The organism is Variovorax sp. OV700, assembly GCF_900099805.1.
In the GTDB taxonomy this organism is placed as follows: Bacteria; Pseudomonadota; Gammaproteobacteria; order Burkholderiales; family Burkholderiaceae_C; genus Variovorax.
In genome coordinates this window covers 1-112011 of sequence record NZ_FNDR01000017.1, presented here as the reverse complement: position 1 = coordinate 112011, position 112011 = coordinate 1, and the positions used below count along the sequence as shown (strand labels likewise).

The 112011-nt window shown below is 66.1% G+C and carries 108 protein-coding genes, 2 tRNA genes, 1 pseudogene and 1 riboswitch (1 of these 112 only partly in view); of the genes and pseudogenes, 36 read left to right on the top strand and 75 right to left on the bottom strand.

All coding sequences use genetic code 11. From position 1 onward, the window contains the following. Positions 1-302 carry the final stretch of an adenylate kinase gene (gene adk, locus BLR24_RS28135; RefSeq protein WP_093023631.1) on the top strand. The gene continues 355 nt to the left of window position 1, outside the view, so only the last 302 of its 657 coding nucleotides appear in the window; its start codon lies beyond the left edge, outside the window; it ends in the stop codon at positions 300-302. Positions 303-315: 13 nt separating this feature from the next. Here the strand turns inward: adk and BLR24_RS28130 are convergent, their stop codons facing one another. Beyond that, positions 316-1314: an asparaginase gene (locus BLR24_RS28130; RefSeq protein WP_093023614.1), complete on the bottom strand. Its 999-nt coding sequence runs from the start codon at positions 1312-1314 to the stop codon at positions 316-318. A 73-nt stretch (positions 1315-1387) separates the two neighbouring features. Here BLR24_RS28130 and lexA point away from each other — a divergent pair, with 73 nt between their 5' ends. From lexA to BLR24_RS28085, 9 genes and pseudogenes are all read left to right on the top strand, one after another. Beyond that, complete coding sequence (lexA, locus tag BLR24_RS28125; RefSeq protein ID WP_093023612.1) at positions 1388-2062, top strand: transcriptional repressor LexA; 675 nt, start codon at positions 1388-1390, stop codon at positions 2060-2062. A gap of 137 nt (positions 2063-2199) precedes the next feature. After that, entirely contained in the window at positions 2200-2571 is a 372-nt protein-coding gene (locus tag BLR24_RS28120; protein WP_093023610.1) for a hypothetical protein, read from the top strand. 92 nt (positions 2572-2663) lie between these two features. Further along, positions 2664-3671, top strand: a complete 1008-nt coding sequence (locus tag BLR24_RS28115; RefSeq protein ID WP_093023609.1) for a D-2-hydroxyacid dehydrogenase family protein — start codon at positions 2664-2666, stop codon at positions 3669-3671. 58 nt (positions 3672-3729) lie between these two features. Then, positions 3730-4885: pseudogene (locus BLR24_RS28110) on the top strand (MFS transporter); the annotation flags it as partial. Positions 4886-5016: 131 nt separating this feature from the next. Further along, the gene (locus BLR24_RS28105) at positions 5017-6537 is read left to right on the top strand and encodes a 3-hydroxyacyl-CoA dehydrogenase (protein ID WP_093023607.1); all 1521 of its coding nucleotides are present in this window, start codon (positions 5017-5019) and stop codon (positions 6535-6537) included. Positions 6538-6564: 27 nt separating this feature from the next. Then, on the top strand, positions 6565-7344 hold the full coding sequence (locus BLR24_RS28100) for an oxepin-CoA hydrolase, alternative type (RefSeq protein WP_093023605.1): 780 nt from the start codon (positions 6565-6567) through the stop codon (positions 7342-7344). A 59-nt stretch (positions 7345-7403) separates the two neighbouring features. After that, positions 7404-8123 (top strand): Crp/Fnr family transcriptional regulator, encoded by a 720-nt coding sequence (locus tag BLR24_RS28095; protein ID WP_093023604.1) that lies wholly within the window; start codon positions 7404-7406, stop codon positions 8121-8123. 1 nt (position 8124) lies between these two features. Then, positions 8125-9231: a phosphotransferase gene (locus tag BLR24_RS28090; protein WP_093023602.1), complete on the top strand. Its 1107-nt coding sequence runs from the start codon at positions 8125-8127 to the stop codon at positions 9229-9231. Positions 9232-9261: 30 nt separating this feature from the next. Further along, entirely contained in the window at positions 9262-10533 is a 1272-nt protein-coding gene (locus BLR24_RS28085) for an acyl-CoA dehydrogenase family protein (RefSeq protein WP_093023600.1), read from the top strand. Positions 10534-10614: 81 nt separating this feature from the next. On the opposite strand, the gene BLR24_RS28080 is transcribed toward BLR24_RS28085, so the two are convergent. The 5 genes from BLR24_RS28080 to BLR24_RS28060 all read right to left on the bottom strand — a co-directional run bounded on the left by BLR24_RS28080 (position 10615) and on the right by BLR24_RS28060 (position 16160). Then, positions 10615-11094, bottom strand: coding sequence for a GNAT family N-acetyltransferase (locus BLR24_RS28080; RefSeq protein WP_093023598.1), 480 nt, complete (start codon positions 11092-11094; stop codon positions 10615-10617). Beyond that, positions 11091-12434, bottom strand: coding sequence for a phosphoglucosamine mutase (gene glmM / locus BLR24_RS28075; protein WP_093023596.1), 1344 nt, complete (start codon positions 12432-12434; stop codon positions 11091-11093). The genes BLR24_RS28080 and glmM overlap by 4 nt, the downstream gene beginning before the upstream one ends. Beyond that, positions 12431-13333: a dihydropteroate synthase gene (gene folP, locus BLR24_RS28070; RefSeq protein WP_093023594.1), complete on the bottom strand. Its 903-nt coding sequence runs from the start codon at positions 13331-13333 to the stop codon at positions 12431-12433. The genes glmM and folP overlap by 4 nt, the downstream gene beginning before the upstream one ends. 63 nt (positions 13334-13396) lie before the next feature. Beyond that, on the bottom strand, positions 13397-15313 hold the full coding sequence (ftsH, locus tag BLR24_RS28065) for an ATP-dependent zinc metalloprotease FtsH (RefSeq protein WP_093023592.1): 1917 nt from the start codon (positions 15311-15313) through the stop codon (positions 13397-13399). Positions 15314-15491: 178 nt separating this feature from the next. Then, positions 15492-16160, bottom strand: coding sequence for an RlmE family RNA methyltransferase (locus BLR24_RS28060; RefSeq protein ID WP_093023589.1), 669 nt, complete (start codon positions 16158-16160; stop codon positions 15492-15494). Positions 16161-16249: 89 nt separating this feature from the next. Between BLR24_RS28060 and BLR24_RS28055 the strand changes: the two genes are divergently transcribed. After that, positions 16250-16729, top strand: coding sequence for a YhbY family RNA-binding protein (locus tag BLR24_RS28055; RefSeq protein WP_055796764.1), 480 nt, complete (start codon positions 16250-16252; stop codon positions 16727-16729). Between the two features lie 26 nt (positions 16730-16755). Beyond that, complete coding sequence (locus tag BLR24_RS28050) at positions 16756-17475, top strand: glycosyltransferase (protein ID WP_093023587.1); 720 nt, start codon at positions 16756-16758, stop codon at positions 17473-17475. Positions 17476-17522: 47 nt separating this feature from the next. Here BLR24_RS28050 and BLR24_RS28045 read toward each other — a convergent pair whose 3' ends face one another. From BLR24_RS28045 to rpsB, 22 genes are all read right to left on the bottom strand, one after another. Next, positions 17523-17948 (bottom strand): DUF4149 domain-containing protein, encoded by a 426-nt coding sequence (locus BLR24_RS28045; RefSeq protein WP_093023585.1) that lies wholly within the window; start codon positions 17946-17948, stop codon positions 17523-17525. Positions 17949-17958: 10 nt separating this feature from the next. Then, positions 17959-18435, bottom strand: coding sequence for a transcription elongation factor GreA (greA, locus tag BLR24_RS28040; RefSeq protein ID WP_093023583.1), 477 nt, complete (start codon positions 18433-18435; stop codon positions 17959-17961). 64 nt (positions 18436-18499) lie between these two features. Continuing rightward, complete coding sequence (locus tag BLR24_RS28035) at positions 18500-19369, bottom strand: Kdo hydroxylase KdoO (RefSeq protein ID WP_093023581.1); 870 nt, start codon at positions 19367-19369, stop codon at positions 18500-18502. A gap of 14 nt (positions 19370-19383) precedes the next feature. Next, positions 19384-22635 (bottom strand): carbamoyl-phosphate synthase large subunit, encoded by a 3252-nt coding sequence (gene carB, locus BLR24_RS28030; RefSeq protein WP_093023579.1) that lies wholly within the window; start codon positions 22633-22635, stop codon positions 19384-19386. 1 nt (position 22636) lies between these two features. Further along, positions 22637-23176 (bottom strand): ORF6N domain-containing protein, encoded by a 540-nt coding sequence (locus BLR24_RS28025; protein ID WP_254787633.1) that lies wholly within the window; start codon positions 23174-23176, stop codon positions 22637-22639. 10 nt (positions 23177-23186) lie between these two features. Next, positions 23187-24356 (bottom strand): glutamine-hydrolyzing carbamoyl-phosphate synthase small subunit, encoded by a 1170-nt coding sequence (gene carA / locus BLR24_RS28020; RefSeq protein ID WP_093023575.1) that lies wholly within the window; start codon positions 24354-24356, stop codon positions 23187-23189. 198 nt (positions 24357-24554) lie between these two features. Further along, positions 24555-25349, bottom strand: a complete 795-nt coding sequence (locus tag BLR24_RS28015) for a TrmH family RNA methyltransferase (RefSeq protein WP_093023573.1) — start codon at positions 25347-25349, stop codon at positions 24555-24557. A gap of 8 nt (positions 25350-25357) precedes the next feature. Further along, positions 25358-26077 (bottom strand): ribonuclease HII, encoded by a 720-nt coding sequence (rnhB, locus tag BLR24_RS28010; protein WP_093023629.1) that lies wholly within the window; start codon positions 26075-26077, stop codon positions 25358-25360. Next, positions 26049-27197 carry a lipid-A-disaccharide synthase gene (gene lpxB, locus BLR24_RS28005; protein WP_093023571.1) on the bottom strand — a complete coding sequence of 383 codons (1149 nt, stop codon included), beginning with the start codon at positions 27195-27197 and terminating at the stop codon, positions 26049-26051. Before lpxB ends, rnhB begins: the two co-directional genes overlap by 29 nt. A gap of 13 nt (positions 27198-27210) precedes the next feature. Next, positions 27211-27999, bottom strand: coding sequence for an acyl-ACP--UDP-N-acetylglucosamine O-acyltransferase (gene lpxA, locus BLR24_RS28000; RefSeq protein ID WP_093023569.1), 789 nt, complete (start codon positions 27997-27999; stop codon positions 27211-27213). 23 nt (positions 28000-28022) lie between these two features. Beyond that, positions 28023-28472, bottom strand: a complete 450-nt coding sequence (gene fabZ, locus BLR24_RS27995) for a 3-hydroxyacyl-ACP dehydratase FabZ (RefSeq protein ID WP_055797294.1) — start codon at positions 28470-28472, stop codon at positions 28023-28025. Between the two features lie 23 nt (positions 28473-28495). Continuing rightward, positions 28496-29473, bottom strand: a complete 978-nt coding sequence (lpxD, locus tag BLR24_RS27990; protein ID WP_093023567.1) for a UDP-3-O-(3-hydroxymyristoyl)glucosamine N-acyltransferase — start codon at positions 29471-29473, stop codon at positions 28496-28498. Between the two features lie 16 nt (positions 29474-29489). After that, positions 29490-30035, bottom strand: coding sequence for an OmpH/Skp family outer membrane protein (locus BLR24_RS27985; protein ID WP_093023565.1), 546 nt, complete (start codon positions 30033-30035; stop codon positions 29490-29492). Next, positions 30036-32471: an outer membrane protein assembly factor BamA gene (gene bamA, locus BLR24_RS27980; protein WP_093023563.1), complete on the bottom strand. Its 2436-nt coding sequence runs from the start codon at positions 32469-32471 to the stop codon at positions 30036-30038. A 38-nt stretch (positions 32472-32509) separates the two neighbouring features. After that, positions 32510-33880: an RIP metalloprotease RseP gene (gene rseP / locus BLR24_RS27975; protein ID WP_093023561.1), complete on the bottom strand. Its 1371-nt coding sequence runs from the start codon at positions 33878-33880 to the stop codon at positions 32510-32512. 24 nt (positions 33881-33904) lie between these two features. Beyond that, the gene (ispC, locus tag BLR24_RS27970) at positions 33905-35092 is read right to left on the bottom strand and encodes a 1-deoxy-D-xylulose-5-phosphate reductoisomerase (protein ID WP_093023559.1); all 1188 of its coding nucleotides are present in this window, start codon (positions 35090-35092) and stop codon (positions 33905-33907) included. Next, positions 35089-35934 carry a phosphatidate cytidylyltransferase gene (locus BLR24_RS27965; protein WP_093023557.1) on the bottom strand — a complete coding sequence of 282 codons (846 nt, stop codon included), beginning with the start codon at positions 35932-35934 and terminating at the stop codon, positions 35089-35091. The genes ispC and BLR24_RS27965 overlap by 4 nt, the downstream gene beginning before the upstream one ends. Positions 35935-35963: 29 nt before the next feature. Further along, positions 35964-36707: a polyprenyl diphosphate synthase gene (gene uppS, locus BLR24_RS27960; protein ID WP_093023555.1), complete on the bottom strand. Its 744-nt coding sequence runs from the start codon at positions 36705-36707 to the stop codon at positions 35964-35966. An 8-nt stretch (positions 36708-36715) separates the two neighbouring features. Continuing rightward, positions 36716-37285 (bottom strand): ribosome recycling factor, encoded by a 570-nt coding sequence (frr, locus tag BLR24_RS27955; protein WP_093023553.1) that lies wholly within the window; start codon positions 37283-37285, stop codon positions 36716-36718. Positions 37286-37298: 13 nt separating this feature from the next. Next, a complete protein-coding gene (gene pyrH / locus BLR24_RS27950) occupies positions 37299-38021 on the bottom strand; it encodes a UMP kinase (protein WP_093023551.1) in 723 nt (240 codons plus the stop codon). A gap of 102 nt (positions 38022-38123) precedes the next feature. Then, on the bottom strand, positions 38124-39047 hold the full coding sequence (gene tsf / locus BLR24_RS27945; RefSeq protein ID WP_093023549.1) for a translation elongation factor Ts: 924 nt from the start codon (positions 39045-39047) through the stop codon (positions 38124-38126). Between the two features lie 81 nt (positions 39048-39128). Then, positions 39129-39884: a 30S ribosomal protein S2 gene (gene rpsB / locus BLR24_RS27940; RefSeq protein ID WP_093023547.1), complete on the bottom strand. Its 756-nt coding sequence runs from the start codon at positions 39882-39884 to the stop codon at positions 39129-39131. A 221-nt stretch (positions 39885-40105) separates the two neighbouring features. On the opposite strand from rpsB, the gene BLR24_RS27935 reads away from it, so the two are divergent. The 3 genes from BLR24_RS27935 to BLR24_RS27925 all read left to right on the top strand — a co-directional run bounded on the left by BLR24_RS27935 (position 40106) and on the right by BLR24_RS27925 (position 44257). Beyond that, complete coding sequence (locus BLR24_RS27935) at positions 40106-41431, top strand: amidase (protein WP_093023545.1); 1326 nt, start codon at positions 40106-40108, stop codon at positions 41429-41431. A gap of 50 nt (positions 41432-41481) precedes the next feature. Then, a complete protein-coding gene (locus tag BLR24_RS27930) occupies positions 41482-42735 on the top strand; it encodes a D-amino acid dehydrogenase (RefSeq protein WP_093023543.1) in 1254 nt (417 codons plus the stop codon). A 70-nt stretch (positions 42736-42805) separates the two neighbouring features. Then, positions 42806-44257, top strand: a complete 1452-nt coding sequence (locus BLR24_RS27925; protein ID WP_093023541.1) for an NAD(P)H-hydrate dehydratase — start codon at positions 42806-42808, stop codon at positions 44255-44257. 9 nt (positions 44258-44266) lie between these two features. Here BLR24_RS27925 and BLR24_RS27920 read toward each other — a convergent pair whose 3' ends face one another. Together BLR24_RS27920 and rnr are read right to left on the bottom strand one after the other, a co-directional pair. Then, positions 44267-45031, bottom strand: a complete 765-nt coding sequence (locus BLR24_RS27920; RefSeq protein ID WP_093023539.1) for an SDR family oxidoreductase — start codon at positions 45029-45031, stop codon at positions 44267-44269. A gap of 55 nt (positions 45032-45086) precedes the next feature. Continuing rightward, the gene (gene rnr / locus BLR24_RS27915) at positions 45087-47366 is read right to left on the bottom strand and encodes a ribonuclease R (protein WP_254787635.1); all 2280 of its coding nucleotides are present in this window, start codon (positions 47364-47366) and stop codon (positions 45087-45089) included. Between the two features lie 80 nt (positions 47367-47446). Between rnr and BLR24_RS27910 the strand changes: the two genes are divergently transcribed. The 3 genes from BLR24_RS27910 (at position 47447) to BLR24_RS27895 (ending at position 48757) form a co-directional block, all read left to right on the top strand. Further along, positions 47447-47531: transfer RNA gene (locus BLR24_RS27910), tRNA-Leu, on the top strand. Between the two features lie 481 nt (positions 47532-48012). Continuing rightward, positions 48013-48405 (top strand): YkvA family protein, encoded by a 393-nt coding sequence (locus BLR24_RS27900; RefSeq protein WP_093023627.1) that lies wholly within the window; start codon positions 48013-48015, stop codon positions 48403-48405. Between the two features lie 73 nt (positions 48406-48478). Further along, positions 48479-48757: a hypothetical protein gene (locus BLR24_RS27895; protein ID WP_093023533.1), complete on the top strand. Its 279-nt coding sequence runs from the start codon at positions 48479-48481 to the stop codon at positions 48755-48757. A gap of 325 nt (positions 48758-49082) precedes the next feature. On the opposite strand, the gene rimO is transcribed toward BLR24_RS27895, so the two are convergent. The 6 genes from rimO to BLR24_RS27865 all read right to left on the bottom strand — a co-directional run bounded on the left by rimO (position 49083) and on the right by BLR24_RS27865 (position 55049). After that, positions 49083-50489, bottom strand: a complete 1407-nt coding sequence (gene rimO, locus BLR24_RS27890) for a 30S ribosomal protein S12 methylthiotransferase RimO (RefSeq protein WP_093023531.1) — start codon at positions 50487-50489, stop codon at positions 49083-49085. Between the two features lie 39 nt (positions 50490-50528). Beyond that, positions 50529-51089 carry a polyhydroxyalkanoate synthesis repressor PhaR gene (gene phaR, locus BLR24_RS27885; protein WP_093023529.1) on the bottom strand — a complete coding sequence of 187 codons (561 nt, stop codon included), beginning with the start codon at positions 51087-51089 and terminating at the stop codon, positions 50529-50531. 85 nt (positions 51090-51174) lie between these two features. Then, positions 51175-51543: a hypothetical protein gene (locus BLR24_RS27880; RefSeq protein ID WP_093023527.1), complete on the bottom strand. Its 369-nt coding sequence runs from the start codon at positions 51541-51543 to the stop codon at positions 51175-51177. A 170-nt stretch (positions 51544-51713) separates the two neighbouring features. After that, positions 51714-51790 (bottom strand) — tRNA-Val (locus BLR24_RS27875). A gap of 48 nt (positions 51791-51838) precedes the next feature. Beyond that, positions 51839-53983 (bottom strand): RelA/SpoT family protein, encoded by a 2145-nt coding sequence (locus BLR24_RS27870; protein ID WP_254787634.1) that lies wholly within the window; start codon positions 53981-53983, stop codon positions 51839-51841. A 106-nt stretch (positions 53984-54089) separates the two neighbouring features. Then, a complete protein-coding gene (locus tag BLR24_RS27865) occupies positions 54090-55049 on the bottom strand; it encodes an alpha/beta fold hydrolase (protein WP_093023523.1) in 960 nt (319 codons plus the stop codon). 67 nt (positions 55050-55116) lie between these two features. Here BLR24_RS27865 and BLR24_RS27860 point away from each other — a divergent pair, with 67 nt between their 5' ends. Next, a complete protein-coding gene (locus tag BLR24_RS27860) occupies positions 55117-55887 on the top strand; it encodes a 3-hydroxybutyrate dehydrogenase (protein WP_093023625.1) in 771 nt (256 codons plus the stop codon). 46 nt (positions 55888-55933) lie between these two features. Here BLR24_RS27860 and BLR24_RS27855 read toward each other — a convergent pair whose 3' ends face one another. Together BLR24_RS27855 and BLR24_RS27850 are read right to left on the bottom strand one after the other, a co-directional pair. Next, the gene (locus tag BLR24_RS27855; RefSeq protein WP_093023521.1) at positions 55934-56644 is read right to left on the bottom strand and encodes an SIMPL domain-containing protein; all 711 of its coding nucleotides are present in this window, start codon (positions 56642-56644) and stop codon (positions 55934-55936) included. A 57-nt stretch (positions 56645-56701) separates the two neighbouring features. Further along, a complete protein-coding gene (locus BLR24_RS27850) occupies positions 56702-57061 on the bottom strand; it encodes a hypothetical protein (protein WP_093023519.1) in 360 nt (119 codons plus the stop codon). A gap of 172 nt (positions 57062-57233) precedes the next feature. On the opposite strand from BLR24_RS27850, the gene ompR reads away from it, so the two are divergent. Together ompR and BLR24_RS27840 are read left to right on the top strand one after the other, a co-directional pair. Next, entirely contained in the window at positions 57234-57965 is a 732-nt protein-coding gene (gene ompR / locus BLR24_RS27845; RefSeq protein WP_012747691.1) for an osmolarity response regulator transcription factor OmpR, read from the top strand. A gap of 75 nt (positions 57966-58040) precedes the next feature. Beyond that, the gene (locus BLR24_RS27840; protein WP_055797280.1) at positions 58041-59450 is read left to right on the top strand and encodes a sensor histidine kinase; all 1410 of its coding nucleotides are present in this window, start codon (positions 58041-58043) and stop codon (positions 59448-59450) included. A gap of 1 nt (position 59451) precedes the next feature. Here the strand turns inward: BLR24_RS27840 and ispF are convergent, their stop codons facing one another. Then, positions 59452-59940: a 2-C-methyl-D-erythritol 2,4-cyclodiphosphate synthase gene (gene ispF / locus BLR24_RS27835; RefSeq protein WP_093023517.1), complete on the bottom strand. Its 489-nt coding sequence runs from the start codon at positions 59938-59940 to the stop codon at positions 59452-59454. A 61-nt stretch (positions 59941-60001) separates the two neighbouring features. Next, positions 60002-60715, bottom strand: a complete 714-nt coding sequence (ispD, locus tag BLR24_RS27830; RefSeq protein WP_093023515.1) for a 2-C-methyl-D-erythritol 4-phosphate cytidylyltransferase — start codon at positions 60713-60715, stop codon at positions 60002-60004. 114 nt (positions 60716-60829) lie between these two features. On the opposite strand from ispD, the gene mfd reads away from it, so the two are divergent. The 3 genes from mfd to BLR24_RS27815 are packed head-to-tail and all read left to right on the top strand — an operon-like array spanning position 60830 to position 66083. Then, entirely contained in the window at positions 60830-64312 is a 3483-nt protein-coding gene (mfd, locus tag BLR24_RS27825) for a transcription-repair coupling factor (RefSeq protein ID WP_093023513.1), read from the top strand. Next, positions 64309-65019, top strand: coding sequence for a phosphoserine phosphatase SerB (serB, locus tag BLR24_RS27820; protein ID WP_093023511.1), 711 nt, complete (start codon positions 64309-64311; stop codon positions 65017-65019). The genes mfd and serB overlap by 4 nt, the downstream gene beginning before the upstream one ends. Continuing rightward, positions 65016-66083 (top strand): Ldh family oxidoreductase, encoded by a 1068-nt coding sequence (locus BLR24_RS27815; protein WP_093023509.1) that lies wholly within the window; start codon positions 65016-65018, stop codon positions 66081-66083. Before serB ends, BLR24_RS27815 begins: the two co-directional genes overlap by 4 nt. A 10-nt stretch (positions 66084-66093) precedes the next feature. Here BLR24_RS27815 and BLR24_RS27810 read toward each other — a convergent pair whose 3' ends face one another. After that, a complete protein-coding gene (locus BLR24_RS27810) occupies positions 66094-66420 on the bottom strand; it encodes a DUF6172 family protein (RefSeq protein WP_093023507.1) in 327 nt (108 codons plus the stop codon). Positions 66421-66491: 71 nt separating this feature from the next. Here BLR24_RS27810 and BLR24_RS27805 point away from each other — a divergent pair, with 71 nt between their 5' ends. Continuing rightward, positions 66492-66719, top strand: a complete 228-nt coding sequence (locus BLR24_RS27805; protein WP_093023505.1) for a hypothetical protein — start codon at positions 66492-66494, stop codon at positions 66717-66719. Positions 66720-66726: 7 nt separating this feature from the next. Here the strand turns inward: BLR24_RS27805 and BLR24_RS27800 are convergent, their stop codons facing one another. Continuing rightward, positions 66727-67914: an aminotransferase-like domain-containing protein gene (locus tag BLR24_RS27800; RefSeq protein ID WP_093023503.1), complete on the bottom strand. Its 1188-nt coding sequence runs from the start codon at positions 67912-67914 to the stop codon at positions 66727-66729. Between the two features lie 141 nt (positions 67915-68055). Here BLR24_RS27800 and nth point away from each other — a divergent pair, with 141 nt between their 5' ends. After that, positions 68056-68703, top strand: a complete 648-nt coding sequence (nth, locus tag BLR24_RS27795) for an endonuclease III (RefSeq protein ID WP_055796645.1) — start codon at positions 68056-68058, stop codon at positions 68701-68703. A gap of 24 nt (positions 68704-68727) precedes the next feature. Here nth and BLR24_RS27790 read toward each other — a convergent pair whose 3' ends face one another. From BLR24_RS27790 to BLR24_RS27745, 10 genes are all read right to left on the bottom strand, one after another. Further along, a complete protein-coding gene (locus BLR24_RS27790) occupies positions 68728-69624 on the bottom strand; it encodes an SDR family NAD(P)-dependent oxidoreductase (RefSeq protein ID WP_093023501.1) in 897 nt (298 codons plus the stop codon). Between the two features lie 46 nt (positions 69625-69670). Beyond that, on the bottom strand, positions 69671-70480 hold the full coding sequence (locus BLR24_RS27785; RefSeq protein WP_254787630.1) for a helix-turn-helix domain-containing protein: 810 nt from the start codon (positions 70478-70480) through the stop codon (positions 69671-69673). A 114-nt stretch (positions 70481-70594) separates the two neighbouring features. Further along, positions 70595-71146, bottom strand: a complete 552-nt coding sequence (locus tag BLR24_RS27780; protein WP_093023498.1) for a histidine phosphatase family protein — start codon at positions 71144-71146, stop codon at positions 70595-70597. Next, on the bottom strand, positions 71143-71937 hold the full coding sequence (locus BLR24_RS27775; protein ID WP_093023496.1) for an adenosylcobinamide-GDP ribazoletransferase: 795 nt from the start codon (positions 71935-71937) through the stop codon (positions 71143-71145). Before BLR24_RS27775 ends, BLR24_RS27780 begins: the two co-directional genes overlap by 4 nt. A 5-nt stretch (positions 71938-71942) precedes the next feature. Beyond that, positions 71943-72992: a nicotinate-nucleotide--dimethylbenzimidazole phosphoribosyltransferase gene (cobT, locus tag BLR24_RS27770; RefSeq protein WP_093023494.1), complete on the bottom strand. Its 1050-nt coding sequence runs from the start codon at positions 72990-72992 to the stop codon at positions 71943-71945. Then, positions 72989-74428, bottom strand: a complete 1440-nt coding sequence (locus BLR24_RS27765) for a cobyric acid synthase (protein WP_093023492.1) — start codon at positions 74426-74428, stop codon at positions 72989-72991. The genes cobT and BLR24_RS27765 overlap by 4 nt, the downstream gene beginning before the upstream one ends. A 79-nt stretch (positions 74429-74507) precedes the next feature. Next, positions 74508-76001 (bottom strand): efflux transporter outer membrane subunit, encoded by a 1494-nt coding sequence (locus BLR24_RS27760; RefSeq protein ID WP_093023490.1) that lies wholly within the window; start codon positions 75999-76001, stop codon positions 74508-74510. 18 nt (positions 76002-76019) lie between these two features. After that, a complete protein-coding gene (locus tag BLR24_RS27755; RefSeq protein WP_093023488.1) occupies positions 76020-79295 on the bottom strand; it encodes an efflux RND transporter permease subunit in 3276 nt (1091 codons plus the stop codon). 40 nt (positions 79296-79335) lie between these two features. Next, a complete protein-coding gene (locus BLR24_RS27750) occupies positions 79336-80586 on the bottom strand; it encodes an efflux RND transporter periplasmic adaptor subunit (RefSeq protein ID WP_093023486.1) in 1251 nt (416 codons plus the stop codon). Between the two features lie 150 nt (positions 80587-80736). After that, the gene (locus BLR24_RS27745; RefSeq protein WP_093023484.1) at positions 80737-81618 is read right to left on the bottom strand and encodes an alpha/beta hydrolase; all 882 of its coding nucleotides are present in this window, start codon (positions 81616-81618) and stop codon (positions 80737-80739) included. Between the two features lie 184 nt (positions 81619-81802). Here BLR24_RS27745 and BLR24_RS27740 point away from each other — a divergent pair, with 184 nt between their 5' ends. Continuing rightward, positions 81803-82717 carry a LysR family transcriptional regulator gene (locus tag BLR24_RS27740; protein WP_093023482.1) on the top strand — a complete coding sequence of 305 codons (915 nt, stop codon included), beginning with the start codon at positions 81803-81805 and terminating at the stop codon, positions 82715-82717. A gap of 21 nt (positions 82718-82738) precedes the next feature. On the opposite strand, the gene BLR24_RS27735 is transcribed toward BLR24_RS27740, so the two are convergent. From BLR24_RS27735 to BLR24_RS27680, 12 genes are all read right to left on the bottom strand, one after another. Beyond that, positions 82739-83215, bottom strand: a complete 477-nt coding sequence (locus BLR24_RS27735) for an OsmC family protein (RefSeq protein ID WP_093023481.1) — start codon at positions 83213-83215, stop codon at positions 82739-82741. Between the two features lie 66 nt (positions 83216-83281). Further along, on the bottom strand, positions 83282-84010 hold the full coding sequence (locus BLR24_RS27730; RefSeq protein ID WP_093023480.1) for an LrgB family protein: 729 nt from the start codon (positions 84008-84010) through the stop codon (positions 83282-83284). Then, on the bottom strand, positions 84007-84360 hold the full coding sequence (locus BLR24_RS27725; protein WP_093023479.1) for a CidA/LrgA family protein: 354 nt from the start codon (positions 84358-84360) through the stop codon (positions 84007-84009). The genes BLR24_RS27730 and BLR24_RS27725 overlap by 4 nt, the downstream gene beginning before the upstream one ends. 26 nt (positions 84361-84386) lie before the next feature. Beyond that, the gene (locus tag BLR24_RS27720) at positions 84387-85421 is read right to left on the bottom strand and encodes an aminotransferase class I/II-fold pyridoxal phosphate-dependent enzyme (protein ID WP_093023477.1); all 1035 of its coding nucleotides are present in this window, start codon (positions 85419-85421) and stop codon (positions 84387-84389) included. After that, entirely contained in the window at positions 85418-86386 is a 969-nt protein-coding gene (gene cbiB / locus BLR24_RS27715; protein ID WP_254787628.1) for an adenosylcobinamide-phosphate synthase CbiB, read from the bottom strand. The genes BLR24_RS27720 and cbiB overlap by 4 nt, the downstream gene beginning before the upstream one ends. Before the next feature lie 62 nt (positions 86387-86448). Continuing rightward, positions 86449-87132, bottom strand: a complete 684-nt coding sequence (gene bluB / locus BLR24_RS27710; RefSeq protein WP_093023473.1) for a 5,6-dimethylbenzimidazole synthase — start codon at positions 87130-87132, stop codon at positions 86449-86451. Between the two features lie 5 nt (positions 87133-87137). Continuing rightward, positions 87138-87707: a cob(I)yrinic acid a,c-diamide adenosyltransferase gene (gene cobO / locus BLR24_RS27705; protein ID WP_093023471.1), complete on the bottom strand. Its 570-nt coding sequence runs from the start codon at positions 87705-87707 to the stop codon at positions 87138-87140. Between the two features lie 29 nt (positions 87708-87736). Next, on the bottom strand, positions 87737-88519 hold the full coding sequence (locus tag BLR24_RS27700) for an ABC transporter ATP-binding protein (protein WP_093023469.1): 783 nt from the start codon (positions 88517-88519) through the stop codon (positions 87737-87739). Continuing rightward, complete coding sequence (locus tag BLR24_RS27695) at positions 88516-89526, bottom strand: FecCD family ABC transporter permease (RefSeq protein WP_093023467.1); 1011 nt, start codon at positions 89524-89526, stop codon at positions 88516-88518. The genes BLR24_RS27700 and BLR24_RS27695 overlap by 4 nt, the downstream gene beginning before the upstream one ends. 14 nt (positions 89527-89540) lie before the next feature. Then, on the bottom strand, positions 89541-90410 hold the full coding sequence (locus BLR24_RS27690; protein WP_093023465.1) for an ABC transporter substrate-binding protein: 870 nt from the start codon (positions 90408-90410) through the stop codon (positions 89541-89543). After that, positions 90407-90988: a bifunctional adenosylcobinamide kinase/adenosylcobinamide-phosphate guanylyltransferase gene (locus tag BLR24_RS27685; RefSeq protein WP_093023463.1), complete on the bottom strand. Its 582-nt coding sequence runs from the start codon at positions 90986-90988 to the stop codon at positions 90407-90409. Before BLR24_RS27685 ends, BLR24_RS27690 begins: the two co-directional genes overlap by 4 nt. Before the next feature lie 39 nt (positions 90989-91027). Further along, complete coding sequence (locus tag BLR24_RS27680) at positions 91028-92977, bottom strand: TonB-dependent receptor domain-containing protein (RefSeq protein ID WP_093023461.1); 1950 nt, start codon at positions 92975-92977, stop codon at positions 91028-91030. A gap of 92 nt (positions 92978-93069) precedes the next feature. Further along, positions 93070-93315: riboswitch (cobalamin riboswitch) on the bottom strand. A 69-nt stretch (positions 93316-93384) separates the two neighbouring features. Here BLR24_RS27680 and BLR24_RS27675 point away from each other — a divergent pair. From BLR24_RS27675 to BLR24_RS27660, 4 genes are all read left to right on the top strand, one after another. Further along, the gene (locus BLR24_RS27675; RefSeq protein ID WP_093023459.1) at positions 93385-93609 is read left to right on the top strand and encodes a DUF904 domain-containing protein; all 225 of its coding nucleotides are present in this window, start codon (positions 93385-93387) and stop codon (positions 93607-93609) included. Next, entirely contained in the window at positions 93606-93953 is a 348-nt protein-coding gene (locus tag BLR24_RS27670) for a cell division protein ZapA (protein WP_093023457.1), read from the top strand. Before BLR24_RS27675 ends, BLR24_RS27670 begins: the two co-directional genes overlap by 4 nt. 238 nt (positions 93954-94191) lie before the next feature. Next, complete coding sequence (locus tag BLR24_RS27665; RefSeq protein WP_175543371.1) at positions 94192-95055, top strand: sulfite exporter TauE/SafE family protein; 864 nt, start codon at positions 94192-94194, stop codon at positions 95053-95055. 76 nt (positions 95056-95131) lie between these two features. Further along, positions 95132-95557 (top strand): universal stress protein, encoded by a 426-nt coding sequence (locus tag BLR24_RS27660; RefSeq protein ID WP_093023455.1) that lies wholly within the window; start codon positions 95132-95134, stop codon positions 95555-95557. 29 nt (positions 95558-95586) lie between these two features. Here the strand turns inward: BLR24_RS27660 and BLR24_RS27655 are convergent, their stop codons facing one another. Then, positions 95587-96549, bottom strand: a complete 963-nt coding sequence (locus BLR24_RS27655; RefSeq protein ID WP_093023454.1) for an AraC-like ligand-binding domain-containing protein — start codon at positions 96547-96549, stop codon at positions 95587-95589. Between the two features lie 172 nt (positions 96550-96721). Here BLR24_RS27655 and BLR24_RS27650 point away from each other — a divergent pair, with 172 nt between their 5' ends. From BLR24_RS27650 to BLR24_RS27640, 3 genes are all read left to right on the top strand, one after another. Then, complete coding sequence (locus tag BLR24_RS27650) at positions 96722-97771, top strand: carbon-nitrogen hydrolase family protein (protein ID WP_093023453.1); 1050 nt, start codon at positions 96722-96724, stop codon at positions 97769-97771. A 17-nt stretch (positions 97772-97788) separates the two neighbouring features. Beyond that, the gene (locus BLR24_RS27645; protein WP_093023451.1) at positions 97789-98850 is read left to right on the top strand and encodes a phenylacetaldoxime dehydratase family protein; all 1062 of its coding nucleotides are present in this window, start codon (positions 97789-97791) and stop codon (positions 98848-98850) included. Positions 98851-98916: 66 nt separating this feature from the next. Further along, positions 98917-100371, top strand: a complete 1455-nt coding sequence (locus BLR24_RS27640) for a serine hydrolase (protein ID WP_093023449.1) — start codon at positions 98917-98919, stop codon at positions 100369-100371. Here BLR24_RS27640 and BLR24_RS27635 read toward each other — a convergent pair. The 7 genes from BLR24_RS27635 to BLR24_RS27605 all read right to left on the bottom strand — a co-directional run bounded on the left by BLR24_RS27635 (position 100368) and on the right by BLR24_RS27605 (position 107889). Next, entirely contained in the window at positions 100368-101903 is a 1536-nt protein-coding gene (locus tag BLR24_RS27635; protein ID WP_093023447.1) for a malonate--CoA ligase, read from the bottom strand. The two genes, BLR24_RS27640 and BLR24_RS27635, sit on opposite strands and share 4 nt — an antisense overlap. A gap of 11 nt (positions 101904-101914) precedes the next feature. Continuing rightward, positions 101915-102694, bottom strand: coding sequence for an enoyl-CoA hydratase/isomerase family protein (locus BLR24_RS27630; protein WP_093023445.1), 780 nt, complete (start codon positions 102692-102694; stop codon positions 101915-101917). Continuing rightward, positions 102694-103686, bottom strand: a complete 993-nt coding sequence (locus tag BLR24_RS27625; RefSeq protein WP_093023443.1) for a Bug family tripartite tricarboxylate transporter substrate binding protein — start codon at positions 103684-103686, stop codon at positions 102694-102696. Before BLR24_RS27625 ends, BLR24_RS27630 begins: the two co-directional genes overlap by 1 nt. Positions 103687-103761: 75 nt before the next feature. Next, complete coding sequence (locus tag BLR24_RS27620) at positions 103762-105234, bottom strand: malonyl-CoA decarboxylase (protein WP_093023441.1); 1473 nt, start codon at positions 105232-105234, stop codon at positions 103762-103764. A 49-nt stretch (positions 105235-105283) separates the two neighbouring features. Then, positions 105284-105952, bottom strand: coding sequence for a GntR family transcriptional regulator (locus tag BLR24_RS27615; RefSeq protein WP_093023439.1), 669 nt, complete (start codon positions 105950-105952; stop codon positions 105284-105286). 122 nt (positions 105953-106074) lie between these two features. After that, the gene (lgt, locus tag BLR24_RS27610; RefSeq protein WP_093023437.1) at positions 106075-106896 is read right to left on the bottom strand and encodes a prolipoprotein diacylglyceryl transferase; all 822 of its coding nucleotides are present in this window, start codon (positions 106894-106896) and stop codon (positions 106075-106077) included. Between the two features lie 54 nt (positions 106897-106950). Further along, positions 106951-107889: a LysR family transcriptional regulator gene (locus BLR24_RS27605; protein ID WP_093023435.1), complete on the bottom strand. Its 939-nt coding sequence runs from the start codon at positions 107887-107889 to the stop codon at positions 106951-106953. 102 nt (positions 107890-107991) lie between these two features. On the opposite strand from BLR24_RS27605, the gene ilvD reads away from it, so the two are divergent. Continuing rightward, a complete protein-coding gene (gene ilvD / locus BLR24_RS27600) occupies positions 107992-109686 on the top strand; it encodes a dihydroxy-acid dehydratase (protein ID WP_093023433.1) in 1695 nt (564 codons plus the stop codon). Positions 109687-109692: 6 nt separating this feature from the next. On the opposite strand, the gene BLR24_RS27595 is transcribed toward ilvD, so the two are convergent. Then, complete coding sequence (locus BLR24_RS27595; RefSeq protein ID WP_093023431.1) at positions 109693-110514, bottom strand: DUF3592 domain-containing protein; 822 nt, start codon at positions 110512-110514, stop codon at positions 109693-109695. A 43-nt stretch (positions 110515-110557) separates the two neighbouring features. Further along, on the bottom strand, positions 110558-110812 hold the full coding sequence (locus tag BLR24_RS27590) for a TIGR04438 family Trp-rich protein (protein WP_093023429.1): 255 nt from the start codon (positions 110810-110812) through the stop codon (positions 110558-110560). 107 nt (positions 110813-110919) lie between these two features. Between BLR24_RS27590 and BLR24_RS27585 the strand changes: the two genes are divergently transcribed. Continuing rightward, positions 110920-111231, top strand: a complete 312-nt coding sequence (locus BLR24_RS27585) for a c-type cytochrome (RefSeq protein ID WP_093023427.1) — start codon at positions 110920-110922, stop codon at positions 111229-111231. 33 nt (positions 111232-111264) lie between these two features. Here BLR24_RS27585 and BLR24_RS27580 read toward each other — a convergent pair whose 3' ends face one another. Further along, complete coding sequence (locus BLR24_RS27580; protein ID WP_093023425.1) at positions 111265-111765, bottom strand: Signal transduction histidine kinase; 501 nt, start codon at positions 111763-111765, stop codon at positions 111265-111267. Positions 111766-112011 lie beyond the last annotated feature (246 nt).

Here is a 112011-nt window from a genome sequence, read left to right as displayed (position 1 = left end):
GCATGAGCGGCCGGCGCTCGCATCCGGCTTCGGGCCGCATCTACCACGTCAAGTTCAATCCGCCGAAGGTGGAGGGCAAGGACGACGTCACCGGCGAAGACCTGATCCAGCGCAAGGACGACGAGGAAGAAACCGTGCGCAAGCGGCTGGAGGTCTACAGCCAGCAGACGCGTCCGCTGGTCGAGTACTACTCGGCCTGGGCCAAGGCCGATCCGGCCACCGCCCCGAAGTACCGCGCCATCAAGGGCGTGGGCACCGTCGAAGAGATCACCCAACGCGCCCTGGCTGCCCTGAGCAGCTGAACGCGCGCCGCCGTCAGGCGGCCCCTGTCGTCTCGATCAGTTCCAGCATCAACGCGATGCGTGCCTTGACGGGCGTCAGGGCACCGGCGTCGCGCAAGCGCTCATCAGCCTTCGGCAGGATGCGTCCGCTCGCGCAGCGCGTGGCACGCAGCACAGCCACTCCCGCATCCTGGGCGCGCAGCGCAGCAGCCTCCAGCACGTGGTGCACCGTTCCGTTGCCGGTCGCAGCCAGAACCAGTCCGCGAATCGGCTCGGCCACGCCCGCTGCGCGCTCCTGCAGCAGCAGATCGACAATGGCGCCGCTCGCGCCGGCATGGCTGGTGACGATCTCGACCCTGGGCCAGCGCATTGCCGCGCCTGCCTTCGTTGCGGGAATCTTCGAAGCCGCACTCACCGGCAATCGGGGCCAGTCGCGAAGAAGCCGAACCGCCCCCTCTTCCACGTAACCAATCGGGCCCGCATCGCCCGATGAAAACGCATCCGGGCGATAGGTGTGCACCTTCTGCACGTCCAGCGAACCGTGGACCATGCCCGCGCAGACCACCGTCACGCCCTGCGCTCCCGGCGTGGCCGCAACGGCGATGGCGTCGCGCACATTCTGCGGGCCGTCGGGCGAAAGAGAGCTCGCGGGACGCATGGCACAGGTCAGCACCACGGGCTTGCCAAGCGCAAGCACCGCCTGGAGAAAGTAGGCCGTCTCTTCGATGGTGTCAGTGCCATGCGTGATCACCACGCCCGCCACGTCGGCCTCGGACAGCCAGAACGCGCAGCGCTGCGCAAGTTGCAGCCAGACATCGAAGCCCATGTCCTTGCTGTCGAGCTGCGCCACCTGTTCGGCCTCGAGCACCACGCCCTCCGGCGCATCGATACCGTCGCCAAGCAGGTCCGCCACCGCCACCTGCCCTGCGGTGTAGCCGATGTTGTCGCCGCCGCTGGCGGCGCGGCCCGCGATGGTGCCGCCGGTACCCAACACCACGACGCGCCGCAGGCCGGACGAAAAGGAATTGACCATGCTTGCCAACTTTTAAAAACTGGTTAAAAATACAGGTACTGGATATTCAGCCAGTGCCGCAAGGAACCCACATATGCAGTTCGCCGTGAAGCTTACCGCCCGCCAGCAGCAAATCCTGGATTTGATCCAGAGCGCCATCGCCCGTACCGGCGCTCCGCCCACGCGGGCCGAAATTGCCAATGAGTTGGGTTTCAAATCGGCCAATGCCGCCGAGGAGCACCTGCAGGCGCTGGCCCGCAAGGGCGTGATCGAACTCGTCAGCGGCACTTCGCGCGGCATTCGCCTCAAGGGCGACGCGCTGCGTTCGCTCAACGAGTCGCGCAACAACCAGTTTTCCCTTTCGCTGCCCGGCATGGCGCAGCTTGCGCTGCCGCTCATCGGCCGCGTCGCGGCGGGCTCGCCCATCCTGGCGCAAGAGCACGTCGACCAGACCTACTACGTCGAGAACACGCTGTTCCAGCGCCAGCCCGATTACCTGCTCAAGGTGCGCGGCATGTCCATGCGCGACGCCGGCATCATGGATGGCGACCTGCTCGCGGTGCAAGCCACCAAGGAAGCACGCAACGGCCAGATCGTGGTGGCCCGCCTCGGCGACGAAGTCACGGTCAAGCGCCTCAAACGCAACAAGCAGGTCATCGAGCTGCACGCAGAGAACCCCGACTACCCCACCATCGTGGTCCAGCCCGGCGAACCCTTCGAGATCGAAGGCCTGGCGGTCGGCCTCATCCGCAACACCATGCTGATGTAGGCCCTGCGGCCTGCTCAAAGCAGCACCCATCCGGCCGCAACAGGTGGCGGGCGTATGGCGCAATGTCGCCATCACCCTGTTGCGTCCCTTCAAAGAAATCCTGCCTGTGTTCAACCTCAGACTTTTTTGGAGTTCACATGGGAATCGCCCTCCTCACCATCGTTGATTTGTGGATGCCGCTGCAATCGCTGGCAAGCCGCCTGCTGCCAGCGCGCCGGCCTCCTCACCGCGACAGCGGTAGTGCGTCCGCAGGGTTGCGCTACGTTGCGGTGCGCCCGGCCTGCACGGCTCGGGCTCATGCCTCGGCACCACCCAAGGCCGCGCCGGCACCGAGCCGTCCCCTTCGCGTCATTCGCGTGGTCGACGGACCCCAGGGCCAAAAACGCAGCACCAACCGCATGGTGATCTCTGGTCGCATGGCCGACGTCTGCGCCGAACTCGACCGGCTCGCCGCGCTCGAAGCCATGGAAGCGCTCAGCACCGCCGCGCGCCCCACGCACCTGCACTGAATCCGTGCAGACCCCGGTGACCATGGCCCGGGGCGGGTATCCAAACGTTCACGCGAGCGTCACGTCAATGCTGCGAGGCACAATGGCACGCCATGAACATTGTGATCCTCGACGATTACCAGGACGCCGTGCGCAAATTGCGCTGCGCCGCCAAGCTGGACGCGTACGCGGCCAAGGTCTATACCAACACGGTCAAGGGCATCGGCCAGCTTTCAGTTCGACTGAAGGATGCCGATGTGATCGTGCTGATCCGCGAGCGCACCCACATCTCGCGCCAGCTGATCGAAAAGCTGCCCAAGCTCAAGCTCATTTCGCAGACGGGGCGCGTGGGCGGCCACATCGACGTCACGGCCTGCACCGAGCGGGGCGTGGCCGTGGCCGAGGGCACCGGCTCTCCCCAGGCGCCGGCCGAGCTGACCTGGGCACTCATCATGGCGGCCATGCGCCGCCTGCCCCAGTACATCAGCAACCTCAAGCACGGGGCGTGGCAGCAATCGGGGCTCAAGTCGGCCTCGATGCCGCCCAACTTCGGGCTGGGCTCGGTGCTAAAGGGCAAGACGCTCTGCATCTGGGGCTATGGTCGCATCGGGCAGCTGGTGGCGCGCTATGGGCAGGCCTTCGGCATGCAAGTGGTCATCTGGGGCCGCGAGGCAAGCTGTGCCAAGGCCCGCTCCGACGGCTTCCAGGTGGCGCAAAACCGCCACGAGTTCTTTGCTGCCGCCGACGTGCTGTCGGTGCACCTGCGGCTCAACGAGGAAACCAGCGGCATCGTCAAGCTCGAAGACCTTTCGCGCATGAAGCCGACGGCGCTCTTCGTCAACACCTCGCGCGCCGAACTGGTCGAGGCCGATGCGCTGCTGGCCGCGCTCAACCGCGGCCGTCCGGGGCTGGCTGCCGTCGATGTGTTCGAGAGCGAGCCGCCGCTGCAGGGCCACGCGCTGCTGCGCCTGGAAAACTGCATCTGCACGCCGCACATCGGCTATGTGGAGCAGGACAGCTACGAAAGCTATTTCGGCCAGGCTTTCGACAACGTCGTGAGCTTCATCAAGGGCAACCCCACCAACATCGTGAATCCCGGCGCGCTGCAGGTCCGCCGGTGATCCCGAGCCGCCGGGCCGCCGCAAGGCGAATACCGCGGCCGAAGGCGAAGGTCCTTCAGTGAGCCGGCCGGCGCCCCGGGGCGCGCTCTGGGCGCTGCTGGCCGGCAATTTCGTGATCGGCACGGGCGTGATGGTGGTGCCCGGCACGCTCAATGAAATCAGCACGTCGCTTGCCGTCACCGTCGCCGCCGCGGGCCAGTTGATCACGGCCGCCGCGGTCGTGATGTGCCTTGGCGCTCCGCTGCTGGCGGCTGTGGTCGCGGGCTGGGACCGCCGCCATTTGCTCGCCCTCTCCCTCCTCTGGTATGCCGCTGGGCATGTCATTGCGGCTTTGATGACGAGTTTTGGCGCCCTTCTGCCGGTGCGCATGCTCACGGTTGTCGCGCCGGCCATCTTCACGCCCCAGGCCGCGGCCTGTGCCGGCATGCTGGTGCCGCCGGAGCAGCGCGGGCGTGCCGTGACTTTCGTGTTTCTCGGCTGGTCGATGGCTTCCGTGCTGGGCCTGCCGCTCGGCGCGCTGATTGGTGGCCATCTGGGCTGGCGCATGGCTTTCACAGTCGTCGCGCTGCTCAGTATCGTGGGCGCGGCGTCGATCTGGCTGACGCTGCCGCGAGGCATCCGGCCCGCGGTGCTGACGGCGGCGGCCTGGTCGCGCGTGCTCCGCAGCCCGGTGCTGATGGGCATCGTCTCGGTCACCGCCCTGCAGCGGTGCCGGCCAGTTCGTCCTGTTCAGCTATTTCGGGCCCTTGCTGAAGTGGAATTTTGGCGCGGACCCCACCACGCTGAGCCTGATGTGGGCCCTGTTCGGCGCATTCGGTCTGGTGGGCAACATGCTCGTGAACCGGTTCATCGACCGTGCGGGCGCGGGCCGCATGGTGCTGCTGACAAGCTCGCTGATCGCGCTCAGCCTCTTTCTCTGGCCCTGGGCCGGCACACTCCCGTGGCTGGCGGCCGTACTCGTGCCCTGGGGCCTGGGCTGCTTCGCGACCAATTCGGCGCAGCAGGCACGGCTGGTGGGCCTGGCCCCGGCTCTTGCGCCGGGCTCGGTCGCGCTGAACAGCTCGGGCATCTGCATTGGCCAGGCGGTCGGTGCCGGACTGGGCGGATGGCTGCTTGCCAACGATGCGGTGGCTTGGATGAACTGGGTCGGTTTCGCCTTGCTGCTGCTCGCCATCGGCCTGAGCGTGACCATCGAGCGCAGCCGCCGCGCGGCGCGAAGCGCGGACCCGCGTAAAACCGGGCACGCGGCCGCGGCCCATGGCTGCAAAATCGAAGGCTGCGCAAATTCCGGGGTCCGGCGCCTGCAAGCGGGCTCGGCTCCATCAACCAGCGAAAATCTTTTTCAATGACAGTGAACTACACCCGGATCGGCGTCGTCGGCGCCGGCGCCATGGGCCGAGGCATCGCCCAGATCGCCGCCCAGGCAGGCAGCGAAGTGCTGCTGCTCGACAGCTTCGCAGGCGCCGCCGAGCGGGGGCGCGAAGCTCTCGCGGCCCAATGGAACAAGCTGCACGAGAAGGGCAAGATCGACGCCGCGGCGCGCGATGCACAGATCGCCCGTGTCAAGGCGGTCGATTCGGTTGCAGCCCTGGCCCAGTGCGACCTCGTCATCGAAGCGGTGGTCGAAGACCTCGAGGTCAAGCGCTCGCTGTTCCGCGAACTCGAATCGGTGGTCGCGCTCACGGCCACGCTCGCCACCAACACTTCGTCGCTGTCGGTCACGGCCATTGCGGCCGGGCTCAGGCAGCCGGAGCGCGTGGCGGGCTTTCACTTCTTCAACCCCGTGCCGCTGATGAAGGTGGTCGAGGTGGTGGCCGGCTTCAAGACCTCCACCGAAGTGTGCAAACGGTTGGCCGGCTATGCGGTGCAGATGGGCCATAGCGCCGTCCAGGCGCAGGACACGCCGGGCTTCATCGTCAACCACGCCGGACGCGGCTACGGCACCGAAGCACTGCGCATCGTGGGAGAAGGCGTGGCCGACTTCGCCACCGTCGACCGCATCCTCAAGGAACAGGCCGGCTTTCGCCTGGGCCCGTTCGAGCTGCTGGACCTGACGGCGCTCGACGTGTCGCACCCGGTGATGGAGTCGATCTATCACCAGTACTACGAGGAGCCGCGCTTCCGCCCCAGCGTGATCACGGCCCAGCGCCTTGCGGCGGGCGTGCTGGGCCGCAAGACCAACGAAGGCTTCTACAGCTACAACGACGGCGTGATGCAGCAGATCCCCGAAGCCGCACCGCCCACGCTCTCCGTGCTGCCCTCCGTCTGGGTCTCTCCGCGCGCCGCGCGGAGGGCCGACTTGCTGCGGCTGGTCAATGCACTGGGTGCGCAGATCGACAGCGGTGCCACGGCCGCGCCCGCGTCGCTCATCCTGGTGGCGCCGCTGGGCTTCGACGTGACCACGGTGGCCGCGGTCGAGCGCCTGGACGCGACGCGCACTGTCGGCATCGACATGCTGATCGACGATGCCGCCACCAAGCGCCGCGTGCTCGCCACCAACCCGGCCACGCGGCGCGACATCCGCGATGTGGCGCACGCCCTCTTCGCGCGCGATGGCAAGGCCGTGAGCGTGATCCGTGACAGCGGCGGCTTCGTCACGCAGCGCGTGATCGGCAACATCGTGAACATTGCCGCCGACATGTGCCAGCAGCGCGTCTGCTCGCCGGCCGATCTTGAAACTGCGGTTCAGCTGGGGCTGGGCTACCCACGCGGCCCGCTGGCCATGGGCAACCTGTATGGCCCCACCAACATGCTCGAAGTGCTGTTCAACCTGCAAACCGTCTACGGCGATCCGCGTTATCGCCCGAGCCCTTGGCTGCGCCGCCGCGGCGCGCTGGGCCTGAGCCTGCTGCACGAAGAAGAATAAGCAAACCCCAAGGAAAGCATCACAGCGATGACCGCCGAACTGAAGAGCACCAGCGAGGGACGCACCATGGTGCTCACCATCGCCAATCCGACCCAGCGCAATGCGCTGGGCCCCGAGATCTACGCCGCAGGCATCGAGGCGCTCAACGGCGCCGAGAGCAGCGATGAAATCCGCAGCGTCGTAATCGTGGGCGAAGGCGCATGGTTCTGCGCCGGCGGCTCGCTGCAGCGGCTGTCCGACAACCGCCAGCGCGACCCTTCGGTACAGGCCGAAAGCATCGAGGGCCTGCACAACTGGATCGATTCCATCCGCGCCTTCCCCAAGCCGATCATCGCGGCGGTCGAAGGCGCAGCGGCAGGCGCCGGTTTCTCGCTTGCGCTGGCCTGCGATTTCGTCGTCGCCGCGCGCGATGCAATTTTTGCGGCGTCGTACAGCAACGTGGCGCTGTCGCCCGACGGCGGCCTGAGCTGGCACCTGGGCCAAGCATTGCCGCGCCAGCTGGCCAGCGAGTGGCTGATGTGCGGCGAACGCATCGGCGCGCCGCGGCTGCATGCGCTCGGGCTGGTCAACGAACTGAGCGAAAACGGCCAGGCGCTCGCCAGCGCATTGGCGCTGGCAACCAGGCTCAACGCACGCGCGCCGAACTCGCTCGCCAGCATCAAGGAGCTGCTGAGCGAAGCGCGCGGCGCCACGTTCGCGTCGCAGCTCTCGCAGGAGCGCGACCACTTCGTGCGCAACCTTCATCATTCGAATGCCGGCATCGGCATTGCCGCGTTTCTCGAGAAGAAGCCTCCGCAGTACGAGTAGCGGCGCTACGTCGCTCTCGTGACACCCTCCAGCATTTCAGTCGCCGACAGGACAGACCAATGGACGACCCCATTCTTACCATCGAAGAACGTGAAGCGATCAACAGTGGTCGCTGGTTTTCTTCTCTATCTCCCTCGCTGCGGCACGACATTCTCCGATGTGCTTTCGTCAAACGCTACAAGGACGGCGACCTGATCGCCGCCCGCGGCGATCCTCCCGACCACTGGATTGCCTGCGCCAAGGGCGCGGTGCGCGTCAGTTCCACCGCTGTCTCGGGCAAGCAGGTGACGCTGACCTATGTGGAGCCGGGCATCTGGTTCGGCGATGTGGCGATGTTCGACGGGGACCGTCGCACCCACGATGCCTATGCGCATGGGGACACCACCATCCTCTGCGTGGCCCGCGCCGACTTCCAGAAAATTCTGGCCACGCACGTGGAGCTGTACGAAGCGCTGATGCGGTTGCAGGCACGCCGCATCCGCACACTCTTCGGGCTGGTGGAAGACCTCAACACCCTGCCCTTGCGCGCACGGCTGGCCAAGCAGCTCATTCACCTGGTGCGCAGCTACGGTGTGCCCAACCTGGAAGACGGCAGCCAGATGCGCATCGGCCTGCAGCTTGCGCAGGAAGAGCTGGCGCAGCTGCTCGGCGCATCGCGCCAGCGCGTCAACCAGGAACTCAAGACCATGGAACGCGAGGGCACCATCCGCATCGAGCCGGGCGGCCTCGTGGTTCTCGACCGCGTGGCACTGATGCGCGTCTCCGAAGCGGACATCTGACATGAGCCAGGACTTCTCCAACTTCATCGGCACCCGGGCGGTTTCGCAGCAGCACGCCTTCGACGTCGACGCGCTCGCGGCGTGGCTCGAGAAGAACCTCGATGGCTTCAAAGGTCCGCTCACGGTGGAGATGTTCAAAGGCGGCCAGTCGAACCCGACCTACAAGCTCGTCACGCCCACGCAGAGCTACGTGATGCGCGCCAAGCCCGGTCCGGTTGCCAAGCTGCTGCCCTCGGCCCATGCGGTGGAGCGCGAATTCAAGGTCATGAGCGGCCTTGCCGGCACCGACGTGCCCGTGCCGCGCATGCACTGCCTGTGCGAAGACGAAGCCGTCATCGGCCGCGCCTTCTACGTGATGGAGTTCATGCAGGGCCGCGTGCTGTGGGACCAGTCGCTGCCGGGCATGAGCAATGCCGAGCGCACGGCCATCTACGACGAGATGAACCGCGTCATCGCTGCGCTGCACACCGTGAAGTTCGCCGAGCGCGGCCTGGCCGACTACGGCAAGCCCGGCAACTACTTCGAGCGGCAGATCGGCCGCTGGAGCAAACAGTACAAGGCCTCGACCGATGGTGCCGGCGAACTGTCGCAGCCGATCGAGGCCATGGAGCGCCTGATCGACTGGCTCCCCGCCCACATGCCTGCGAGCGCGCGCGACGAGAACAAGGTCTCGATCGTCCATGGCGACTACCGCCTGGACAACGTGATGTTCCATGCGACGGAGCCGCGGATCATCGCTGTGCTCGACTGGGAGCTCTCCACGCTGGGCCATCCCCTGGCGGACTTCAGCTACCACTGCATGTCCTGGCACATGCCCCCCACCACCGGCCGCGGCATCGGCGGCGTGGATGTCGCGGCGCTGGGCATTCCCACCGAGAGCGAATACATCCGCCGTTATTGCGAGCGCACGCGCATCACCACGCCCGAAGCGCTGGCGCCCGACTGGAACTTCTACCAGGCCTACAACCTGTTTCGCATGGCCGCGATCCTGCAAGGCATTGCCAAGCGGGTCGAGGCCGGTACCGCATCGAGCGAGCAAGCCGTGGCCTCTGCCCGCGGCGCGCGACCGATGGCCGAAATGGCCTGGCAGTTTGCCCAAAAGGCGTAGCTGCCCCACACCCCTACCAGGAGACAAACGATGGACTTCGAATACTCGGCAAAAACCAAGGAACTCCAGAAGCGCGTGAGCGCGTTCATGGACGCGCACATCTACCCGGCCGAAGCCGAGTATTCGGCTGAACTGGCCGCCAACACGGCCGCGGGCAAGCGCTGGACTGCGCTCAAGACCGTTGAGAAGGTCAAGGAGAAGGCCAAGGCCCAGGGGCTGTGGAACCTCTTCCTGCCGGTCGACAGTGCCTCCGCGTCGGGCTATGAAGGCGCCGGCCTCACGAACCAGGAATACGCACCGCTGGCCGAGATCATGGGCCGCGTGCCATGGGCTTCGGAAGCCTTCAACTGCTCGGCGCCGGACACCGGCAACATGGAGACCATTGCCCGCTATGGCTCCGAAGCCATCAAGGCGCGCTGGCTCAAGCCGCTGCTCGAAGGCCAGATCCGCTCCGCCTTCGCAATGACCGAGCCGGATGTCGCATCCAGCGACGCGACCAACATCTCGACCCGCATCGAACGCCAAGGCAACGAGTATGTGATCAACGGCCACAAGTGGTGGATTTCGGGTGCCGCCGATCCGCGCTGCGCCGTGTTCATCACCATGGGCAAGAGCGACCCTGACGCACCGAAGCACTCGCAGCAGAGCATGGTCATCGTGCCGGCGGACGCCCAGGGCATCCGCATCGTGCGCCCGCTCAACGTGATGGGCTACGACGACGCGCCGCACGGCCACGTCGAGATGTACTTCGAGAACGTGCGCGTGCCGGTCGACAACATTCTGCTCGGCGAAGGCCGCGGCTTCGAAATCGCCCAGGGCCGGCTTGGCCCGGGACGCATTCACCACTGCATGCGCCTCATCGGCCTGGCCGAGCGCGCGCTCGAACTCATGTGCCGGCGCGCCTCCTCGCGCGTGGCTTTCGGCAAGACGGTCGCCTCCCAAACCGTGACGCAGGAGCGCATTGCCGAAGCGCGCTGCAAAATCGACATGGCCCGCCTGCTCACGCTCAAGGCCGCATGGCTGATGGACGTGGCCGGCAACAAGGTTGCGAAGAACGAGATCGCGATGATCAAGGTGGTCGCGCCGAGCATGGCCTGCCAGGTGATCGATTGGGCCATGCAGGTGCATGGCGGCGGCGGCATGAGCGACGACTTTCCGCTGGCCTACGCCTACGCCGGTGCGCGCACGCTGCGCTTTGCGGACGGCCCGGACGAAGTGCACCGCAACGCGATTGCGAAGTGGGAGCTGGGCAAGTACGCGCCCAGCAAGACCGAAGCCGAGCCGCCCGTGACGCGCTTCTGATTTGTCTTGTTCCCTCTCCCTCCAGGAGAGGGTTAGGGTGAGGGCCGACGGCGCCAAACGCGCCCCGGCCCTTTTTCTTTTTCAGAGCTTCTTCTGCAGAAAAACCGCGTGTCCAAACGCCGGGTCGAGCCGATAGCCGATGAATCCTTCACGCTCGTAGCTGCGTAGCGCGGGCGCATTGCCTGAGAGCACTTCGAGCGTGAGCTTGCAAGCGCCACGCGCCCTCGCCTCCTGCTCCACCCGCGCGAACATGCGCTGCGCAACGCGCTGTCCGCGATGGCTGGGCACAACGACCACGTCATGCACGTTGACCAGCGGCCGGCAGGCAAAAGTCGAGAAGCCTTCGATGCAGTTGACGAGGCCGACCGGCTGTGCGCCGTCGTACGCCAGCACGCTGAAGGCTTGCGGCCGCGCGGCCAGTGCCGCGGGCAGGCCGGCGCGCACGCTGGCGTCTAGCGGCGTGCCGCCGCCGGCGGGATCGCGCGCATAGGCATCGAGTAGATCGACCAACGCAGCCGCCTGCGCGGCGTTGCGGTAGTCGACGAGGACGACCTCGATCATCGTTGCTGCGCGGATTCGAGGGTTGCCGCAAGGCGTTTCGCGCAAGACTCGGCCTGCTTGGCGTCTCGCGCCTCGACCATCACGCGAACCAGCGGCTCGGTGCCGCTTGCGCGAATCAGTACGCGGCCGCCGTCGCCAAGCTCGGCTTCGGTACGCTCTGTTTCGCTCGCCAGGGCATCGTTGTTCTTCCAGTCCTGGCCCGGCGCCAGGCGGACATTGATCAGAACTTGGGGAAACAGCGTGAGATCCGCAAGCAGCTGCGCTACGGTCTTGCCGCTGCGCACGCAGGCTTGCAGCACCTGCAGCGCGCTCACGATGCCGTCGCCCGTCGTGTGGCGGTCCAGCACCAGCAGATGGCCCGAGCCCTCACCACCCAGCAGCCAGCCGCGCTTGTCGAGCTCTTCGAGCACGTAGCGGTCGCCCACCTTGGCGCGCACGAATTCGATGCCCTGCGCGCGCAGCGCCACCTCGACGGCCTTGTTGGTCATCAGCGTGCCGACCACGCCAGCGGGCTTTTCGCCGCGGGCGATGCGCTCGGCCACCATCAGGTAGAGGAGTTCGTCGCCGTTGAAGAGACGCCCGCTCGCGTCGACGAGTTGCAGGCGGTCGGCGTCGCCGTCGAGCGCGATGCCGTAGTCGGCCTTCTGCTCGGTCACCGCCGCCACCAGCGCCGCCGGATGGGTGGCGCCAAACCCCTTGTTGATGTTGAGCCCGTCGGGCGTACAGCCGATGCTGGTGACCTCGGCCCCCAGCTCGTGGAACACGTTCGGCGCCACCTGGTAAGCCGCGCCGTGTGCCGCGTCGATCACCAGCTTCATGTCGCGCAGCGTCAGATCGTTTGCGAAAGTGCTCTTGCAGAACTCGATGTAGCGGCCCGGCGCATCGTTCAGGCGGCGGGCCTTGCCGAGTTCGGCAGAGGTTGCCCACACCGGAGCTTCCTCGAGCGCGGCCTCCACCGCAAGCTCCCACTCGTCGTCGAGCTTGGTTCCCTGTGCGCTAAAAAACTTGATGCCGTTGTCGGGATAGGCGTTGTGGCTGGCGCTGATCACCACGCCCAGGCTCGCACGCTGCGCGCGCGTCAGGTACGCCACGCCGGGGGTCGGCAACGGGCCCAACAGCACCACGTCGGCGCCTGCGGAATTAAAGCCCGACTCGAGCGCGCTTTCGAGCATGTAGCCCGAGATGCGGGTGTCCTTGCCGATCAGCACCGTGGGGCGCGACTGGCTCCTCTTGAGGACGCGGCCCACGGCATGCGCGAGGCGCAGAACGAAATCAGGGGTGATGGGCGACTGGCCGACCGTACCGCGAATGCCGTCGGTGCCAAAGTATCTTCGGGTCACGGGATCTCCTCTTGTTGTTGATCTTGTGAAACTTGCAAATCGGGATGCGGCTCTTCGGCCTTCATGGCGCGCCACACGGCGAGCGCCGACACGGTTTCGCGCACATCGTGCACCCGCACGACGGCCGAGCCCCGCTCTACCGCGAGCACCGCTGCCACCACGCTGGGCACCATGCGTCCGCTGGCTATTTCGATGCCGCTCACGGCACCGATCGACGACTTGCGGGACCAGCCCAGAAGCAGCGGAAAGCCGGCTCCGAGCAACTCGCGCTGGCGCGCCAGCAGGGCAAAATTCTGCGCCACGGTCTTGCCGAAGCCAATGCCGGGGTCGAGCGTGATCCGCGAGGGATCGATCTTCAGCGCCTGCAAGTGCGCCAGCTGCTCCGCCCAGAACGACAGCACCGCGGGCACCACGTCACCCTGCATCGGCGCGGCCTGCATGGTTTGCGGATCCCGGTACATGTGCATCAGGCAGATACCGCACGAGGGATGCACGGCCACGGCTTCGCGCGCCCCGGGCTGCCGCAGTGCCCACACGTCGTTGATGATGTCGGCGCCCAGATCGAGCACCGCGTGCATGACTTCCGGTTTGTAGGTATCGACAGACACCGGCACGTTGAGCCTGACCGCTTCCCGGACGACGGGCAGCACGCGCGCCAGTTCGGCGTCGAGTGGCACGGCCGGGCTGCCCGGGCGGGTCGATTCGCCGCCGACGTCGAGGATGTCGGCGCCCTCTTTCAGCAGTTGCTCGCAATGGCGCAGCGCGGCCTCGGTGGAAGCATGCGCTCCGCCGTCGGAGAAGGAATCGGGGGTGACATTGACGATGCCCATCACGCGCGGTTGCGCGAGATCGATTGCGAAACGCGCGGTCTGCCAGGCCCGTGCGGGAGGCATCGTCATGCTGCGGCACCTTCATCGAAAACGGGGCCCAGGGCCCCGTTGTTGTTTGACGCCGGATGCACTTCAGGCAACTGTAGGCGCCGGATCCGGATTGACGGCTGGCGTGCCGCCGCTGCCGCCACTGCCCGAAGGCGGGATGCGCGGCGTCCAGTCCTTGGGCGGACGCGGTGCGCGGCCTGCCATGATGTCGTCGAGTTGCTCGCTGTCGATGGTTTCCCACTCGAGCAGGGCCTTGGCCATGGTGTGCATCTTGTCGCTGTTTTCCTCGATGAGGCGGCGCGCAAGGGCGTACTGCTCGTCGATGATGCGGCGAACTTCGGCATCGACCTTTTCCATGGTCTGCTCGCTCATGTTCGTGGTCTTGGTGACCGAGCGGCCGAGGAACACTTCGCCTTCGTTCTCTGCGTAGACCATCGGGCCGAGCGCGTCAGTCATGCCGTAGCGCGTGACCATGTCGCGGGCGATGGAGGTCGCGCGCTCGAAGTCGTTGCTGGCGCCGGTGGTCATCTGGTGCATGAACACTTCTTCGGCGATGCGGCCACCGAACAGCATGCTGATCTGGTTCAGCATGTACTCGCGGTCGTAGCTGTAGCGATCTTGTGCCGGCAGGCTCATGGTCACGCCCAGGGCGCGGCCACGCGGAATGATGGTGACCTTGTGGACCGGGTCGCACTTGGGCAGCAGCTTGCCGATGAGGGCGTGGCCGGACTCGTGGTAGGCCGTGTTGCGGCGCTCTTCCTCGGGCATGACCATGCTCTTGCGCTCGGGGCCCATGAAGATCTTGTCCTTGGCCTTCTCGAAGTCCTGCATTTCGACCACGCGCGCATTGCGGCGTGCGGCCATCAGGGCGGCTTCGTTGCAGAGGTTGGCCAAGTCGGCGCCGGACATGCCTGGCGTGCCGCGGGCGATGACGCTCGGGTTCACGTCCTGGCCCAGCGGGACCTTGCGCATGTGCACGCCGAGGATCTGCTCGCGTCCGCGGATGTCGGGCAGCGTGACATACACCTGGCGGTCGAAACGGCCGGGACGCAGCAGTGCGGCGTCCAGGATGTCCGGGCGGTTGGTGGCGGCCACCACGATCACGCCGAGGTTGGTTTCGAAACCGTCCATCTCGACCAGCATCTGATTGAGCGTTTGTTCGCGTTCGTCGTTGCCGCCGCCCAGGCCGGCGCCGCGCTGACGGCCCACCGCATCGATTTCGTCGATGAAGATGATGCAGGGAGCGTTCTTCTTGGCGTTTTCGAACATGTCGCGCACGCGGGCCGCGCCCACACCGACGAACATTTCGACGAAGTCGGAACCCGAGATCGAGAAGAACGGAACTTTGGCTTCGCCGGCGATCGACTTGGCCAGCAAGGTCTTGCCGGTGCCCGGAGGGCCGACCAGCAGCAAGCCGCGCGGAATGCGGCCGCCCAGTTTCTGGAAGCGCTGCGGGTCTTTCAGGAAGTCGACGACTTCACGGACTTCTTCCTTGGCCTCGTCGCAGCCCGCGACGTCGGCGAAAGTGACCGTGTTGTTGTTCTCGTCCATCATGCGGGCCTTGCTCTTGCCGAAGCTGAACGCCCCGCCTTTGCCGCCGCCCTGCATCTGGCGCATGAAATAGATCCAGACGCCGATCAAGAGCAGCATCGGGCCCCAGCTCACCAAGAGCGTCATGAGGAGCGAGCCCTCTTCACGCGGCTTGACGTCGAACTTGACGTTGTGGTCGATCAGGTCGCCGACCAGGCCGCGGTCGAGCACGGTGGCGGTTGTTCGGATCTTGCGATCGTCGTTGGTGACGGCGACGATTTCGCCGCCGCCCGCGCCTTCAGGAATGATGGCGCTCTTGATCTGGTTGTTTCGGACCTGATCCAGGAACTCCGAATAGCTCACCGCCCCTGAGCCGACGCCGCCGCGGGTGTCGAACTGCTTGAACACAGTGAACAACACCATGGCAATGACGAGCCATACGGCAACTTTGGAAAACCACTGATTGTTCAAACGAAGCTCCAGTCGAAAGCGCGTGACAAGATTGTGAAAGAACGCGCTATGGATACGCAATTGCGCCCCATTTTAGGCTTTTCAAGCTGCGAAAAGCGGGCATTTCCCTAAAGCAGCCATAGCCTGACAAGGGTTTGCGCCCCAACGGCGCCGTGTTAGGGCCCCTCGCGTCAAGGTATCAAGGCGTTTCCTGGGCCTTCAGGCCCATGCCGACGAGAAAGGTTTCGGACGATTTGTCGCGCGAAGCCTTGGGTTTGAAGGGCTTCACCGCGCGGAAATTTGCCTTGAACAGCTTCACCAGCTCGTCATAGCCGCTGCCATGGAAAAGCTTGGCGACCAGCGCTCCTTCGGGCTTCAGATGGTGCTGGGCAAAGTCGATTGCAAGCTCGATCAGGTGGGCCACGCGTGCGGCGTCGGCCGAATGGATGCCCGACAGGTTGGGTGCCATGTCGGATACCACCAAGTCGGCCTTCCGACCCGCCAGGACGCCCAGCACCTGCTCGAGCAGCTCCGCCTCGCGGAAGTCGCCCTGAAGGAAGGTCACGCCCTCGATCGGCTCCATGGGCAGCATGTCGAGCGCAATGATGGTGCCGTTCAGCTCGCCGGCCGCGGCGCCGTCGGGGGACATGCGCCGCCGCAGGTACTGGCTCCAGGCACCGGGCGTAGAGCCCAGGTCGACCACCAGCTGACCCGGCCTGACCAGGCCCAGCGATTCATCGATTTCCTTCAGCTTGTAGGCGGCGCGTGCGCGGTACCCCTCCCGCGTGGCCAGTTTGACGTACGGATCGTTGATGTGGTCGTGCAGCCACGCCTTGTTTACTTTTTTGCTTTTCGCCTTGGTGCTCATGGGGAGCCTCTCGTGCTTCGCGCTGCGGTATTCGCTTGGAAGCGGCCCGGCGGTTCGAGAGGTTGCTTTCTACCCTCGATAATACGGGGATGCCCGCCATTCAACTTACCCCTGCCGAGCGCAAGGTGCACCGCGCCGAAGCTCACCACCTGGATCCGATCGTCATGGTCGGTGGAGACGGGCTGACCCCTGCCGTTAAAAAAGAAGCCGATGCGGCGCTCAAGGCCCATGGCCTGATCAAGGTCCGCGTCTTTTCCGACGACCGCCTGGCGCGCGACGCCATGCTGCGCGAACTGGCCGAAGAGCTCGACGCAGCGCCCATCCAGCACATCGGCAAGCTGCTGGTGCTGTGGCGCCCCAAGCCCGAGAAAGAGCGCGTGGTCGACGAAGACCGCATGCCCGGCCCGCGCGACATCAAGGTGCTGAAGTACAGCAAGCGCGGCGGCCAGCGCCCCGAAATCAAGACCCTGCGCGTGCTCGGCAACCAGCGCCTCACCCCCGGCGGCACCATCAAGCGCGCCAAGGCGAAGCGGCCGCTCTCGGCCAAGAAACGCAACCAGTCGGATTGAGCTGGGTGACACGCCACATTCTCTGCATGAAGTGGGGCACCAAATACGGCCCCGAATACGTCAACCGCCTCTACGCGATGGTGCGCCGCAATCTCAGCGGCGACTTCAAGTTCGTGTGCCTGACGGACGACGGCAACGGCATCCGCCCCGAAGTGACGTGCCTGCCGATCCCGCCGCTGAACCTCCAGCTGGCGCCGGGCCAGCGCGACGGCGCATGGAAGAAGCTCACGACCTTCGAAAAGGACCTGCACGGTCTGCGCGGCACCGCCCTGTTCCTGGACGTCGACGTGGTTGTCGTGGGCAGCCTCGACGCCTTCTTCGAGCAGCCCGGCGAATTCCTGATCATTCACGACTATGCGCGCCCTTGGCGCCGCGAGCGGATCACCGGAAATTCATCGGTGTACCGCTTCGAACTGGGCGCCCATGCCGACGTGCTGGCGTATTTTCGCGACAACATGGACAAGGTGCAGGCCGAATACCGCAACGAGCAGGCCTACCTGTCCGACATGCTGCACAAGCAGGGCAAGCTCTCCTATTGGCCCTCGGCCTGGTGCCCTAGCTTCAAGTACCACGGCATTCCCATGTGGCCGACCAACTACTGGGAGGAGCCCTTCGTGCCCGAGGGCGCACGCATCATGGTGTTCCATGGTGAATGCAACCCCCCCGACGCGCTGGCAGGCCGGCGCAACCGGGCTTTCCGCTTCATCCGGCCTGCGAACTGGGTCGCGAAGTTCTGGAAAGAATGAACTGAAGGGGTGGCGGGCGGGACAGCAGCCTGTCCTGCCGCCCCGCTTCAGTCTGCCGTGAGCGCCCTGGCAGCGCCCATGCGCCACAGCAGCGCACCGGCACAGAGCCATTGAATCAGGTACATACCGCTTCCCACGGCATGCCACAGCTTGAGGTTGTCGCGCGCCAGAATGCGCGGCGCCACGGCATATTGCTGGAGCAGCGCCAGCAGCAACGCGCCCAGTATCAGGAAGATGGCAGTCATCGAGGCGCTGTCGATGCGGTCATCCATCCTCGTCCTGAAATGAACCAGGAGGAGCAGGCCGCAGCCAATGGCGATCCAGCTCTGCGCCTCGAACAGCTGGCCTGCGAAGTTGCCGGCCACCGCGGGATTGCCGAGCTTCGCGAAGAGCATCGGCACCACGAGGAAACCGATTGTCGTGAGACTGCCCCACCAGAAGGCGGCCAGCAGCAGCGCGAGGCGGTCTTTCATCCGGCGCGAATCAGAGGTAGCGGACTGCCACGATCTCGTAGCGCTTGAGGCCGCCCGGTGCCTGCACCTCGGCGACGTCGCCCTCTTCCTTGCCGATGAGCGCACGCGCGATCGGGCTGGAGATATTGATGAGGCCCAGCTTCAGGTCTGCTTCGTCCTCGCCGACGATCTGGTATTTGACCCCTTCGCCCGATTCTTCTTCCTCGAGCTCGACCGTGGAGCCGAACACCACTTTGCCGCCCGCGTCCAGTTCGGTCGGATCGATGATCTGCGCTGCCGAGAGCTTGCCCTCGACTTCCTGGATGCGGCCTTCGATGAAGCCCTGGCGGTCTTTCGCGACTTCGTATTCGGCGTTCTCGCTCAGGTCACCCTGTGCACGCGCCTCGGAAATCGCATTGATGACCCAGGGGCGGTCCACGGTCTTGAGCTGATGCAATTCAGCGCGCAGTTTCTCGGCACCGCGCTTGGTAATTGGAATGGTGGCCATGTTTGGTTCTCCATAAAGCGAAACCGCCGAACGCTGCCGTTCGGCGGTCGATTGGGGGACAGGATCAGACGAGGGTGCGTCCGGTCAGCCGGCTCAGGATGGCGAGCGGGCTCGAATCTGGATTGTATTGCTTCGCCGCGGGCAGATGAAGGGTCTGCTCGAGCATGTACTGCCCCGCCATCACGGCGTGCGAGGTCTGGTCGGAAAAGCACACCCACACCGAACCAGGCGGGAACTTCGCAGTTTCCTGCGGCGAACTTTCCTGGTAGGCCATGTCCGACTTCATGCCGTCGTGCAGCTGCAGCATCAGGTGGTCGTACTCGCTGCGGAACGACTTGGTCACGTGCAGGGCTTGCAGCAGCTTCGCCTGCCAGCGCGCGTAGGGCTTGGCGCGAGGCAGGAAGCGCCTGGCGATGTCCTCGAAGGGCTCGCCCACGCGCCAGACGCGCGGTGCGCCGTCGGGATTGACGTTGGTGAACACGCGCAGGATGCGCTCGCCGTAGTTGGGGCGCGACGGGAACGCATCGACGTGCAGGCGCCGGTCGTCCGCGCGCCACGACTGCACGCGCGTCTCGACCTGCGCCGGACGGTAGCTGGTGGGGGCCAGCCGCAAAGCGGGTGTGTAGTGCGGCAGCAGACCGTGGATCAGCTGCTGCGCCTGCGCCCGAAACCGCCCCACCATCGCCGTCGCGGTGCGCTGCACCGCCTTGTCGCCGACGGCGCCCTTGAGCTTGCCGTTGGCGTCGAGGCTGATGTTCCGCACGTTGGGCGACAGCAGGCTGGGCGTCAGCAGGCTGCGCTCTTCGGGCAGCAGCTCGAAGCCCAGGCGCGGAAAGTACAGCACCTTGCCCGCTTCGAGCGCCGCGATCCACGCCTCGTTCGGCGCGGCCGCGCTCCAGTCGGCAAGGTCCAGTTCGACGAGCTGGGTTTCCATGATGGCGCTCAGGCTCAGGCCACCGCTGCCAGCTGCGCGTGCATCTCCTGCACCGAGATCACGCCGAGTTCGTCCATGAAGCCCATGCCCTCGACTGCGGCTTCGGCGCCGAAAATCGTGGTGAAGGTGGTCACGCGCGCCAGCAGCGCCGAGGTGCGGATCTGCCGCGAATCGGTGATCGCGTTGCGGCGCTCTTCCACCGTGTTGATGACCAGCGCAATCTCGTTGTTCTTGATCATGTCCACGATATGCGGGCGGCCTTCGGTCACCTTGTTCACCGTCGCGCATTCGATGCCCGCGGCGCCGATGGCCGCGGCCGTGCCCTTGGTGGCGATGATCTCGAAGCCCAGCTTGACCAGGCCGCGCGCCACTTCGACCGCGCGCGCCTTGTCGTTGTTCTTCACCGAGATGAAGACCTTGCCCGACTTCGGCAGGTGCGTGCCGGCGCCCAGCTGCGACTTCACGAAGGCTTCGCCGAAGGTCTTGCCCACGCCCATCACTTCGCCAGTGGACTTCATCTCGGGGCCGAGGATCGTATCCACGCCCGGGAACTTGACGAATGGGAACACGGCCTCCTTCACGCTGAAGTACGGCGGTGTGACTTCCTTCGTCACGCCCTGCGACTTGAGCGACTGTCCGGCCATGCAGCGTGCCGCCACCTTGGCGAGCTGGATGCCGGTGGCCTTGCTCACGTAGGGTACGGTGCGGGAAGCACGCGGGTTCACTTCGAGCACGTAGATGACGTCCTTGCCATCCTTCTGCTGGATCGCGAACTGCACGTTCATCAGGCCGACCACATTGAGCGCCTTCGCCATCGCGGCGCTCTGGCGCTTCAGCTCGGCGATGGTTTCGGCGCTCAGGCTGTAGGGCGGCAGCGAGCAGGCGGAGTCGCCCGAGTGCACGCCGGCCTGTTCGATGTGTTCCATCACGCCGCCGATCAGCGTGGCGCCTTCGCCGTCGCGGATGCAGTCGACGTCGCACTCGACCGCGTCGTTCAGGAAGCGGTCGAGCAGCACCGGCGAGTCGTTGCTCACCTTGACCGCTTCGCGCATGTAGCGCTCGAGGTCGCGCTGCTCGTGCACGATTTCCATCGCGCGGCCGCCGAGCACGTAGCTGGGGCGAACCACCAGCGGGTAGCCCAGGGCGGCGGCCTTTTCGAGCGCTTCAGGTTCGGTACGCGCAGTGGCGTTCGGCGGCTGGCGCAGGCCCAGCTCGTGCAGCAGCTTCTGGAAGCGCTCGCGGTCTTCGGCCGCATCGATCATGTCGGGCGAGGTGCCGATGATCGGCACGCCGTTGGCTTCGAGGTCGAGCGCGAGCTTGAGCGGCGTCTGGCCGCCGTACTGCACGATCACGCCGAGCGGCTTTTCCTTGTCGACGATCTCGAGCACGTCTTCGAGCGTGAGCGGCTCGAAGTACAGGCGGTCGGAGGTGTCGTAGTCGGTCGACACAGTCTCGGGATTGCAGTTGACCATGATGGTCTCGTAGCCGTCCTCGCGCATGGCGAGCGCGGCGTGCACGCAGCAGTAGTCGAACTCGATGCCCTGGCCGATGCGGTTGGGACCGCCGCCGAGCACCATGATCTTCTTCCTGTCCGTCGGGTCGGCTTCGCACTCGTCTTCATACGTCGAGTACATGTAGGCCGTGTTGGTCGCGAACTCGGCCGCGCAGGTGTCCACGCGCTTGTAGACCGGGCGCACGCCCAGGGCGCGGCGCTTTTCGCGGATGGCCGTGTCGGTGGTCTTGAGCTGCTTGGCCAGGCGCCGGTCGGAGAAGCCCTTCTTCTTGAGTGCCAGCAGCGTGTCCTTGTCGATGTCGTCCAGTGACTTGGTTTCGAGTTCGAGTTCGATCTTCACGATCTCTTCGATCTGCACCAGGAACCACGGGTCGATCTTGGTCAGCGCGAACACTTCATCGACGCTCAGGCCCATGGCGAAGGCATCGCCCACGTACCAGATGCGCTCGGGGCCGGGCTCGCCCAGTTCCTTTTCGAGCACTTCGCGATCCTGCGTCTTCTCGTTCAGGCCGTCGACGCCCACTTCAAGGCCGCGCAGCGCCTTCTGGAACGACTCCTGGAAGGTGCGCCCCATGGCCATCACCTCTCCCACCGACTTCATCTGCGTGGTGAGGCGCGAATCGGCCTGCGGGAATTTTTCGAACGCGAAACGCGGGATCTTGGTGACCACGTAGTCGATCGACGGTTCGAACGACGCGGGCGTGGCGCCACCGGTGATTTCGTTGCGCAGCTCGTCGAGCGTGTAGCCCACGGCCAGCTTGGCCGCGACCTTGGCGATCGGGAAGCCCGTGGCCTTGGAGGCCAGCGCCGACGAACGCGAGACGCGCGGGTTCATCTCGATGACGACCATGCGGCCATCCTTCGGGTTGATCGAGAACTGCACATTCGAGCCACCGGTGTCCACGCCGATCTCGCGCAGCACGGCCAGCGAGGCGTTGCGGAGAATCTGGTATTCCTTGTCGGACAGCGTCTGCGCGGGAGCCACGGTGATCGAGTCGCCGGTGTGCACGCCCATCGGGTCGAGGTTTTCGATCGAGCAGACGATGATGCAGTTGTCGGCCTTGTCGCGCACGACTTCCATCTCGTACTCTTTCCAGCCGAGCAGCGACTCTTCGATCAGCAGCTCGTTGGTCGGCGAGGCTTCGATGCCGCGCTTGCAGATGGTCTCGAATTCGTCGGGGTTGTAGGCGATACCGCCGCCGGTGCCGCCGAGCGTGAAGCTGGGGCGGATCACGGTCGGGAAGCCCAACGTCTTCTGCACGGCCCAGGCTTCGTCCATCGAGTGGGCGATGCCGGAGCGCGCCGATCCGAGGCCGATCTTGGTCATCGCGTCCTTGAACTTCAGGCGGTCTTCGGCCTTGTCGATGGCTTCGGGCGTGGCACCGATGAGTTCGACAGGCTTGTTGGTGGCGGCGCCCGTGTACTTGTCGAGCACGCCGTTGCGCCAGAGGTCGAGCGCGCAGTTGAGCGCGGTCTGGCCGCCCATGGTCGGCAGGATCGCGTCGGGGCGCTCCTTGGCGATGATTTTTTCAACCGTCTGCCAGGTGATGGGCTCGATGTAGGTGACGTCGGCCGTGGCCGGGTCGGTCATGATCGTCGCAGGATTGCTGTTGATCAGGATGACCTTGTAGCCCTCCTCGCGCAAAGCCTTGCAGGCCTGCACGCCGGAGTAGTCGAACTCGCAGGCCTGGCCGATGATGATCGGGCCGGCGCCGATGATGAGAATGGATTTGAGGTCTGAGCGCTTGGGCATCTTATTTGTCCTTGGTGAATCCGATGCCGCGGCCGCTGTAGGCGCCCGGCTTCGGCTCATCCATCAGTTGATGGATCGCGTTGAATACATCGCGAAAGTTCTGGTCGTATCGCTGTTCCAGCGCGTTCAGCTTGCGTTTGAGATCGGCGTGCTCCGACAGCATGCTGCGCAGCTTGACGAAGGTACGCATGATCTCGATGTTGACGGCCACGGCGCGTTCGCTGCGCAGCACGCTCGACAACATGGCCACGCCCTGTTCGGTGAACGCCACGCTTCGGTAGCGCGCGCCACCGGAACCCGGCTTCTCAGGTTTTGAGATCACAAGTTGTGATTTCAAATTCTCGAGGTCCTGGTCCTCCAGGGTGAAGGCGAAATCCGCCGGAAAACGATCGAGGTTGCGGCGCATGGCCTGCAACAGCACCCGGGTCTCGACGCCATAGAGCGCGGCAAGGTCCTGCGCCAGCATGACCTTGAGGCCGCGCAGCGCGTAAATCTTGCCCTCGGCATCGCGCAAGGCGGCGATGACCGAAGCGTCGAGCACCGCGGGTGCATCAGCCACGTGCCTGCTCCATGAGCGCGGTGAAGCGGTCGAACAGGTAGCCGATGTCGTGCGGGCCGGGCGAGGCTTCAGGGTGGCCCTGGAAGCAGAACGCCGGCTTGTCGGTGCGGGCGAGGCCCTGCAGCGTGTTGTCGAACAGGCTGATGTGGGTGGCGCGCAGGTTGGCCGGCAGCGACTTCTCGTCGACCGCGAAGCCGTGGTTCTGGCTGGTGATGCTCACGCGGCCGTTGTCCAGGTCTTTCACCGGATGGTTGGCGCCGTGGTGGCCGAACTTCATCTTGAAAGTCTTCGCACCCGAAGCCAGCGCCATGATCTGGTGGCCCAGGCAGATGCCGAAGGTCGGAATGCCGGTCTCGATGAGTTCCTTGACCGCGCTGATGGCGTAGTCGCAAGGCTCCGGGTCGCCCGGGCCGTTGGCCAGGAAGATGCCATCGGGCTTGAGCTTGAGCACATCCGCGGCGGGCGTTTGCGCCGGCACCACGGTGATGCGGGCGCCGCGCTGCGCGATCATGCGCAGGATGTTCTTCTTGACGCCGTAGTCGAAAGCCACCACGTGGAACCTGGGCGTGATCTGCACGCCGTAGCCGGCGCCCAGCTTCCACTCGGTTTCGGTCCACTCGTAGGTCTGCTTCACCGACACGACCTTGGCCAGATCGAGCCCGGCCATGTTGGGCGCGCCCTTGGCGGCGGCAATGGCCTTGTCGATCAGCGCCTGTGTCACGGCTTCACCCGCGCCCAGGCCCAGGATGCAGCCGTTCTGCGCGCCATGGGTGCGCAGGTGGCGGGTCAGCTTGCGGGTGTCGATGTTGGCGATGGCCACCGTCTTGCCGGCCACGAGGTATTCGCTCAGCGTGGCCGTCTTGCGGAAATTGGATGCGACGAGCGGCAGGTCTTTGATGATCAGGCCAGCGGCATGGATCTTGTCGGCTTCGATGTCTTCCCCGTTGACGCCGTAGTTGCCGATGTGCGGATACGTGAGCGTTACGATCTGCTGGCAATAACTCGGGTCGGTGAGGATTTCCTGGTAACCGGTCATGGAGGTGTTGAACACCACCTCACCGGTCGTGGAGCCGGCGGCTCCGATCGAATTGCCTTGAAAGACCGTGCCGTCTGCGAGCGCCAGGATGGCGGGCGGGAAACTTCCCTTGAGAGACAAAAGCACTGGGTTCTCCGGATGGTTACGGTCGCCCGGAGCCCCAGGCGCGTTGCCTGCGGACTGCTGCTTAAGGGGATTTTGGCGTTAAAGGCGGCCGGGCGACGCTATTGCGAGTAAGCCCCCGATTGTAGCTCGGTGGCATCGCTCTCCCGCCTCGGGGGGCCGTAAAACATACGCGCCTCATGCCTTTATGGCATTGGCAAATCAGGAAACGGCCTGCGCAAACCCGGCCGCGCCGCTCGCGTGCAGGCAGATGGCCGCCGCGGCAGCCACGTTCAGCGACTCCTCGCCGCCCGGCTGCGCAATGCGGATGTGATGCGTGGCCCGTGCTTCGAGCGCCGGCGAAACGCCCTGCCCCTCGTGGCCCATCAGCCAGGCGCAGGGGTTTGGCAGGCGCGCCTCGTGCAGCCATTCGCCCCGGTGCGAACTGGTGGCCAGCAGCGGCACGTTCAGCTCGTCGAGTGCGTCGGCTTCCACGCCTTCGATCAGCCGGAGGCCAAAGTGCGCGCCCATGCCCGCGCGCAGCACCTTCGGCGCCCACAGCGCCGCCGTGCCCTTGAGCGCGATCACCTGCTTGAAACCAAAGGCCGCCGCGCTGCGCAGGATGGACCCGGCATTGCCGGCATCCTGCAGCCGGTCGAGCACGACACTCGGCGCGTCGGGCAGCAGCGCGGGCCGGGAAGGCAGGTCGAGCACGAATCCCATCGGCGCCGGCGATTCCAGTCCGCTGACGGCGCGCAAAAGATCATCGTCAATCACTACGGTTTTGGTAGCAGCATTTGCCCATTCGGCGGGAGCCAACGGCCAAAATGATGCGGAAAAAACGGCGATGGCGGGTTCGACCCCCCGCGCAAGTGCCGCGCGGCAGAGATGGTCGCCTTCGAGCCAGAGGCGGCCGAGTTTGCGGTAGGCGCCCGGGTCCTGGGCCAGCTTGCGCAAGTCCTTGAGCAGCGGGTTGTCGCGCGAGCTGATGTGGCTCGCGCCGGTCGGGGTGGTCATTTGGCGGCTCAGCGCTCGGCGCGCAGCTCGAGGTGCACGGTCTCGACCGTTGCAATGACCACCGGCACCGGCATGGCGGCTTCGGCCAGCGCAGCCGCATCGGCCATCGTGCGCGCCAACGCCGCGGCCACCGGACTGAACGACCTGCGGTGATGCACGCAAGCACCGTGGCGCTGCAGCGCCTCCAGGTGCTCCGGCGTGCCGTAGCCCTTGTGGCCGGCAAAGCCGTAATGGGGAAACTCGACGTGGAGCTGCTCGCACAGGCGGTCGCGGTAGACCTTGGCCAGGATCGAAGCAGCGGAAATCGCCTTGATCCGGGCGTCGCCCTTGACGATGGCTTCAGCCAGCACGTCCAGAGTCGGCAGGCGGTTGCCATCGACCAGCACTTTGGCAGGCTTCAGCCGCAGACCCTCGACCGCGCGGCGCATCGCGAGCATCGTGGCCTGCAGAATGTTGTGGGTGTCGATTTCTTCCACACTCGCCTGCGCCACCGAACAGCACAGCGCCTTGGCCAGGATCTGGTCGTGCAGGCGTTCGCGTTGCTGCGCCGTGAGCGTCTTGGAATCGGCGAGGCCGCGGATCGGGCGCTGGTCGTCCAGGATGACGGCCGCCGCCACCACCGGCCCGGCCAGCGGTCCGCGGCCCGCCTCGTCCACGCCCGCAACAAGGCCCGGGGCGTCCCACACGAGGGCAGCCTGCTCAGCCTTCAAGAACTTTCTGGATCGCATCGGCGCAAAGTGTCGGCGTATCGCGCTGCAGTTGCACGTGCAGCTCTGAAAATTTTTGTTGCAGCGCCTGCGTCTTCTCGGGCGCATCGAGCCAGGCGAGCGTGGCATGGGCCAGCGCCTCCGGCGTGGCCGCGTCCTGCAGGAGCTCGGGCACCACGAACTCGCGCGACAGGATGTTGGGCAGGCCGACCCAAGGCTGGAGCTGCTTGCGCTGCATGAGGCGCCACGACAGCGCGTTCATGTTGTAGGCAATGACCATCGGCCGTTTGAACAGCGCCGCCTCGAGCGTGGCGGTTCCGCTGGCAATCAGCGTGACGTCGCAGGCGGCCAGCGCGGCATGCGACTGGCCGTTGAGCAAGGTCACGCGCCCGGCGATGCCGCTGGCCTTCAACAGGGCCTCGACCTCGACGCGCAGGCTCGGCAGGATGGGCGCAACGAACTGGAGCGCGGGCCTTGCCTTCAGCATCTGCGCGGCGGCGGCAAAGAACCGGGCGGCGAGGTAGCGCACTTCCGAACGGCGGCTGCCGGGCAGCAAGGCGACGACCTCCGCGTCGGGTGCGAGGCCCAGCGCAGCACGGGCCGCGCCACGATCAGGCGCCATGGGAATCACATTGGCCAGCGGATGGCCAACGTAGCTGCCCTGCACGCCATTTTCGGCCAGCAGCGCGGGCTCGAACGGGAAGATGCACAGCACGTGGTCGGCCGCGGCGCGTATCTTTTCAATGCGGTCAGGGCGCCAGGCCCAGATCGAGGGACAGACGAAATGCACCGTCTTCATGCCGCGGCCGCGCAATCCGGCCTCGAGATCGAGGTTGAAGTCGGGGGCGTCGACGCCGATGAAGAGCTCCGGCCATTCGCGCAGCAGCCGCGCCTTGAGCTGGCGGCGGATACCGGCAATCTCGGCATAGTGGCGCAGCACCTCGATGTAGCCGCGCACGGCCAGTTTTTCTTGCGGCCACCAGCTCTGCAGGCCGTGCGCAAGCATGCGCGGCCCGCCGATGCCCACCGTCTGGAGCGAGGGCCACCGCGCCTGCAGGCCATCGAGAAGAAGGCCCGCCAGCAGGTCGCCGGAAGCTTCGCCCGCGACCAGCGCGAACCGCCGCTGTTCGTCCTTGCCCATGCCGACAGTTACTTCAACGCGCGATGCCGCGCGTTGAATTGGCCAGGAAGCGCTCCATCAGCGCCACATCCTCGGCCGCCTCGGGCGTGTCGGCCGCCAAGGCGGTGATGCCGGCACGCGCTTCTTCGAGCGTCTTGCCCTGCCGGTACAGCAGGCGATGCATCTGCTTCACCGCGGCGAGCCGCGGTGCCGAAAAATCGCGGCGGCGCAGGCCGACGAGATTGAAGCCGCGCACCGCCAACGGATTGCCGTCGACCAGCATGAAGGGAGGCACGTCTTGCGACACAGCACTGGCAAAACCGACCATCGCATGGGCGCCGACCGAGACGAACTGGTGAATGCCGGTCAGCCCGCCGATGGTGACCCAGTCGGCCAGGTGCACGTGGCCGGCCAGCGTGGTGTTGTTGGCCAGCGTGGTGTGGTCATCGATGCGGCAGTCGTGCGCGATGTGCGTGTACGCCATGATCCAGTTGTCGTTGCCCACGCGCGTGATGCCGCCCGCCCCCGGAACGCCGAGATTGAAGGTGCAGAACTCGCGAATGACGTTACGGTCGCCGATGACGAGCTCGGTCGGCTCACCGGCGTATTTCTTGTCCTGCGGGACCGCGCCGAGCGACGAAAACTGGAAGATCCGGTTGTCGCGGCCGATGGTGGTGCGGCCCTCGATCACGCAGTGCGCGCCGATGCTCGTGCCGGCACCGATCCGCACGTGCGGACCGACGATGGTGTAGGGCCCCACCGAAACCGAGGCGTCGAGTTCTGCCTTCGGGTCGATGAGCGCTGTCGAATGAACCTGCGTCATGCCTTGTCGTAACCGCCGCAGGATCAGTTGATCTGGCGCATGGCGCACATCAGCGTGGCCTCGCAGGCCAGTTCGCTGCCCACCAGCGCGCGGCCCTTGAACTTCGAGATGCCGGCCTTCATGCGTTCGATCTCGACTTCGAGCGTGAGCTGGTCGCCGGGCTCCACGGGGCGCTTGAAGCGCGCGCCGTCGATGGCCGCAAAGTAGTAGACCGTGTTGTCGTCGGGCACGATGTCCAGCGAATGGAACGACAGCAGCGCCGCCGCCTGCGCCATGGCTTCGAGCATCAGCACGCCCGGCATGACCGGGCGATGAGGAAAGTGGCCGTTGAAGAACGGCTCGTTCATCGTCACATTCTTGAGCGCCGTGATGCGCTTGCCCTTTTCCATGCCCAGCACGCGATCCACCAGCAAGAACGGATAGCGGTGGGGCAGCAGCTTGAGGATTTGATGGATATCGAGCGTCGTCGTCATGATTTTCTGTTCCTGCATCGTCTTCACTTTTTCTGGGGGGCCTTTTCCAGCGCCTTGAGTCGTTCGCGCAGGCTGTGCAACTGCTTGAGCGTTGCAGCATTTTTTTCCCAGCTCGCATTGTCGTCGATGGGGAACATGCCGGTGTACTGGCCGGCCTTGTGGATCGAGCGTGTGACCACCGTCGCGGCCGAAACATGAACGCCGTCGGCCACGGTGAGATGTCCCAGCACGATGGCGCCGCCGCCAAAGGTGCAGTGCGCCCCAATGGTGGCACTGCCCGCCACGCCGACGCAGCCCGCCATGGCCGTGTGCTTGCCGACGCGCACGTTGTGGCCGATCTGGATCAGGTTGTCGAGCTTGACGCCATCTTCGATGACGGTGTCGTCGAGCGCGCCGCGGTCGATGCAGGTGTTGGCGCCGATCTCGACGTCGTTGCCGATGCGCACCGCCCCCAGCTGCTCGATCTTGACCCACGTGCCCTGGTGCGGCGCCAGGCCGAAGCCGTCGGCGCCGATCACCACGCCAGGATGCAGCAGGCAGCGCTCGCCGACCACGCAGTCTTCGCTGATCGTCACGCGCGACTTCAGGACCGTGCCGGCTCCGATGCGTGCGCCCCGCTCCACCACGCACAACGCGCCGATGCGAGCCGTCGCGTCCACAATGGCTTCAGGATGGATCACCGAGGAGGGATGGATGCGGTCGGCCTCGGGGCGCGCATGGTGCGCCTTCCACAACTGCGTGAGGCGTGCGAAATAAAGATAGGGATCAGGAGCGACGATGTACGCTCCGCGTGCCGCCGCGGCGTCGCGCATGGCGGGCGAAACGATCACGCAAGCGGCCTTGGAGGCCGCCAGTTCCTGCTGGTATTTGGGATGGCTCAGGAAGCTGAGCGCATCGGGCTGTGCATTCTGAAGCGGCGCTAGCCGTTCGATGGACAGCGCCGCGTCCCCGTGGAGCTCGCCCCCCAGGGCGCTGACAATGGCTCCGAGCTGCAGTGACACGCCGTTTTTCGCGGCGTTACTTGCCGCCCGTTGTCGAAGAAGGGGTCGAGGCGTTCAGCGCCTTGATCACCTTGTCCGTGATGTCGTGCTTCGGATTGATGTAGATCGCTTCCTGCAGGATGGCGTCGTACTTTTCAGCCTCGGCCACCTGCTTCACCACGCGGTTGGCACGCTCGTAGACCTGTTGGAGCTCTTCGTTCTTGCGCGCATTGAGATCCTCCTGGAACTCGCGGCGGCGGCGCTGGAAGTCGCGGTCCTGGTCGACCAACGCCCGCTGGCGCGAAGCACGCTGGCTCTCGGACAAGGTGGCCGCCTCGCGCTCGAACTTTTCGGAGGCCGTTTTCAGTGCCTCGCCCTGCGCCGTGACATCTTTCTCGCGCTTGAGGAACTCGGCCTCGAGCTTGGCTTGCGCGGCCTTGGCCGGCTGGGCTTCACGCAGCACGCGGTCCGGATTCACGAATCCGATGCGAAAGGTTTCCTGCGCCTGGGCCGCGGGCACGGCAACCAGTGCAAAAACAGGAATCAACAACGCGCCAGCCGCAGCGCGAATCAAATGCTTCATTTAGAAAGACGTTCCAATCTGGAATTGCAAGCGCTGGATTCTATCCTTCGGGATCACAACGAAGCCGGTATTCGGATCCAGCACTTCCTTTTGGGACTTGACGGGGAAGGCGTAGGCAAGGCGCAGCGGACCCAGCGGCGAGATCCAGCTGACCCCGACGCCTACCGAGGCGCGCAGCTTCTTCTGGGCCTTGTACTGCTCGTCGGTCAGGCCTTCGGCGCGCGAACCGAACACATTGCCGACGTCGAAGAAGCCGTAAAGACGAAGAGTGCGGTCGTTGCCGGCGCCGGGGAACGGCGTGCTGAGTTCGGCATTGAAGACCGCCTTCTTGGTACCGCCCAGTGCGGCGCCTTCGGTCTGGCCAAGCAGCGGTACGTCGCGCGGGCCCAGCGAGTTCTGCTCGAAGCCGCGGATAGAGCCCAGGCCACCAGCGTAGAAGTTCTTGAAGATCGGGTAGACCTTGCTGCCCAGCGGCTTGGCATAGCCAACGTCCGCGTTGATTGCGAAGGTGTATTGCTTGTTGATCGCGAAGAACTGTTGGTACTGGTAGTTCGTCTTGATGTACTGCATGTCGCCGCCAACGCCCAACTCGAGGTTGGCCCGCTGCAGGCGCCCGGTGGTTGGAACCAGCGCGCTGTCGCGGTTGTCGCGGCCCCAACCGACTGTGAGCGGCACGCCCCACACGCTCTTCTGGTCGCACTCGGTCACGAAGAGGCCGGTCGCATCCTTGGAGCACTGGAAATACCGAAGGTACGACGCTGGCGTGTAGAGACCCGAGAACGAGGTCGAGGTGTTCGGCTCGAACGCATAGCGCTCGAGGCCGGCGCCGAAGAAGACCGTGTCGATCTCGCTGAATGGCACGCCGAAGCGGATGGATGCGCCCTGGTTGACCAGCTTGTAGTCGCCGTCGATGTTGGTCGAGTACGGACGCGTGGTGGTGTGGTAGACGCTGATCGTGCGCGAGATGCCGTCCTTCGTGAAGTACGGATCCGTGGTGGTCACCGACAGCGTGCGGTTGTACTTGCTGGTGTTGACCTGCACGCCCAGGAAATTGCCCGAACCGAAAACATTCTCTTGCGAGATGCCGAAGGTGAGAGCCACCTTTTCGGCGCTGGAGTAGCCGGCACCGAGCTGAAGGCTGCCGGTGGGCTTTTCCGCCACGTTGACGACCAGGTCGACCTGGTCGGGCGAACCCGGAATCTCCTGGGTCTCGACGTTCACTTCGGTGAAGAAGCCAAGGCGGTCCACGCGGTCGCGCGAAAGCTTGATCTTGTCGCCGTCGTACCACGAGGCCTCGAACTGGCGGAACTCGCGCCGAATCACTTCGTCGCGCGTCTTGGCGTTGCCGCCCACGGCGACACGGCGCACGTAGACGCGGCGCGAAGGCTCGGCCTGCAGCGTCAAGGTGACGCGGTTGTTGACGCGGTCGATTTCGGGGCGTGCCTGCACGCGCGCAAACGCGTAGCCGAAGGTGCCGAAATAGTCGGTGAAGGCCTTGGTGGTTTCGGTGACCTGCTCGCCGTTGTAGGGTTCGCCGGGCTTGATGGTCACGAGCGACTTGAATTCCTCATCGCGACCGAGATAGTTGCCGTCGAGCTTGACCCCGGCCACCACGAATTTTTCGCCTTCGGTGATGTTGACGGTCACCGACAGATCCTGGCGGTCCGGCGAAATGGCAACCTGGGTCGAATCGATGCGGAATTCGAGATAGCCGCGCGTGATGTAGTACGAACGAAGCGTTTCCAGGTCGGCGTTGAGCTTGGAACGCGAGTACTGGTTGGACTTGGTGTACCAGCTCATGAAGCCGCCGCTGTCCTGGTCGAACAGGCTCAGCAGGGTCGATTCGCTGAATGCCTTGTTGCCGATCACGCGCACTTCGCGAATGCGGGCGGAGTCGCCCTCGGTCACGGTGAACGTAAGGTTCACCCGGTTGCGCTCGATGGGCGTGACCGTGGTCACGATCTGCGCGTTGTAGAGGTTCCGGCTCACGTACTGGCGCTTGAGCTCCTGCTCGGCGCGGTCGGCCAGTGCCTTGTCGTAAGGCCGGCCGTCAGCCAGGCCGACTTCGCGCAGCGCTTTCTGGAGCGCAGCCTTTTCGAATTCCTTGGCGCCGACGAAATCGACGTCGGCGATGGTGGGCCGCTCTTCGACGATCACCACCAGCACGTTGCCGTTGACGTCGATGCGCACGTCCTTGAACAAACCCAGGTCGAACAGCGCGCGAATGGCGGCGGAGCCGCGTTCGTCGCTGTAGGTGTCGCCGACACGCAGCGGCAGCGATGCGAAGATCGTGCCGGGCTCGACCCGTTGCAAGCCCTCGACGCGAATGTCGCGCACCGTGAAAGGCTCGACGGCCCAAGCTGCCGTGGCCGCCAACGCGCTGGCCACTACCGCGGCAACGCTACGCAGGCGAAAGCGACTGAAGTTTGTGTTCATCTGTGAATTGGGCCGGCGCGGAAAGGGCCGGCAGAAAGTTAACCAAAGAGCCGCGTGACGTCGTTGAATAGTGCGACCGACATCATGACCAGCAGCAAGGCGACTCCGCCGCGCTGCAGCCGTTCCATCCAGGCGTCAGAGACGCTCTTGCCGGTCAGGCCCTCCCAAAGATAATACATCAGGTGCCCCCCATCGAGGACCGGCAGCGGCATGAGATTCAGCACGCCAAGGCTCACGCTGATCAGCGCGAGGAACACCAGGTACTGGGTGAAGCCGAGGCTCGCTGACTTGCCCGCATAGTCGGCGATCGTGAGCGGCCCGCTCAAATTCTTGAGCGAAGCCTCGCCGATCACCATCTTGCCCATCATGCGGACGGTGAGGGCCGAGACCTCCCAGGTGCGCACGATGCCGCGCCAGACGCCGTCGATGGGCCCCTGCCGAACCGTGACCATCTCGGGTGGCGCACCGACATACGCACCGATACGGCCGACCTTCACGGCGCCCTCCTCGCGCAGTTCGGGCTTGACTTCAAGCTCGATCGACTGGTCGCCACGCCGGACTTGCCAGGTCTGCGCACGAGGCTGGTCGCCGTCGATCGACGTGCGGATCACTTCGCGCAATTGCTGTCCGTCGACGATGGCGGTGTTTCCCACGGCGCGAACCACGTCGCCGCTTCGAAGGCCCGCACGGTCTGCGGCGCTGCCGGCCATCACCTGGCCGATCTCGGGCCGGGTCAACGGGGCGACCACGCCGATCTTGCGAAACATCTGCGGGTCGGCGTCCTTGGCTTCGATGCGACTCAGGGACAGGACGATCTGCCGTGCAGCCTGCCCGCCCTCGCCCGCCACCTCGATCGTGAGGTCCCGGCCGTCAAGGGCGCCGCGCGTCATCCGCCAGCGCAGGTCTTCGAACGACTGCACCGGCTCCAGGTCGCCCTCGAAGCCGGCGCGCGTGACGTGCTCGCCGCCGCGCAAGCCCGCGGCCTCGGCCAGTGAGGCCGCGACGGGCCGGGCCAGCTTGGCGACGGGCTCGTCCACGCCGATCCAGTTGACGGCCGTGTAAAGCACCACTGCGAGCAACAGGTTGGCAATAGGCCCCGCGGCAACAATGGCGGCACGCGATCGCAGCGGCTGCGTGTTGAAGGCACGGTGGCGCTCTTCCGGCGCGACCGGCCCCTCGCGCTCATCCAGCATCTTGACGTAGCCGCCCAGAGGGAACGCACCAATGACGAATTCGGTTTCCTGGCCCGGATGCTGCCGCTTGGGCTGCCAGCGGTAGAGGGTCTTGCCGAAGCCGACCGAGAACCGCAGGACCTTGACGCCGCACGCCACCGCGACGCGGTAGTGGCCGTACTCGTGCACGGCAATGAGGATGCCGAGTGCAACCACGAAAGCTATGACGGTAAGCATCCGGATCCTCTGTTGACGGGGGTGTCAGGCCGCAAAGCGCAGTGCCGCGGCATTGGCGGCCGCCCGCGCACTGGCATCAAGCGCCAGCAGGTCGGCCAGCGATGCGGGCTTGGAGGGGGCAATGGCCTCCAAAGTTTCCATGTTGACCGCATGAATGCGGTCGAAGCGCAGGCGCCTGTCGAGAAAGGCCTCGACCGCGACTTCGTTGGCAGCATTGAGCACCGCCGTGGTCCCGGGTGCCGCGCGCAGCGCATGCCAGGCCAGGCCCAGGCCCGGAAAAAGCGCCGCATCGGGGGCATCGAAGCTCAGCGCCGCCATCTGGCGGAAGTCGAGGCGCCCCGCACCGCTTTCGATGCGCTCGGGCCACGCCAAGCCGACAGCGATGGGCACGCGCATGTCGGGGGTCCCGAGCTGGGCGATCACCGATGCATCGGTGAACTGCACCATCGAATGCACCACACTCTGGGGATGGATGACCACCTCGATCTGTTCGGGCAGCACACCGAACAGATGGCGCGCCTCGATCACCTCGAGCGCCTTGTTCATCATGGTGGCGGAATCGACAGAAATCTTGCGGCCCATGACCCAGTTCGGATGGGCGCAGGCCTGCTCGGGCGTGACCGAACCGAGAGTCTCGGGCGCGCGCGTGCGAAATGGGCCGCCCGACGCGGTCAGGATGATCTTGTCGATACGGCGCGACCAGGTCGAAGGATCTTCCGGCAGCGACTGGAAGATGGCCGAGTGTTCGCTGTCGATGGGCAGCAGCGTGGCGCCGCCCTCGCGCACGGTGCGCATGAACAGCTCGCCGCCGACCACCAGCGCTTCCTTGTTGGCCAGCAGCAGGCGCTTGCCGGCGCGCGCCGCGGCCAGGCAGGGGCCGAGGCCTGCGGCCCCCACGATGGCGGCCATGACCGCATCGACTTCTTCGTGCGATGCTATCTTTTCAATAGCGTCGATGCCGTTCAATACTCGCGTAGGAAGATCATTTTGACTCAGCTTTTCTGCCAGCTGCGCCGCATGCGCCGGGCTGGCCATGACCGCGAACCGGGGCGAAAACCGTGCGCACTGCGCCAGCAGCTCGTCGACCTTGGTCGAGGCGGACAGCGCGAAGACCTCGAAGCGGTCGGGATGGCGCGAAATGACATCGAGCGTGCTGACCCCGACCGAACCGGTCGAACCCAGCACCGTGATGCGTTGTTTGGGTGTGTTCACAAGGAAGCCAGCATCATTGCAATGGGAAGTACCGGCAAGAGGGCATCCACGCGGTCGAGCACGCCGCCGTGGCCCGGCAGCAGGCGGCTGCTGTCCTTGGCGCCGGCACTGCGCTTGATCAGCGATTCGACCAGGTCGCCGACGACGCTCATCGCCGCGAGAAACACCACGCCCACGAGCAACAGCCACCAACCGCGATCATGCAGCCGGGTATAGAGGCTTGCCACCGTGGCGCCCGCGGCCTTGTCGGCCCAGACCCAGGCGAAGGCCAGCAACACCACGCCGGCCATGCCGCCCCACACGCCTTCCCAGCTCTTGCCGGGGCTGATGGCGGGCGCGAGCTTGCCGCGCGTGAACTTGAGACCGAATGCGCGACCCGCGAAATACGCGAAAACGTCCGCCACCCATACCAGCACGAGAATCGAGAGCAGGAAGTTGATGCCGACCACGCGGGCCTGCACCGCCGCGAGCCATGCCACCCACAGCGCCAGCAAGCCGCCCACCAGGCGCAAGCCACGCGGAATGCGAGGCCAACCCGGAACCGCCACCCGCAGCAGCGCGGCCCCGCCAAGCACCCAGGCGGCGCTAGCCAGCAGCCACATGAGCATCAGCGGCTGCGCAAGCAGCCCGAGCCACCACGAAAGCGCGCACAGCGCGACTGTTTCGAGGCCGAGGAACACCGACAGCCGCTGTCCGTATCCGTTGAGGCGGCCCCACTCCCATGCCGCGGCGCCGATCAGTACCAGCATGACGCAGGCAAAGGGAACGTGGGACGGATAGAAGAGTGCCGGCAGCAGGATCGCCAGCAGGACGATGGCCGTGAGGATGCGTTGTTTGAGCATGCGGCTGAGGAGTCGGGCCGAGAAGGCCCTCAGGCCATCTGGCGATCTGACGTGGAATCGCTGCTGGCCGTGACCTGCGCGGAAGTTTTGCCGAACCGGCGCTCGCGGGCCTGGAACGCGGCAATTCCCGCGTCTAGCTCAGCCTCGTCGAACTCGGGCCAGAGTTTGTTGCTGAAGAAAAGCTCCGAGTAGGCGCTCTGCCAGAGCAGGAAGTTGGACAGCCGCTGTTCGCCGCCGGTGCGGATGAGCAGGTCGGGGTCGGGCACGTGCGCCAGTGCCATGGCGCGGTCGAGATTGGCCTCGGTGAGGGCCTCGCCCTGCTCCACCAGCTTGGCGGCGGCGCGGGCAATGTCCCACCGGCCGCCGTAGTTGAAGCAGACGTTGAGGATCAGCTTGGTGTTCGGCGCCGTGGCTTCCTCGGCGTTGACCAGGCCCTGCACCATTTTCTTGGAGAGCCCGGCCCGCTCGCCGACGAAGTGCAGCCGCACGCCGTCGCGGCTGAGCTTGGGCACCTCGCGCGCGAGCGCACCGACCATGATTTCCATCAGGCCCGAGACCTCTTCAGCTGGACGGTTCCAGTTTTCCGACGAGAACGCGAAGACCGTGAGAATGCCCACGCCGCGGTCGACGCAGGCCTTGACGCAGCGCCGCAGCGACTCGACGCCCTGCTTGTGTCCCGCCACGCGGGGCAGGAACCGCCGCGTGGCCCAGCGTCCGTTGCCATCCATGACGATGGCAATGTGGCGGGGAATCTGCGGCAAGGAGGGGGCCATGCGCAGCCTCAAACGGCCATGATCTCCGCTTCCTTGGCCGCGACCAGACGATCGATTTCCGCAATGTGGCGGTCGGTGACCTTCTGGATCTCGGCTTCGGCACGCTTCTGGTCGTCTTCGGAGGCGAGCTTTTCCTTGACCAGCTTCTTGACGGCTTCGTTCGCGTCGCGGCGCAGGTTGCGCGTGGCGATCTTGGCGGTTTCGCCTTCGTTGCGGACCAGCTTGGTCATTTCCTTGCGGCGCTCTTCGCTCATGGCGGGCAGCGGCACGCGGATCAGGTCGCCCATCGAGGCCGGGTTCAGGCCCAGGTCGCTTTCGCGAATGGCTTTCTCGATCTTGGCGCCCATGCCCTTTTCCCAGGGCTGGACGCTGATGGTGCGCGAGTCGAGCACCGACACGTTGGCCACCTGGCTGAGCGGGACTTGCGAGCCGTAATAATCGACATGGATCGAGTCGAGCAGCGCGGAGTTGGCGCGGCCGGTACGGATCTTGGTCAGGTTGTTCTGGAACGCAGCGAGCGACTGGTTCATCTTCGCATCGGTCGTGCTGCGAATTTCTGCAATGGTGGGGGTCGTCATCTCAATTTACTCCTCAGGCATGCACCAGCGTGCCTTCGTCCTCGCCCATGACGACACGCTTGAGCGCGCCGTTCTTGAAGATCGAGAACACCTTGATCGGCAGCTTCTGGTCGCGGCACAGCGCGAAAGCCGTGGCGTCCATGATGCCGAGATTCTTCGCGATCGCCTCATCGAAAGTAAGCGACGTATAGCGCGTTGCATTGGGGTTGGTCTTCGGATCGGCGGAATACACGCCGTCGACCTTGGTGGCCTTGAGCACCAGCTCGGCACCGATCTCTGCGCCGCGCAGCGCGGCGGCCGTGTCGGTGGTGAAGAACGGATTGCCGGTGCCCGCCGCAAACACCACGACCTTGCCCTCTTCGAGATACTGCAATGCCTTGGGCCGCACATAAGGCTCGACCACCTGCTCGATGGCGATGGCGGACATGACGCGCGCCACCAGCCCTTGCTTGTTCATGGCGTCGGCCAGTGCCAACGAATTCATGACCGTGGCCAGCATGCCCATGTAGTCGGCCGTGGCGCGGTCCATGCCGACGGAGCCTCCCGCGACGCCGCGGAAGATGTTGCCGCCGCCGATCACGACCGCAAGCTCCACACCCATGTTCACCACCTCGGCCACCTCTTCGACCATGCGAACGATGGTGGCGCGATTAATACCAAAGGCATCGTCTCCCATTAACGCCTCGCCCGACAGCTTCAACAAGATTCGCTTGTGGGCTGGGCGGGCATCAGACATGGGCAATTTCCTTACTTGGGGTTGGCGGGGCGAGTGTAGAACGAGGCGGTGAAAAAGCGGCGGCACACACACGTGCGCCGTCGCTTTGGGGCGTAACAGTTTTTACGCGGCGGCCTTGGCGGCAGCAACCTGGGCTGCAACTTCGGCTGCGAAGTCGTCGACCTTCTTTTCAATGCCTTCGCCGACCACATACAGGGTGAAGCCCTTGATGCTGGTGTCGGCGGCCTTGAGCATTTGCTCGACGGTCTGCTTGTCGTTCTTCACGAACGGCTGGTTGTGCAGCGAGACTTCCTTGAGGTACTTCTGCACGCCGCCTTCGATGCGCTTGGCAACGATGTCTGCAGGCTGCGGCTTCTTGCCCTCAGCTTCGGCCGTCTTGCGGTCTTCCTCGGCCTTGCCGGCGGCAACAGCACGTTCTTTTTCGATCAGGTCAGCAGGCACGTCGGCGGCCGAGATGGCAACCGGCTTCATGGCGGCGATGTGCATCGCAACGTCCTTGGCCGAGGTGTCGTCGCCTTCGAACTCGACCATCACGCCGATGCGCGTGCCGTGCAGGTACGAAGCCAGCTTGCCGCTGCCGCCAAAGCGCTTGAAGCGGCGGAAGCTCATGTTCTCGCCGATCTTGCCGATGAGGCCCTTGCGCACGTCTTCGAGCGTGGGGCCGAAGCCGTCTTGCTCGTAGGGCAGCGCACCCAGCGCGGCGATGTCCGCGGGATTGTGCTTGGCGACCAGCATCGCGGCAGCGTTGGCCAGGGCCAGGAAGCTGTCGTTCTTGGTGACGAAGTCGGTTTCGCAGTTGATCTCGATCATGCCGCCGGCAGCGCCGTCGACGAAAGCCGTGACCACGCCTTCGGCCGTGATGCGGCCCGATGCCTTGCCAGCCTTGTTGCCGAGCTTGATGCGCAGCAGCTCTTCGGCCTTTTCCATGTTGCCGTCGGCCTCGGTCAGGGCCTTCTTGCATTCCATCATCGGCGCGTCGGTCTTTGCGCGCAGTTCGCCGACCATGCTTGCGGTGATTGCAGCCATTGTTGTATCTCCGTAAATCCAAAAATCAGGTTAAAAAAAAGGGGCACCAAAGCCCCTTCTTCAGGCTCGCGAGAGCACCAATCAGGCCGAAGCGCCTTCTTCGACTTCGACGAATTCGTCGCTGCTGCCTTCGGCGACGGCCTTGACCACGTCACCACCGGCGCTGTTGCGGCCTTCGATGATCGCGTCGGCGATGCCGCGTGCGTACAGCGTGACGGCCTTCGACGAGTCGTCGTTGCCGGGGATCACGTAGTCGATGCCTTCGGGCGAGTGGTTGGAGTCCACCACGCCGATCAGCGGAATGCCGAGCTTCTTGGCTTCTGCCACGGCGATCTTGTGGAAGCCCACGTCGATCACGAAGATTGCGTCCGGCAGCGCAGCCATGTCCTGGATGCCGCCGATATCCTTCTCGAGCTTCGCGATTTCGCGCGAGAACGTGAGCTGCTCTTTCTTGCTCAGGCTGTCGAGACCGGCTTCTTGCTGGGCCTTCATGTCCTTCAGACGCTTGATCGAGGTCTTGACGGTCTTGAAGTTGGTCAGCATGCCGCCGAGCCAGCGGGTGTCCACGAACGGCACGCCGGCGCGGCGGGCTTCGGCAGCCACGATTTCACGGGCCTGGCGCTTGGTGCCGACCATGAGGATCGTGCCGCGGTTGGCGGTGAGCTGCTTGGCGTACTTCATCGCATCCTGGAACATCGGAAGCGACTTTTCCAGGTTGATGATGTGAATCTTGTTGCGATGGCCGAAGATGAACGGGGCCATCTTGGGGTTCCAGAAGCGGGTTTGGTGACCAAAGTGGACACCGGCTTCCAGCATTTCGCGCATGGTGGTAGACATTGAAATTACTCCAAAGGTTGGGTCTAAAATCCAGCCCGTTTTGCGCCTCCTTCGAATGGAGTCGCAACACCTTGATTGGGCCGGTTTGCGGATGTGTCTGGCTGTGTGTGGCGGTAGCCGTCACGCGGTCAGCGAAACCCAAAGAGTATAGCACGGCCCTCCTTGACTTTTCTCCTTGCCCCACCCCGCAACCAAGCCGTCCGCGCCCCTCGCAACCGCCCATGAACGACCTTCACGCCACCCGTCTGAATCTGTTGGCAGGTGGCACCGATGCGCGCACCGAATTGGAGCATGCCATCGGCATCGCCCAGTCTCCGGCCTGCGGCCACGTCTTCACCCGCACGCTGTTCGACGAAGCCCGCCAGCAGGTCGGACTGTCGGCGCCGCAAAGCAGGCTCGCGGGGCTCGCCTTCACCGCCAAGGACCTCTTCGATATCGAGGGTCAGCCAACCCCCGCCGGCTCCGTCGTGCTTTCGCATGCCCCGGCAGCCAAGGCCGACGCAGTGGCGGTCGCGCGGCTGCGCGCCGCGGGCGGCGTGCTGACCGGCCGCACCAACATGACCGAGTTCGCTTTTTCGGGTGTGGGAGTCAACCCGCACCATGGCACGCCGGTCAACGTGAGCGACGCCGCCACGCCGCGCATTCCAGGGGGCTCGTCGTCCGGAGCCGCCATCTCGGTCGCGACCGGGGCGGCTTTCATCGGGCTCGGTTCGGACACGGGCGGCTCGATCCGCATTCCGGCGGCACTGAACGGCATCGTGGGATTCAAGAGCACCGCCCGCCTCGTGCCGGCCGATGGCGCGCTGCCGCTGTCGACCACGCTCGACACGGTCTGCACCATGACGCGCTCGGTCCGGGACGCCATCGCCGCGCACGAGATCCTCGCAGCCCGCCGTGTGACCGCCGGCGCCGCCTCCCTGGGGGCCTACCGGCTCGCCGTGGTGAAGAACGTATTCTTCGACGACATCGAGCCCGCGGTGGCCAGCGCCTTCGAGGACGCACTGCAAACGCTGCGCAGTAGCGGTGCCCAGGTCGAGGAAATCGAGCTGCCGGAACTGGCCGAGTTGCAGGCAATCAACGGCACGGGCGGGTTTTCGGCGGCCGAGTCCTATGCCTGGCACCGGCTGCTGCTGGAGCGCAGCGGCGCCGGCTACGACCCGCGCGTCGCTCAACGCATCGTCCGGGGCGCCGGCATGAAGGCGCACGAATACATCGACCTCGTGAATGCCCGGCGCGCATGGATTGCCCGCGTCGAAGCGGCGCTGTCGTCTTTCGACGCCGTGCTGTCGCCCACCGTGCCGATCACCGCGCCCCCCATCGCCAGCGTGGCGCCGGGCGCCGAGCGCGACGAGGAATTCTTTCGCGTCAACGCACTGCTGCTGCGCAACCCGTCGATCGTCAACATGCTCGACGGCTGCGCCATCTCGCTGCCCTGCCATGCGGCCGGCGAACTGCCGGTCGGCCTGATGCTGTGGCACGCCGCGCTGCACGATGACGCCGTTCTCGCAATTGCCCTGCAAACAGAACACGCACTGCGAAGACAATAGCTTCACGCCCATCGAAGGGCGTCAGCCATCTCTTCTTACTCAAAAATTCAATGAAAATCGCGATCGTGGGCGCCGGCATCATCGGCGTCACCACCGCCTGGGAACTGGTTTCGGATGGGCATGAAGTCTCCGTGTTCGAGCGCCGCGGCGCGGCTGCCGAGGAAGCCAGTTTTGCGAATGCAGGCGTGGTCGCACCGGGTTATGTGACGCCATGGGCCGCGCCCGGCATGCGGGGCAAGGTGCTGCGCTCGCTGCTCTCTCCGCACGGCGCCATCAAGCTGCGCTGGCCGCTGAGTACGCGCGATCTGGGCTGGATGTCGCGTTGGCAGAAGGCGTGCAAGCTCGAAACCTACCTCGCCAACCGCGCCCGAATGCAACGCCTGGCGTTCTACAGCCGCACCCGTCTGCACGAGGTGACCGAGGCACGCGAGCTGAGCTACGAGCGCAGCGATGGCTACCTCGTGCTGCTGCGCTCCAAGCGCGAAAAGAAACTGGTCCAGCCCGGGCTCGAGGTGCTGCGCGCGGCCGGCAGTGTCTTCAAGGAAGTCGACGCCGACGAAGCCCGGCGCATCGAACCCGCGCTCAACGCCGATACGGCACTCGCGGGCGCCATTCACCTGCCTGAAGACGAGGTGGCCAACTGCCGCCAGTTCGCGCAGCTGCTCAAGTGGGAGTGCGAGGCGCTCGGTGCCCAGTTCCATTTCAATTGCGACATTGCACCCCTGAGCCGTTCAGACCCCGCCTCCATCTCGCTTGCCAGCGGTTCACCGCCGCTGCGCTTCGATGCGGTGGTGGTGTGCGCCGGGCTTGCCTCGGCCCAGTTGCTGCGGCCGCTCGGACTCAAGATTCCGCTTGCGCCCGTGTATGGCCACTCCATCAGCGCACCGATTCGCGAATCGCTCAACGCTCCCCGCAGCGCCGTGATGGACGAGCGCTACAAGATCGCCATCTCGCGCCTGGGCCAGCGCGTGCGTGTGGCGGGCAGCGCCGAGATTGGCGGTTCGCTGAGCACGCTGAATGCATCCGCGGTGCAAACGCTCTACAAGGTGCTCCACGACTGGTTCCCCGGCGCCGTCACGCTGCAGTCGGGCGTACAGCAATGGAAGGGTGCACGGCCGATGCTGCCCGACGGCCCCCCGGTGCTCGGTGCCAGCGGCGTGCCGGGCGTGTGGCTCAACCTGGGCCACGGCTCCAGCGGCTGGGCTTTGTCGTGCGGCAGCGCACGCGTAGTGGCCGACCTGGTCGGTGGCCGCGATGCCGGTGTCGACCTCGAAGGCCTTGGCGTCGAGCGGCTCGGCCTCTAGGGTTCCAGGCGCCGGGGCGCCGTTTATTCAAGCGCTTCATTCATCGGTCGCCGAGCGGCAAAATGGCCCGATGCAACGCATCACGTCCGCCACCGCCGCCGATCTGTTCGACATTGCGGCGACGCGGCGCATCGAGCACGCAGCCGCGGCCACCCTGCCCTCCCACACGCTGATGCAGCGCGCGGGCCTGGCCTTGGCGCGGCTGGCAATGGCGCTCGCGCCGCACGCGCGCACGATCTGGATCGCCTGCGGGCCAGGCAATAACGGCGGCGACGGCTTCGAGGCCGCGGCGCAGTTGCAGCACCGGGGCTTCCAGCCGGTCGTGACGTTCGTGGGCAATGAAAACCGCCTGCCGCCCGATGCCAAGGCTTCGCTGCAACGCGCGCGGGACGCGGGGGTGATCTTTGCGCCGCAGCCGCCCGCCGCCTGTGAACTGGCCATCGATGCGCTGCTCGGCATCGGGTCGACTCGGCCGCCCGACGGCGTCATGGCCGAGTGGCTGCGACAGATGCATGCAGGCGGGCAACCGGTGCTCAGCGTCGATTTGCCTTCCGGTTTGAATGCCGACACGGGGGTCTGGCATGCCACCCATTCAGCGGCCGTCACTTCGGCTTGCGTGACCTTCCTGACCTTGAAGCCAGGACTCTTCACGGCCCAAGGCCGCGACGCGGCGGGCACAGTCTGGTTCGACGACCTGGGTTGCAGCAGCAAGGCCGAGCCGCCCGTTGCACGCCTTGCAGGCGCACCAACGAACCGGCCGCGCAGCCACGCATCGCACAAGGGCAGCTATGGCGACGTTGCAGTGATCGGCGGCGCACCTGGCATGGCGGGCGCCGCACTGCTCGCTGGATCGGCCGCGCTGCATGCGGGTGCCGGACGCGTGTTTGTCGGACTGCTCGACCCGAGCGCAGCCCCCGTCGACCTGGCACAACCCGAGCTGATGCTGCGAGACGCCAACGCGCTCGATCTTTCGGGCATGACAGCAGTCTGCGGATGCGGCGGCGGCACAGCCGTGCGCGCGGTGCTGCCGCGTGTGCTGGCGACCGCGGCTGCACTGGTGCTCGACGCCGATGCGTTGAACGCGATTGCCGCCGACAGCGGGTTGCAAACGCAACTGGCGTCGCGCGCCCGGCGCGGAAAGCCCACCGTGATCACCCCGCACCCGCTTGAAGCCGCACGCCTTCTGAACTGCTCGGCCGCCGACATTCAGGCAGACAGGCTCGCAGCAGTCCGCCAACTGGCGTCCCGCTACGGCGTGGTTGCCGTGCTCAAGGGCTCAGGAACGGTGATTGCAGATGGCAGCGGTGCGCCGCCGGTCCTCAACCCGACCGGCAACGCGCGCCTCGCAACCGCCGGAACCGGCGACGTGCTGGCGGGAATGATCGGCGCCGCGCTGGCGATGCAAAAACCGGCCCTCGAGGCAGCACGCGAAGCTGTCTGGCACCACGGCCACATCGCCGATAGGTGGCCGGCCAACGCGCCGCCGCTGACAGCGGGCGCCTTGGCGCGCCAGGCGCCCTGAGGCTCTGCTCTAGCCGCGCCCGACGAAGGGCATCTTCGTCGCCATGACGGTGTGAAACAGCACGTTGGCTTCCAGCGGCAGGTTCGCCATGTAGAGCACCGACTGGCCCACGATCTTGACGTCCATCAGCGGCTCGATGGCGAGTTCGCCGCTGGCTTGCGGCACGCCCTTGGCCATGCGCGCCGCCAGTTCGGTCATGGCATTGCCCACGTCGATCTGGCCCACGGCGATGTCGTACTTGCGCCCGTCGAGCGAAGCGGTCTTGGTCAGGCCCTCCACACCGTGCTTGGTCGCCGTGTAAGCCGCCGAATTCGGCCGCGGTGCCGTGGCCGAGATGGACCCGTTGTTGATGATTCGGCCGCCGCGCGGGGTTTGTGCCTTCATCGTGCGGAATGCCTGCTGAATGCAGAAGAACATACCGGTCAGGTTGATGTCGACCACGCCGCGCCATTGGTCCGCCGTCCAGTCTTCGAACGGCCCGGGGGGGTTGCCCACGCCGGCGTTGTTGAACAGCAGGTCGACGCGGCCGAAGCGCTCGACGGCAGCCGCAAATAGCGCCTGCACCGAATCAGGATTGGCCACGTCGGTCGGCACCGCAAACGCTCGCGCGCCGGCGCCCGACTCTTCCGCCACCTGCTCCAGCGGCTCCAGGCGGCGACCCGCCAGGGTCACGTTCCATCCGTCGGCCAGCAATGCCATCGCCGCAGCGCGTCCGATGCCCGTGCCGGCACCCGTGACGATCGCGATGCGGCCCTTGTTGTTTTCCACGCTCATGTTCAGTGTCTCCTTCTCGGTGTGTCTGTCGGGGATAGGTGCAATGCGTTGCTCGTCATGCACGGCGAGGCTTGCGCCCCTTCATCTTGTTGGCGGCCTTCTTGACCGCCGACTTGAAGGCCTGCATGGCCGACTGGGGGCCCACCGCAACGGCGCTTGCGCCGCGTTCGCTGCGCGGCTCGGGAACGGCTTCGGCCTTGTGTTCCGCCTTGTGGCGCGAGCTGCGCTTGGCCGATGCCTTGACCGGCACGCCGCCCGCGCCCACGCCCTTGTCCTTCATGGCACGCGCGGTGAGTTCTTCGCCTTCGCGCACCAGGCGGAAATCGATCTTGCGCCCGTCCAGGTCGACACGGCTCACCTGCACCCGCACGCGCGTACCGATGGCATAGCGAATGCCGGTGCGCTCGCCGCGCAGTTCCTGGCGCATTTCGTCGAACTTGAAATATTCGCCACCGAGTTCGGTGATGTGAACCAGGCCTTCGACATACATGGCGTCGAGCGTAACGAAGATGCCGAAGGTCGTGGCCGCAGTGACCACGCCGCCGTATTCCTCGCCCAGATGCTCGCGCATGTACTTGCACTTGAGCCATGCCTCGACGTCGCGGCTGGCCTCGTCGGCGCGGCGTTCGTTGGCGCTGCAATGCAGGCCGGCGGCTTCCCAGGCCAGCACTTCCTTGGTCGGCGCGACGGTGGCTTTCTGCGGCTTGGTGGTCGGCGCCTTGACACGCGAAGCCAGCCGCTTGGCCAGCTTGGCATGCGCCTCGCCCGGCGTCGGTAGCATCGGCAGCTGATAGCGCGTCTTGCCGAGAATTGCCTTGATCACGCGATGCACCAGCAGGTCCGGATAACGCCGGATCGGGCTCGTGAAGTGCGTGTAGGCCTCGTAAGCCAGGCCGAAGTGGCCACTGTTGATCGGCGTGTAGATGGCCTGCTGCATCGAGCGAAGCAGCATGGTGTGGATCTGCTGCGCGTCGGGCCGCTCCTTGGTGGCTTCGGCAATCGCCTGGAACTCGCCGGGCCGCGGGTCGTCGGTAATGCTCAATCCCACGCCCATGGCTTTCAGGTAGCCGCGCAAGATTTCCTTCTTCTCGGGCGTCGGGCCTTCGTGCACACGGAACAGGCCCGGGTGCTTGCCTTCAGCGATGAAGTCGGCGCTGCACACGTTGGCCGCGAGCATGGCTTCTTCAATGAGGCGGTGCGCCTCATTGCGCGTGCGCGGCACGATCTTCTCGATGCGGCCCGCGTCGTCGCAAATGATCTGCGTCTCGGTGGTTTCGAAGTCGACCGCACCCCGCTTGCCGCGCTGCTTGAGCAGCGCCTTGTAGACATCGGCCAGGTTCAGCAGGTCCTTCACGCGGTCCTTGCGCTTGGCCGCCTCGGGGCCGCGCGTGTTGCCAAGAATGGCCGCCACCTCGGTGTAGGTGAAGCGCGCGTGGCTGAACATCACCGCCGGATAGAACTGGTAGGCGTAGATTTCGCCGTCGGCGGCCACGAGCATGTCGCACACCATGCACAGGCGCTCGACCTCGGGGTTCAGCGAGCACAACCCGTTCGAAAGCTTTTCCGGCAGCATCGGAATAACGCGGCGCGGGAAGTAGACACTGGTGGCGCGGTCGTACGCGTCGATATCGATCGCCGAGCCGGTCTGCACATAGGCGCTGACGTCGGCAATGGCAACCAGCAGGCGCCACCCCTTGCCGCGGCCAACCTTTGCGGGCTCGCAGTACACGGCGTCGTCGAAGTCGCGCGCGTCCTCGCCGTCGATGGTGACCAGCGGCACGTCGGTCAGGTCGATGCGGCCCTTCTTGTCCGCAGGGCGAACCTTCTCGGGCAAGGCCTTGGCCTCGGCCAGGCATTCGGCGGAGAACTCATGCGGCACGCCGTATTTGCGCACGGCGATCTCGATCTCCATGCCGGGGTCGTCGATCTCGCCCAGCACTTCCTTCACGCGGCCCACGGGCTGGCCGAACAAGGCCGGCGGCTCGGTGAGTTGCACGACCACGACCTGCCCCACCTTCGCGGGGCCGGTCGCGCCCTTGGGAATCAGTACGTCCTGTCCGTAGCGCTTGTCTTCGGGGGCGACGAGCCAGATGCCGCCTTCATGCAACAGGCGGCCGATGATCGGCTGCTCGGGGCGTTCGACGATTTCAACCACCCGTCCTTCGGGACGCCCGCGCCGGTCTTGCCGCACCACGCGCGCCTTGACGCGGTCTTTGTGCAGCACCGCGCGCATCTCGTTCGGGGGCAGATAGATGTCGGCTTCGCCGTCGTCGCGCTGCACGAAACCGTGTCCATCGCGATGCCCTTGAACAGTTCCTTCAAATTCATCCAGCAGACCGCTGGAATGGCCATTATTTTTGATATGATTCTCTCTTTCCTGAAATTCAAAACATAACTGCTTCGGCAGCTATGTGGGCCCAGATGGCGGAATTGGTAGACGCACTAGTTTCAGGTACTAGCGAGTAACATCGTGGAGGTTCGAGTCCTCTTCTGGGCACCACCCCTACCAAGCTGAAACCCCTGTGAATCATCGATTCACAGGGGTTTTTTCTTTGCCCTGGGAACATGATCGAGGGATGCTCTCCCTCGCAAAAGCCGGTCGTGGCCAAACGAGGCCGGACCGACAGCAAGCCGCCGCGTTCGCACACACCTTCGCGGTCCCGGGTCGAGACCTCTTGCGGGATTGTTTCGGGCGGCACGGATTCGAACAGATGCAACGGGCTTCGTCTTCTCATGAAATGCTGCGGCAGCCGCTCAGGGAGAGCGGCTTTCTCGCCATTCTGACGCAGTACATCGACGAATGATCGCGCACAGTCTCAAGAAGCGGGGCAACCAATCAATACGCCGTGTTGCCAGTAAAGGTGAACCGCAAACCTAACCCGATGGGTGCGGCGCCGAAGATCATCATGGTTGGATCCGAGGCGGGCTGTGAAGCCAACATGCACCTTACCACGCGACGCGCTCTGGCAATCTCCACGTTCATGGCCATTTTTCAAAGCATCAAACTGTGGGCGTCGCGCATCAAGCGCGACGCCGTCACACTCTGGTTTGCCTATCGACACCCCGGCACGCCCTGGTTTGCCAAGGCGCTTGCCGCCTTTGTCGTCGCCTACGCGCTGAGCCCGATCGATCTCATACCTGATTTCATTCCGGTCCTCGGCTACGTCGACGATGCCCTGCTGCTGCCTGCCCTCATCTGGCTGAACATCCGGCTCATTCCGGCTGCCGTGCTCGATGAATGCCGCGCGCAAGCCGACAAATGGATGAAAGAACAAGGCAGCAAGCCCCGAAGCATCGCCGGCGCAGTGATCATTGTTGGCATCTGGGTTGGCGTGAGCGTTGCTCTCTGGGCGTGGTTCAACAGGCACGGCTAAGTCCACTCGGCAAGCTGGACAGGCTTTGAAATTACTGTACATTTATACAGTCTTTTCACAAAGGATAACCGCCATGTCCAAGCCTGAAGAAACCCCTTTTCCACGCAACCATGCCTTGGTACAAGCCTTGGCTTGGATCTCGAAATTCGCCCACGCATGGAAGGCGATCGAACCCGCGCCTCATCGGCTCAGCATCGATGGATTCATCATTTGGGGACCCGCGCTTTATGAAAAGCACGGCAAGGATGACCCGGTGGCACTTGCCGCACGGCTGTACGGCAAGTCGGGCGAGTACTCCAAATACCTCTATCCAGCGCACGAGCCGGACGCTGGCGAAGCGCTACCCTTCTAGCGATCGTTGGGGGCGGCACCCAGGTGCCTGAGCACGTGTTTGCAAATGGCAAAGTCGTGGCAAAAGTCACGCTCCTCCATTCAAAATGCTTCAAAAAGTAACCTCATAACGACGAAAAATGTTACCTTTGGTTTGATCATTCAAACTTAAGGAGCCCATCGTGGTCGCAGCATTTACTTTGATAGCCGGCATGTTTCTTGGAGCGTTGTTCATGAGTCTTCTGGTCATCTCGCGTTCGGATGACTAGGAACAACCGGGCCTTGCCAGCCCTGATCGAGCCCTTTAGAAAAGCCCGCTTCATGCGGGCTTTTCCATTTGGCGGATCTCAGATCGGCAGCGCAATCAGGTCGTGGCCCTCGGCACCCACGATGCGGGCCTTGGTGAATTCACCCACCTTGAGCGTCTTGCTGATTTTCTCGGGCGGCAGCAGGCGCACGGTGCCGTCGATCTCGGGCGCGTCGGCGTAGGTGCGGCCCACGCCGCCCTTTCGGCCCATGCCCGGCGCGGAATCGACGAGCACCTGCATGGTTGCACCGATGCGCTGGCGCAGCTTGGCGATCGACACCGCCTCCGCCACTTCCATGAACCGGGCGCGGCGCGCTTCGCGCTCTGCCGGCGGCAGCATGCCGGGAATGTCGTTGGCCGTGGCGCCTTCGACGGGGCTGTATGCAAAGCAACCTGCCCGGTCGATCTGCGCCTCGCGGATGAAGTCGAGCAGATGCTCGAACTCTTGCTCGGTTTCGCCCGGAAAGCCGGCAATGAATGTGCTGCGGATCACGAGCTCTGGACAGACCTCGCGCCAACGCGCGAGGCGCTCCAGGTTCTTCTCGCCGCTGGCCGGCCGCTTCATGCGCTTGAGCACGTCGGGGTGGCTGTGCTGCAGCGGCACGTCGAGGTAAGGCAGCACCTGCCCGCTTGCCATCAACGGAATGATCTCGTCCACGCTCGGATACGGGTACACGTAGTGCAGGCGCACCCAGGCGCCATAGGGCTCCGCGATTTCGCCCAGCGTGCGAACCAGTTCGAGCATGCGTGTCTTGACCGGCTTGCCGTCCCAGAAACCAGTGCGGTACTTGACGTCGACGCCATAGGCCGAGGTGTCCTGGCTGATGACCAGCAGTTCTCTCACGCCGCCTTCGAACAGGGCCTTGGCCTCGCCGAGCACGTCGCCGACAGGACGCGACACCAGGTCGCCACGCATCGACGGAATGATGCAGAAGGTGCAGCGGTGATTGCAGCCTTCGCTGATCTTCAGATACGCATAGTGCCGCGGCGTGAGCTTGAGGCCTGCGATGCCGAAGGTGTTGGGCACCAGGTCGATGAAGGGATCGTGCGGCTTGGGTAGGTTCGCGTGGACCGCATCCATGACCTCTTGCGTGGCGTGCGGACCAGTCACGGCCAGCACGCTGGGGTGCATCTGCCGCACCAGGTTGCCGCCCTGGTCGCCCGTCTTGGCGCCCAGGCAACCCGTGACGATGACGCGGCCGTTTTCAGCCAATGCCTCGCCGATGGTGTCCAGGCTCTCCTTCACGGCATCGTCGATGAAGCCGCAGGTGTTGACGATCACCAGGTCGGCCCCTTCGAAGGTCTTGGACGTCTGGTAGCCCTCGGCACTCAGGCGGGTCAGGATCAGTTCGGAATCGGTCAGGGCCTTGGGACAGCCCAGGCTCACGAAGCCGACTTTGGGGGCAGCCGGCGTGGCCGTACGTTCAGGGGAGGCAACTTCGCTCATATGCCCCTATTGTCCCAGCTATCGGCCGGGACCGGGATTTCAGGGACGTTTGATGCCGAATGCGCCCAGAACCTGCTCGGTGTTCTTCTGCATCTGTTCCTGCATTTGCAGGAACACGTTCTTGGACTGCTCGACGTAGTTGCCCATCAGCCCCTGGAGCACCGGCGACTGCAAGGTCATGAAGCGCGACCACATCTCGGGCGTGAGCCCTTCGGCCTTGTCGGCGAGCTGGGCCTGCACTTCGGTCATGGCCTGGATGTTCTTCTCGAGATACGGGCCCATGTAGCCCTGCATCGCCTGTCCGTAGAAGCGGATGATGTTGGACAGCACCTGCTCGGTGAACATCGGCGCGCCACCCGCTTCTTCTTCGAGAATGATCTGCAGCAGGATGCTTCGCGTGAGGTCATCACCGCTCTTGGCATCGCGCACCACGAACTGAGCGTTCTGTATGACCAGTTGCTTCACCTCGGTCAGGGTGATGTACGTGGATGTCTCGGTATCGTAGAGCCTTCGGTTGGGGTACTTCTTGATTACACGTTGCACCGGCTTGACCCCGGACTTCTTGCTCTGCACTGCGGACTCCTTCACATGGATGCCCATGTCATCCGATCAATTCTAGGTAGCGGTTTTGCTGCATCGCGACAAGGTTTACCCTGACCATGCCTCGGCCAGCGAATCTGCGTCGTCAGTCCAGCGTTGTGGCGTACTCGGCGCCGCATGCGGCGCAGGTCGCTGTCTCGGGGCGATCTTCCGTGGCGTCCCGAAAACGCAACGGACTCTTGTGGCCGTAGACGACCCAGCAGCGCGGACAGTGCTCCTGTCCGGAGGTCGGAAGATACGCGCGCGCACGCTGTTCGGCGCGCTCTTGCGTCACGGGCATGCCCTGCCGCTGGGCGCGCGCCACCTCGCGCGCAGCCATGGTGTCGGTGCGGCCGCCCGCGTGGTCGTTGATGCCATAGACCGCGCGCGCAAATTCAATGGGGGCTTGCCTGAGCAATGCGGCCAGGCGCTTGGCGGCATGAGCCCGATCAACCAGCGTTGATCGCGTATTCATCAGATCGCTTGTCAAGAAAATTGGAAAAGGTTTGCAGTGCGGCCAAGGTAGCACAACAATGTGGCCATGGTCTTTGTCTGCTTCACCGCAAGGACGATTGAGACACCGGGGAACCCGGTGAAAGCTCTGTTCAACAGACCCGGTGGTTGGCCGGATGTTGGAACAGAAATTGGTAGGCGCGATTGGACTCGAACCAACGACCCCCACCATGTCAAGGTGGTGCTCTAACCAGCTGAGCTACGCGCCTAAGGATGTGTCCGAGAAGCAGCTATTGTAGCAGGAGAAAACGCGCTTTTTAGCGCCGACGTGCAGATCGCACACCAGCCACTGCCGTCACGATGCCCAGCACCTGCGTCAACCGCGCTGCGTCGGTGATCTCTACAGTGAACGTCATCCATGCCGTGCCCTTGACCGACTGCGTCTGCACGCCGATCACGTTCATCTTCTCGCGTGCGAAGACATCGGAGATGTCACGCAGGAGGCCTTGGCGGTCCGCCGCTTCCACGGCCACGTCGACCGCATAGACCGGCGCCTCGCCGCCCTTCTTGGCCGCGCCCCATTCGACGTCGATGACGCGCTCGCCGTCGCGCGCGGCCATCGTGCGGAAGTTGCTGCAATCGGTGCGATGCACGCTGACGCCGTGACCCCGGGTCACGAAGCCGCTGATGGGATCCGGAGGTGCCGGCTTGCAGCACTTGGCGAGCTGCGTCATCAGCGATGACACGCCCACCACCAGCACGCCGCCCTTGCCGGATTTTTCGCTTGCGCGCGGCTTCTTGATCTGCACGCCGTCGTCAGGATTCGGTGCGGGCTCCGGCGGGCGCAGCAGCACCTCGATATTGCGCAGCGAGAACTCGTCCTTGCCGACCACTTCGAACAAATGATCCGCCGACTTGAAGCCCAACTGCGAAGCCAGGTCCTCGAGCCGCGTGGAGGTCTTGCCTTCGCGCTGCAGCAGCTTCTCGACGGCCTCGCGCCCGCGCGCCACGGTCTCGTGCGTGATCTGCGCGTTGAACCACGCGCGCACCTTGGCACGCGCGCGGTGGCTCGCAAGGTAGCCCAGCTCGGCATTGAGCCAGTCGCGCGACGGGCCGCCCTCCTTGGCCGCGATGATCTCCACCGTCTGCCCGTTGGACAGTGGCGTGTTGAGCGGCACCATCGCGCCATCGACGCGCGCACCGCGGCACCTGTGGCCGAGCGTCGTGTGCACCGTGTAGGCAAAGTCGACCGGCGTCGCGCCCTGCGGCAGCTCGACAATCGCCGCGTCCGGCGTCAGCACATAGATGCGGTCGTCGAACAGCCCCTGGCCCTGCGAGCCGCCCGAAAGATCGCGCTCCCACGCCAGGAGCTGCCGCAGCACGGCAATCTTGGCGTCGTACTCGCCGCTCGCCCACACGCCGGCATAGCCCTTGTGCCCTGCTTCCTTGTAGGCCCAGTGCGCCGCCACGCCGTGCTCGGCATGGTCGTGCATTTCTTCCGTGCGGATCTGGATCTCGATCGGCTTGCCGGGCTTGCCGTCGACCATCTCGCGCACCACCGTGTGCAGCGACTGGTAGCCGTTGGGCTTGGGGCGCGCAATGTAGTCGTCGAACTCTTCGTCGATCGGCAGGAAATGCGAATGCACCCAGGCCAGCGCCGCGTAGCAATCCTTCACGTCGGGCACCACCACGCGCAGCGCGAGGATGTCGAACACCTGCGCGAAATCGAGCGACTTGCCGCGCATCTTCTTGACGATGCTGTAGATGTTTTTCGGCCGCCCCTGCACGGTGGCGTGCACTCCCTCGGCCTGCAGTTCGCTTTCGAGCTGCGAGCGCAGCTGCTCGACATGGCCTTCGCGCTCGACCCGCTTCTCGTCGAGCAGTCGCGCAATCAGCTTGTAGGTTTCAGGTTCGAGAAAGCGAAAAGAAAGATCCTCGATCTCCCACTTCACCTGCCAGATGCCCAGGCGGTTGGCCAGCGGCGCAAACACCTGCAGCGACTCGCGCGCCACGCTCTCGGGCGCCGGCTGCTTGCTGGCCGCGGCGTGCCGCAAGGTCTGCAGCCGCGACGCCAGGCGCAGCATGACCACGCGCAGGTCGCGCGAAAACGCGAGCAACATCTTGCGCACGTTTTCGGTCTGCGCGCCCGCGCCTTCCGACAGGTGATGCCCCTGCGAAGCCGAGCGGGCCTGCTCCTGCACGCGGACCAGCTTGGTGGTTTCGACCGCCAGCGCCGCGAAGTTGTCGCCGAACACCTTGGCAATCACTTCCTGCGGACGGTTCAGGTGCTGGCAGGCATAGACCAGATAGCTCGCGGCCTGCATGGCCTCGGAGCCGCCCATCTTCGCGACGATGGTCGCCACGGCATCGGCGTGCGCCAGCGTGTTCTCGCCGGTGTCGAGCTTCTCGTCGGCAATCAACGGCTCGGCAAATGCGCGCGCACGGGCGAGCATGTTCTCCATCACCGGACTGCGATCAGCCGTGGCGGCGGACAGCGGATAGTCCGCCACTGCCGAATCGGGAGAGTGTGCCGTTTGAAGGCTCGAAGAATCGCGCTTCACGCTGCCCTCAATCGAACAGGAAGGATGTGACAGCCAGGACTTGCGCAGGGTCGACGAAGGTGGGCGCATGGCCCACGCCTTCGAATTCGATCAGCGCCGCGCGAGGCCCGCGCTGCGTCATGGCCAGCGCGGTTTCGCGCGACAAGAGATCCGACTGGGCGCCACGCGTCACCAGGGTTTGCGCCTCGATGGCGTCGTACAGGCTCCACATCACCGCGCCGCCCTGGGCCGCGGCCTCGGGCGTGATGGCACGCAGCGAAACGCCAATGGCCGGGTCGTAGTGAAGCAAGCAGGGACCGGCTTCGCCGCCGCCGGTCTCGTCGGGTTCGACTTTGCGCGCACCGTCGGCCGTGCGCCGCGGCGCCGGCACCACCATGTGCTCCGACAGCGAAAGCCATTGCTCAGGCGTATGGGGGCCGAAGCTGGTCGAGATCGCCCACATGGCGTCGGCTGCTTCCTGAAGGCCCGCATAGCGGCCGCCCTGCCCCACGTAGCCGCCAATGCGCTGGATGGCCACAGCCTCGATCGTCGGGCCGACGTCGTTCACGATGAAACGGCGTATCGGGTGGGGCAGCGGCAATTGCTTGTGGCCGGCCAGCACGAAACCGATGAGTCCGCCCATGCTGGTACCCAGATAGTCGAGCATCTCGATCGGCTGTTCGTGATGCAGCTGCGCCAGGAGCGCCACCATGTCGGCCGCATAGACCGGCACCTGGTAGAGCGCCGGATCGCGCAGCCAGTCGCTTTGACCGCGCCCCGCGACGTCAGGGCAGACCACGCGCACGTCGCCGCCGGCACGCCCCACGATGGCCTGGGCCAGCACGTCGAAATCGCGCCCCTGGCGAGTCAGGCCGTGCACGCACATCACTACACGCGCACTGCGCGCGCTGCCCCATTGCCAATAGGCCATGCGATGCCCGCCTTGGGGGTCATCGCACGCCACGTAATGAAGCGTCGGTTCTGTCATGAAAACGAAGTCGTCCTGGTGCGGATAATGTCTCGTCGCATCCTAATTCATCCGGAGATTGAACTTCATGCTCAAAGGCAAAACCGCGCTTGTCACGGGGTCCACCAGCGGCATTGGCCTTGCCATTGCCGAGGCACTTGCACAACAAGGCGCGCACATCGTGCTCAATGGTTTCGGCGATGCCGAGACGCCCAAGGCCCGCATCGAAGCGCTCGGCGTGCGTGCCGAATACCACGGCGCCGACATGAGCAAACCCGACCAGATCGAGGACATGATGAAGTTCGCCGCGTCCAGGTTCGGCCGCGTCGACATCCTCGTCAACAATGCCGGCATCCAGCACGTGGCAAAGGTCGAGGACTTTCCGCCAGAGCGCTGGGACGCCATCATCGCAATCAACCTCACGAGCGCGTTCCACACGACGCGGCTCGCAATTCCGGCGATGCGCGAAGCCAATTGGGGACGCATCATCAATGTGGCGTCGGCTCACGGACTGGTCGCTTCGGCGCAGAAGTCCGCCTACGTGGCGGCCAAGCACGGCATCGTCGGCTTCACCAAGTCGGTAGCGCTCGAAACCGCAACCACCGGCATCACCAGCAATGCGATCTGCCCGGGTTGGGTACTGACCCAGCTGGTGCAAAAGCAGATCGACGACCGCGCGGCACGCGAAGGCATCTCGGCCACGCAGGCGCAAAACGAACTGCTCGGAGAGAAGCAGCCTTCGTTGCAGTTCACCACGGTCGAGCAGCTCGGCGGGCTGGCGGTGTTCCTGTGCTCGCCGGCGGCCGACCAGGTCCGCGGCGTGGCCTGGCAAATGGACGGCGGCTGGACCGCACAGTAATCGCAGGGGAGCGGCCCGCGCCCCTCCCCCGTCTGCCCGCCCTCTTCTACTTGAGCTGCACCGACCCCGACACGTTCACCACCACGCTGGTCTTTCCGGCTTCCACCGGCACCGGCGCGTCGGGGGAAAAGGATTTGGCCGAAGCCGCCATGGCGCGCGGCCGAATCGGGCCGCTGTCGTTCGCGTTCACCGCGACCTCGCGCAGCGTGTAGCCCGCAAAGCCGAAGCCCTTGGCCAGCTCGGTCGCCTTCTGCTTGAAGTTTTCAATTGCGATGGTCTGGGCCTCGGTCTCGCTTTTGGCGCGCTGCTCGCGGCTCAGTGCAAAGCCGACGTTGCCGACGTTGAGCGTGGTGATGCGGCCCGCGGTCTGCGTGATGCGCGGGAAGTCGCGGCCCTCGAGCACCATTTCGGCGGAGCCCTGCCAGCCGTTGATCTTTCCTTCGCGGGTGTAGCGCGGCGACAGGCTGAAGTTGCCGGTGCGCACGTCGAGCTGGCCAGGCTGGGCGTTCTTCCTGGCTTCGGCCAGCGCGGCATCGACCGCGGCCTTGAGCTGCGATTGAACCGTGGCGGCGTCGGTGGCGTCGCGCGTGGTGGTGAGCGTCATGCTCAGCAGGTCCTGCTGCACTTCGACCGTGCCGGAGGCGGTGAGTTGCAGCACGTTCTGCGGCGGCGGGGCCATGTTCTGGGCCGTGGCACTGCCTGCGGCCACTGCCGCGGCCAACGCGGCGCCGGCCGCGATCCAACTGATTTTCTTCAAGACGAGTTACCCCCTGGATTGGTATTCGAGGAACGCAGAAACGCGCGCCGCGCCGCCTTAGCGGCGCTGGCTGCGGGGCAAGGTCAACGCGCGCGCTGCCGACATCGGCGGCGGTGCGATTCGCTCGGCCGGCTGCGATTCTGCCGAATTCATGGCCCTGGGGGGTGTGCCGGGCGGCGTCCACTGGCCGCGCACCTGCTGCCGCAATTCGAAGAGTTCGGCGGCCGTCAGGCGCCTGCCGGCCGCCGCCTCCTCCCGCCGGATCTCGGCGCGCTGCGCCGCGCGGTGAGCCGCCACCGCCTCGCGCACTTCGTTGCGGCGCGAATCCCCGACCTTGAGGAATTCGCCAGCCGTGGCCCAGGTGGAGCCGCAGCTGCAGGCAACGAGGATCGGCAACGCGGAAAGGAGGGTTCTCATTGAGCAGAAGTCATAAGACAAGTGGACTTTGCCACCGCTGGACAAAGGGCGGATGGCTAGACAGCTAGCGACCGCAAGTTTTGTAACTTAGTGTCAAACAATAAGTAAAACTGGCTCAGCGACGGCTTAACGCCTTCAGAATCGACGCTGTTACAAATTCAACGTTGTAGAAATGACTCAAGTTCCCGCTCGCACTGACAAGATCGTGATCGTCGACGACGACGCCCGCATCCGCGACCTGCTTCGCCGCTACCTGACCCAGGAAGGTTTCGAAGTGATCGTGGCCGAGGACGGCAAGGCGCTCAACCGCATCCTGTTGCGCGACACGGTCGATTTGATCGTGCTCGACCTGATGATGCCCGGCGAGGACGGCCTCTCGGTCTGCCGCCGCCTGCGCGCCGCCAACGACCGCACGCCGATCATCATGCTCACCGCCAAGGGTGAAGACGTCGACCGCATCGTCGGCCTCGAAGTCGGCGCCGACGACTACCTTGGCAAGCCCTTCAACCCCCGCGAACTGCTGGCGCGCGTGCACGCAGTGCTGCGCCGCCGTCCGCCGCTCGAGGCGCCCGGTGCGCCTTCCACCGAGAACGAAACCGTCACTTTCGGTCCGTTCGCCTTCGACCTCGGGTCGCGCACGCTCAAGAAGGACGGCGAAGAGCTCTCCCTGACCACCGGCGAATTCGCGATGCTGAAAGCGCTGGTGCGTCACCCGCGCCAGCCGCTTTCGCGCGAAAAACTCGCCCAGCTGGCACGCGGCCGCGAATTCGAGCCCTTCGACCGCAGCCTCGACGTGCAGATCTCGCGCCTGCGCAAGCTGGTCGAGGCCGACGCCGCCGCGCCCCGCTACATCCAGACGGTGTGGGGCGTGGGCTATGTCTTCGTGCCGGACGGCACGGCCTGACGATATCCCGAGGTGGCCATCGGCCTGAATTCAGCCAGACCCAGCCAAGCCCAGGAGGACGGCGCCCAGGTCACGATGCCGAGCCCTCTGGAGGGCGCCGGCCAGCGTGACCGGCGACCGGGCCTCAAGCTCGGCTTCAGCCTTTTCTGGCGCACATTTTTCCTGCTCGCGCTGTTGCTGGTCGGCTGCACGGTCGCGTGGCTTCAGACATTTCGGTCGCTCGAGTACGAGCCTCGCGCCATCCAGACGGCGCACCAGATCGCCTCGCTCGTAAACCTCACGCGCGCCGCGCTGGTGTATTCGGACGCGATCACGCGGGTGTCGCTGATCAAGACGCTGGCCGACCAGGAAGGCGTCCGCATCCTGCCGCGCGAACCCAACGACCGCTTCCAGCCCTACACCAGCGGCGCGCTCGACCAGCGCGTGACCGAGGAGCTGATCGACCAGCTCGGCGAAGGCACCACCGTGGCCAGCCGAGTCAACGACGAGCCCGGCCTGTGGATCGGCTTCACCATCGAAAGCGACGCCTACTGGCTGCTGCTCGACCCGACCCGCTTCAGCCGCGTGGGGGGGCGCACGTGGCTGGTCTGGCTCAGCACCGCCATGGCCCTGTCCCTGGCCGGCGCGGCGCTGATCACCCGACTCATCAACCTGCCGCTGAAGCAGCTGTCGCGCGCCACCATGCAGGTGCGCGAAGGCGAGTACGAAGCGCATCGGCTCGACGAAAGCGCGCGCACCAACGAGATCCGCGCGGTCAACATCGGCTTCAACCGCATGGCCGACCAGCTCGCCAAGATCGAGCAGGACCGCGCCATCATGCTGGCCGGCATCTCGCACGACCTGCGCACCCCGCTGGCGCGCCTGCGCCTCGAAACCGAAATGAGCGTGGCTGACGAGGACGCGCGCGACCACATGGCGGCCGACATCGCGCAACTCGACGCGATCATCGACAAGTTCCTCGACTACGCACGGCCCGACCATGTCGACCCCAAGCCCGTGCTGCTGCGCGATGTGGTCGATGCCTGCACCTATGCCGTGCAGGATTACGAAGAAATGAAGATCCGGGTCGACGTGCCGTCCGACCTTCGCGTGCTGGGCGACGAGGTCGAACTCACCCGCGTGATCTCCAATCTGGTGGAAAACGCGCGGCGCTACGGCAAGACGCCCTCCACCGGCGTGGCCGACGTGGTGATCCAGGCCCAGGCCAACAACGACGCGGTGCTGATCAAGGTGCGCGACCACGGCGCGGGCGTCGATCCGGCCCTGCTCTCGCAATTGACCAAGCCGTTCTTCCGGGGGGACGTGGCGCGCACATCGGCCGCCGGCGCCGGCCTTGGCCTATCGATCGTGGCCAAGAACATCGAGCGGATGGGCGGCACCTTTGCGCTCACCAGCACGCCGGGACGCGGCCTGGCGGCGCACATCCGCATGCCGCGCGCCATGCCCGAGCCCAGGCCCATGGAAGCCCCCGGCCGGCGCGCCTGACTCAGCGGTGCAGCAACACCACCGCGCGGGCTTCCATCGCGCGGCCTTCGCCGACCGGGCCCAGCTTTTCGGCCGTCTTCGCCTTCACGTTGACCTGGTCGAGCGCAAGGCCCAGTGCTGCGGCGATGCGCTGGCACATGACCGGAATATGAGGGGCCAGCTTGGGCGCCTGCGCGATCACCGTGCTGTCGACGTTGCCGATCTCCCAGCCCGCGGCACGCACGCGGCGGGCCGCTTCGCCAAGCAGCACGGCCGAGTCGGCGCCGCGAAACTGCGCATCGGTGTCGGGAAAATGCCGCCCGATGTCGCCCAGGCCCGCTGCACCCAGCAATGCGTCGGTGATGGCATGCAGCAGCACGTCGGCATCCGAATGGCCCAGCAGGCCCGTGGTGTGCGGCACCTCGACACCGCCCAGAATCAGCTTGCGGCCCGCCACCAGCTGGTGAACGTCCCAGCCCTCGCCGACGCGGATGTTGAAAGGTGCGCTCATTGGGTAACCTCCGTGCTACGCACTGCGGTGCGAGCCCCCTTCGGAACGGCCGGGCGGGGGCTCATGCCCTGGCCTTCTTGCGGCCCAGCAACACCGCTTCGGCCAGCGCAAAGTCTTCCGGAAAAGTCACTTTGAAATTCTGCGCACTGCCCGGCACCAGCAGCGGCGCAAGCCCGATCGCCTCGATGGCGCCGGCTTCATCCGTCACCGCGTCGCCCACACGCTCCAGCGCATCGAGCAGCATGCCGATGCGAAACATCTGCGGCGTCTGGGCGAGCCACTTGTCGGCGCGCGGCAGCGTCTGCGAAACCCGGCTGCCGGCGGACGACACCTTGAGCGTGTCAGCCAGGCGCTGGGCCAGCAGGCCGCCGACGGCGTCGTGTTCGCAGGCCGCGATCAGCGCCTCGATCTGGCTCGACGTGACCAGGCAGCGCGCCGCGTCGTGCACCAGCACCCAGTCGTGCGCCCCAGCCCCTTTCTGCCGCAGCGCCGCCAGGCCGTTGCGCACCGTGGCCGCGCGCGTGACGCCCCCCACCTGCAACAGGAACTCGCCCGTGGCCGGAAAGCGCGGCAGCGCCGCCTGCACGTCGCGGTCGTCCGGCGCCACCACCACCGCCAGGCCGGCAAAGCGGCCCGCCAGCGCACGAAACGCCTCCACCGTATGGGCCACCAAGGACGCACCCGCAAGGCGCTGGTATTGCTTGGGCTGCACGCCACCCGCGCGGTGGCCGGAGCCGGCGCAAGGAATCAGAACGAAAAGTCGGGAGGAAGACATGGGCTCCGGCACCGGGCGACGGCCGGCAAGCGAACAAGGGGCCGCCATTCTAGAATCGACCATCTCACACCCCTCGCCAGCGGCGCGGGGTGTTCTGCATTTTTAAAGCGTTCCATGGACCTCCCCCACCTCACGGCGGGCAAGCGATTCACGCTGCCGCGTCCTCCTTTGTCGGCCGATGCGCTGCTGCTGGCGCAGCTGGGCATGCGCGAGAAGGCCGCGGGCCGCGCCACTGCGGTGTTCACGGCGGACGCCAACGACGCCCAGCGCCTGATCGACGAGACCGCGTTCTTCGCGCCCGACCTGCGCTGCGCCCTGTTCCCCGACTGGGAGACGCTGCCCTACGACAGCTTTTCCCCTCACCAGGACCTGATCAGCGAGCGGCTCGCCACGCTCTGGCGCATCAGCCAGAAGGAAGCCGACGTGGTGCTGGTGCCCGCCACCACCGCGCTCTACCGCCTGGCGCCGCCTGCCTTCCTGGCCGGCTACACCTTTCACTTCAAGGCCAAGCAGAAGCTCGAGGAATCGAAGCTCAAGGCCCAGCTCACATTGGCTGGCTATAGCCATGTGACGCAGGTGGTGAGCCCGGGCGAATACGCGGTGCGCGGCGGCCTGATCGACCTGTTTCCCATGGGCTCGCCGGTGCCCTTTCGCGTCGATCTGTTCGACGACGAGATCGACTCCATCCGCACCTTCGACCCCGACACCCAGCGCAGCCTCTACCCCGTGCCCGAGGTGCGCTTGCTGCCGGGCCGCGAGTTCCCGATGGACGACGACGCCCGCGCGCGCTTTCGCAGCCGCTGGCGCGAACTGCTCGAGGGCGACCCGACCAAGAGCCGCATCTACAAGGACATGGGCAACGGCGTGGCCACCGCCGGCATCGAGTACTACCTGCCGCTGTTCTTCGACGAAACGGCCACGGTGTTCGACTACTTCGGGCCCGATGCCACCGTGGTGTTGCACGGCGATCTCGAACCCGCCTTCCAGCATTTCTGGCAGGACACCAACGAGCGATACCGGCTGGTGCGCGGCGACCCCGAGCGGCCGGCGCTGCCGCCCGAGGCGCTGTTCCTCAACGCCGAACAGTTCTACCAGCGGGCCAAGCCGCACGCGCAGCTGGCAATTCGGGGCGACATCGCCACGGATACGCCCTACGCCGAGTTCGACAAGCTCCCGCCGTTCGCGGTGGTGCGCGGCGCCGAAGATCCGCTGGTCGGCCTCAAGGCCCACATCAAGGCCACGCCGCACCGCGTATTGCTGATTGCGGAGAGCGAAGGCCGGCGCGAAAGCCTGCTCGACTTCCTGCGCGCCAGCGGGGTCAGCCCGCCGGCCTTCGACTCGCTGGCCGAGTTCGAGGCCTCGACCGACGAAAAAATCGGCATCGCCACCGCCGCGCTGGCCTCGGGCTTCGCGTGGCGCGAACAGGGCATCGACCTCGTCACCGAAACCGAGCTCTTCGCCACCGCGCCCACCACGCGCCGCCGCAACAAGAAGCAGGAACAGGTCAGCGACGTCGAGGCGCTGATCAAGGACCTTTCCGAGCTGAACGTGGGCGACCCGGTGGTCCACACCGCGCACGGCATCGGCCGCTACCGCGGGCTGATCCACATGGACCTGGGCCAGGGCGTCGATGCCGAAGGCAAGCCGCTGCTGCAGGAAATGCTGCACCTGGAGTACGCCGACAAGGCCACGCTCTACGTGCCCGTTTCGCAGCTGCACCAGATCAGCCGCTACACCGGCGTCAGCGCCGACGAGGCGCCGCTGCACAAGCTGGGCTCCGGCCAGTGGGAAAAGGCCAAGCGCAAGGCGGCCGAACAGGTGCGCGACTCGGCCGCCGAGCTGCTCAACATCTACGCCCGCCGCGCGGCGCGCCAGGGCCACGCCTTCCGCTTTTCGGCCGCCGACTACGAGGTGTTCGCCAACGACTTCGGCTTCCAGGAAACGGCCGACCAGAAGGCCGCGATCCACGCCGTGGTGCAGGACATGATCTCGCCGCAGCCGATGGACCGGCTGGTCTGCGGCGACGTGGGCTTCGGCAAGACCGAAGTGGCACTGCGCGCCGCCTTCATCGCGATCACGGGCGGCAAGCAGGTGGCGTTTCTCGCGCCCACCACGCTGCTGGCCGAGCAGCACTACCAGACGCTGGTCGACCGTTTCGCCAAGTGGCCGGTCAAGGTGGCCGAAATGAGCCGCTTCCGTTCGGCCAAGGAAATCACCGCGGCCGCCAAGGGCCTGGCCGAAGGCACGGTCGACATCGTGGTGGGCACGCACAAGCTGCTGTCGCCGTCGATCAAGTTCAAGAACCTGGGCCTGCTCATCATCGACGAGGAGCATCGCTTCGGCGTGCGCCACAAGGAGGCGATGAAGGCGATGCGTGCCGAGGTCGACGTGCTCACGCTCACGGCCACGCCCATTCCGCGCACGCTGGGCATGGCGCTCGAAGGCCTGCGCGACCTGAGCGTGATCGCCACCGCGCCGCAGCGGCGCCTGGCCATCAAGACCTTCGTTCGCAACGAGGGCACCGGCGTGATCCGCGAGGCCGTACTGCGCGAGTTGAAGCGCGGCGGGCAGGTCTACTTCCTGCACAACGAGGTCGAGACCATCGAGAACCGCCGCCAGAAGCTCGAAGAGATATTGCCCGAGGCTCGCATTGCCGTGGCCCACGGCCAGATGCCCGAACGCGAGCTGGAGCGGGTGATGCGCGACTTCGTGGCGCAGCGCTACAACCTCTTGCTGTGCTCGACCATCATCGAGACCGGCATCGACGTGCCGACCGCCAACACCATCGTGATGAGCCGCGCCGACAAGTTCGGCCTGGCGCAGCTGCACCAGCTGCGCGGCCGTGTCGGGCGTTCGCATCACCAGGCCTATGCGTACCTGATGGTGCCGGACACCGAGGGCCTGACCAAACAGGCGGCGCAGCGGCTCGACGCCATCCAGCAGATGGAAGAGCTGGGCTCGGGCTTCTACCTTGCCATGCACGACCTGGAGATTCGCGGCACCGGCGAAGTGCTGGGCGAAAACCAGAGCGGCAACATGATGGAGATCGGCTTCCAGCTCTACAACGAGATGCTGAGCGAAGCCGTGCGCGCGCTCAAGGCTGGGCAGGAGCCCGACCTGCTCGCGCCGCTGTCGGTCACGACCGAGATCAACCTGCATGCCCCCGCCCTGCTGCCCGACGACTACTGCGGCGACGTGCACCTGCGCCTGTCGTTCTACAAGAAGCTGGCCACCGCCAAGACACCCGACCAGATCGACACGCTGCTGGAAGAGATCGTCGACCGCTTCGGCAAGCTGCCGCCGCAGGCGCAGACGCTGATCGATACGCACCGGCTGCGCGTGCTGGCGCGGCCCTATGGCGTGGTCAAGGTCGATGCGGCACCGGGCGTGATCCACATCACGTTCAAGAAGGATCCGCCGGTCGATTCCATGGCCATCATCCATCTGATCCAGAAGAACAAGCACATCAAGCTCGCCGGCAACGAAAAGCTGCGCATCGAGCGCGAACTCAAGGAACCGAAGGAGCGTGCGCAAATGGTGCGCGATGTGCTGCGCAGCCTCGGTCAACCCATCATCAAGGAAACTGTTCCTGCATGAACGCCATCGAATTTTCTCCCGGTCTCGTCCTCCAGCGCGTGAAGCCGCCGCTGAAGCTCGCCGACTTCAAGCTGATCGCGTTCGACATGGACTCGACGCTGATCAACATCGAATGCATCGACGAGATCGCCGATGCCGTCGGCAAGAAGGCCGAGGTGGCCGCCATCACCGAAGCCACGATGCGCGGCGAGATCAAGGACTTCAAGGAAAGCTTGCGCCGCCGCGCGGCGCTGCTGAGGGGCGTGCCGGTCGCGGCGCTGCAGCAGGTGTACGACGAGCGCTTGAAGCTCAATCCGGGCGCGGCCGAACTGGTGGCCGCCTGCAAGGCGGCGGGGCTCAAGGTGCTTCTGGTGTCGGGCGGCTTCACGTTTTTTGCCAACCGCGTGAAAGACCGCCTGGGCATCGACTTCGCGCGCTCCAACCTACTCGACGAAGCCGATGGCCAGCTCACCGGCCAGGTAGTGCAGCAAAGCTGGGGTGACATCTGCGACGGCGCCGAAAAGCGCCGAACGCTGCTCGAAGTCGCATCGCTCATGGGCATTTCGCCGCAAGAGACCATCGCCGTGGGCGACGGCGCCAACGACCTGCCGATGATGGGCGAAGCCGGCCTCTCGGTGGCGTACCACGCCAAGCCCAAGGTGCGCGAACAAGCCATGGTGGCCATCAACGAAGGCGGCCTCGACCGCTTGCTGGAGATTCTGAAATGAACGACGACACCGCTCCGCTCTACAGCGCAGATGCACTCAGGGACTACGGCAGCGCCTTGCTGCAGAAGGCCGGCCTCGCTGCATCGATGGCCGACAGCGTCGCCCGCACGCTGGTCGAAGGCGACCTGCTGGGCCACGACACGCACGGGCTCGCCCTGCTGGCCGGCTATGTGAAGGAAATCGAATCCGGCGGCATGACGCGCGACGGTACGCCCGAGGTGCTGTCGGACCGCCCGGCGGCCGTGCTGTGGGACGGCAAGCGCCTGCCCGGCCCCTGGCTCATGGACCAGGGCCTGGACCTGCTGCTGCCGCGTGCGCGCGAGCTCGGCACCGCCTCGCTCGTGATCCGCCGCAGCCACCACATCGCCTGTCTCGCGGTCTACATGCTGCGTGCGCTGCAGGAAGACATGCTGATGCTGCTGGCGTGCTCCGACCCCAATGCGGCCAGCGTCGCGCCCTTCGGCGGCACGCAGGCCGTGTTCACGCCGAATCCGCTGGCCATGGGCTTTCCCCTGTCGCAAGGCGGCGTGATGGTCGACATCTCGGCCTCCATCACCACCAACGGCATGAGCAACCGCAAGCGCGCGGCCGGCGAGACCTTTGCCGAGGAATGGCTGATCGATGCCACCGGCAAGCCGACCAATAACCCGCAGGTGCTGTTCGACCAGCCGCCCGGTACGCTGCTGCCGGTTGGCGGCCTGAGCCATGGGCACAAGGGCTACGGAATGGCGCTGCTGGTCGAGACGCTGACGGCCGGCCTCGCGGGCCACGGCCGCGCCGATCCGCCTGAAGGCTGGGGCGCGACGGTGCACGTCACGCTGCACGATCTGCATGCGTTCGGCGGCAAGGAAGCTTTTCTGCGCCAGATGGACCACGTGGCGGCGCAGTGCCGCACCAACATGCCCATCGATCCTGCAAAGCCGGTGCGGCTGCCGGGGGAAGGCGGCTTGAAGCGCCGCGAAACGCAATCGAAGAACGGGGTGCGCCTGCATCCGTCGATCGCGCGTTCGCTGCAGGATGCGGAGCAACGCCACGGCCTGCAACTGGCCCAGGCGCTGATCTAAAAAAGGCCGATCAGTCTTCTTCTGGCGGTTCTTCTTGCGCCCGCTCCCCGGCGGGGCGCGGTGTGCGCTTGCCGGGCTTGGCCAGGATCTCGACATAGAACTGCTTGCCGGCGTCCTTGACGACGCCGTCGATCAGGCCCGTGATGGCCGAAAGATGCACGACTTCGGCGGTTTCCGCCGCGGTGCCGAACTTGCAATCGAAGTCCCAGAAGTCGCTGCCTTCTGGCAGGACGCGGCGCCGCTCGCGCTTGATGTACTTGCGGATCTCGTGCTTGATGGCTTCGAGGAGACGGTCGGGGTGTTTGCCCTCGACCTGAAGCTGAAAGGTTTTTCTCATGGGTGATGGTAACCAATGCCGCCTGGCTGTCCTGTGTACAGTCGGCGGTTCAATTGAAAGCAGGTGAAGACATGGCGCGCGCAAACGACTGGGCAAGCAAGGTAATGGCATTGGTCAACGGCGGCAACGCATCGGCGGCCATCGCCCAGATCAAGGTTGCGCCCTCGGTCAAGGACCTGAAGGCGCTGCAGACGATCATGACGCTATCGAAAATGAAAGGCCGCCATCCGAACGTGGATGCGGCCATAGAGGAGAACCTGGCGCTGCTGGCGGCGCCTCGGCTGCATCGCTCGCCCTGACCGAAGATTACAGGGCTTGGCCGAGGCGCTTCACGCCCTCTTCAATCTTCGCCACATCCGCCGTCGCAAAGCTCAACCGCAGCGTCGCCATGTCGGGCTTCTCGGCATAGAACGGCGCCCCAGGCACGAAGGCCACCAGCTGCTCGATGGCGCGCTTGGCCAGTTCGCCCGCATCGGCCAGCTTGCCGTTGGCTCCCGTGAGGCGGGCCCAGAAAAACAAGCCGCCCTGCGGCTGCGTGAAGCTGACCGCATCGCCCAGCTCGCGCTTCAGTGCCGCGCCCATGGCCTGCGCGCGCTGGCCGTACACCTCGCGCACGTGCGCCAGCGTGCCCGGCATGCGACCGCTCTTGAGGTACTGTGCAGCAGTAGCCTGGGCAAAGGTGCTGGTGTGCGCATCGCTGAACTGCTTGCACATCGTGGCCTTGGCGAGCAGTTCGGCCGGCGCGATCATCCAGCCGATGCGCAGGCCCGGGCTCAGCACCTTGCTCAGGCTGCCGCAGTGGGCCAGCAGCTCGCGGCTGCCCGGCACGTCCTTGCTCAAGGCCAGGATCGAGGGCGGCGGCGCCTCGCCGAAATAAAGGTCGCCGTAGGGGTCGTCCTCGACGATCAGCGTCTGGTACTTGACCGCCAGCTCGAGCACCTTCTTGCGGCGCTCCAGCGTCAGCATGGCGCCGCTCGGGTTGCCGAAGGTGGGAATCAGGTAGACGAACTTGGGCTTGTGCTCGGCGATGAGCTTCTCCAGTTCGTCGGTCTTCACGCCGTTGGCGTCGATGGGCGCGCTGATGAGCTGCGCGCCATACAGCCGAAAACACTGGATGGTGGCCAGAAAGGTCGGGCCTTCGACAATCACCTTGTCGCCGGGCGAGATCATGGTCTTGCCCAGCAGGTCGAGCGCCTGCTGGCTGCCGGTGGTGACGATCAGGCCGCTGGGGTCCACGTCCACGCCCTTGGTCTTCATGAAGGCAGAAAGCTGCGTGCGAAGCGGCTCGTAGCCTTCGGTGGCGCCGTATTGCAGCGCGCCGCCGGGTTCTTCGGTCAGTGCCTTCTGGCTCGCTTCCTTCAGGCCCTCCACGTCGAACATGGCGCTGTCGGGGAAGCCGCCCGCAAAGCTGATGATGCCGGGCTTGCCCAGCAGCTTGAAGAGTTCGCGGATGGCGGAGGTTTCGACGTTGTCGAGGCGGGAAGCGAATTGCATGGGAGGTCTCACTTTCTGGACGCCATTGTCGCGAAAGCCGCGGGCAATAAAGCTGCGTAAGGCTATCGCCTTTCAACGATATATTGCGTCTATCGCCGCCCTGCCAGGAATGGCCGACGAGCGCCGCGTTCCCCCGACCCCATGAAAAAAGACAACATTCCCCTCTTCTTCGCCACCCTGCAGGCGGCCAACCCCACCCCCGAAACCGAGCTCGAATACGCCACGCCCTTCGAGCTGCTGGCCGCCGTGCTGCTCTCGGCGCAAGCCACCGACGTGGGCGTGAACAAGGCGACGCGCAAGCTTTTTCCGGTGGCGAACACGCCGCAGGCGATCCTCCGGCTGGGGGTGGAAGGCCTGGAGGAATACATCAAGACCATCGGGCTCTATCGCAGCAAGGCCAAGCACCTGATCGAGACCTGCCGCATGCTGGTGGAACTGCATGGCGGCGAAGTGCCGCGCACGCGCGCCGAATTGGAGGCGCTGCCGGGGGTCGGCCGCAAGACCGCCAACGTGGTGCTCAACGTCGCGTTCGGCGAGGCCACCATCGCGGTCGACACACACATCTTTCGCGTCGGCAACCGCACCGGGCTCGCGCCGGGCAAGACGCCGCTCGAAGTGGAACTCAAGCTCGAGAAACGGGTGCCTTTCGAGTTCCGCCTGCATGCGCACCACTGGCTCATCCTGCATGGGCGCTACATCTGCGTGGCGCGCACACCAAAGTGCTGGGAATGCGCGGTAGCGCCCTACTGCGACTACAAGCCGAAGACGCCGCGGCCCAAGTCGGCCTGAATCCGGCCCTGGCCTGTTCTCCGGCTACATCTCGAACGCCTCGACCTGCCGGCCGTCGATGTCGGTAAAGCCGTACTCGCGCGCGAGGTCGGCCACGCGATGCACGCCGCCGCTCTTCTCCAGCACCCGCGAATCGCCCGCCAATGCGGCGACCGCACGGCCGAGATAGCGCGGCGACTCGGTTCGCGCCAACGCGGGGCGTTCGCGCCAATGCGCCTCGTCGGTCTTGTGGCCGGCCAGCACGAACTCGGTTCGCATCCATCCCGGCGACACGGCGAGCGACGCGACGCCATGCGGACGCAGCTCCTGCGCCATGCCGAAGGCCAGCCGTGTCATGGCGGACTTGGCGAGGTCGTAGAACAGATTTCCACGCAGGTAGTTGCCGCGGTCCCAGAAGGTGGTGGTCACGATGAGCCCGCCCTTCTGCGCCACCATGATCGGCGCGGCGCACCGGCTGGCCAGCAGGTGGTTGCGCACGCCGCGGTCGAACATCGAATCCCAGCTGGAGAGCGGATGCTCCCAGAACGGCGCCTCGAACACGCCCGTGAAAGTCTCGTGGCCGCCCCAAGCGTTGTTGACGAGCAGATCGACACGGCCCTGCTCGCTCTGCACCCGCGCAAAGAGCTGCTTCACCTCGTCTTCCTGCGTGTGATCGCAGCGCACCGCAATGCCGCGTCCGCCCATGCGGGTGACTTCGTCGGCCGTTTCGTCGATGCTGCCCGGCAGGGCTTCGAGCTCCGAGAGGGCGAGCAACTGGCCATAGGTGGTCGCCGGCTGCTCCCGCGTGCTTCGCCCGGTGACATACACGGTGGCACCCGCGGCGCCGAGTTCCACCGCGATGCCGCGGCCGGCACCGCGGCTGGCGCCGGTCACCACGGCCACGCGGCCTTTCAACGGCCGGTCATTGCTTTCTGCATGCATGAGTTTTCTCCTTTCGTTCCGAGTTCGAAGTGACGGTAAGGCCGCTTCAACCCGCCGTCTTGGAAGAACCCGAAATCGCGCGGCCCAGAAACTCCGTCGGCGTGAGGCCGCAGAGCGCCTGGAACTCGTTGACCAGGTGCGATTGGTCATAGAAGCCGCCGTCCAGCGCAAGGCTCGCCCAGGCGGGCGCGCGCTGCACGCGCAAGGCGCGCAGGCAGGCATGCAGCCGTGCGAGCCGGCTCCAGGCCCGGGGCGGCAACCCCACCTGCTGCTGAAAGACCTGCTGCAGCCGCCGCTCACCGAGCCCGACGGCCGCTGCCACTTCGCGCAGTGGACGCCGTCCCCCCGACGCCGCGATGAGTTGCGCCGCGCGCATCGCAGCCGGGTGAACGGTGGCATCGCCATCGGCCAAGTGCCGCTGCAGTGCGGCGCAGAGCAGCGACACGCGCGAGGCATCGTCCGGTTGTTCGGCCATCCGCTCCAGCAGCTCGGCACCGCGGCCGCGCCACAGTTCGTCCAGATGCACGGCGGTGCCCGCAATCTCGCCGGCCGGCATTCCCAGCAGGGCCGCGGCCGCGCCGGGGCGCAGGGTCACCGACAGCCCTTCCATCTTCCGGCGCAGGCGCACCAGGACCGGGGCTGCGGAAGCGCTCAAGGCCTCGACAGGTTGCCCGGCGCTTTCGCCCGTCGACGGCGCATCGCCCAGATTGAAGACCAGCCGCACCGCCCCATCGGGCAGCACACGCTCGACAACCTCATGGCCTTCGGGCAGCCCTTCCCTGTAGAGAAGAATGTGCGCAACCTGTGCGCGCAACGGCGCCGGCACGGGGAAGGCGTGCAGCGTGCCTGCAGGCATGTCGGCCTCCGGCCCGTGCAAAAGGTCGTCGTGGAGGCGTACGTAGAGGCGTTCGTTTGTGGGCGGTTTCGGCATCGCGGTAACGACAGCAGCAGGCCGCCTTGTCGCTTTCCATCAGCTGCATTCGATCAGCTGGCACGCCCCGTAGTCAATGGGCTCCGACGGCCATTGCGTGGCGCTGTCGATGCGCCGCACGCCACGGTGCAGCAGTTGCACCGCGCGCATCACGCCTGCGTGCGTGACCCACACCGCGTCCTGCCCCGACGCGCGCCACTCGTCGAATGCAGCGCCCGTGCGTTGCATGAAACGGGCCGTGCTTTCGCCGTGGCCGCCCGGAAGGCCTTCGGCGAAATTGCAGGTCCACGCGTCGAACTCGGTGCGAGCGATGGACGACCAGGGCTGGCCTTCCCAGGCGCCGAAGTCCATTTCGGCCAGGCGCGCGTCGGCGCTTACCGCGAGGTCCGGTCGCAGCGTGCCGATGGCCTGGGCCAGTTCGGCGCAGCGCCGCAAGGGCGAGTGCGCCAACGCAATGCCTGCCGGCAGGCGGTACACCACGGCCTCCGCCACAGCCAACGTCGCTTCGGCCGGCACGCACACGTCGGTCGCGCCGTAGCAAAGACCGGGCGCGGCGTCAGTCTGTGCATGGCGCACCAACCACAGCTTCATGCCTGCCACGCCAGCGCGAGATAGATCGCAAGCTCGCACACCTGCTGCGTCGCGCCGAGCCCGTCGCCGGTGAAGCCCTGCAGCCTGCGCCGGAACATGCGTGCCATGACCAGCGCGGCCAGCGCGCACGCCACCGCCACGGCAATCGTTCTTGCGGGGCCTTGCGTCAACAGCAGCAGCCCGGCGGCAGGCACCGACCAGAGCACACCGACCAGCAAGGCACCACCGCCGATTGCATCGGCCAGCGGCTTGGCCTTGCTCGCGCCGGCATCGCCCACGTACGGCAACCAGCGGATCAGGAACAGCGGCGCCAGCCGCGAAAGCACATGCGCGCTGGCGATGGCAACTGCCAGCGCCAGCGCGCCCTGCCCCGCCATCGAAGCGAGCAGCGCAGCCTTCAGACCAAGCGCCAGCACCAGCGCAATGGCGCCGAAGGCACCGATGCGCGAATCCTTCATGATCTCCAGCGCGCGGCTCCGGTCGGATGCTCCGCCCAACCCGTCGGCCACGTCGGCGAGCCCGTCTTCATGAAACGCGCCGGTCAGAAGCACCGTCGCGGCCATGCTCAGCAGCGCCGCGGCCAGTGCACCCGCCATGCCCGGCAAGCCCTGTAGCGCGAGCACGAAAACGGCCGCGCCTACGCCACCCACCAGCCAGCCGACGCCGGGAAAATGCGCCGCACTCGCACGCAGCATCTTCGGACTGAACCCGACCCATTCGGCAAGCCGGCCGGTCACCGGCACGCGCGTGAAGAACTGCAGGGCCAGCAGGTAGTGGCGAACGCCATTCATCAAGTTCAGGCGTCCTTGCGCGACACACCCGCCGCTTCGAAGCTCGCCATTTCGCGCAGGATGCGGCAGGCCGATTCGAGCAGCGGCCAGGCCAGCGCGCCGCCCGAGCCTTCGCCAAGGCGCAGGTCCAGGTTCAGCAAGGGCTCCAGCCCAAGATGCTTCAGCAGCAGCGCATGCCCCGGCTCCGCCGAGCTGTGCGCGGCCACGCAGCGCTGCGCGACATGCGGCTGCAGCGCCTGTGCGACCAGTATCGCGGCGCTCGCGATGAAACCGTCGACCACGATCACCCGGCGTTCGTGTGCCGCCTGCAGCACCGCGCCGACGAGCGTGGCAATTTCGAAACCGCCGAATGCAGCCAACGCATCCAGCGGCGAAACCGCCGATGCATGCAGCGCCAGCACTTCGCGCAGCACCGTGCGCTTGCGTGCCAATCCCGCGGCGTCGAGCCCTGTGCCGGAGCCTGTGCAGGCGTCGATATCGAGCTGGGCCAGCCGCGCAAGCAGCATCGCCGCCGCCGAACTGTTGCCGATGCCCATCTCGCCCAACAGCAAAGCATTGCCGGGCAGCACGCGCACCACGTCGCGGCCGTTGGCAATGGCCTCGGCGCATTGCGCGGCCGTCATCGCCGGGCCGGCCGATGCATCGGCGGTACCGGCGGCAATCCGCCGCGACACCAGCCCCGGACGGGCCTGGAAGTCGCGCCGCACGCCGCAGTCGACCACCGTGAGTGCCAGTCCATGCTGGCGCGCCAGCACGCTCACGGCCGCGCCGCCGGCCAGGAAGTTCTCGACCATCTGCCAGGTCACGTCGCTCGGAAACGCCGAGACGCCGCGCGCCGCCAGCCCGTGGTCGCCCGCGCACACCAGCATCTGGGGCGCTTCAAGCGCCGGCGTTTCGTTGCCCAGGATGAGGCCGAGCCGCAAGGCCAGGCTTTCGAGCCGGCCCAGCGCGCCGAGCGGCTTGGTCTTGTTGTCGATCGCGCTCTGCAGACGCGCCGTCAGGGCGTCGTCGTGGATGTCGGCGATGGAGGGAATGGTGTGGTTGTTATCGGTCATGCGATCAGGCCCTGCAATACGCCGGGCTCGAAGTGGGTGTCTATGAAATCGGCCAAACCGTCGAAGGTGGCATCGAGCGTGGGGGCCTCCGCGCCGAAGAGCGCGTGCAGCGCGGCCGCATCCTCGAACAGGCCGTGCAGGTAAAGGCCCAGCACATTGCCGCGCGCGTTCTGCCATGCCAGCCCCTCGGGCATCACGGCGCTTCCGTCCTGCGCCATCTGCGGGTGAATCGCGGTCTGGCCGTGGTGAATCTCGTAGCCCGCCACCGGCACGTTCGAAAGCGAAGCCCATGGTCCGCTCACCTCGCCAAAGCTGGCGGACCGGTGGCGCACGGTCTTCTCGCGCTCGAACACGGTCACCAGCGGCAGCAGGCCGAGGCCGGGCGCATTGCCGTCGATGCCGTGCGGGTCGACCAGCGCCTCGCCGAGCATCTGCAAGCCGCCGCACACGCCCAGCACAGCGCCGCCGGCGGCCGCATGTGCGGCAATGGCGCGGTCCAGGCCCTGCGCGCGCAGCCAGGCGAGATCGCCGCTGGTGTGCTTGGAACCGGGCAGCACGATCCAGTCGGCGCCGGCCACGTCCGACGGCGTGCGCGCCCAGACCAGGCGGACACCGGGCACATTCTTGAGCGGCTGGAATTCGTCCAGGTTGCTGATGCGCGGATAGGCCACGACGGCCACCGTGCGCGTCACGGCGCCGCTCGCATAACTTCGGTCGTCGAACACGCCGTCTTCTTCCGGTAGACCGTGCTGCCACCACATCGGCAGCGTCGCGACGGTGGCGATGCCGGTCAGCGCCTGCAGCTGCTCTGGCGCAGGCGCCAGCAGCGATGCATCGCCGCGAAACTTGTTGAGCACGAAGCCGCGCAGCAGCGCGCGGTCGCTCTCGGGCATCAATGCCCAGGTGCCGTAGAGATGCGCGAAGGCGCCGCCGCGGTCGATGTCGGTCACCAGCAGGCAGCGGGCGTCGGCATGGCGGGCGACGCGCAGGTTGACGATGTCGCTCGCCATCAGGTTGATCTCGGCCGGCGAGCCCGCACCCTCGATCACCACCACGTCGTTCTCGGCGCGCAGCGAATCGAATGCCTCTGCGATTTGCGGCCAGACGCGCTCGCTGCGGCTGCGCCAGGGCATGGACGTGAGCTCCTCACTCACTTGCCCCATCAGAACCACCTGGCTGTGGGTGTCGCGTTCGGGCTTGAGCAGCAGCGGGTTCATGCGTACGTCGGGTGCGGCGCGCGCCGCCAGCGCCTGGAAATATTGTGCGCTGCCGATCTCGCCGCCGTCGACCACGCGGGCGTTGTTGCTCATGTTCTGCGCCTTGAAAGGCGCAACCTTGAGGCCCTGCCGCGCATACCAGCGGCACAGTGCCGTGACCAGCCAGCTCTTGCCGGCGCCACTGGTCGTGCCCAGAACCATCACGCATCGGGTTGTCATGCGGCTATTGTCGTTGCCGCCGCATGCCGTTTCCGAAGCGGAAGCGGCAAAGAAAAAGGGGCTTGCGCCCCTTTGGTGTTCAGCGTGCCGCGGTCTGCAGCACGGCAGCCCCGCCGGGCTGTCCTTGCGCCGTGGCCGGCGGCACTTCCCAGCCGCCGCCGATGGCGCGGATCAGCCCCACGGCCGCCTGGTACTGCGCCGACTTCACCTGCAGCGCCTGGCGCCGGTTGCGCAATTCGCTGCGACGTGCATCGAGCAGGTCGAGCTGGCTGATGTAGCCATTGCGGTAGCGCGTGTCGGACAAACTGGTCGCGCGCTGGGCCGACGTGACGGCCTGGGCCTGCACGGTCGACTGCTCCTGCAGGATGCGGATGGCGGACAGTTGGTCTTCAACCTCCTGAAACGCCACCAGCACCTGGTTGCGATAGTTCGCGAGCGCGCCGTCGAGCTGCGCATTGGCGCCCTGCACGCCGGCTTCGCGGCGGCCGCCGTCGAAGATCGGCAGCGAGAGCAGCGCGCCCACGCCCCATGAACGGGCCGACCACTTGAACAGGTCGCCGATCTCCGGAGATGCATAGCCGGCGGCGCCGGTCAACGAGATGTCCGGGAACCATGCCGCCTGCGCCACGCCCACGCGCGCCTGCGCTGCAAGCACGGCGTTCTGCGCGGACGAGACGTCCGGGCGGCGCGTGAGCACCGTGGCCGGCACGCCGGGCGGAACGGATGGCAGCGCGGTGGCCCATTCGTCGGTCCGCAGGCCGAAGCTGGAGGCCGAATCGCCCACCAGCACCGCGAGCGCATGCTCGACCTGGGCACGCTGCCGGTCGAGCGCGAGCGCGTCCGACTCGGTGGACGACACCTCGGTCTGCACGCGCGCCACGTCGAGCTCGGCGATGTCGCCGGCCTGCTGCCTGCGCTGCGTCAGGCGCAGCGTGTCGCGGTAGGCCTCGACCTGCTCGCGCACCAGCGCGCGCTCGGCGTCGAGCGCACGCAGTTGCAGATAGGTCTGGGCCACCTCGGCCTGCACCGCAAGGCGCGTGCTTTGCAGCAGCGCTTCGCGGCTTGCCGCATCGAGCTTGGCCGCATTGCTCGCGCCCGAGAGCCGGCCAAACAGGTCGAGCTCGTACGAGAACGTGGCCCCGATGTTGGTCATGGTGGCCGGCCGGGTGCTGGCCGTGGCCTTGTCGAGCCCCGCGCCGCGGTTGGCGCCGCCGCTCAGGCCGATCTGCGGCATGCGGTCGGCGTTGGCGCTGCGTGCCAGGGCGCGGGCTTCCGCGAGCCGAGCCGCGGCGGCCTGAATGTTGTTGTTGTTGACGTCGGCCTTCTCGACCAGCGTGTTGAGCACCGGGTCATTGAATGCCAGCCACCAGGCGCCGCGAGCCTGCGCCTCGGAAGGCACGGCGCGCGTCCAGCCGGCCGGTGGCGCGGCGCCCTGTTCCTTGAACTGGGCGGTGGTCTGGATCTCCGGCACGCCGGAGGGAACGCTCGCGCAGCCGGCCAATGCCAGGGCTGCCACCAGCGGCAGCAAGGCGGTGCGAAGTGGCTTGACCCAAGGTTGTACTGAGAATTTCATGATGAGCTTTCTTCTCGATCAGTCATGCGAGCCGTGCGAAGGACGCGGCGCAGCCGGCAGCGGGTGCAGCCCGCCACCGCCGGAACCTCCGTGGGACGGCGCAGCCGGATGCGCCGCCGAAACGAAGTCTTCCCCGTGCGGCACGTCGCCGTGCAACTTGAGCGGACGGTTGCCCGCAAGGCGGCGCATCAGCACATAGAACACCGGCGTCAGGAACAGGCCGAAGGCCGTCACGCCGATCATCCCGGCGAACACCGCCACACCCATGGCCTTGCGCATTTCCGAGCCCGCGCCGGTCGACAGCACGAGGGGCAGCACACCCATCACGAAGGCCAGCGAGGTCATAAGAATCGGGCGCAAGCGCAGGCGGCTGGCTTCGATCGCGGCCTGGATCGGTGTCCGGCCCGCAAACTCCAGCTCCCGTGCGAACTCCACGATCAGGATCGCGTTCTTCGCACTCAGCCCCACCAGCACGATCAACCCGATCTGCGTGAAGACGTTGTTGTCACCCCCCGATATCCATACGCCCGTCATCGCGGCCAGGATGCCCATGGGCACGATCAGGATGATGGCGATGGGCAGCGTCAGGCTTTCGTACTGCGCGGCCAGCACCAGGAACACCAGCAGGATGGCAAGCGGGAACACCAGGAAGGCGGAGTTGCCGGCCAGGATTTCCTGGTACGTCAGCTCGGTCCACTCGAAGCTCACGCCCTTGGGCAGCGTCTCGGCCGCGATCTTGGCGATCGCATCCTGCGCCTGTCCCGACGAATAGCCCGGGGCCGGGCCGCCGTTGATGTCGGCCGCAAGGTAGCCGTTGTAGCGCATGGCGCGTTCTGGGCCGAAGGTCGAGTTGACCTTCATCAGCGCGGCCAGCGGCACCATCTCGCCCGAGCTGGAGCGCACCTTCAGCATGCCCACGTCTTCGGCGCGGGCGCGGTAAGGAGCATCGGCCTGCACACGCACGCTGTACGTGCGGCCAAACTTGTTGAAGTCGTTCGCATACAGGCTGCCGAGGTAGATCTGCATGGTGTCGAAGATGTCCGTCACCGGCACGCCGAGCTGGCGCGCCTTGGTGCGGTCGATGTCCGCATACAGCTGCGGCACGTTGACCTGCCAGCTCGTGAACATGCCCGTGAGCTCGGGCGCGGCATAGGCCTTGGCCATGAACGCCTTCACCGCCGCGTCCATCTGGTCGTAGCCGACCGAGGCGCGGTCTTCGATCTGCAGCTTGAAGCCGCCCGTGGTGCCCAGGCCCGCCACCGGTGGCGGCGGGAACATCACGATGAACGCATCCTGGATGCTGGCGAAGGCGCCGTTGAGTTGCCCCGCCACTGCACCGCCGCTCTGGTCGGCGCGCTTGCGCTGGTCGAAGGGCTTGAGCGTGGCAAACACGATGCCCGAGTTCGAGCTGTTGGTGAAGCCGTTGATCGACAGGCCCGGGAAGGCGATGGCGTCTTCCACGTTCGGGTTCTTCTTCATGATCTCGCCCATGCGCTGGATCACGTTGTCGGTGCGATCGAGCGTGGCGCCGTCGGGCAGCTGGGCAAAACCGATCAGGTATTGCTTGTCCTGCGCCGGCACGAAGCCGCTGGGCACTGCCTTGAAGAGACCGAAGGTCACGCCGATCAGCGCGAGGTAGATGACCAGCATCAGCGTCTTGCGCGAGATCACGCTCTTGACGCCGCCGCTGTAGGCTTCCGAGCCACGGCTGAAGAGCCTGTTGAAGCCGCGGAACAGCCAGCCGAAGGCCTTGTCCATGCCGCGCGTCAGCGCATCCTTGGGAGCATCGTGGCTGCGAAGGAGCAAGGCAGCGAGAGCGGGCGACAGTGTGAGCGAGTTGATAGCCGAGATCACCGTCGAGATCGCGATGGTCACCGCGAACTGGCGATAGAACTGCCCCGTGAGGCCGCTGATGAAAGCGAGCGGCACGAACACGGCCACCAGCACCAGCGCAATCGCGATGATGGGGCCGGACACTTCGCGCATCGCACGGTAAGTGGCTTCACGCGGCGTCAATCCCGCCTCAATGTTCCGCTCCACGTTCTCCACCACCACGATGGCGTCGTCCACCACGATGCCGATGGCCAGCACCAGTCCGAACAGGCTCAGCGCATTGATCGAGAAGCCGAGGACGTGCAGCACCGCGAAAGTACCGATCACCGACACCGGCACGGCCAGCAGAGGAATGATCGACGCGCGCCACGTCTGCAGGAACAAAATCACGACCAGCACCACCAGCATGATGGCTTCGAGCAGCGTGTGGATCACCGATTCGATCGACGCGCGCACGAACTGCGTCGGGTCGTAGGCGATGCGGTATTCCAGACCTTCAGGCATGTTCTTGTTGAGCTCGGCCATCGTCTTGCGAACGTTGGACGAGATGTCGAGCGCGTTGGAGCCCGGTGCCTGGAACACGCCCATGCCGACGGCCGGGTCGTTGTTCAAAAGCGAACGCAGCGAGTAGTCGGCGGCGCCCATCTCGAGGCGGCCGATGTCGCGCAGGCGGGTCACGGCGCCGTCGGTGCCGCTCTTGACGATGATGTCGCCGAACTCTTCCTCGCTCTGCAGGCGCCCTTGCGCATTGATCGAGAGCTGCATGTCCACGCCCGAGAGGCCCGGCGAAGCGCCGACCACACCGGCTGCCGCCTGCACGTTCTGGCCGCGGATCGCAGCCACCACGTCGCTGGCCGAGAGGCCGCGCTGCGCGACCTTCTGCGGGTCGAGCCAGACGCGCATCGAATAGTCGCCGCCGCCGAAGATCTGCACCTGGCCCACGCCTTCGATGCGCGCGAGCGGGTCCTTCACGTTCAGCACCGCGTAATTGCGCAGGTAGTTGATGTCGTAGCGGTCGTTCGGCGAAACAAGGTGGACCACCATCGTCAGGTCAGGCGCGCTCTTGACGGTCGTGATGCCGAGGCGACGCACTTCCTCCGGCAGGCGCGGCTCGGCTTGCGAGACGCGGTTCTGCACGAGCTGCTGTGCCTTGTCGGGATCGGTGCCGAGGCGGAAGGTGACGGTGAGCGTGAGCACGCCGTCGGTGGTCGCCTGGCTGCCCATGTAGAGCATGCCTTCGACGCCGTTGATCTGCTCTTCGAGCGGCGTGGCAACGGTTTCGGCAATCACCTTCGGGTTGGCGCCGGGATACTGGGCGCGCACCACCACGGAGGGCGGCGCGACTTCCGGGTATTCGGAAATCGGCAGTCCGCGGAGCGCAATCAGGCCGGCTATCAGTATCAATAGCGACAGCACGCCGGCAAAGATCGGCCGGTCGATGAAGAATTTAGAGAGATTCATGTTGTTTCTCCGGCGAGCGCAAACGCGCTCCCCTCCGAGTTCAGGACTTCGCGGCTTCCGCGACGCGTTCCGGTTGTTGTTGCTTGGTGTCGGCCTTGGCGTCCATCGTCACCGTCTGCGGGACCACCAGCGCGCCGGGGCGGATGTGCTGCAGGCCATTGACCACCACGCGATCGCCGGCCTTCAGGCCCTTGCTCACGACGCGCAGGCCGTTGATGGATGCGCCGAGCGTCACTTCGCGGTACGTCGCCTTGTTGTCCTCGCCCACCACCAGCACGAACTTCTTGTTCTGGTCGGTGCCGATGGCGCGCTCGCTCACCAGCAGCGCGGAGTCGCTGCGTGCCTGGCCCATGCGGATGCGGGCGAACTGGCCGGGGATAAGCGCGCCATCCTTGTTGTCGAAGGAGGCACGCACGCGCACCGTGCCGCTGCGGGCGTCGACCTGGTTGTCGATCAGTTGCAGCTTGCCCAGGAAAGGCGTGCCGTCGACACCGGCGGTGCCCATCTGCACGGGAATGCTCTCGATCTGGCCGCGGGCGCTGGAGCCGCTCGGCAAGTCCTTCAGGGCCCGCGTGATCACCTGCTCGTCGGCATCGAAGCTCGCGTAGATCGGGCTCACCGACACCAGCGTGGTCAGCACCGGCGCGCCAGGGCCGGCGGCCACCAGGTTGCCCACGGTCACTTCGAGCTTGCCGATGCGGCCCGATACGGGCGCACGCACCTGGGTGTAGCCGAGGTTCAGTCGCGCCGATTGCAGCGAGGCTTGCGAAGCGCGCAGGTTGGCGTCGGCCTCGCGGCTGGCGTTCACGCGCTCGTCGTATTCGCGCTGGGCGATGGCTTGCTGGTCCCACAGGCGCTTGGCACGTTCCTGCTCGCTGCGGCTGAACGCCTGGCGGGCCTGGGCCGATGCCACCTGCGCTTCGGCGCGCTCCGCTTCGGCCGCGTAGGGTGCGGGGTCGATGGTGATCAGCAGATCGCCCTGCTTCACCAGCGCGCCTTCGCGAAAGTGCACCGCCTGCACGGCACCCGCCACGCGGGAGCGCACGTCCACCCTTTGCACCGCCTCGAGCCTGCCCGAGAACTCGTCCCAGGCATTGATCTCGCTCGACGCCACGGCCGCCACCGAGACCGGCGTGCCCTGTTGCGCCGCCGCAGGCGCGGTGGCCTCGGCCTTGAAGCTGTGCATGCCCAGCACGGCGGCGGCCACGGCCAGCACGGCAGTGAGACCGGTCACGCCGGGCCACAGGCCCTTGCGGGCGGCGGAAGAAAGTTTTTGATTGTTGTTCGACATGATGATTCGTCCTTCTCGATGACTTCTTGGGATGCAACAGGCCTTCCCGGTGCTTGTGGCACCAGGAGGCGGAACTCGAAAATGACCGGGGTTACCGGTGAGCCGAGGGGCGGCGTCGCGTCGTCAGCCAGGCTGCCGCGACCGGACCACCTAGCTGGGCTTAGGCGCTACGGGAGGCGGCGTGGTGGCACTGAAAAATTCGCGGAAGTGCTGCTGCACGCTGGCCTCGCATGCCTTGCAGCCTGAGGGCTCGGGGTCGTACAGGGCCTTGGGCCAGTTCGCGGCGCCGGGCAGCACGCTGCTCGTGACGTCGATACCGGCCGCACGCAGGCGCCCGGCAAAAGTCATCGCCTCGTCGCGCATCGCATCGTCGGCGCCCACCAGCACCAGGGCGGGCGCCAGCGAAGACAGCCGAAGCGATCCGCTCGGCACCGCGTAGGGGTGCATCGCATTGGACGGGCAGCTCAGGTACTTTTCCCAGCCCTTGGCCCAGCGGCATTCGGCCTCATCGTTGGTGGCCTTGCGCAGCGACGCCGTGCCCGCGCACGGGTCGAGCATGGGCGACAGCAGGATTTGCCCGGCCAGCGGCGGATGCGCCCGGTCACGGGCGATCAGCGCCACGCCGGCCGCCAGATTGCCGCCGGCTTCCTCGCCGGCCAGGTACACCTGGGCGCCCTTGCCGCCGATCTTCACGCGCTGCTTGTAGAGCCACTCGAGGGCGGCATAGCCCACTTCGATAGGCTCCGGAAATGGCGATTCGGGCGCCAGCGGATAAGCCACCGACACCACCACCGCGCCCGCGCCGGCCAAAAGCCGGGCCACGTTGCGCCCGTTGTCCAGGTTGCCGCAAATGAAGGTGCCGCCATGAAAATGGAGCACCAGCGGCACGGTTTCACCTCGGGGACGTTGTCCATACACCCGGGCGCCCACGGGGTCGCGGCCGGGCAGCTCGATCGAAAGATCGGCTTCCACGCCTTCTGCCGCGGCGAGAGCAGCGGCTTCGGCAGAGCGGGACGACGGACGGGGTGACATGGAGGCAACCTCAGGAGGATTGGCGATAGTCGAAATATAAGGCGGCCAGTGTGGCGTTAAACAGGCAACATGCCCCTACTCTGTTTCCAAACCGCTAACAATCCGGGAAACGCTGTGGGATTGTCACCTTGTGTGAGAATCCGCGTCCTCCCGGCAATGGCCGGGCTCCCAGGAACAGTCATCAATGGATCAAATCCAGGCAATGCGGATCTTTGTCCGCGTCGTGGAAGCAGGCACGTTCACCCGGGCGGCGGACTCGCTTGCCCTGCCCAAGGGAACGGTCACCAAGCAGATCCAGGCGCTGGAATCGCGCCTGCGGGTGAAGCTGCTCAACCGCACCACGCGGCGCGTCACCGTGACGCCGGACGGTGCCGCCTACTACGAGCGCGCGGCACGCCTCTTGAACGACTTCGACGACATCGAGGCGAGCATGACCAACGCGCAGGCCAATCCCACGGGCCGGCTGCGCATCGACGTCGGCACCTCGGTGGCGCGGCTCATCATCCTGCCCGCGCTGGCCACCTTCTGCGACCGCTACCCCGAGATCCAGGTCGACCTGGGCGTGAGCGACCGCACGGTCGACCTCATCACCGACAACGTCGACTGCGTGATCCGGGCCGGCGAGCTCAGCGACCAGTCCCTGGTGGCCCGGCGCATCGGGACCCTGCACTTCGTGACCGTGGCGTCGCCGGCGTACATCAAGCGTTACGGCCATCCGCAGCATCCCAACGACATCGAGAAGCGCCACCACGTGGTGAGCTACTTTTCGGGCAGCACGCGGCGCACCTATCCGCACGAGTTCAAGAAGGGCGACGAGTCGATCGAGCTCAACGGGCCCTATCGCGTGTCGGTCAACGAGAGCAACGCCCACATGGCGGCCGTGCTCGGCGGCTTCGGCATTTCGCAGTGCATCACCTTCATGGCCGAGCCGCTGCTGGAAAGCGGCGAACTGATCGAGGTGCTGCCAGAGTGGCACCGCGACCCGTTGCCGATTCACGTGGTCTACCCGCCCAACCGGCACCTGAGCGCGAAAGTGCGGGCGTTCGTGGATTGGGCGGCCGAACTGTTTGCGAAGAACCCGCGGCTGCAGCGGCGATGAGTTCGTTCGCTGCCCGCCGGTTCAGTCGGCGGCGGCGAACACCGGCTCGCAACGTACCTCGGTCTTGACCGAGTTGGCAATGAAGCACTCTTCGTGCGCCCGATGGTGCATGTGCTCGACTTGCTCGCGCGTGGGCAGGTTGTCGCCAGAGAACGTGACCTCCGGGCGTAGCGTGACCACCGTCATCGCGAGCCTGCCTTCGGCGTTCTTTTCCATGATGCCGCTCGCCGCGTCGAAGTAGCGGTCGACGTTGAACTTGCGCTTCATTGCCATGGTGAGAAACCACAGCATGTGGCAGCTCGACAGCGAAGCGACGAAAGCCTCTTCAGGATCGACCGCTGCCGCATCGGAAAACGGCAGCGGCACCACGTGCGGCGACGAGGAGCCGGGCACCTCCGCGCCGCCATCGAAGCGCATCGAATGTCTTCTGCTGTAGGTGTTGCCGAGGAAGTCCTGCTCGCCTCTCTGCCAGAGGATTTCTGCGGTGTACTGGGCCATGCCTTGCTCTCCAGCGCAAATAGTGGCCGCCATTTTGCGTCAGGAGGCCATCGGCTGCGAACGCGGTCAAACGCCCATGAGCCTGACCAGCAACGGCACCAGCAGTGCCGTCGCGATGCCGTTGAGCCCCAAGGCCAATGCAGAGAATGCGCCGGCCGTTTCGTTCACCTGGATGGCGCGCGCGGTGCCGATGCCGTGCGCCGCCATGCCCACCGCAAAGCCGCGCACCGCGGGCTCCTCGATGCGCAGCAGGTTCAAGAGGCCGGTGGCCATGATGGCGCCCGAGATACCCGCCACGGCGGCCGCCACCGCGGCAAGCGACGGCAGCCCACCGATCTTCTCGGCCACGCCCATCGCGATCGGCATGGTGGCTGACTTGGGCGCGAGCGACATCATCAGTTCGTGCGATCCGCCCAGCGCCCAGACGATGCCGATGGCCGACACGATGGCAGCCACCGAGCCCACCAGCAGCGCCACGCCGATCGGCAGCCACAGGCGCCGCAGCCGCGCGAGCTGGCCGTAAAGTGGCACGGCCAGCGCCACGGTGGCCGGGCCGATCAGGAAGTGCACGAACTTGGCGCCTTCGAAATACGTGTCGTAGGGCGTGCGCGTGATGAGCAGCACGCTCACGATGGCGATCACCGACACCAGCACCGGATTGACCAGCGGCCTGCCACCGCTGCGTTGGTGCAGCCACAGCGCGCCCAAGTAGGCCAGCAGCGTGAGCGACAGCCACAACAGCGGCGACTGCGCCAGGAAGACCCAGATTTCGGAAAGTTTCGGGGATGCGCTCATTCCGCGTCCTTGCCCGTGATGCGGATCATCCAGCGCAGGGTGAGCGCGGTCACGGTCATGGTGAAGGCCGCCCCCACGATGCCGGCCGCGAGGAACGGAAGCCATTCGCGCCCTACCCGCTCGAAATGCAGCATGACCCCCGTCACGGCGGGAATGAACAGCAGCATGAGGTTGCGCAGCAGGTGGCCTGAGGTCTCGCTCAACGCGTCGGGCACGCCGCCGCGAACGAGCAGCACGATGAAGAGCAGCAGCATGCCGATCAGCGGACCCGGGATCGGCAGGCCCAGCCACTGCACGAGCAGTTCACCGGCCAGTTGGCAAAGAAAGAGCGTGGTGATGGCGTAGAGCATGCGGATGTCCTGCGATGGATTGACCTTCAACGTTCGGCCGAGGCGACGGCGCGCGCCCAGGCTTCTTTCAGCGCCTGCTGGCTCTGCGGCGGCAGCACGCCCAGCCGCACGAACCCCGGCAGGCCGAAGGAAGCGCAGTCGCGCAGCTTGATGCCCTCGGCGCGCAGGGCGGCGGCGAACCGCGGGTAAGGCGCATTGGTGCGGGCGCAGAAAAAGTTGGCATCGCCTGGCAGCCATTGCCACCCCAGCGATTCGCAGAGGTTGAGCTGCTGCGCCTTCCATGCCCGCAGGGTGTGCAGGCTCTGCGCGAGCCAGGCTTGGGCTTCGGTGCCGATCCAGGTTTCGAGCAATGCCACGCCGTGGGCGCCCACCGGCCATGACGGGGCCAGGCGTTCGAGACGCTTTAACATTGGCACGGCCGCAGCGCCGTCGGGTGCGATGGCGTAGGCCGCGCGAACCCCGGTGAGGCCCATCGCCTTGTTAGGCGTCCACAGCTGCCAGACGCGGTTGCGCTCGGCCGCATCGACCGATGCGGCGCCCTCGAGGCGCAGCGGCTCGTAGGCCAGGTCGAGCACGCAGAGGCCGCCGTCCGCTCTGGCATGCAACGCGAGATCGGGCTGAGGTTGGCCAAGCGGACTCGACGGCTCGCAACACCAGCGCAGCGCTGCCGCGCCGTGCGGCTCGGGGGACCGCAGCACTTCAAGGCCCCAGGCCAAGGCCGCACGTTCGTAGTCGCCGTAGCTGTGCAGAGGCAGCCAGGCCTCGTGGCCGCCCTCCTGTCCGAAAGCGGCGCTGATCCGGTGGATGAATTCGCTTGCGCTGGCCGCGATGACGATGCGCTCCGGCGCCACGCCATGAAACTTCGCCAGTGCGCCGCGCAGCCCGGCATAGGCAGGGTCGGGATAGTGGCCCGCGCCCGCCGCGCGCAGCGCCGCCAGTACTGCCGGGCACGATCCCGTGGCATTGCCATTGGTCGAAAAATCGTGCCAGGGGGTACCGGTCTCGTCCGGACCGCCATGCGCCGCAGCTCCGAAGCTTGCGTGTTCGTGTGGCTCTGTCATGGCTGTCTGGTGATCGCGAAGATCGCCAATGATGCACACACGGCCAGCGAAAGCGCCGCCCTCCCGCCCAGCTGCGCGGCGCGATGCGTATCGGCCGCATCGGCCTGGCGGCCTTCGGCATTCAGGGCATAGACGTCCGGCTTGGCGAGCCGCACGCCGAGCAAAACGGCCATTGCCGCCATCGGCCAACCACTGTTGGGCGACGGCGTGCGGCGAGCCTCGCGCGCAATGCCGGAGGGCCATCGCCATGCCGCGAGCGCGAGCAGCAACACCGTGAGCCGCGCGGGCAGCCACGAAAGCACGTCGTCAGCGCGTGCAGCCCATTTGCCGAGCCAGGTCCAGTCGCGGCCGTTGCGTTCGCCGCGGTAGCCCCACATCGCATCGGCCGTGTTGGCGAAGCGATAGACCGCCGCGCCCGGCAAGCCGAGAAGCACGAACCAGAACATCGGCGCCACCAGCGAATCGTTGAGGTTCTCGGCCAGCGATTCGATGGCGCTTTCGCGCACCTCGCGCTCGCTGAGCGCGCACACATCGCGGCTGACGAGCCGGGCCAGCTGCGCGCGCCCCGCATCGAGCGAAACGCCCAGCGCCGCCTCGACCGCGAGCACTTCGTCGTGCAGCATGCGCCACGCGAAAAGCGGCTTCAGCACAAGGGCCAGCGCCATCGCCAGCGCCCATGCGGGCAGCCATTGCACCATCGCGGCCTGCACGCCGGTGGCGACCACCCCCACGCACATCGCGCCCACGCACCACGTCAGCACCCCGATCAAGAAGAGCGACAGGTCGCGCGGCTTAGCCTTGGCCACCGGCGGTGCGATGCGCGAGCCGATCCAGCCGAGGTACTGCCCCATCCACACCACCGGATGCCAGCGCGCGGCGGGCTCGCCCAGCCAGCGGTCGATGGCAAGCGCAAGCCACAGCGCGGTGGCGACGGCCAGGGCGTGTTCGAGGGGAAAGGCGGGCATGGGAGCCGTCATTCTCGCGAATCAGGCAGCGGTGACGAACAGGACGGCATCGAAGGCCAGCATCAGGCAGGCTCCACGGAAGACGGGGTGGGAAACAGGTCCGACGGCTGGCCCCAGCGTTCGTCGAACACCAGCGCCGACAAGGGCTCGCGCCGGGCCCAGCGTTCGCGTTGCAGCATCGGCTCTTCGTAGAAATCGTGCACCGGGCCCAGGCACAGCAGCGCGATCGGTTCCGCACCCTCGGGCAGGCCCAGCAGGGCCGACACCTCGGCGGGATCGAACAGCGAGACCCAGCCCATGCCCAGCCCTTCGGCACGCGCCGCAAGCCAGAGGTTCTGGATGGCGCAGGACGCCGAGGCCAGGTCCATCTGCGGCAAGGTGCGTCGGCCGAACACATGCTGCTCACGGCCGTCGGCCAGCGACACGGCCAGCAGTTCGGCCGCATCGAGCACGCCCTGCACCTTGAGCCGCATGAACGCGTCTTCGCGCTCGCCGAGGGCGCGGGCCGTCAGCGCGCGTTCGCGCTCGATCACATCGTGCAGACGCTGGCGCAAGGCACCGTCGCGAACGCGAATGAACCGCCACGGCTGCATGAATCCGACACTGGGCGCGTGGTGCGCCGCTTCGAGCAGCCGGCGCAGCAACTCGGGCGCTACCTGACCCCCTGCGAAGTGACGCATGTCGCGCCGCTCATGGATCGCGCGGTACACCGCCCTCACCTCGTGGGCCGCGAAGGCTTGCGACATCGAACTCAATCCTCGATGCCGCGCTGCGCTGGAATGCCGGCCTTGAATGCGTGCTTGACCATGGCCATCTCGGTCACGGTGTCGGCCAGCTCGACAATCTCCGGCGGGCAGCGACGGCCGGTCAGCACCACGTGCACGTGCTTGGGCCGCGCGCGCAGCGTTTCGAGCACACCCTGAAGCGGCAGCCAGCCGTAGATGAGCGGATAGGTAATCTCATCGAGCACCACCAGGAAGAACTCGCCGGACAGAATCGCCGCTCTGGCTTTTTCCCAGCCGTCGCGCGCCAGCTCGGCCGAGTGCTCGAGGTCCTGGCTCTTCCAGCTGAAGCCGTCGCCCAGGCCTTGGATCGGAATGCCGAGCTGCTCGAACATGCGGTGCTCGCCGAAACGGGCCGAGGGCACTTTCATGAACTGGTAGATCTTCACGGCCTTGCCACGGCCGTGCGCACGCAGCGCCAGGCCGAAGGCCGCGGTGCTCTTGCCCTTGCCGTCGCCGGTGTTGACGATGACGATGCCGCGGCGCTCGCCTTCGGCTTTGTCGTACGGCTTTTCAGTGGGGGGAGTTTCGATTTGCATGATGTATGTAGGCCTTGTGTTGATGCTCGTCAGTTCGGCAGTGCGATCCACTGGTCGGCCACGCGGTGCACGCGGATGCGATGGTCGAACACCTCTTCGAGCGCGGCGTGGGTGACCGCGTCGCTGCTGCCGCCATGGTGCACCACGCGGCCGTGATTCATCACCACCAGTTCGTCGGCGGCCAGCGCCATCGGGAGTTCGTGCAGCACGCTGACCACGGTGCGACCCTCCGCCACCAGGGCCCGCGTGGTCTGCATCCAGTCGGACTGGTGCGGGGGGTCGAGGTTGGCGAGCGGCTCGTCCATCAGCAGCAGCTCGGCCTCCACGGCCAGCGCACGGGCCAGCAGCACGCGCTGGCGCTCGCCGCCCGAGAGCTGCCCGAGCGGCCGTTCGCGCCACTCCCAGGCTTGGGTGCTGCGCAACGCGCGCTCCACCGCTTCTCGGTCCGCCTTGCTCGGCGCGGCAAGCCAGCGCTGGTGCGGCAGGCGGCCGAGCATGGCAATGTCGTAGACCATCAGGTCGTCGGCACCGCCCTCGCCCGCCGCGCCGCTCTGACCGAGCCACGACAGGCGCTGCGCACGAACGCGCCCCGGCACCTTGGCCGCCGCTTCGCCGAAAAGAAAGACCTCGCCGCGGTGCGGGAGCAACCCCGCAAGCGCCTTGAGCAAGGTCGACTTGCCCGCGCCGTTCGGCCCGACCACGCTGGTCCAGCGCGCGGCGCCGAGCTTCAGGTCGATGCCGTGCAGCACCTCGGCGGAGCCGAGCGTGGCGCTCACGCTGCGCGCTTCAAGTGCGGGGATATGAGTGCTCATGCCACGCCGCCCCGTGCGCCGCGCCTGTGCATCAGCCACAGCAGATAGCTGCCGCCGAGCACGGCGGTGAGCACGCCCACGGGCAGTTCCTGCGGCGCAATGAGCCAGCGCGCCAGCAGGTCGGCCGCCATCAGCAGCAAGCCGCCCATCGCGGCCGACAGCACGATCAATCCCGCGTGCGTTGTCTTGACCACGGAACGCACGAGGTGCGGCGCGGCCAGGCCCACGAAAGCGATCAGGCCGGTCTGCGCCACGGCCGCGCCGGTGGCCAGCGCGAGCACCACCACCAGCGCGGCGCGCATCGCACCGAGCGGAAGTCCCAGGCTGCGCGCCGTCGCTTCTCCGAGCGCGAGGCCATCGAGCACCGGCGCGAGCGCCCAGCCCAGCAGTAGGCACACCGCGCCGACGGCGGCCATCACCGCGCACGCGCTCCAGCCGACCAGGCCGGTGCTGCCCAGGATGAAGCCCTGCAGGGCCTGCAGGATGTCGGCCGAAGCGATGGTGATCAGGTCCTTGGCGGCGCCGAGCACCACGCCGACGATCACGCCGGCGAGCAGCAGCCGCAAGGTCTGCTGCACCCCGCGCGCCAGCATCAGCGTGAGCATCACCGCGCACACCGCCCCCACGAAGGCCGCGCCAGTGAGCCCCAGGCGCATCGCCCATTGCATGCTGGCGGCCGAGCCGCCGAACAGCATGAGCGCCACCGCCACTCCCAGCGAGGCGCCCGAGGCGCTGCCGAGCAGGTAGGGATCGGCCAGCGGATTGCGGAACAAGCCCTGGGCCACCGAACCCGCGAGGCCGAGCAGTGCACCCGCAAGCCACGCGCCGAGCGTGCGCGGCAGCCGGATGTCCCACACGATCTGCAACGCCACCGCATCGTGCCGCGCCGCGAGCAGGCTTTGGAAGCCGGTACTGCCGATTCCCAGGCCGAACACCGCCAATGCGCAGCCCACGCCCAGCAGGGCAAAGCCGAAGAGCCAGACGCGGCGCCGATGGTGTGTGTGCATGAGATCCGCGCGGCTCAACCGGCTTTCTCCGCGATGCAACGGGCCATGAGCCTCGCGGCCTCGTCCATGCGCGGGCCGGGGCGCACGAGCACGTCGGCCTCTGCGGCATCGAAGCGGCAGATGCGCCCTTCGCGCACCGCGCGAATGCCGCTCCAGCCGGGGCGCTGCTCCATGCCCGCTGCGCTGCGCACGCTGACCATGATGAGATCGGGATTGGCGCGCACCACGTATTCGGGGTTGAGCTTGGGAAAAGGGCCGAGCGAAGCCGGCACGATGTTCTTCATGCCCAGGCGCGTGAGCGTCTCGCCGATGAACGAAGACTCACCGGCCGCATAGGGCGCGCTGTTGACCTCGAAGTAGACGCGCTGGCCCTTCGCGGCGGCCGGCAGCGACTCTGCCGCGGCCGACACGCTGGCATCGATCACGCGCCAGATGTTCGCGGCCTCGCGGGTACCAAGCACCTGGTCGAGCTTGTCGAGCACGCGCCGTACGTCGGCATGGCTCTTGGGTTCGAGCACCACCACCTTGAGGCCCAGCGCCTCGAGCCGCTGGGTCACGCGCGACGACTTGGCAAGCAGCACCGCATCGGGCCGCAGTGCCACGATGGCTTCGACATTGGGGTCGATTCCGCCGCCCAGCCGAGGCAAGGCAAGCACCGCGTTCGGCGAATTGGAATAGTTGTCGATGCCTACCAGGCGCGAACATGCACCCAGTGCGCAGACCCCTTCGGTCAACGACGGCAGCAGCGTGACGATGCGCTGCGGCGGTTGCGGCAAGGTCACAGTCACGCCGCGCTCGTCGACCACGTCGAGGGCGTGCGCCGCCAGCGCGAAAACGCCCAGGCCAATAGCGAGCGAGAAAGAGCGAATCCAGTGTCTTGTCATGCGGCAGGCGCCTTCAAGGTCAGCGGCAATCCGGCCACCATCAGCGTGACCCGGCCGCACGCGGCCGCCACGTCCTGGTTGAGGCGCCCCAGCGCATCGACGAAGGCCCGCGTTTCGCCGCCAAGCGGAATCACGCCCAGGCCGATCTCGTTGCCGACCAGCACCACCGGTCCGCGTGCTTCGCGCAGCGCGACCAGCAGCATGGCGACATGCGTCGCCGGCGTGCGCGTGATCGGCCTCGCCGATTCGGAGCGCAGCGGCATCAGCAGGTTGGTGAGCCAGAGCGTGAGGCAGTCGATCACCACCAGCGTGTCGGCCGCACTCTGGGTGACGATTTCGCGCGCCAACTCGACGGGTTCCTCCACGGTGCGCATGTCGGGCACGCGCTGCGCGCGGTCGGCCTGGTGACGTGCGATGCGCTCGCGCATTTCGTTGTCGTGGGCCTGGCCCGTGGCAATGAGCACCGCGCGCCGCGTGGCTGGCGCCTCGGCCAGCCAGTCGATGGCGCGCTGTTCGGCGCGCCGCGACTTGCCGCTCTTCTGGCCGCCGAGGATGAGTTCGTGCTCAAGCATGGGCATGCGCAGCAGCGCTGGGTTCGCTGTTTGTGCCGGGTTGGCTTATTGCGGTGTCCACTTCAGGCCGATGTAAGCGTTGCGGCCGCCGGTGGCGTAGCCGCGCGCCAGTGTGTAGTCCTTGTCGCCCACATTGTCCACGCGCGCCACCAGGCCGATGTCGCGCGTGATCTGCGTGCTGGCCACCAGGTTCAGCACCGTGTAGCCGCCCAGGGTGCGGGTGTTGGCCGCATCGTCGAAGCGTTTGCTCGACGATTGGATTTCGGCGCCCAGCGTCCAGCCGGCAATGCGCCAGTCGGCGCCCAGCGTGCCGTGACGGCGGGCGCGTCGCGCCAGCAGGTGGTCGGTGTCCAGGTCGCGCGGATCCTGGAAATCCGCCGAGGCGCGCAAGGTCAGGTCGCCGATGCGGTGGCCGCCCGACAGCGTCACGCCCTGGTAGCGGGCACGCGCGGTACTGGCATAGCAGCCGAAGCCGGAAGGGCAGTTGGTGGCCGAGCCGTCGAACACGATCAGATTGTTGACGCGGTTCTGGTAGACCACGATACCCGCATGCGTGCCGCCATCGGTGTAGCGCAAGCCCAGTTCGACGTTGCGGCCCGACTCGGGCTTGAGGCTGGGCGTGCCGTATTCGCTGAAACGCTGGTACAGCGTGGGCGCGCGGAAAGAAGTTCCAGCCGACACCGTAGCGCGCAGCTTGGGTGTGATCGAGAAGCCGTAGGCCGCGCTGCCGGTGGTCTTGCCGCCGAACTCGCTGTCGTCGTCGCGGCGCACGTGCAGCTGGAGCGAATGGGCACCCTGCACGAAGCCGTAGCCGAGCGAGACTGCATCCTGCGAGCGCTTGCTCGCGAGCAGGCCGGTGAAGGTGGTCGGTGCATTTTCCAGCGCGTCTTCACGGCGTTCGAGCGTGGCCGTCACCAAGTGCGGGCCGAAGCGGAATTCGTTCTGGAACAGGTAGCCGCGAAGGTTCGTCTCGGTGCGATAGAACGAAGGCTGGGTCTTGTAAACCGCTTGCGAATCGGTGACCTGCACGCGCGTGCTGTACACATCGTTCCACTTGGCCGACCACGAAAGCCCGGCCGTGCGCAGCGTGTTGTTGCCGATGTCGTTCCTGAACTGGATCGGCGGGCGGGCCCTGGCGCTGACCTGTTCGTCATAGCCCGCTTCCACATCGCTGTAGAGCAGCGTCGCGTCGAGCCGCTGGTCGGGCGTGAGCTGGTAGCCGAGCCGCAGGTTGCCGGAGTTGCTGTGGTAGCCGTCGCGGTCGGGGCTGGTGTAGCCGTCTCTCGAGGGTGTGCGCTTGTCCAGAGGCTGCACGTTGAAGCCCCTGCTCTCCTCATGCGCGACACCCAGCGAATAGTCCAGCGCGCCGGACTTTCCGCTCACGCCGGCTTCGGCCTTGCGCAGGCCATGGCTGCCGAAGCCGACGCCCGCATAGGGAGACACGCCTTCTTCGCCGCGCTTGGTGAAGAGCTGGATCACGCCGCCCACAGCGTCGGAGCCGTACACCGCGGCAGCCGGGCCGCGAAGCACTTCGATGCGGTCGATCTGCGAGAGGGGAATGCTCTCCCAGCCGGCGCCGCCGGTCGATTGCGAATCGACACGCACGCCGTCGACGTACACGGCCGTGAAGCGCGTCTCCGCGCCGCGAATGTAAAGGCTGGTGGTGTTCCCCACGCCGCCGCTGCGCGTGATCTCGATGCCGGGCAGGCGCGCCAGCACATCGGCCACGCCGACCGCGCCGCTGCGCTCGATGGTCTGCCGGTCGATGACCGACACGTCACCCACCAGGTCCGACAACGGCTGCGGCGTGCGGTTGGCCGTGACCACGGTTTCCCCGAGTACGGGAGCGGCTGCGTCTTGCTGCGCATGCGCCGCGAAGGGCAGCTGAAACAGGGCTATGCCGCCGAAAGCGGAGGCCAGCGCCAGCGGCAGGCAGGCAAGGCGGCGGCGGGGCGCGGGAACACGGCCGAGGGGAAGGGAATCACAGGAAGTCATGAATGGAGCGAACGAACGTCTATGCCCGTCGCCGGCCTCCCCGCCAGCGTTTGGGCGCAATGGCTGCCTCGTGCATCGATATCGATCGCGCACGCGGTAGCCGCCTCGTTGGCCGGTATCCGGGCTGGCAGTGCGACCTCACCGCCTTCCCAGGTGCCTGTTTCAGGGCACCCAGTGGCTGGATGGATGAGATTGACGCTTGCGGCGTCGACTGCTTGACCGTTGCGGGGGCAGCGCAGGCGGCTTCGGCCCGGTTCCGCCGGGGGCGTTCACTCCTGCTTCCCGTTGAACCGCGTCGTGTGAACCACGCCGCAGGCACCAACGGGCAGGATTTTAGGGCCTTCGCCGGCGCAGTAAGCCAAAAGTTGCGCCGTCCGTTGTTCGGCGGGAAACTACAATCGCCAACCATGCCCGCCTCCAGCCCCATCGACCAGATCGCCGAGCGTGTGGAACGCCTGCTCGTGCGTCATGAAGAGGTGCAGCGCACCAATGCGCTGCTGCAGGAGCAGGTCGAAGCGCTCACGCGCGAGCGCGACGCACTCAAGTCGCGGCTCGCCGCGGCTCGCACGCGCCTCGATGCGCTGCTCGAGCGGCTGCCGGCCGAACCACCTTCCGAAGATTCCCCCGCATGAAGCAGATTGAAGTTCAGATCATGGGCCAGAGCTATCTGCTCGGCTGCCCCGATGGCGGCGAGGCGCAGCTGCGCGATGCGGTCGATCGCGTGGACGCCGCCATGTGCAAGATCCGCGATGCCGGCAAAGTAAAAGCACGCGACCGCATCGCAGTGCTGGCCTCGTTGAACCTGGCTTTCGACCTGGCCGCGCAACAGACCGCCGCCGCGGCTGCAGCGGCATCCGCACCTGCTGCCATGGCTCCCGTGCGCGAAATCGGCGAGGCCGGCGAAGCCGATGCCAAGGCCGCGCAACTCATCCAGAAACTCGATCAAGCCCTCGCGGGCGATGATCATTTGCTCTGAGCGGCCGCGTCCGGTCCGCCAGAGGCGTAAAATCCGAACTGTCTGCGGTGCGCGTCGGGCTTAATATTTCCTTGTTCCAATGCTCTCCGGAGCCGGGCTTGGTACATCGCTTGACGGGCGTGATCATCTCGCGTTAGATGAACCCGAAGTCTTGCTGCCCTCGCCCACCTGAACCCTGGTTCAGGATGCGGGTTCGGCGCCCACTTGCAGACACCTTTTTCGTACATACGGCCCCTGCATGCACTGCACGGGGCCGTTGCTTTTTTTCAAGGCCCGCTGCGTGACTTCCCTGCTCGACCCCGTCCTGATCGCCGAATTGGCCGCGCTCGGCCTGGGCACCGGTTTTCTGGCGGGCCTGCTCGGCATCGGCGGCGGGATGCTCATGGTGCCGTTCATCACGATCATCATGGGCCATCGCGGGGTTGCTTCCGATCTGGCGGTGAAGATGGCCATCGCCACCTCGATGGCCACGATCATCTTCACCTCGGTGTCCAGCGTGCGCGCGCACCACAAGCGCGGCGCGGTGCGCTGGGACATCGTGCGGCGCCTTGCGCCCGGCATCGTCATCGGCAGCCTGCTGGGCAGCCTCGGCGTGTTCGCGCTGCTCAAGGGAACGGTGCTGGCCATCGTCTTCGCGCTGTTCGTTGGCTTCTCGGCCACGCAGATGTTCCTCGACCGCAAGCCCAAGCCCACGCGTCAGATGCCGGGCACTGCGGGGCAACTGTCGGCAGGCGGCGCCATCGGTTTCATCTCGGGCCTGGTCGGTGCGGGCGGCGGCTTCGTCAGCGTGCCGTTCATGACCTGGTGCAACATATCCATTCACAATGCAGTCGCCACCAGCGCCGCGCTGGGCTTTCCGATTGCAGTGGCCAACGTGCTGGGCTATGTGGTCAGCGGGCAATCGGTGCAGGGCCTGCCAGGCGGGTCGTTCGGCTACATCTGGCTGCCCGCACTCGCGGTGATCGCGGTGTGCAGCGTGCTCACTGCGCCGCTGGGCGCGAAGGCCGCACACAACCTGCCGGTGAAGAAGCTCAAGCGCGTGTTCGCGAGCATCCTGTACCTGCTGGCGGCCTACATGCTCTGGAAGGGCCTGCAAGGCTAGGCCCACCGCCCCAAAGCCCCTTGGCTCGCGGGTGACACCCGTTGCGACACCGCGGCCCCAGCCGTATAACGGTCGCATGAAAATCCTCATCGCCGTCGACGGCAGCGCCTATACGCAAAAGGCGCTCAGCTACCTCCTCGCCAACCGCGCCATGTTCGTGGATGGCCACGAGCTGACCATCGTGCATGTCTGCACCGGCATCTCGGGCCACGTCGCGCGCCACCTCAGCAAAGAGGTGATCGCCGACTACTACGCCGAAGAAAACGCCAAGGTCATCGAGCCCGTGAAGGCGCGGTTCGCGGAGAGCGGCGTCACCAACTACACGGTCGACAAGCGCCACGGACACGCGGCGGAAGAGATCCTCAAGTCGGCCGCCGCGACACACGCCGAACTCATCGTGCTCGGCACCCACGGCCACGGCATCTTTGGCCGTGCGTTGATGGGCTCAGTGGCCACCAAGGTGATCTCCGAGACCGACACCACCGTGATGCTGGTGCAGTAAGGCAAGGCACCAAGCCTTTTCTTTAGCAGTTATTGAACGCGCTGCTGCCGCCACTCGCGCGGCGAGCAGCCGAAGCGTTCTCGGAAGGCGCGGCTGAAGTGCGCCGCGTCGTTGAAGCCCCGGCCGTATGCGATGTCGGCCACCGGCCGTCCGGCCATGCGGGGCTCGAGCAGGTCTCGGCTGCAGGCTTCGAGCCGGCGTTCCCAGATGTACTGAGACGGCGTGAGCGGCTCGCTCTTGAAGATGCGGTGGATGTGGCTTGCCGACACGCCCAGCTCCGCCGCGAGGCTTCCCACTGAAAGCGATGGATCGGCAAGTTGCTCGTCGATGCGCCGCTTCACGCGCGCGAGGTGATACGCCGTCAGGCTGCTCAGCCCCGGTGAGCGCGCCGCCGGCAGCGTCTGCAGGCCGGCAACCAGAATGCTCTGCACGCCGTTGGCCACCGCGAGCGCGGAGGCCGGTTGCAGCGTGTCGATGTCTTCGCGCAGCGTGCGGATCATGCCCAGCAGCAGGTGCCCTGCGCCCTCGCGGCCGGACACGGTGGTGGCCGTCAGCGCCTCGGTATCGTGCAGTTCGCTGCGCAGGCGTTCGCCGGGCAGCTTGAGAACGATCTGCTCGAAGGTGTCGTCGAACAGCAGCTCATACGGCCGTGTGCTGTCGTACAGCGCAAAGTCGCCCGCCGCCAGTACGGCATCACGACCGTCCTGCCGCACCACGCCGTGTCCGCGCGCCTGGATGCTGACCAGGAAGTAATCGTCGCCCGAGCGCGAGATGTGACCCGGCGTGCGCATGACCTTCTGCGGCCCTGACTTGACCACCGACACGTCGAGGCTCGGCAGCGTGTGCTGGCGGATGCTGCCTTCGAATTGGCCCGCGCCGCCCTCGCGCACCGGATCGCAACCGAGCTGCACATAGACGTTGCAGATCATGTCGGTCCAGTAGGCGAGCCGCTGGTCGCGCGGGACGGCGTCGGTGCTGAGCAACTGGTTCATCGGGGGTCCTTGGGGAGTCGGCATGCAACGCTGGAACAAGAACGCCGCAAGTTCGGATCAAGGCGTTTCGCGGCGGCGAATCTACGCTTGAAGCAACCCGCATGCCACCGCGCAAACCCGGTGCGGCGTGTGCGAAGTTGTTTCATCACCCCAAAGCTCCTGGAGATCCACCATGCCCGCCACCGTTCACCCCAAGCTCCGCGTTGCCGCCGTGCAGGCCGCGCCCGTGTTCCTCGACCTCGACGGCACCATCGACAAGACCATCGATCTCGTGGTCCAGGCCGCGAGCCAAGGCGTGAAGCTCATCGCCTTTCCCGAAACCTGGGTGCCGGGCTATCCCTGGTGGATCTGGCTCGACTCGCCGGCCTGGGGCATGCAGTTCGTGCAGCGCTACCACGATAACGCGCTGGTCGTGGGCTCCGCCGAGTTCGACCGCATCAGGGAAGCCGCGCGCAAGCACAAGATCTGGGTTTCGCTCGGCTACAGCGAAAAGGCCGCCGGCAGCCTCTACATTGCCCAGGCGCTGTTCGACGATGAGGGCAACACGGTGCAGACGCGCCGCAAGCTCAAGCCCACGCACGTGGAGCGCACCGTGTTCGGCGAAGGCGACGGCTCCGACCTGGCGGTGGTCGAGACACCCATCGGCAACATCGGATCGCTCTCGTGCTGGGAGCATCTTCAGCCGCTCAGCAAGTATGCGATGTATGCGCAGAACGAGCAGATCCATTGCGGCGCCTGGCCCAGCTTTTCGCTCTACCGCGGCGCGGCCTATGCGCTCGGCCCCGAACTCAACAACGCCGCGAGCCAGGTGTACGCCGCCGAGGGCCAATGCTTCGTCGTGGCGCCGTGTGCCACCGTGTCGCAGGCAATGAGCGACCTGATGTGCACCGACCCGGGCAAGCAGCAGATGCTGCGCGTCGGCGGCGGCTATGCGCGCATCTACGCACCCGACGGCTCGCCGCTCGGCACGCCGCTCGCTGAAGACGAGGAAGGGCTGGTGATCGCCGACATCGATCTGGGGATGATTGCGCTCGCCAAGGCGGCGGCCGACCCAAGCGGCCACTATTCGCGGCCCGACGTCACGCAGCTGCTGCTGAACAAGACCCGCCGCGAGCCCGTGGTGCTGCAGCGCGCGCCCGAGGTCGAAGGCGGTGCCTTCGAAGCCATCGTCGCCTCGCCCGAGCCGGCAGCGGCATCGCGCCAGCTGCCCCTGGCCGCCTGAAGCACCGGAGCCACGCCATGGAATCTGCCATTGCCGAGCACCTGAAGTGTCCCCGCACGCGCCACCGCCGGGTGGAGGACGACTATGCGCCGCCCTACCCCGTCTGGTCGGCGCGCGCGCCGGCCGCGGTCACGCAGGTCGTGATGGGCTATTTTGGCGTGCAGTCGCGCGGGGCTGAAATGCAGGGCCGCGCGTGCGCGGCGCTGATGAAGATCGCAGCCAGCTTCGCCCTGCCCGACGGTCCCGGCCACCACGACTTCACGCACCACGTCGATGCCGATGGCTACGACAACATGATCGCCATCGCCTATTGGAGCGACCCCGCCGCGCACGCGCGATGGTGTGCAACACCCGAGATCGATGCCTGGTGGCGCTCCGACGAGCGGCTGACGGAGGGCCTCGGCTACTTCCGGGAAATCGTTTCGCCGCGCGCCGAGCACTTCGAGACCATGTTCAACACGCCAGACCGCCTCGAAGGCGTGGGCGTGGTGATGGGCGGCGTGAGCGGCGAACTGCAGGAGCACGGCTACTGGGGTTCGATGCGCGACCGCATCCCGTTGTCGCAGACCGATGCCATGGCGCCTTCGGGCATCCGCGCCATCATCGCCGGCGCTCCCGCACCGGGGCAGCGCGTGCGCGTGGCAGGCCACGAAAACATCGCGATGATCCGCTCCGGCCAGGAGTGGGCTGACACCACGGGCCAGGAACGCTCGCTCTATCTCGGCGAAATGGAACCCGTGCTGCGCGAGGGCATGGACTTCCTGCGCGACCAGGGCCTGGGCATCGGTTGCTACAGCAACCGCTACATGCACCACCTCGACGCCAAGGGTGCGCCGCTGGAAAAATCGTTCGGCCTGAGCTTCTGGCGCTCGCTCGCCGACATGGAACGCTGGGCCGAATCGCATCCCACGCACGTGGCGATCTTCGGCAGCTTCATGCGCTACGTGCAGGCGCTGAACTTCCAGCTGCAGCTGCGCGTGTACCACGAAGTGTCGGTGCTGAAGGCGGACGAGCAGAGCTACGAGTACGTCAACTGCCATGCGCGCAGCGGGCTCATGAACGGGCTGGCGCTGGCATAGAAAAAAAGCCCGATCGGGCGATTGCTTTAGGATGCGCGGCCCGATTCAAAGGCAAGGACCCCGACCATGTGGAGCGATCTCGACAGCCTCGTCGAAGCCTCGATGCAGGAATGGAAAGTGCCTGGGCTCGCGCTGGCCGTCATCCAGGACGGCGAGATTGCCGTGCTCAAGGGCTACGGCGTGCGCGACATCGGCACCGGTCAGCCGGTGAGCATCGACACGCAGTTCTTGCTGTGCTCGATCACCAAGTCGTTCACCGCGGCCGGACTCGGGCTGCTGGTCGACGACCGCAGGCTCGACTGGGACCGGCCCGTGCGCGACGTGATTCCCGAATTCCGCATGTACGATCCGGTCGCGACGGAGCGCCTGACGCTGCGCGACCTGCTCTGCCATCGCAGCGGGTTGCCGCGGCACGATTGGATTCACCAGCCCGGTGATCTTTCCGGCGCGCAGATGCTGCCGCTGCTGCGCCACCTGATGCCCAGCCGCGAACTGCGCGATGCCTTCCAGTACTCGAACCTCGGCTACATGGTCGCGGGCATCGTCGCGGAGCGGGTCAGCGGGTTGAGCTGGGAAGAATTCACCGCCGAGCGGCTGCTGAAGCCACTGGGCATCGAGGATTTCAGTTTCACCATCGAGGCGCTCGCCGCTGCAGACAACGCGGCTCGCCCGCACGCCATGGTCGGCGACGAATGCACGCCCACCCCGCTCTGGCCCATCCGCACCACAGCTGGAGGTGGCATCAACACCTCCGTGGCAGAACTCGCGAAGTGGGTCCGCTTTCTGATCGCCGAAGGCAAGGCGAATGGCACTCAGCTTCTCTCCGCACAGGCGCTGCGCGAGATGGCAACGCCGCGCGTTCACATGGGCCGGTCGGAGTACGCCGAGATCGGCGACTCTCACTATGGCTTGGGCCTTTTCTGCGAAAGCTACCGCGGCGACCGCACACTGTCTCATTCGGGCTCATGGCTCGGCTGGGGAACGCTGATGACAGTCATGCCCGCACGGCGCACAGGTGTCGTCGTACTGACGAATCGCGCGCCAAGCGCCGTGACTTCGCTGCTGACCTACGCGGCATTCGATCGAATCAGTGGGCGGGAGCCTGTCGACTGGTTCGGGCGCTTCATGCCCAAGCGCCGCGGCTTTCTCGAACGGCAGAAGATGGACAAGACGAAGCGCGAAGAGAAACGCCGCGCCGGAACGCTGCCCAGCCATCCGCTCGACGAGTACGCAGGCAGCTACGAACATCTGGCCTATGGGCGCATCGAGATCACAAACAGCCCCGCCGGTCTCACGTGGCGTTGGCGAGGCCTCTCCGGCGCATTGACGCACTGGCACTACGACGTGTTCATCACGCCGGATAGGCCGACAGAGTTCTACCCCGACAACCTGGCGCTGACCTTTCTCTACGACCGTGAAGGCCGCATCGACCGCGTCGCGGCGCCATTCGAACCACAGGTGCCCGACATCGTCTTCCGGCGCGTGCCGGAACCCGCGGACACTGCCAAGGAAAAGCCCTAGGCGAACAGCCCCTTGTGCTGCTCCCGCAGCAGCGCCTTCTGCACCTTGCCCATGGTGTTGCGCGGCAGTTCGCCGACGACAAAGCAGCGCTTCGGAATCTTGAAGTTCGCGAGTTTCGACTTGAGCTCCGCAACAATGGCATTGGCGTCGAGCACCCCGCCCGCCTTGGGAATGACGACGGCGACCCCGACTTCGCCGAAGTCGGGGTGCGGCACGCCGACCACGGCGCTCTCGGCCACGCCGGGGAGCTCATTGATGTAACCCTCGATCTCGGCCGGGTAGACGTTGTAGCCGCCGCTGATGATCAGGTCCTTGCTGCGCCCGACGATCGTGATGTAGCCGCGGCCGTCGATCTTGCCGACGTCGCCGGTCTTGAAGAAACCGTCGGCGGTGAATTCTTCTTTCGTCTTTTCGGGCATGCGCCAGTAGCCTGCAAACACATTGGGGCCGCTGACCTGGATGTTGCCGATCTCGTCGGTGGTGCAGTCGCGGCCGCTGTCGTCGCGCACGCGCAGCTGCACGCCGGGCAGCGCGAAGCCGACCGTACCGCCGCGGCGCTCGCCCTGCGCGGGGCTGTAGGGGTTGGAGGTGAGCATCACCGTCTCGCTCATGCCGTAGCGCTCCAGAATGGTGTGGCCGGTGCGCTCACGCCACTCGTCGAAAGTTTCGATGAGCAACGGCGCGGAGCCCGCAATGAAGAGGCGCATGTTGCGCACCGCTTCGCGCGTGAGACCCGGTTCGGCCAGCAGGCGCACGTAGAGCGTGGGAACGCCCATGAACACGGTGGCCTCGGTCAGCTTCTCGACCACGCGCTTCGGATCGAACTTCGAAAACCAGATCATCTTGCTGCCGTTGAGCAGCGCCCCGTGCAACGCGACGAAGAGGCCGTGCACGTGGAAGATGGGCAGTGCATGGATCAGCACGTCGCCTTGGGTCCAGCCCCAGTAGTCCTTGAGCACCTCGGCGTTCGACAGCAGATTGTCATGCGTGAGCATGGCACCCTTGCTGCGCCCGGTGGTGCCGCTGGTGTAGAGGATGGCGGCGAGGTCGTCGGCCTCCTTCTTCGCAATCACGTGCTGGTCGCTGCACTGCGCCGCCACCTCCAACAGCGTGCCGGTGCGATTGTCGTCGAGCGTGAAAACGTGTCGCGTGCCCGCCGCGTTGGCGATGGGTCCGACCCACGAGGCATTGCGGCTGGTGCACACCACCACAGCGGGTTCGGCGTTGCCGATGAAGTACTCGATCTCGGCGCTTTGATAGGCGGTGTTGAGCGGCAGGAACACATAACCCGCGCGCAGCGTGGCGAGATAGAGAATCATCGCCTCGACCGACTTTTCGACCTGCACCGCTACGCGGGCGCCCTCTTCCAGGCCCAACGCGCCGAGCAGGTTGGCCATCATGGCGCTGGCGCGGTCGAGATCTCGCCACGAATAGAACAAGCCTTCGTCGGTTTCCACCGCAATACTGTCGAGGTCGGAGGGAAAGGACGCGCGCAGAGCGGCGAACAGGTTGGGGTTGGCTTTCGTCTTCATCGGGCGGGTCTTCAGAAATTCGGTGTGCGCTTGGCAAGAAAGGCATCGATGCCTTCGCGGTGTTCGGCGGAGTCGGCGTAATCGTAGGCAGTCGCGAGCAGGTTCTCCGTCGAATGCGCGCCGGCTTTCAGCATGGCGAAGGTGCGCTTGTGCAGGCGCGCGGCCTGCGGCGCCAGGGCGGCGATGCGCGTGGCATGGGCCTGTGCGGCGGCCACCACCTCGTCGTCGGGCAGCACCTGCAGCAGAAAGCCGGCATCGTACAGGCGCTGTGCGCCGTGCACGCCGGCGGCCAGCAGCATGTCGCGCGCCAGCACGTCGCCAATGGCGCCATGGACCAGCGCGGCCTCTCGCGGCGCCATCGGAAAGCCGAGCTTTGCGATGGGTGCGCCAAACCTGGAGGAAGTGCCCGCAAGGCGGATGTCGCAGCAGCTCGCAATCTCGATGCCGGCGCCCATGCACGCGCCTTCGATCTGCGCGACCATGGGCAGCGGGCAATCGAGCATGGCCTGGAGCGCGCCCCAGACCTCGTTCTCGTGAAATTCGCGCAAGCTGGCTTCGTCGAAACGAAACAACGGGTATTCGGAAATGTCGCCACCGGCGCAGAAGGCACCGCCCTCGCCGCGAACCACGACACAGCGCAGCTCGGCATCGGCCACTTGGCGGATGTCGTCGAACACCGCACGCAGTTCACGCCACATGCCGCGCGTCATGGCATTGAGGCGCCCCGCGTTCGACAGGGTGACGAACGCAACGGCGCCCTCGCGGCGCAGTGAAACGTGGCGCTCGTCCATCACTCGAGCTTGGCGCCCGAGGCCTTCACCACCTTGGCCCAGCGCTTGATCTCGGAGTTGACGAAGCCGCCGTACGAAGCCATGGTGAGGTTCGGAATCTCGGAACCGTTCTGGGTCCAGATAGCCTTGAGCTCATCGCTGGCCAGCGCCTTCTTCATGTCGTCGACGATGCGCGCCTGCAGGTCGGCCGGCGTGCCCTTGGGGGCCCACAGGCCATACCACGTGGTGACCGTGTAGTCGGGCAGCCCCACCTCGGTGGCGCACGGCACGTCGGGGAACGCCGGGTTTCGCTTGCTGCCCGCCACCATCAGCGCCTTGATGCGCCCGCCCTTGATGTGCTGGGCCGAAGAACCGAGGCCATCGAACATCAGGTCGACGTTGCCGGCAATCAGGTCGGACAGCGCCGGGCCCGCGCCGCGGTACGGAATGTGCGTGATGAAGGTGTTGGTCTGCAGCTTGAACAGCTCGCCCGCCAAGTGGTGCGAAGTGCCCGCACCGGCCGAGCCGTAGTTGAGCTTGCCGGGATTACGCTTGGCGGCGGCAACGAATTCCTGCAAGGTGTTGGCCGTGACGCGGCGCGGGTTGACCACCACCACTTGAGGCACGTTGGCCAACAGCATCAACGGCACGAAGTCTTTTTCGAGGTCGTAGTCGAGCTTGGGGTAAATCGATGGTGCGATGGCGTGGTGCACCGCGCCCATGAAGAGCGTGTAGCCGTCGGGCTGGGCCTTGGATGCGATGCTGGCACCCACCGTACCGCCGGCGCCGCCGCGGTTGTCGATGACCAGCGTCTGGCCGGTGACCCTGGCGAACTGCGCCGAGAGCGGACGCGCGAAGGCATCGGTGCCGCCGCCGGCCGGAAACGGCACGATCATGTTCACCGGCCGAGTCGGCCAGTTACCCCCCTGCGCACGCGCGCCGCCACCGCACAGAACGGCGGCACCGGCCGCGGCCAGACGCAGCACGTCGCGTCGTTGAAAACTCTGGGTCATCTGTCATCTCCTGTCGTTGTGGATTGCCGCGCCATGCGGCCGCCGGCACTGCGTGCGCCGAACTTCTTTCAGAACTCAGCCCTTCTTGAAAAACAGGCTTTCAACATCTCCCGATACCGCGACCTTCCCCTCGGCCAGCCACGCGCGATGCTTGTCGAGCCGTTTCAGATCGTAGAGGTAATTCACCATCAGTCCGTAAGACTGCTTCTGCCCTTTGGGCGAGGGATCGCCGGCCCAGTTGAGCCGCTCCACGCGCGCGCCGTTGCCCAAGTGGAAGCGCGCCACCGGATCGGCTGGCGTGCCGTCGATCAGCGTGTGGCCCAGGTATTCAGCGGCGGCCTGCAGCAGCCATTGGCGCAGCGGCGACTTGGCATCGAGGGCGACGGCGCCGTCCACCGCAGCAAGCAGGCGGTCGGCAGTGGGCGGCAGCGAGCCGACGAGGCGGCCGAGTTCGGCTTCGCGCTTTTCGTCCAGGCGCGGCAGCAGCTCCGCGGCGTTCTTGGCAAGCCAGCTGCGAAAGCCGGGAATCGGCGAGAGCGTGGCAAAGACCTTGAGGCGCGGCAGTTCGTCCTGCAGGGTTTCGACCACGCGCTTGATGAGCGAATCGCCAAAGCTCACGCCGCGCAAGCCGTCCTGGGTATTGCTGATCGAATAGAAGATGGCCGTCGTGGCCTTGGTCGGGAGGATCGGCACCGCGGTCTCGTCGAGCAGCGGTGCAATGCCCTCGCTGATGCGGTCGACCAGCGCCACCTCGACGAAGATCAGCGGCTCGTTGGGCAGCCGCGGATGAAAGAAGCCGTAGCAGCGCCGGTCGCTGTCGTCGAGCCGGTTCTTCACGTCGGTCCAGCTCTTGATGTCGTGCACGGCCTCGTAGCGGATCAGCTTCTCGATCAGCGACGCCGGCGAATTCCAGTCGATCCGGCGCAGTTCGAGAAACGCGACGTCGAACCAGGTGGAGAACAGGTGCTCCAGTTCGGCGTCCAGCGCGATCAGCCGCTTGTCGGACTTGAGAAAAGGCAGCAGTTCGGCACGCAGGTCGACCAGAAAGCGCATGCCTTCGGGTTCGACCGCGAAGCGCTGCAACAGGCGCATGCGCGGCGAGACCAGCGCGCGCCGCAGCTTGAGTTCGGCCTGGCCTTCGTCGGGCGTTCCCACCGCGGCCTGGTGCTGGTCGCGCGCGGACTTGAGCTTGTGCGGATCGGCCGCGAATTGCTCGCTCATCAGCGCCCAATAATCGCGCCGCTCCTCAGGTTCGGCGCTGGCGTACGCGGTTGCGATGGCATGCGCGCGGCGACCACCCTCGACCTCGCTCACACGCGGATCGATCACGGCCTGCAAGGCGGCGAGCACGCGGCGCAGCGCGCGCGGCGACAAGGCTTCGTCGGCCTTGCGCAAAGTGGCCTGCATGCGCTCGGCGGTGGAGCGCAGGCTCGGTTTGGCGGCGGTCTTGGACGCACCGCGGGCGGCTCCCTCGGGTGCCACCGGCACCTTGTTGCCGGACTTCTCGCCAGAACGCAATCGCGCCTGGAACCATTCGGTCGCACTCATCGACAAACTCCAATGTTGTGAGGTGCGGGGAAGTCTTTTTTCATGTCGTTCATGACATCACCCTGGATTTCTGTTGCCGCGCCACCTCGCGCAGTGCTTCGCGCTGCCGCGTCAGGTGCGTGCGCATGGCCGCGTCCGCGCCGTCGCTGTCGCGCGCCTTGAGTGCCGCGAACACCGCCAGGTGCTCCGACAGGCTCTGCTCGAGCCGGCCCGGCGCATGCAGCTGCTGGAGGCGCGCGAGTTTGAGGATCTTGCGCAAGTCGCCGATGACCTGCGCCAGCCAGCGGTTGTCGGCCAGTTGGATGATCGCCTCGTGGATCAGGTGGTTGGTGGCGTAATAGTCGTTGATGCGCTTGGACTTGGCGTGTCGCACCAGCCGGTCGTGCAGCGCATCGAGCTCGTGCAGCTCGGAATCGCTTGCGTTGCGCGCGGCCTCGTAGGCACAACGGCCTTCGAGCAGCGCAATGACCGGAAATATCTCATCGAGATCGCGCTCCGTCACCTCGCGCACGAAGCAGCCGCGCCGCGGTTCATGCCGCAGCAGGCCTTCGGCCGTGAGCACCTTGAGCGCCTCGCGCAAGGGGGTGCGGGAGATCGACAGCCTCTCGCACAGTGCGGCTTCGTCCAGGAAGCTGCCCGGTGCCAACACGCCCGCGAAAATCTGCTCGCGCAGCGTGGCGGCCACTTCGTCGTGCAGGGAGTTGGGGACCAGGCGCATGAGGATGTGAAACGCGGCAGGTGTAATTTCCTGTAATTACGCGTAATTGTGAATCCGCGATGAACGCGGCACAAGGCCGCGCGGCACGCCCGCGGCCCGTGCTTACCCTGAGTGCCGGAGCCTCAGGCCGTCACCGGCTGGCGGCGCTGCGCGGCCCAGATCCACAGGCCGATGCCGAAGATCACCATCGGCACGCTGAGCCACTGCCCCTGGCTCAGGTTAAGCGCGCGCAAGCCGAGAAAATCATCCGGCTCGCGGAAATACTCGGCAATGAAGCGCAGCACGCCATAGCCGATCATGAACACCGCGGCCACCTGCCCTTGCTTGCGCTCCTTGCGGGCGTACAGCCACATGATGACGAACAGCAGAAGCCCTTCGAGCAGGAACTGGTAGACCTGCGAGGGATGGCGCGGCAGCATCGAGCCGCTCTGCGGAAACACCATGCCCCACGGCAGGTCCGGGCTGCTGAAGCGGCCCCAGAGCTCACCGTTGATGAAATTGCCCACGCGGCCTGCCGCCAGCCCCGTCGGCACGCAGGGCGAGACGAAATCCATCACCTGCCAGAACGGCCGGGCACGCGAACGTGCGAACCAGAGCATCGCCCCGATCACGCCCAGCAGGCCGCCGTGAAAGCTCATGCCGCCCTGCCACACGTAAAGAATCTGCAGCGGATTCGCGAGATAGAACTCGGGCTTGTAGAACAGGCAGTAGCCGAGCCGGCCACCCACGATGACGCCCATCACCCCGAGAAAGAGAATGTCCTCGATGTCCTTGCGCTGCCACGCGCCCGCGCCGACCAGCGAGCGATACGGCTCGTGCCGCAGGCGGCGCGTGCCGAGAAAATAGAACAGCGCGAACGCGGCGAGGTAGGTCAGCCCGTACCAATGAATGGCAACGGGCCCGAGCTGCAGGGCGATGGGATTGATCTGCGGATACATGAGCATGGCGCCGATTGTGCCCCGGTCGAGTGACCCTCTCCGGGCGCAACCGCGGACCGCTCAACCGCCCTTGTGCGTGCGCTCGCGCACGAACTCCACGAATCGCTCCAGCGCCGGATGCGTGGCGTGCGCGGGCCACACGAGGCTGGTCTCGCAGGCGGGCAGCGCCACGCGGCCGCGCCCGGCGCCTTTGAACGCCTGAGCCTGCCGATAGATCACGCCCGCGCGGCGGAACTGCATCACGCTGTGCGGCACCCAGGCCATGCCGATGCCACCCGAGACGAGATTGACGATGGTCTGCATCTGGATCGCTTCTTGCGCCACCTGTGGCACGCGGCCGGCCGAGTGATAGAGGCCAAAGATGGCGTCGTGCAGCGAAGGCACGATGCGGCGCGGAAAGATCACCAGCGGCTCGGCCAGCACCTCGGCCAGCGGCACCGGGGTTGCGCTCGCCAGCCGATGCTGCGCCGGCATGGCCAGCACCAGCGGCTCCTGCTCCACCGTCAGACGCGAGAGTCCCGGAGGCGCGGAGCCCGGCGAATGGAGCATGAGCCCGGCATCGATGTCGCCGCGCGCGAAGGCTTCGAGCTGCACGTCGCCCGTGGCTTCGACCAGTTCGAGCGCCACCTCGGGGCACAGCACACGGAACTCGCGCACCCAGGCCGGTAATTTTTCGAAGCCGATGGTGGAAACGAAGGCGATGCGCACCCGCCCCACCTGCCCGGCCGCCGCGGCACGCGCGCGCTCGGGAAGGGCCTGGGCACGCGCCAGCAGCTCGCGCACGTCGGGCAGCAGCGCCTCGCCGGCAGGCGTGAGCGCCACGCGCCTGCGCGTGCGGTCGAACAGCAGCACGCCCAATGTTTTTTCGAGCTGGGCAATGGCCTGCGTGACGGGAGGCTGCGTCATGTGCAGGCGTTCGGCGGCGCGGCCGAAATGCAGTTCCTCGGCCACGGCCACGAACTGCCGCCAGGCGCGCAGGTCGATCAAGCTTTCTTTCATATGCCGAGCATATCAATCTGCACTGAAAAACGGATTGGAATGAATCAATGAGAAGTCCGATACTTGGGCTTCCCCCGATCTCCCCACGACACAAGAGACACCATGGACACCAAGCCGATCCAGATCAACCGCCGCAGCGCCAACATCGTCGAAGGCAAGAGCCGCGCGCCCAACCGCTCGATGTTCTATGCCATGGGCTACGAAGAGAGCGACTTCAAGAAACCGATGGTCGGCGTGGCCAACGGCCACAGCACCATCACGCCCTGCAACTCGGGTCTGCAGAAGCTGGCCGACGCGGCCATCGCGGGCATCGAGGAAGCCGGTGGCAACGCGCAGGTGTTCGGCACCCCCACCATTTCCGACGGCATGGCCATGGGCACCGAAGGCATGAAGTATTCGCTGGTGAGCCGCGAAGTCATCTCCGACTGCATCGAGACCTGCGTCGGCGGCCAGTGGATGGATGGCGTGCTGGTGGTCGGCGGCTGCGACAAGAACATGCCCGGCGGCCTCATGGGCATGCTGCGCGCCAACGTGCCGGCCATCTACGTCTACGGCGGCACCATCCTGCCAGGCCGCTACAAGGGGCAAGACCTCAACATCGTGAGCGTGTTCGAAGCCGTGGGCCAGAACGCTGCCGGCAACATGAGCGACGAAGACCTGCACGAGATCGAGAAGCGCGCCATTCCTGGCACCGGCTCGTGCGGCGGCATGTACACGGCCAACACCATGTCCAGCGCGTTCGAGGCGCTGGGCATCTCGCTGCCCTACTCGTCCACCATGGCCAACCCGCACGACGAAAAGGCCAACTCGGCCAAGGAATCGGCCAAGGTGCTGATCGAGGCGATCAAGAAAGACCTGAAGCCGCGCGACATCGTGACCAAGAAGGCCATCGAGAACGCGGTGGCCGTCATCATGGCCACGGGCGGCTCCACCAACGCCGTGCTGCACTTCCTGGCCATCGCGCATGCCGCCGAGGTCGAGTGGTCCATCGACGATTTCGAGCGCATGCGCAAGAAGGTGCCGGTGCTGTGCGACCTGAAGCCCTCGGGCAAGTACCTGGCCGTCGACCTGCACCAGGCCGGCGGCATCCCGCAAGTGATGAAGGTGCTGCTGAACGCGGGCCTGCTGCACGGCGACTGCATCACCATCACGGGCCAGACGATTGCCGAAGTGCTGAAGGACGTGCCCGACGTGCCGCGCGCCGACCAGGACGTGATCCGCCCGATCGACAAGCCCATGTACGACGAAGGCCACCTGGCCATCCTCAAGGGCAACCTGTCGCCCGAAGGCGCGGTCGCCAAGATCACCGGCCTGAAGAACCCCGTCATCACGGGACCGGCGCGCGTGTTCGACGACGAGCAGTCGGCGCTCAAGGCCATCCTGGACGGCAAGATCAAAGCCGGCGACGTGATGGTGCTGCGCTACCTGGGCCCCAAGGGCGGCCCCGGCATGCCCGAAATGCTGGCCCCCACGGGCGCGCTGATCGGCGCGGGCCTGGGCGAAAGCGTGGGCCTGATCACCGACGGCCGCTTCTCGGGCGGTACCTGGGGCATGGTGGTGGGCCACGTCGCGCCCGAAGCGGCGGCAGGCGGCACCATTGCGTTCGTGAACGAAGGCGACTCGATCACCATCGACGCGCACAAGCTGGTGCTCGAACTCAACGTGCCCGAAGCCGAACTCGCCAAGCGCCGCGAAGGCTGGAAGGCCCCGGCCCCGCGCTACACGCGCGGCGTGCAGGCCAAGTTCGCGTTCAACGCCTCGAGCGCGAGCTCGGGCGCGGTGCTCGACAAGTTCTGAGGACTGTCAGGCCATCATCCACGCGCCGTAGCCAAAGGCCAGGAAGCCGAGGCCTACGATCGCGAGGATGCTGCGGAACTCGAATTCCATCGACGGCGGCAAGCTCTGCACGATGAAGTGCAGTAGTGCGCCGGCGCCGATGGTCATGAAGCCGGCACCGAGCGCCCTCCCCAGCCGGTTGTCCGGATACAGGAAGCAGACGGCAAAGCCGGCCACGAAGATCAGGTTGGCCAACACGGTGCCGCGCGTGCGCCACCGCTGCTGCGCGGGCGTGGCCTTGCGCTCGACCGGCGCGCTGGCCGGGGGGCGCCCTTCCTTGATCGCCATGCCGGTGAAGAACAGGCCGAACATCGTCGGAAACAACCCGAAGAGGCCGAATCCCCAGACGGCGCCCCACATGTTCTGGAAGTCCGCCACCAGAGCTTGCGCCGGGTCGGCCACGCTGTAGCGCACCTCGACCGGGTCGCCCCATTCCTTGTCCGACAGTCCGCCGCCGAGTCCCTTGACGCGGCGCTTCTGGCCGTCAGGCGCGATGTATTCAACGATGGGAGCGCGCGAGACCGTGGTGCGGCCGTTGCTGTCCTTGCTGCGCTTGTCGACGAACTCGACCAGGCTGCCCTGCACGCTGGCCGTGCCCTCAATCGACTGGTAACGATGCCAGCCGATCGTTGCGGCGGCGTAGAGGCCCGCGCAGCCGATCAGCAGTGCCCCGATCCCCACGCCCCAGAACAAGCCCTTGAGCCATCCCGCCAGGCCGCCGAAGGCCGGTCCGGCCAGCAGCGAGAGTCCGAAGACCAGCATCGCTTGCCGGGTCGCTTCTTCGTCCATGGTCTGTGCATGCAGTGGACAGGGCCGCCCGGCGTGTGCGTGCTCAGCGCTTCGGTCGCTGGCCCTTGCTGCCCGGCAGGCCCATGTTGCTTCGCTGGCGGTCGATGCGCGCCTGCTTGCGCCGTTCTTCGCGCTCGATGACCTTGCGCTTGGTATAGCCCGACGAATCGGCCCATGCCCACCAGGCAATGGCCATGGCAAAAGGCGACAGCACGATCCACCAGCTCCAGCCGGCAACCATGCCCACTTCCAGGTATTTCAGGCCCACGCCAAGCAGGCCCAGCAGCAGAAAAAGCATCGCGAATCCCTCGGGGTTTTGTTGGAAACGCTTCCGGGCGCCGGTGCACGGCGCTACCTACAATCGCGTTAGATCGAATGTAACCCAGCCATTACGAAATCATCCCCATGAAAAGACTCCTGTCATCCGCGATTCTGGGCTTGGGCCTTGGGTTGGCGGCGCCCGCTTTCGCAGACCTGGCCCTGGCCACGTCGAAAAACTGCATGAGCTGCCACTCGGTCGACCGCAAGGTGCTCGGCCCTTCTTTCAAGGACGTGGCGGCCAAGTACAAGGGCAACGCCGGCGCCGCGGACATGCTCGCGGCAAAGATCATCAAGGGTGGTTCGGGCGTCTGGGGGCCAGTGCCGATGCCTGCCAATACCCAAGTGAGCGAAGCCGACGCCAAGAAGCTCGCGGCCTGGGTGCTGATGACGCGCTGAGCCCAGGCATCCGCGCCCGGGCCTCGATCGTCATCAGACTCGCGGATCGATGTCCGTGGGCAGCGGCCGGCGCTCGATGCGGTCTTCGAGCTGGCCGATGTGCGCGGCCACGGTGTTGTCCGACTGCTCCGAACGCTGGCGCACCACGCTCTCGACCTGTCCCAGCCGGGTCAGCAACGACGCATGCCGCTCGGCGTTTTGCGCCATGTGCTTGTTCTCCTGGACTTCCAGAAAATTGCGCAACTCGGTGAAGCGTGAAGCCTCGGCCTTGTCGGCGAGATCGCGCTGCACCTGCATTTCCTTGTTGTGGCGCTTGGCATCGAGCAACACCGAGCTGTGCAGGTACAGCACGTAGACCAGGAAGAACACGCCCAGAGCGATCGTCAGCGCCAGCATCATCAACCCGAGCGGTGCGGAAATCGTCATGAAGCCCAGCGAGACCGGCACGGGCGCCGACAGTGTTCCCCAGTTGAGCGCGGCAAGGGCCGCGATCAACAGCAGAATGACGAACAGGAAAGCAGATCTCACGCCCATGGGGGGCCTCCTTCGGAAAATCGAACACAACGGAATCCGCCATGCGCTCCCGGCGCACGGCTGCTCCGCTGGTTTTACCTCAGGCCGGGAGGCGCAATAGCCTCTGCTTTCCAGTAACGGCCATGTCCTACAGAACCAATCAGTTGGTCTGTGACAACTGCTCCAGAATGGCCGGATTCTCCAGCGTGGACGTGTCCTGCGTGATTGCCTCCCCCTTGGCGATGCTGCGCAGCAGGCGCCGCATGA

Bases quoted from the DNA above. Each gene is read 5' to 3' on its own strand.
- BLR24_RS27920 (WP_093023539.1), bottom strand. From the start codon at position 45,031: ATGAGCGTGGAAAACAACAAGGGCCGCATCGCGATCGTCACGGGTGCC.
- BLR24_RS27690 (WP_093023465.1), bottom strand. From the start codon at position 90,410: ATGACAAGACACTGGATTCGCTCTTTCTCGCTCGCTATTGGCCTGGGC.
- BLR24_RS27740 (WP_093023482.1), top strand. From the start codon at position 81,803: ATGGATCAAATCCAGGCAATGCGGATCTTTGTCCGCGTCGTGGAAGCA.
- BLR24_RS28055 (WP_055796764.1), top strand. From the start codon at position 16,250: ATGCCCGCCATTCAACTTACCCCTGCCGAGCGCAAGGTGCACCGCGCC.
- BLR24_RS27585 (WP_093023427.1), top strand. From the start codon at position 110,920: ATGAAAAGACTCCTGTCATCCGCGATTCTGGGCTTGGGCCTTGGGTTG.
- BLR24_RS28130 (WP_093023614.1), bottom strand. From the start codon at position 1,314: ATGGTCAATTCCTTTTCGTCCGGCCTGCGGCGCGTCGTGGTGTTGGGT.
- lexA (WP_093023612.1), top strand. From the start codon at position 1,388: ATGCAGTTCGCCGTGAAGCTTACCGCCCGCCAGCAGCAAATCCTGGAT.
- bluB (WP_093023473.1), bottom strand. From the start codon at position 87,132: ATGTCGCAAGCCTTCGCGGCCCACGAGGTGAGGGCGGTGTACCGCGCG.
- bamA (WP_093023563.1), bottom strand. From the start codon at position 32,471: ATGAACACAAACTTCAGTCGCTTTCGCCTGCGTAGCGTTGCCGCGGTA.
- BLR24_RS28115 (WP_093023609.1), top strand. From the start codon at position 2,664: ATGAACATTGTGATCCTCGACGATTACCAGGACGCCGTGCGCAAATTG.
- folP (WP_093023594.1), bottom strand. From the start codon at position 13,333: ATGACGATGCCTCCCGCACGGGCCTGGCAGACCGCGCGTTTCGCAATC.
- BLR24_RS28100 (WP_093023605.1), top strand. From the start codon at position 6,565: ATGACCGCCGAACTGAAGAGCACCAGCGAGGGACGCACCATGGTGCTC.
- BLR24_RS27815 (WP_093023509.1), top strand. From the start codon at position 65,016: ATGAACGACGACACCGCTCCGCTCTACAGCGCAGATGCACTCAGGGAC.
- BLR24_RS28080 (WP_093023598.1), bottom strand. From the start codon at position 11,094: ATGATCGAGGTCGTCCTCGTCGACTACCGCAACGCCGCGCAGGCGGCT.
- BLR24_RS27630 (WP_093023445.1), bottom strand. From the start codon at position 102,694: ATGGACGAGCGCCACGTTTCACTGCGCCGCGAGGGCGCCGTTGCGTTC.
- greA (WP_093023583.1), bottom strand. From the start codon at position 18,435: ATGGCCACCATTCCAATTACCAAGCGCGGTGCCGAGAAACTGCGCGCT.
- BLR24_RS27840 (WP_055797280.1), top strand. From the start codon at position 58,041: ATGCCGAGCCCTCTGGAGGGCGCCGGCCAGCGTGACCGGCGACCGGGC.
- BLR24_RS27930 (WP_093023543.1), top strand. From the start codon at position 41,482: ATGAAAATCGCGATCGTGGGCGCCGGCATCATCGGCGTCACCACCGCC.
- BLR24_RS27675 (WP_093023459.1), top strand. From the start codon at position 93,385: ATGCCCGCCTCCAGCCCCATCGACCAGATCGCCGAGCGTGTGGAACGC.
- BLR24_RS27745 (WP_093023484.1), bottom strand. From the start codon at position 81,618: ATGTCACCCCGTCCGTCGTCCCGCTCTGCCGAAGCCGCTGCTCTCGCC.
- fabZ (WP_055797294.1), bottom strand. From the start codon at position 28,472: ATGACGACGACGCTCGATATCCATCAAATCCTCAAGCTGCTGCCCCAC.
- BLR24_RS27775 (WP_093023496.1), bottom strand. From the start codon at position 71,937: ATGAATGGCGTTCGCCACTACCTGCTGGCCCTGCAGTTCTTCACGCGC.
- BLR24_RS27605 (WP_093023435.1), bottom strand. From the start codon at position 107,889: ATGAAAGAAAGCTTGATCGACCTGCGCGCCTGGCGGCAGTTCGTGGCC.
- BLR24_RS27650 (WP_093023453.1), top strand. From the start codon at position 96,722: ATGCCCGCCACCGTTCACCCCAAGCTCCGCGTTGCCGCCGTGCAGGCC.
- rimO (WP_093023531.1), bottom strand. From the start codon at position 50,489: ATGAGCGAAGTTGCCTCCCCTGAACGTACGGCCACGCCGGCTGCCCCC.
- lpxA (WP_093023569.1), bottom strand. From the start codon at position 27,999: ATGACGCAGGTTCATTCGACAGCGCTCATCGACCCGAAGGCAGAACTC.
- BLR24_RS27780 (WP_093023498.1), bottom strand. From the start codon at position 71,146: ATGAAGCTGTGGTTGGTGCGCCATGCACAGACTGACGCCGCGCCCGGT.
- BLR24_RS28085 (WP_093023600.1), top strand. From the start codon at position 9,262: ATGGACTTCGAATACTCGGCAAAAACCAAGGAACTCCAGAAGCGCGTG.
- frr (WP_093023553.1), bottom strand. From the start codon at position 37,285: ATGACGACCCCCACCATTGCAGAAATTCGCAGCACGACCGATGCGAAG.
- BLR24_RS27645 (WP_093023451.1), top strand. From the start codon at position 97,789: ATGGAATCTGCCATTGCCGAGCACCTGAAGTGTCCCCGCACGCGCCAC.
- BLR24_RS28015 (WP_093023573.1), bottom strand. From the start codon at position 25,349: ATGACCACCCCGACCGGCGCGAGCCACATCAGCTCGCGCGACAACCCG.
- ompR (WP_012747691.1), top strand. From the start codon at position 57,234: ATGACTCAAGTTCCCGCTCGCACTGACAAGATCGTGATCGTCGACGAC.
- BLR24_RS27640 (WP_093023449.1), top strand. From the start codon at position 98,917: ATGTGGAGCGATCTCGACAGCCTCGTCGAAGCCTCGATGCAGGAATGG.
- cobT (WP_093023494.1), bottom strand. From the start codon at position 72,992: ATGACCGATAACAACCACACCATTCCCTCCATCGCCGACATCCACGAC.
- rpsB (WP_093023547.1), bottom strand. From the start codon at position 39,884: ATGTCTACCACCATGCGCGAAATGCTGGAAGCCGGTGTCCACTTTGGT.
- cbiB (WP_254787628.1), bottom strand. From the start codon at position 86,386: ATGCCCGCCTTTCCCCTCGAACACGCCCTGGCCGTCGCCACCGCGCTG.
- ilvD (WP_093023433.1), top strand. From the start codon at position 107,992: ATGGACACCAAGCCGATCCAGATCAACCGCCGCAGCGCCAACATCGTC.
- BLR24_RS27925 (WP_093023541.1), top strand. From the start codon at position 42,806: ATGCAACGCATCACGTCCGCCACCGCCGCCGATCTGTTCGACATTGCG.
- rseP (WP_093023561.1), bottom strand. From the start codon at position 33,880: ATGCTTACCGTCATAGCTTTCGTGGTTGCACTCGGCATCCTCATTGCC.
- BLR24_RS27790 (WP_093023501.1), bottom strand. From the start codon at position 69,624: ATGCATGCAGAAAGCAATGACCGGCCGTTGAAAGGCCGCGTGGCCGTG.
- BLR24_RS28050 (WP_093023587.1), top strand. From the start codon at position 16,756: ATGAAGTGGGGCACCAAATACGGCCCCGAATACGTCAACCGCCTCTAC.
- BLR24_RS27725 (WP_093023479.1), bottom strand. From the start codon at position 84,360: ATGCTCTACGCCATCACCACGCTCTTTCTTTGCCAACTGGCCGGTGAA.
- lgt (WP_093023437.1), bottom strand. From the start codon at position 106,896: ATGCTCATGTATCCGCAGATCAATCCCATCGCCCTGCAGCTCGGGCCC.
- BLR24_RS27655 (WP_093023454.1), bottom strand. From the start codon at position 96,549: ATGAACCAGTTGCTCAGCACCGACGCCGTCCCGCGCGACCAGCGGCTC.
- BLR24_RS27985 (WP_093023565.1), bottom strand. From the start codon at position 30,035: ATGAAGCATTTGATTCGCGCTGCGGCTGGCGCGTTGTTGATTCCTGTT.
- BLR24_RS27685 (WP_093023463.1), bottom strand. From the start codon at position 90,988: ATGCCCATGCTTGAGCACGAACTCATCCTCGGCGGCCAGAAGAGCGGC.
- BLR24_RS27700 (WP_093023469.1), bottom strand. From the start codon at position 88,519: ATGAGCACTCATATCCCCGCACTTGAAGCGCGCAGCGTGAGCGCCACG.
- BLR24_RS27590 (WP_093023429.1), bottom strand. From the start codon at position 110,812: ATGCTTTTTCTGCTGCTGGGCCTGCTTGGCGTGGGCCTGAAATACCTG.
- BLR24_RS27850 (WP_093023519.1), bottom strand. From the start codon at position 57,061: ATGAGAACCCTCCTTTCCGCGTTGCCGATCCTCGTTGCCTGCAGCTGC.
- BLR24_RS27595 (WP_093023431.1), bottom strand. From the start codon at position 110,514: ATGGACGAAGAAGCGACCCGGCAAGCGATGCTGGTCTTCGGACTCTCG.
- carB (WP_093023579.1), bottom strand. From the start codon at position 22,635: ATGCCCAAGCGCTCAGACCTCAAATCCATTCTCATCATCGGCGCCGGC.
- BLR24_RS27615 (WP_093023439.1), bottom strand. From the start codon at position 105,952: ATGCGCCTGGTCCCCAACTCCCTGCACGACGAAGTGGCCGCCACGCTG.
- BLR24_RS27935 (WP_093023545.1), top strand. From the start codon at position 40,106: ATGAACGACCTTCACGCCACCCGTCTGAATCTGTTGGCAGGTGGCACC.
- nth (WP_055796645.1), top strand. From the start codon at position 68,056: ATGAAAAAAGACAACATTCCCCTCTTCTTCGCCACCCTGCAGGCGGCC.
- BLR24_RS27695 (WP_093023467.1), bottom strand. From the start codon at position 89,526: ATGCACACACACCATCGGCGCCGCGTCTGGCTCTTCGGCTTTGCCCTG.
- BLR24_RS27765 (WP_093023492.1), bottom strand. From the start codon at position 74,428: ATGACAACCCGATGCGTGATGGTTCTGGGCACGACCAGTGGCGCCGGC.
- BLR24_RS27865 (WP_093023523.1), bottom strand. From the start codon at position 55,049: ATGACAGAACCGACGCTTCATTACGTGGCGTGCGATGACCCCCAAGGC.
- BLR24_RS28035 (WP_093023581.1), bottom strand. From the start codon at position 19,369: ATGGAAACCCAGCTCGTCGAACTGGACCTTGCCGACTGGAGCGCGGCC.
- BLR24_RS28060 (WP_093023589.1), bottom strand. From the start codon at position 16,160: ATGAGCACCAAGGCGAAAAGCAAAAAAGTAAACAAGGCGTGGCTGCAC.
- BLR24_RS28120 (WP_093023610.1), top strand. From the start codon at position 2,200: ATGGGAATCGCCCTCCTCACCATCGTTGATTTGTGGATGCCGCTGCAA.
- BLR24_RS27895 (WP_093023533.1), top strand. From the start codon at position 48,479: ATGTCCAAGCCTGAAGAAACCCCTTTTCCACGCAACCATGCCTTGGTA.
- BLR24_RS27810 (WP_093023507.1), bottom strand. From the start codon at position 66,420: ATGAGAAAAACCTTTCAGCTTCAGGTCGAGGGCAAACACCCCGACCGT.
- cobO (WP_093023471.1), bottom strand. From the start codon at position 87,707: ATGCAAATCGAAACTCCCCCCACTGAAAAGCCGTACGACAAAGCCGAA.
- BLR24_RS27900 (WP_093023627.1), top strand. From the start codon at position 48,013: ATGGCCATTTTTCAAAGCATCAAACTGTGGGCGTCGCGCATCAAGCGC.
- BLR24_RS27660 (WP_093023455.1), top strand. From the start codon at position 95,132: ATGAAAATCCTCATCGCCGTCGACGGCAGCGCCTATACGCAAAAGGCG.
- BLR24_RS27670 (WP_093023457.1), top strand. From the start codon at position 93,606: ATGAAGCAGATTGAAGTTCAGATCATGGGCCAGAGCTATCTGCTCGGC.
- BLR24_RS28045 (WP_093023585.1), bottom strand. From the start codon at position 17,948: ATGAAAGACCGCCTCGCGCTGCTGCTGGCCGCCTTCTGGTGGGGCAGT.
- BLR24_RS27800 (WP_093023503.1), bottom strand. From the start codon at position 67,914: ATGCAATTCGCTTCCCGCCTCGACAACGTCGAAACCTCCGCCATCCGC.
- BLR24_RS27620 (WP_093023441.1), bottom strand. From the start codon at position 105,234: ATGAGTGCGACCGAATGGTTCCAGGCGCGATTGCGTTCTGGCGAGAAG.
- BLR24_RS27635 (WP_093023447.1), bottom strand. From the start codon at position 101,903: ATGAAGACGAAAGCCAACCCCAACCTGTTCGCCGCTCTGCGCGCGTCC.
- uppS (WP_093023555.1), bottom strand. From the start codon at position 36,707: ATGGCCCCCTCCTTGCCGCAGATTCCCCGCCACATTGCCATCGTCATG.
- BLR24_RS27965 (WP_093023557.1), bottom strand. From the start codon at position 35,934: ATGCTCAAACAACGCATCCTCACGGCCATCGTCCTGCTGGCGATCCTG.
- BLR24_RS27860 (WP_093023625.1), top strand. From the start codon at position 55,117: ATGCTCAAAGGCAAAACCGCGCTTGTCACGGGGTCCACCAGCGGCATT.
- BLR24_RS27680 (WP_093023461.1), bottom strand. From the start codon at position 92,977: ATGACTTCCTGTGATTCCCTTCCCCTCGGCCGTGTTCCCGCGCCCCGC.
- tsf (WP_093023549.1), bottom strand. From the start codon at position 39,047: ATGGCTGCAATCACCGCAAGCATGGTCGGCGAACTGCGCGCAAAGACC.
- rnhB (WP_093023629.1), bottom strand. From the start codon at position 26,077: ATGCGATCCAGAAAGTTCTTGAAGGCTGAGCAGGCTGCCCTCGTGTGG.
- BLR24_RS28105 (WP_093023607.1), top strand. From the start codon at position 5,017: ATGACAGTGAACTACACCCGGATCGGCGTCGTCGGCGCCGGCGCCATG.
- BLR24_RS28090 (WP_093023602.1), top strand. From the start codon at position 8,125: ATGAGCCAGGACTTCTCCAACTTCATCGGCACCCGGGCGGTTTCGCAG.
- BLR24_RS27665 (WP_175543371.1), top strand. From the start codon at position 94,192: ATGCACTGCACGGGGCCGTTGCTTTTTTTCAAGGCCCGCTGCGTGACT.
- ispD (WP_093023515.1), bottom strand. From the start codon at position 60,715: ATGTCTTCCTCCCGACTTTTCGTTCTGATTCCTTGCGCCGGCTCCGGC.
- BLR24_RS27625 (WP_093023443.1), bottom strand. From the start codon at position 103,686: ATGACCCAGAGTTTTCAACGACGCGACGTGCTGCGTCTGGCCGCGGCC.
- lpxB (WP_093023571.1), bottom strand. From the start codon at position 27,197: ATGGGCAAGGACGAACAGCGGCGGTTCGCGCTGGTCGCGGGCGAAGCT.
- serB (WP_093023511.1), top strand. From the start codon at position 64,309: ATGAACGCCATCGAATTTTCTCCCGGTCTCGTCCTCCAGCGCGTGAAG.
- BLR24_RS27760 (WP_093023490.1), bottom strand. From the start codon at position 76,001: ATGAAATTCTCAGTACAACCTTGGGTCAAGCCACTTCGCACCGCCTTG.
- BLR24_RS27785 (WP_254787630.1), bottom strand. From the start codon at position 70,480: ATGCCTGCAGGCACGCTGCACGCCTTCCCCGTGCCGGCGCCGTTGCGC.
- mfd (WP_093023513.1), top strand. From the start codon at position 60,830: ATGGACCTCCCCCACCTCACGGCGGGCAAGCGATTCACGCTGCCGCGT.
- pyrH (WP_093023551.1), bottom strand. From the start codon at position 38,021: ATGTCTGATGCCCGCCCAGCCCACAAGCGAATCTTGTTGAAGCTGTCG.
- BLR24_RS27755 (WP_093023488.1), bottom strand. From the start codon at position 79,295: ATGAATCTCTCTAAATTCTTCATCGACCGGCCGATCTTTGCCGGCGTG.
- BLR24_RS27805 (WP_093023505.1), top strand. From the start codon at position 66,492: ATGGCGCGCGCAAACGACTGGGCAAGCAAGGTAATGGCATTGGTCAAC.
- ispF (WP_093023517.1), bottom strand. From the start codon at position 59,940: ATGAGCGCACCTTTCAACATCCGCGTCGGCGAGGGCTGGGACGTTCAC.
- BLR24_RS27580 (WP_093023425.1), bottom strand. From the start codon at position 111,765: ATGGGCGTGAGATCTGCTTTCCTGTTCGTCATTCTGCTGTTGATCGCG.
- BLR24_RS28095 (WP_093023604.1), top strand. From the start codon at position 7,404: ATGGACGACCCCATTCTTACCATCGAAGAACGTGAAGCGATCAACAGT.
- BLR24_RS27720 (WP_093023477.1), bottom strand. From the start codon at position 85,421: ATGACAGAGCCACACGAACACGCAAGCTTCGGAGCTGCGGCGCATGGC.
- BLR24_RS27880 (WP_093023527.1), bottom strand. From the start codon at position 51,543: ATGAATACGCGATCAACGCTGGTTGATCGGGCTCATGCCGCCAAGCGC.
- BLR24_RS27750 (WP_093023486.1), bottom strand. From the start codon at position 80,586: ATGTCGAACAACAATCAAAAACTTTCTTCCGCCGCCCGCAAGGGCCTG.
- phaR (WP_093023529.1), bottom strand. From the start codon at position 51,089: ATGGGCATCCATGTGAAGGAGTCCGCAGTGCAGAGCAAGAAGTCCGGG.
- BLR24_RS27730 (WP_093023480.1), bottom strand. From the start codon at position 84,010: ATGAGCGCATCCCCGAAACTTTCCGAAATCTGGGTCTTCCTGGCGCAG.
- BLR24_RS27870 (WP_254787634.1), bottom strand. From the start codon at position 53,983: ATGGAGAACATGCTCGCCCGTGCGCGCGCATTTGCCGAGCCGTTGATT.
- BLR24_RS27735 (WP_093023481.1), bottom strand. From the start codon at position 83,215: ATGGCCCAGTACACCGCAGAAATCCTCTGGCAGAGAGGCGAGCAGGAC.